This is a genomic window from Georgenia sp. Z1344, assembly GCF_057652375.1.
In genome coordinates, this window is record NZ_CM172728.1 from 2,221,904 (window position 1) to 2,334,355 (window position 112,452).

Consider the following 112,452-nt stretch of genomic DNA (forward strand, 5'->3'; position numbering starts at 1 on the left):
GACGCTGCCGGGCAGGTCCTTCGCGAAGAACGACTGGCCGGGATCCTGCGCGGTCCCGACGCCGTCCGGCCACCGCTTCCGGGTCGCCGGCCGGCCCGCGCCGTGCCGCACGACGAGGGGAGCCACGGCGACGACGTAGTCGACGACGTCGCGCTTCGTCGTCCCGGTCGACGGGTACATCACCTTCTCGGGGTGCGTGAGACGCACCCGGCGGCCGTCGATCTCGACCGTGTCGCGGTCGGGGTCGGCCATCGTGGCCCCCTCTCGGTGCGGGGACCGGTGCCCCGCCGATGGTGAGCCCGACGCTACCCCCGGCCGCCCCGCCCCGCCCGCCGGCGCTCGAGCGGGTGCCCGAAGATCCCGCAAGCGGCACCGGGGTGAGGATTCGCACGACCGGCATAACGGCGTACCCGATGTCAGGATCATCGGCGGCCCGGAATCCACGGGCCCGACCCCTCCGACCGGTCCTCCGGCGCGAGCCGGGCGAGCCGAGACGGGAACGGATGGTCAGCAGTGGTCGACGAGCGCGCGCAGGCGGCGGACGGCACGACGGCGGACGGCACGTCCCCCACGCGACCGGCCGGCAGGGTCCGCCTCTGGACGGCCGACCTCGTCCTCGCGTGGATCGTCAACTTCCTCCTCGCCTTCGTCTTCTACTTCCTCGTCACGACGATGGCGATGTACGCCGTCGACCGGTTCGCGGCGGGGGAGACGGCCAGCGGCCTCGCGTCCTCGATCTTCGTCATCGGCTCGACCGTCGCGCGCCTCTTCGCCGGGTGGCTCGGTGACCTCCTCGGGAAGCGGCGCGTCCTCACCTGGTCGCTCATCGCGTTCGTCGTCGCGTCGCTGGCCTACCTGCTCGTCGACTCGCTCGGCCTGCTCCTCGCGGTCCGCGCGATCCACGGCGTGGCGTTCGCGCTGGCCAGCACCGCGGCGATGGCGATCGCGCAGTCCGTCATCCCGGCCGTCCGGCGCGCCGAGGGCACCGGCTACTTCTCGCTCAGCATGACGCTCGCGACGGCGGTCGGCCCCTTCCTCGGCCTGATGCTGTGGAACGGGCCCGGCGCCACCGCGATGTTCGTCGTCGCCTCCGCGGCGGCCGTCCTCGCGATGGTCGTCTCCCTGTTCCTGCGCACCCAGGACGAGCCCATCCCCGACGACGAGCGCGCCCGCATGCGCCGCCTCGACCCGGCCCAGATGCTCCATCCCGCCGTCCTGCCGATCGCCTCGTTCATGCTCGTCATGGCGATCGCGTACTCGGGCGTGCTCACCTACCTCAACTCCTACGCGGAGGCAGCGAACCTCGTCGCGGGCGCCGGCGCGTTCTTCCTCGTCTACGCGGTCGTCATGTTCCTCACCCGGTTCTTCTTCATGGGCACGCTGCAGGACCGACGGGGCGACAACGTCGTCGTGGGCATCGCCGTGGTCGCGTTCGCCGCCGGCCTCGCCGTCCTCGGGCTCGCGACCGCGGACTGGATGGTCGTCGTCGCGGGCGCGCTCATGGGCCTCGGCTACGGCACGCTCATGTCCGCCCTGCAGGCGATCGCCGTGTCCAAGGTGCCCATGCGGCGCGTGGGCCTCGCCATCTCGACGCACTTCTTCATGGTCGACCTCGGCGTCGGCGTCGGGCCGGTCATCCTCGCCCAGCTCCTGCGCGTGACCGGCTACGCCGGGATGTACCTCGTGCTCGCCGGCGTCGTCGTCGTGTCCCTCGGGCTTTACCACCTCGTCCACGGACGGACCGCCGCGACGGGCGGCGCGCACGCCGCACCGTCACCTGCCCCCTCGCCGCAGGGCGAGCGTCCGACGTCGGACGAGCGCGTCACCGGTCGGACGGCCTGACGACCGCGGGCCGACCGGCGGCGGGCCGGGCCTCAGGCGCTGTCGGTGAGGTCGGCCGCGGTGACCTGACGCGCGCAGTGGCTGCAGCAGTACGACGTGCCGTCGACGTCGACCCCGTGGCCGACGACCCGGCACCCGCAGTGGGCGCAGGTCGGCGCCACCGCGTGGATGGCGCACTCGAACGAGTCGAAGTCCGCGGTCGTGCCGTCGTGCGTGGTGATCGTGAAGGTCTTCTCGTAGCTGTTCCCGCACGTGGCGCACATGGCCATGGCGTCCCCCTCAGTGGTTGCGGAGCAGGTCGACGAGCTCCGACTTCCTCTTGTCGGAGTAGCCCTCGATGCCGAGCTCCTTCGCCCGGTCCTTGAGCTCCTCCACGGTCCAGTCCTCGTAGCTGCCGGCCTCCCCGCCGCGGCGGCCGACCTCCTTCTTGCCCTCGTTCGCCGCGGCGTTCGAGATGCGGGCCGCCTTCTCCTTCGACGCGCCCTCGTCCCGCAGCTCCTCGTACATCTCGGGCTTCTTCAGGCTGGGTGTCTCGTCCCTCGGCATGTCGTCTCCCTCCTCGTCGGCGCGTGAGCCGCGCCGCTGGTCGAGCCTCCCGGGCCTCGTACCCGATCCGCCGGGAGTCAAACAGCCGGCGCACCGGGCGGCAGATCGGCCGCCGCACCGGCGCGCCCCGTCAGGCCCGGGGGTCGAGGACGACCTTGACGCAGCCGTCCTCCTTCTTCTGGAACATCGCGTACGCGGCCGGCGCCTCCTCGAGCGGCAGCCGGTGCGTGCGCAGGTCGAGGACGCCGAGCGGGTCCTCGCGGTCCATGACGACGGGCAGCAGCTCGTCGACCCAGTGGTGGACGTTGGCCTGCCCCATCCGCACGGTCAGCTGCTTGTCGAACATCTCCAGCAGCGGCAGGGGATCCTGGGCGCCCCCGTACACGCCGGAGACGGAGACCGTGCCGCCGCGGCGCACGGCGGAGATCGCGGTCCGCAGCGCGGCCAGCCGGTCGACGCCGGCGTGCTCCATCAACGGGGCGGCGACGGCGTCCGGCAGCTTCGCCATCGCCCGGTGGGCGACGCCGGCCACGGGGGAGCCGTGGGCCTCCATCCCGACGGCGTCGATCACCGCGTCCGGGCCCTCGCCGTCGGTCCGGTCCCGCAGGGCGGCGGTGACGTCGTCGACCTCCCGTTCGTCGATCACCTCGATCTCGTGCCGCGCCGCCATCGCCAGCCGCTCGGGCACGCGGTCGACGCCGATCACCCGACCGGCACCCAGGTACCGGGCGACGCGCGCGGCCAGCTGGCCGACCGGCCCCAGCCCGAGCACGACCACGGCGCACCCCGGCTCCACCTGCGCGTAGCGCACGGCCTGCCAGGCCGTCGGCAGGATGTCGGAGAGGTAGAGGTAGCGCTCGTCCGGCTCGCCGTCGTCCGGCACGCGGACGAGCCCCGCGCCGGCGTGGGGGACCCGCAGGTACTCCGCCTGGCCGCCGGGCACCTGGCCGTAGAGCTTGGTGTAGCCGAACAGGGCAGCCCCGCTGCCGTGCTCGCGCACCTGCGTGGTCTCGCACTGGCTGTGCAGGCCGCGCGCGCACATCCGGCACCTCCCGCACGCGATCGGGAACGGGACGACCACCCGGTCGCCGACCGAGACGTCGGTGACCTCCGCCCCGACCTCTCGCACGATGCCCATCGTCTCGTGGCCGAGGACGTCCCCCGGGTCGAGGAAGGCGCCGAGGACGCTGTAGAGGTGCAGGTCCGAGCCGCAGATCGCGGTCGAGGTCACCTCCACCACGGCGTCGGTCGGCTCGACGACAGTCGGGTCGGGGACGTCCTCGACGCTGACGTGCTCGGGCCCCTGCCAGGTCAGTGCGCGCACGTGATCCTCCTCTCTTCGGCAGTGCGTCCTCGGTGCATCAACCGGCCCTCCGCTCGGAGCGGTAGGCGGCCTGCCGGTCGTCCTCGCTCATGCCGCCCCAGACCCCGTACGGCTCGCGGACGGCGAGCGCGTGCTCACGGCAGGCGTCGATCACGGGGCAGGCCGCGCACACCGCCTTGGCGGCCTCGTCGCGGCGCCGCCGGACCTGGCCGCGCTCGCCCTCGGGGTGGAAGAAGTCCTCGGGGTCGACCTCGCGGCACGCCCCCTCGAGCTGCCAGCTCCACACGTCCAGCAGCGGTTCGGGAAGTCGGGACAGTTCAGCCATCGGGTGCCTCCTGTGGTCGTCGCGCACGCGGCCCTCAGGCGGCGCGCGTCCTTGGCGTGGTGGCGGTCGTACCGGTGGGGGACGGCGCCGCCGTGCCCCGCCGTGACGCCGCGGCCGGTGTCCCCGCGGCCAGCCTGAGCGTGGCGAGCACGCGGCCGAGCCGGCGGGACACCTGCATCTGACTGACGCCGAGCACGTCGGCGATCTCCTGCTGGGTGTGCTCCTCGACGAACCGCATCCGCAGGAGCACGCGGTCGGACCCGGTCAGCCGCCCGCGCAACGGCGCGAGGCTCGCGAGCTCCTCGACCCGCTCGAACGCCCCGTCGTCGGCGGCCGGCAGATCCTCGCCGATCGGGCGGGTGCCCGGGCCGGGAGCGGCGTCGATCGACTGCGGTGCGAAGCATCCGACGGCGGCGCGGGCCTCGCGGACCGCGTGCACGTCGTGCCCGAGCGAACGCGCGAGCTCGGCGTCGGAGGGTGGGGACGCGTGGCGCTGGAGGTGCTCGTCGACCACCCCGCGGATCTCGATCTGCAGCTCCTGCACGGGCCGCGGGGGGCGGACCATCCACCCGCCGTCGCGGAAGTGGCGCTTGAGCTCACCGAGGATGGTGGCGGTCGCGTAGGCGGCGAGACTGCCGCGACCGGCGTCGAAACCTCGCACGGCCTTGACCAGCCCGAGGTAGGCGACCTGCTCGAGGTCCTCCGGCTCCGGTCCGCGGCCCCGGAACCGGCGGGCGAGGGCGCGGGCGAGCCCGAGATGCTCGAGCACCGCGTCGTCGTGGTCGGCGTGAGCCGGGTCGGGCGACGGTTCCTGGCCGCGAGATTCGCCGCCGCGTCGGCGTGCGGTGCTGCGTCGCCCGGATCGGTGGGTGCGGGAGCGCCGGCTCCCACGGTGGTCAGCTGTCGGTCGTACGTTCACGGAGGTCCCCCGAGCAGAACGTGCGCGTCCTGGCGGCTGCATCACCAGGTCTCCAATCTTGCCGAGTCCGTGACGTGTGTCAAACGGAGGCCCTCGGTTTGCCGGACGTCCCCGCGGGTACGTCAGGGGCATGCCCACCCCGCACCGATCCTCCGACGACGAACGGGAGCACGCGATGTCCGACGACGTCCGCAGCACCACGTCGATCGTCGCCCACCAGCCCCCGCCCGTGCTGCTCGACCACGCGGCGACGAAGGCCGCGATCAACAGCTTCAGCACGAACCTCGCGCAGCAGCTCGCCCCGCGGGGCATCCGGGTCAACGCCGTCGCGCCCGGTCCGATCTGCACGCCGCTGCAGCCCTCGGACGGTCAGCCGACCGAGGAGCTGCCCGAGCTCGGGCGGTCGACGCCGCTGGGCGTCACCGGCGGGATGATCGGACCGTGACCGGGCTCGTCACGCTCGGCCGCCGGGACACCGCACGCGCCGTCACGGGCGTCCTGCTGCCGCTGCTCGTCCGCGGCATCATCGTGCGCCGGCCGCGCGCGACCGCCCTCGTCGACCGGCTCGACGCCGACCGCCGCGCCGCCGACGTCCTCGCCGCGCTCCGCGAGCGGTACGGGCCCGGACCCGTCCGGCTGCGCCTGCCGCTGCGAGAGATCGCGCTCCCGCTCGACGTCGGTGACGTCGAGCGACTGCTTGGTGACGTCGACACGTTCACCCCGGCCAACCGGGAGAAGGTGGCCTCCCTGAGCCACTTCCAGCCGGCGGGCCTGCTCGTCTCCGACGCCGCACGGCGCCGACTCCGCCGGCCGTTCAACGAGGCCGTCCTCGACCACGGGGCGGACCTGCACCGCCTGCACGAGACGTGCGTCCGTGCGGCCGACGAGGAGATGGGCGCGCTCACCGGGCCGGACCTCACGTGGGATCGGCTGCGCGCCTCGTTCGGTCGCGTCGCCCGCCGCGTGACGCTCGGGGACCTGGCGCGGGACGACACCCGCGTGACCACGGTCCTCGACCAGCTGCGGGCCCGGGCGAACTGGGCCTGCCTCGTGCCGCGGAGCACGGCGAGGATGCGCGAGCTCGCCGCCTCGCTGCGCGGGTACGTGCTCACGGCCGACCCGAACAGCCTCGCCGGCCTCGTCGCCGCCGCACCGGCCGCGCGGGGCACCGCGAGCACCGGCCAGCTCCCGCACTGGCTGTTCGCCTTCGACGCCGCCGCCATCGCGATCCATCGGGCACTCGCGCTGCTGGCGATCCACCCCGAGGCCCAGGAGCGCGTGCGGGCGGAGGACCCGGCCGACCACCGGGGACTGCGGCCGGCCGCGCGGTCCACCGTGCTCGAGTCGCTCAGGCTGTGGCCGACCACGCTCGCGATCCTGCGCGACTCCACGACCCCGACCACGTGGCGGGACCGCGAGGCCGCCACCGGGACGGGGTTCGTCGTCGTGTCGACGTTCTTCCACCGGGACCCGCGCCGCCGCGGCTGGGCCGACCGGTTCACGCCCGAGGCGTGGACCGACGGACGCGCCGAGGCGGACCGGGGACTCGTGCCGTTCAGCGCCGGACCCGCCCGGTGCCCGGGGAGAACGCTCGTGCTCGACGTGACGAGCGAGGTGCTCGCCGCGCTCGTGCGCCGGTACGACGTCGGCCTGGCGGACCCGGCCGACCTGTCCGCCGACGCGCCGCTCCCGCGCACCCTCGCACCGGGCAGGGTGCGACTCACCCTGACGCCGAGGGTCGGCGTCGGGCACGCACAGGAGAAGGAGACCAGCCATGCCCGACCGTAGGGACGACCCCACGACCGAGGAGCTCACCGGAACCGGGGAGGCGCTCGCCGGCGACCCCGCGCAGCGGGAGGAGCCGGGCGACCGCCCCACCGGCCGGCCGTCGCAGGCGGAGGGGGAGGACCCGTCGGACGCCCACTCCGAGGACCACCCCGAACCGCCCGGCGGACATCCCTCCCAGGCCGAGGGCGAGCCGGAGGACGGACCGTGAGGGTCGCCGTCGTCGGAGCCTCCGGCAACGCCGGCACCGCGGTGCTGCGCGCACTGGCCGGATCCGCGGAGGTCGACGAGATCGTCGCCATCGCCCGGCGGTTGCCCGAGCCCGACGCAGAGCCGTACGCGTCCGCCACGTGGCACCGCATCGACCTCGCGCTGCCGGCGCGCACCCGGGAGCACGAGGACCGGCTGATCGACGAGATCGCCACGGCGATCCGCGGCGCGGACGCCGTCGTGCACCTGGCCTGGCTCATCCAGCCGAACCGGCAGCGCGACCTCCTGCGGCGAGCCAACGTCACCGGGACGGCGCGGGTCGCCGAGGCGGCGGCACGGGCGGGGGTCCCGCACCTGGTCGTCGCCTCCTCGGTGGGTGCCTACTCACCGGTCGACGACGACACGCCCCGCGACGAGTCCTGGCCCACCGAGGGGATCCCCACGTCCCACTACTCGGTGGACAAGGCCGCCCAGGAGCGGGTCCTCGACCACTACGAGGAGCAGCACCCCGACCTGCGGGTCGCACGCCTGCGCCCGGCGCTCGTCTTCGGGAGCGAACCGGCCGCGGAGATCCGGCGGTACTTCCTCGGTCCGCTCGTCCCCGCCGGGTTGCTGCGGCCCGGGCGGCTGCCCGTGATGCCCGTGCCGACGGGTCTGCGCCTGCAGGTCGTCCATGCCGACGATCTCGCCGACGCCTACCTGCGGGTCGTCCTCGAGCGGGCGGCGGGACCCTTCAACATCGCCGCCGACCCCGTGCTCACCGCGCAGGACCTGGCGGACGTCCTCGACCACGGCCGGCTCGTCCGCGTCCCGCCGCGGCTGCTGCGGCCGGCCGTCTCGCTCGCGTGGGAGGCACGCGCGGTCGCCGCCGACGCCGGATGGCTCGACATGGGCATGGCCGTCCCGGTGATGGATGCGACGCGCGCCCGCACGGAGCTCGGCTGGCACCCCCGGCACGACGCCGGCAGCGCGCTGCGCGCGCTCCTGACGGGGATCGCCGACGGGACCGGGATGCCGAGCACTCCGATGCGGCCGGCCGAGGCGTGGCCGACCGACGCCACCCCGGCCGGCGGCGCGCTGCGGTTCCGCGCCCAGGAGTCCGGCGGGACGCCCGCCGCTCACCGGGTTCCCGCGACGCTCGACCGGCACCTGCTCGGCCTCTACCTCTCCGACCACCTCACGGGGGCGACGGGGGGCAGCGCACGCGCGCGACGCATGGCCGACGCCCACGGCCGCACGGAGCTCGGCCCCGAGCTGGCGGACCTGGCGGAGCAGATCGAGTCCGAGCGGCTCTTCCTCCGTGACCTCGTCGAGACGCTCGACCTGCGGCCACGCGCGCACCGCCAGGTGGCGGCGTGGGCGGCCGAGCGGATCGGCAGGCTCAAGCTCAACGGACGGCTGGTGGACTCGCCCATGACACCGGTGCTCGAGACCGAGCTCCTGCGCAGTGCCGTCATCGGCAAGCTGGGCGTCTGGGAGGTGCTCGCGCGCCTCGCCGACGAGCTCGGGCTGCCCCGAGCGGTGTTCGACCAGCTCGCCGACGACGCCCGTCAGCAGGCCGAGGTCATCGGCCGGCTGCACGACCGGGTCACCGGCCACGCCTTCGCCACGGCGCGCCAGAAGGACGGGCAGGAGCGGAAGGTCGCGGCGCCCGGTGAGTGAGCGCTCAGCCCGATTCGGTGTCGGAGGACACGGTCCCGTTGCCGGCGGGCTGGTGCTCGCGTCCGGCGTCGGACGGGGGGGTGCGGTGGGAACGACGGTGCTCGACCACCCACTCGGCGACCTCGCGGAGCTTGATGTTGTGGTCCTGGGAGTGCCGCCGGAGGAAGGCGAACGCCTGGTCGGCCTCGAGGTCGAACCGCTCCATGAGGATCCCCTGGGCCTGACCGACGAGCTTGCGCGAGTCGACGGCGACCTTCAGCCCCTCGTGCTCGTGCGCCGACGCGATCGCGACCGAGGCGTGCCGGGAGAAGATGTGGGTGACCGCGACGTCCTCCTCGTCGAAGGCGTCCCGCCGGGCCGAGTAGAGGTTGAGCGACCCGTACCGGCGCTCCTGCGTGCGCAGGGGCACGCTGAGCACGCTGCGGAACCCGAGGGCGGCGACGGCCGGGCCCCAGGCCGGATAGCGCGCGTCCGCCCCGACGTCCCCGGAGACGTACTCGCCGCCCTCGGCCGCGGTCAGCGCGTCGAGGCACGGCCCCTCGTCGAGGTGCAGCTGCAGGTGGTGGGCCTCGGCGACCGCCCTCGACGTGGCGGCGGCGGTCTCGAGCCGGTCACGGGCGTGGGTACGCATGATGCCGGCGTCGTCGCACGTGACCGCGGAGCGGGCGTAGTCCGCGATCCGCTCGATCGTCGTGCGACTCCCGGCACCGGACCCGGCCTGCAGGTCGAGCGCCATCCGGGAGAAGAAGTCCTCGTCCGCCACCACACCTCCGTCGTCCGGGCGGCGTGCGTACCCCCGGGTGGGCGCGGTCCGGCGCGAGCGGCCGACCGTCACCGAGGCACCAGTCTACCGACTCCTCGGGCGGCCGCACCGGTCTCGGGCCCGGCCGACGGAGACGGGTGGCGCGGGGGACGCGGCCTGCCAGGGACCGCCGGGCGGGCGCCGACGTGCGGGCCGCAGGAACAAGGAGGACGATCGACGCATGCGTGACACGACCGTGGCTGTGCTGGGCGACGGGGGGCGCGCGGAGCTCGTGATCGCCGACGCGCTCGCCGATCGCGGCGCCCGCCCGCACCTGTTGTCCGTGGACCTGGGCTGGCTGACCTCCGTGCGCGCGGCCGTGGCCCGGCTCGACTCGCACGCGGGCGCCGTCGCCGTCCGCTCGCTCGCCGAGGGCGACGTCGAGGGGGCGAGGCTCGTCGCGGTCGGCCCGGTGGCCGCGGACGAGGACGGGTGGGAGACCGTGTGCCGTCGCTGCGGGGAGCGCAACGACGTCACGCTCGTGCGGACGACCGCGCCCCCGCCCGACGCGGACCGGCGCCACCCGGTCCACCCCGCGTTCGCGGCGCTCGCGGAAGCGGTCGCGGACGAGCTCGACCGGGTGGGACCGGGCGCACGAGTCGTCGAGCTCCCGCCGCCTCCCGGGCCATGAGCGCCGGCCGGTCACTAGGCTCGAGGCCGTGCTCACCCCCGCTGACCTGACCGTTCCGCTCATCGCTGCCCCGATGGCCGGAGGGCCGTCGACGCCCGAGCTCGTCGCCGCCGCCGAGCAGGCCGGCGGGACCGGATTCCTCGCGTCCGGCTACGGCGGGGTCGACGCGCTGCTCGAGCAGGTCCGCCGAGCGCGCGAGCTCGGCGCCACCCGGTTCGGCGTCAATCTCTTCGTCCCCGACCCCGAGGCCGCGGACCTCGACGCCGCCCTCGCCTACCGCGACGCCCTCGCGCCCCTGGCCGTCGAGCTCGGCATCGACGAGCTCGGTACGCCGCGCCAGGACGACTCCGGGTTCGACGCCAAGGTCGAGGCCCTGCTCGCGGACCCGGTGCCGCTCGTGTCCTTCACGTTCGGCCTCCCGAGCGGGGAGACGATCACCCGGTTCCACGACGTCGGCACCGCCGTGTGGGTCACCGTCGCGCACGCCCGGGACGCCGAGGCCGCGGCGGCCGCCGGCGTGGACGCGGTCGTGGCGCAGGGGCCAGAGGCGGGCGGGCACCGGTCGACGTTCGCCGTCGTCGACACCCCGGACGACGCCCCGCTGGGCGAGCTGCTGCGCTCCGTGCGCGCGGCGGTGGACGTGCCCGTGGTCGCGGCCGGCGGGCTGACGACGGGGGAGGAGGTGGCGCGGGCGCTCGAGGTCGCGGATGCCGTCCAGGTCGGCACCGCGCTGCTCGACTCCGACGAGGCCGGCACCTCTCCCGGCCACCGCGCCGCGCTGCGCGACCCCGCTCTCACCGCGACCGCCGTCACCCGCGCGTTCACCGGCCGCCCCGCGCGCTCGCTCGTCAACGACCTCGTCCGGCGGTTCGACGCCGTGGCGCCCGCGGCCTACCCCGCGCTCAACCACGTGACCTGGCCGATCCGGCAGGACGGCGGTGCGGCGGGCGACACCCGGTTCATCCCGCTGTGGGCGGGGCAGCGGTGGCAGGACGCGCCGAGCGGCCCGGCCGCGCGGATCGTCGCCGACCTGTGGGCCGATGCGCAGGCGGCCGGGGCCGGCCGACGCGGCTGACACCCACCGACCGTCGACGGGCAGGATGGCGGCATGATCACCGACACCGACCGCGCCTTCCTCGTCCGCGCCGTCGAGCTGGCCGAGGCGGCGCTCGAGTCCGGTGACGAGCCGTTCGGATCCGTTCTCGTCGCGCCCGACGGCCACGTCCTTCTCGAGGACCACAACCACGTCTCCGGCGGGGACCGTACGCGGCACCCCGAGCTCGTCATCGCCCTTTGGGCTGCGGAGCACCTCGAGCCCGGCGTCGCGGCGCGGTGCGTCGTCTACACCTCGGGCGAGCACTGCGCGATGTGTGCGGCCGCCCACGGCTGGGCGGGGCTGGGGCGGATCGTCTACGCGTCGTCGACCGAGCAGCTGACGCAGTGGTCGCGCGAGCTCGGGCTCCCGTCCGGACCGCTCGCGAGCCTGCCGATCCAGGCGGTCGTACCCGGCGCGGTCGTCGACGGGCCGGACCCGGAGCTCGCCGAGCGGGTGCGCGCTCTGCACGCGGCGAGAGCCGACGCCCGGCGCTGACGGAAGGGACGCCCACAGCGGTTCGGTCGCTCAGCCGTCCGACGGCCCCGGCCGGTCGCGTTCATCTGGCTCGTCACGTTCACCTGGCTCGCCCCGTCGACCTGGCTAGCGCCGCTTGCCCGGCTTGCCTCACGTGCCCTGTCCGTCGGCCTCGCCTCGCCCACCCGGCTCCCGCAGCGTGGCGAACATCAGCCAGCTGATCGCGGGCATGAGGACGAGCGGGGCGAGCGCCACCTGCAGCGACGTGCGGTCGGCCAGGGCGCCGATCCCCGGGCTCGCCAGGCCGCCGACGCTCACCGCGAGGCCCAGGGTCACCCCGCTCGCCGTCCCCACCCGGCTGGGCAGGTAGTCCTGGCCGAGCGTGATCTGGAGCGAGAAGGGCGTGTACATGCCGATCGACGCGAGCGCGAGGAACGCGTAGATCGAGTAGCCGGGAACCCACACGACCCCGGCCACCGCGACCGTGCTGACGACGTACGCCCACCGCGAGACCCGGACCCGGCCGAACCGCTGGGCGAGGGCGCCGCCGAGCATCGAGCCGACGATGCCCCCGAGATAGAGGACGAACAGCGCGACGAGGCCGGCGCTCTCGCCCCCGTCCACGCGCTCGGCCGCCTACAGCGAGACGAACGCGCCGAGCCCGACGAACGCGATCGAGCGGGTGGCCACTGCGAGGCTGAGGCGGCCGAACGAGGACCAGTCGTCGGGGCGGACGGGTGTCGCCGTCGTGCGGGAGGTCGCGACCTGCCGGGTGAGGACGCGGACGACGGGCAGCGTGAGGACCGCACCGACGAGCGCCGGGAGCACGAGCGCGGGCGTGAGTGCGAGGCCGCCGATCCCCACGCTCAGCCCGACGACGACCGGCGCGAGGGCGAACCCGACATTGCCGCCGGTGGAGAACCAGGCCATCGCCGTGTGGCTGCCGGCGCTCGCCGTGCGCGCGAGCCGGGCCCCCTCCGGGTGGTACGCCGCGACGCCGATGCCCGAGACCCCGATGAAGATCAGGGTGAGGACGTAGTTCTCGCTCACGCCGCCCAGGGCCACGCCGAGCCCGCCGAGGACCGTGCTCACCGGGACGAGCCACGGCATCGACCACCGGTCCGTCAGCGCGCCGAAGAGCGGCTGGACGATCGAGGAGACGAGCGAGGCGGCGAGGACGATCGCCGACGCCGCCGCGTACGTGTAGTCCCGCTCGGCGACGAAGAAGGGGACGAGCGCGGCGACCGCCCCCTGGTAGACGTCGACGCACGCGTGGCCGACTGCCAGGAGGGCGATCGAGGTGCGCCGGCGCATGGGCGGAGTCTGTCAGTCGCCTGTACCGGCCATCCGCGACAGCCGCTGCGCCAGCCGGGCCGCCGCCTCGCGCAGCTCGGGCGGCTCGAGGATCTCGGCGTCGTAGCCGAGGGAGGCCACGTGCATGGCGATCCAGTCGAGCTCCGTGCCGCCGGAGATGAGCACGCACCACCCGTCGGCCTCCTCCTCGACGCGCCCGGCGGTCGCCGGGACGAGCGCCCGCACGTCCTCCGCGGCCGCCCGCAGGCGGACCCGGGCGACGAACGCGTAGGGCGACGTCGTCACCGACTGCTGGACGTACTCGACCGGGTCGGGATGGTCGCGCGGGGTGAAACGCCAGGTGGAGGCCTCGACCTCGCTCATCCTGTCGAGCCGGAACGTGCGCCAGCCGTCCCGGCCGACGTCGAAGGCCATGAGGTACCAGTGCATCCCCACGGACACCATGCGCACGGGCTCGGCCGTCCGCTCGCGCTCATCGCCGCTGCGCGCCGTGTACCGGAAGCGCACCCGGACCGAGTCGCGGCAGGCGCGCGCGAGGCGGACGAGCAGGTCGGCGTCGATCGTCGAGTGGGGGCCGACGACGGCTCCCGTCGCGTCGTAGAGCGCCCGCACCTCGGCGCGCAGGCGCGGCGGCAGCACCTGGTCGAGCTTGGTGAGCGCGCGCAGCGCAGCCTCGCCCACGCCGGCCACCGTGCCACCGGCGGCCAGGCGCAGGGACAGGGCGGTGGCGGCGGCCTCGTCGGCGTCGAGCAGGAGGGGAGGGAGGCGCGTCCCGGCGCCGAGCCGGTACCCGCCGCCGATCCCGGGCGCCGCCTCCACGGGGTAGCCGAGCCGGCGCAGCCGCTCGACGTCGCGCCGCACCGAGCGCGGCGTGACGTCGAGCTCGTCGGCGAGCTCGGTGGCCGTCCACTGTGAGCGGTGCTGCAGCAGCCCGAGCAGCCGCAGCACCCGTTCGGTCGTCCCCTCGGTGCGCATGCGGACACTCTTCCACCGAACGCGGACCGAATCTGTCCTTGTTCTCCGTCACGGTGTGGTCATGAGCGAACCGACAGCGACCCTGACCGACACGTCCTGGAACGCGCTGCTCCGGGACCAGACCGACTGGCACCTGACCAACCAGGTCCGCGAGCGCCTCACCGGGCTGACCGACGACGAGTACCTCTGGGAGCCCGCCCCCGGTGCCTGGAACGTCCGCCCGCGCGGGACCGGGACTGCCCCCGTCCAGGCGGGCTCCGGCGAGATGACGATCGACTTCGCCTTCCCGCCGCCCGAGCCCGCCCCGATGACGACGATCGCCTGGCGCCTCGGCCACGTCATCGTCGGCGTGCTGGCGGTGCGCAACGCGGCCCACTTCGGCCGCGCGGCCACCGACTACCAGTCCTTCGACTACGCGCCGACGGCGGACGCAGCCCTCGCCCAGCTCGACGAGGAGTACGCGCGGTGGACCGAGGGGGTCGCGAGCCTGGGGGAGGAGGGCCTCGCCCGTCCCTGCGGCGAGGCGGAGGGCCCGTTCGCCGAGGACCCGATGGCGCGGCTCGTCCTGCACATCAACCGCGAGCTCGTCCACCACCTCGCCGAGGTCGCCCTCCTGCGCGACCTCTACCTGCACACGACGGGCGAGAGCTCCGGAGGGGCGGTGCAGTCATGAGTGCGACGGTCCAGATCACGTTCGACGCCCACGACCCGCGCGCCCTGTCGATCTTCTGGCGCGAGGTCCTCGGCTACGTCCACCCGGCGCCGCCCGGCGTCGACCTGCCCGACGGCGCCGACCCGCTCGCCGCCTGGGACGAGTTCCTCGAGGCCGCCGAGGTGCCCGAGGAGCTGCGGAACTCCTCGTCCGCTCTCGAGGACCCGGACGGCGTGGGCCCGCGGATCTTCTTCCAGCAGGTCCCCGAGGACAAGGTGGCGAAGAACCGCGTCCACCTCGACGTCCGCACGGCCTCCGACCTCAGCGGCGAGCCGCGGATGGCCGCGCTCGAGGCCGAGTGCGACCGCCTGGTCGGGCTCGGGGCGTCGCGGCTGCGTCGGCACGAGCCCGAGCCGCCCCTGAGCATCGGCTTCATCGTCATGGCCGACCCGGAGGGCAACGAGTTCTGCCTCGACTGACCCGCAGGCCGAGTAGGCCCCGTGGGGCTCGAACCCACAACCCACGGATTAAAAGTCCGTTGCTCTACCGATTGAGCTAGAGGCCCGCGAGCGCACAGGTTACGTCGGGATCGGAGCGACGCGTGAATCCCGACGACGACGAACCACCGACCACCCACCCACCGAGAGGGCACCCTGATGAGCACGCTGCACGGACTGACCACGATGGTCCTCACCGCCGACGACGTCGACGCCGCCGCGCGCTGGTACGCCGACGTCCTGGGCGCCGAGCCCTACTTCCGGCGCCCGGAGACCGGCCCCGCGGCCTACGTCGAGTTCCGGGTCGGACCGGACGAGGACGAGCTCGGCCTCATGGACCGCAGCTACCTGCCGGGCGCGGCGGGCCCGGGGACGTCGACCACGTACTGGCACGTCGACGACGTCGCGACCACGCTCGCCGACCTCCTCGCGCGCGGCGCCACCCCCGCCGAGTCGTTGACCGAGCGCGGGGAAGGATTCGTCACCGCGTCGGTGATCGACCCGTTCGGCAACATGCTCGGCCTCATGCACAGCCCGCACTGGGCCGGCCGGCACTGACGTCGACCGACTCAGCCGGCCGGCGGCTCTTCGGCCGGCGGCTGTCCGCCCGTGAACCGCGCGGGGGCGTCGGGGTCGAGCGCGGCGTCGATGCGCTCGCGCATGTCGTCCGTCATCTCCGGCAGGTCCGTCAGGTCGAACCACCGGGCCTCGGTGTTCTCCTCGTCGGCGGGGTAGGGCTCGCCGGAGACCCACGAGCAGCGGAAGGCGAGGGTGACGTACTGCGCGACGTCGCCGTTCGGGTACGTCATCGGCCCCGAGGTGCTCACGTGCACGAGCCGGTCCGCCCGCGCCCGCACGCCGGTCTCCTCGAGCACCTCGCGCACGGCCGTGTCCGCCACCTGCTCGCCCGGGTCGACGATCCCGGACACCGGAGTCCACCTGCCGTTGTCCGCGCGCCGCACGAGCAGGACCTGGTGCTGCGCGGGGGAGGTGGGGTCCTCCCGGACGACCACCGCGGAGGCGCCCGTCATCCACAGCAGGGCGTGCCCCACGTGCTCGCGGAGCTCGAGGATGAAGTCGGGGGTCGGCACGGTGTCAGGCGATCTGGACGGGGTCGGCGTGGTCGTCGGCGGGCAGGTCGCCGTCGATCGTGGCCGTGACCTGCAACGTCCGGAAGTTGATCCCGCCGCCGTAGGAGGAGAGGAAGGCGTTGTCGGCGGCGTCGCGGCCGGTCGAGATGCGCAGGAGGGGCCGGCGGGGCGCGAGACGCGTCGCGTCGATCGCGTGCCAGCGGTTCTCGTGCCACGCCTCGGCCACGGCGTGGAAGTCCATCGGGGAGAGCCCGGGCGCGTACACCGAGGTCACGCGGGCGGGCACGTCCATCGCGCGCAGGAGGGCGACGACGAGGTGCGCGTAGTCCCGGCACACCCCCTGGCGGGCGAGCATCGTCTCGACCGCGCCGTCGGTCGGCCGAGAGGAGTCCCGGACGTAGGCGAGCGACGTGTTCACCCACGACTCGACGGCACGGACGAGCTCGAGGCCCGTCAGCCCGGCGAACTGCGAGCGCGCGAACCGGAAGAGGCGGTCGGACTCGGCGTACCTCGAGGGGCGCAGGAACTCGAGCAGCTCGGCCGGCTCGTCCATGTCGCCGAGGTCCCCGTCCCCGCCGACCTGCGCCTCGTAGTCGAGCGTGAGCGGCGTGCCGAGCTCGGTGTCGTCCGGCAGGTCGAGGACGTGGGTGACGGTGCCGTGCCGGCCGACGAACTCGACGAGGTCGACCTCGCTCTCCCCGAGCCGGCAGACGAGCCGCTCGTCGATCGTCAGGCCCGGCTGGCGGGCCACCGAGACGAGGAAGGCGAGGCGGGTCGCGCCGCGGCGGGTGGTCATCTGGAGGCTGGCGGTGACGGAACGCTGCACGCTCGCCAGCGTAGGTGCCACCGCACGAGCGCTCGACCCGGAGGCCTCCGGCGACGAGATGCGCGACAATGGCGGACGCCGCCCGGCCGTCCGCCGGGCACGCCGAAGGAGGTCGACATGAACGAACCACGACGACCCCGCCGGCCCGCGATGCTCGACCCCGCCGTGGCGGAGGGCATCGAGGGCGACGAGGACCCGGCCACCCGGTCCGAGCTCGCGCACACGACCGCGCGCCTCATCGTCGACGGCGGCCGCCGCGACTCCGGGACCGACCCCGACCTGCTCGACCGGCTCGTCACCCTCGTCGACTCCGAGGGCCTCGACACGATCGCCGAGCTCTGGTCGCGCAGCCCCGCCGCCACGCTGCCCGGCGCGCTGTGGCGGCTCTACCTGCTGCGCGAGTGGGTGCGCCGCGACCCGGCCACCGTGGCCGCCCGCTACCGCGAGGGGCTCACCCGCGCCGAGGTGGCCGGCGCCGTCGCCGGCGTGGCTGCGCCCAACGGTCCCGACGAGGTCGTCGGCGTGGTCGACCAGGTCCTCTCCGGCGTCTACGCCGGTGACCTCGCCGTCGCGCTCGACCGCGCGGCCGCGTTCCTCCGCGTGCTCGCGACCGGGTCCGCGCTGCACGCGGACCACGAGGAGTCCGAGGGCGACGGCGCCGACCTCGCGTTCGAGATCACCCGCCGCGCCGGCGGGCTGCTCGGCACTGCGGAGGACCTCGAGGCCGCCGCCACCCTGCACGGCAGCGGCCAGCTCGACTGAGCCCCGCCCACCAGCACGTGCCCGACCGAACGGGAGATCCACCCATGCGCACCGCCGACCGCCTGAGCGCCGACGAGGCCGACGCCGTCCGAGCACTCGCCGCCGAGGCCAAGGCCGCCGACGGGGTGGGCCCCCTCGACGAGCAGACCCTCCTCCGGCTCGCCCCCGACTCCGCCCGCGCGGCCACGCACCTGCTGCTCGAGGACGAGGACGGCGCGCTGCTCGGCTACGCCCAGGTCGCCGACGGCTCGGGCGAGCTGGTCGTGGCCCCCGCCGCCCGGCGGCGCGGACTCGGCCGGCAGCTGCTGGTCGCGGCGCGTGAGATCGGCGGCGACGTCTCGGTGGAGGGGACGTCCGGTACCGACGCGGGCCTCGCCGTCTGGGCGCACGGCGACCTCCCCGGCGCCCAGGCGCTCGCGGGCTCGCTCGGCCTCACGCGCGTGCGCGAGCTCCTGCGGATGGGGGCCCAGGTCCGCACCGACGACGCGCCACAGCCGCCGGCCGGGACCCGGATCGAGACCTTCGACGTCGATGCGCACGCCGAGCCCTGGCTGCGGGTCAACGCGCGGGCGTTCGCGACCCACCCCGAGCAGGGGCGGATGACGCGCGCCGACCTCGACGAGCGTCTCGCGCAGCCGTGGTTCGACCCCGAGCTGCTCCTCCTCGCGTACGACGAGGCGGCCGACGACGACGGACCCCGCGCCCCCGATCCGCTCGGTTTCATCTGGATGAAGCCGGGCGATCCGGGCGAGGCGGAGCTGTACGTCCTCGGCGTCGACCCGTCGGCGCAGGGCCGCGGACTCGGCCGCGACCTCACGGCCCGCGGCCTGGCGGAGGTGGCCGCGCGCGGGCGGAGCTCGGTCGACCTCTACGTCGAGGGGGACAACGCGCCGGCGCTCGCGACCTACGAGCGGCAGGGCTTCGCGGTCGTCGAGCGGCACAGCCAGTACGCCTGACCCTCCGCAGCGCCACCTGACCGCGAGGTGGTTGGATGGCGCCATGAGCTCCTCCTCCGCGCCGCACGGCACCGACGAGCACACCCCCGACCTGCACGAGGACCGCGAGGACGTCGAGGCGCGGGTCGCGCGGCAGCTGACCGGCGAGGGCGCCCAGGGCGGCCCGGGCGACTCCGCCACCGACGGTCCGCCGACCTTCGTCATCCAGGGCAGCCCCGCGGACCCCGAGGACGAGGAGCCCGCGACGGCGGACGGCGACCTGCCGGACGACCGCTTCGCCGACCGCGAGATCAGCTGGCTCGCCTTCAACCAGCGGGTGCTCGAGCAGGCGGAGGACCAGAGCCTCCCGATCCTCGAGCGCGCGTGGTTCCTCGGCATCTTCGCCTCCAACCTCGACGAGTACTTCATGGTCCGCGTCGCCGGCCTCAAGCGCCGGATCAGCACGGGCCTCGCGGTGCCGGGCGCATCCGGCCTGAGCCCGCGGCAGGTTCTCGAGCGCATCGGGGCCGGCGCGCAGGAGCTGATGTCCCGCCACGCGAAGGTCTTCCTCGACGACGTGCAGCCCAAGCTCGCCGAGGAGGGCATCGACATCCTCCACTGGGGCGAGCTCGCGGACAGCGAGAAGGAGCGCCTGCACAAGTTCTTCCGCACCCAGATCTTCCCGGTGCTCACGCCGCTCGCGGTCGACCCGGCGCACCCCTTCCCCTACATCTCGGGCCTCTCGCTCAACCTCGCGGTCCTCGTGCGCAACCCCGAGACGGGGATGGAGCACTTCGCCCGCGTCAAGGTGCCGGCGCTGCTGCCGCGGTTCATCGCCGTCGACGCCGAGGGCCGCCCCTACCGCCCGGAGGACGTGCCGGAGGACGCGGGCGGCCGCACCTCCTACGTCCCGCTCGAGGAGATCATCGGGCAGCACCTCGACGCCCTGTTCCCGGGCATGGAGATCGTCGAGCACCACACGTTCCGCGTCACCCGCAACGAGGACCTCGAGGTCGAGGAGGACGACGCCGAGAACCTGCTCCAGGCCCTCGAGAAGGAGCTCTCCCGCCGGCGCTTCGGCCCGGCCGTCCGCCTCGAGGTCGAGGAGCACATCTCCGAGCGGGTGCTCGACCTGCTCGCGCGCGAGCTCGGCGTCGGCGAGCAGGAGATCTACCGCCTGCCCGCGCCGCTCGACCTCACGGGCCTCAACGTCATCCACGACCTCGACCGCCCGCACCTCAAGTATCCCAAGTACGTGCCGGTCACGGCGGCGGGCCTGGCGAAGGTCGAGTCGGCGAACCCGACCGACATCTTCGCCGCCATCCGCGAGCGCGACGTCCTCCTGCACCACCCCTACGACTCGTTCTCCACGTCGGTCCAGCAGTTCCTCCAGCAGGCCGCGAAGGACCCGAAGGTCCTCGCCATCAAGCAGACGCTGTACCGCACCTCGGGCGACTCGCCGATCGTCGACGCCCTCATCGCCGCCGCCGAGGCCGGCAAGCAGGTCCTCGCGATCGTCGAGATCAAGGCCCGGTTCGACGAGCAGGCGAACATCGAGTGGGCGCGCAAGCTCGAGGAGTCGGGCGTCCACGTCGTCTACGGGATCGTCGGCCTCAAGACGCACTGCAAGCTGTCGATGGTCGTGCGCCAGGAGGCGGACGGGCTGCGCCGCTACTGCCACGTGGGCACCGGCAACTACCACCCGAAGACGGCCCGCGGCTACGAGGACATCGGGATGTTCACGTGCCACCGCGACGTCGGCCAGGACCTCACGCGCCTGTTCAACCAGCTCTCCGGCTACGCGCCGAGCACGAGCTACCACCGCCTGCTCGTGGCCCCGCGCGACATCCGCCCCGGCCTGCTCGAGGGCATCGAGAAGGAGATCGCCCACCACGAGGCGGGCCGCCCCGCGTGGATCAAGATCAAGGTCAACTCGATCGTCGACGAGCGCCTCATCGACGGCCTGTACCGGGCGAGCCGCGCGGGCGTCCCGGTCGACGTCGTGGTCCGCGGCATCTGCGCCATCAAGGTCGGCCTGCCGGGCACCGGCGCCAACCTCCGGGTCCGCTCGATCCTCGGTCGCTTCCTCGAGCACTCCCGGATCTTCGCCTTCGCGAACGACGGCGACCCGCAGGTGTGGATCGGCTCCGCGGACCTCATGCACCGCAACCTCGACCGCCGCGTCGAGGCCCTCATCCGCATCGTCGACCCCGGCCAGCGCGAGCGCCTCGTCGAGCTCGTCGACCTCGCCGCCTCGGACGAGACGTCCTCGTGGCGCCTCGGCCCCGACGGCTGGACCAGGGTCACGCACGACGCCGACGGCAACCGCCTGCGCGACGTCCAGCAGCACCACATGCGCCAGGCGCGACGGCGGGTCGCGAGCTCGAGGTGAGCCGGGGGAACGTCCGGGCCGCCGGCCTGGTCGTCTGGCGCGAGGAGGGCCGGCGGCTCGAGGTCCTCCTCGTCCACTCGCCGCGGTACGACGAGTGGGGCTTCCCCAAGGGCCACCTCGACCCGCACGAGACCCTCCAGGAGTGCGCCGTCCGCGAGGTGGCAGAGGAGACCGGCGAGCTCGTCGTCGTCGGCCAGCCCCTCGGGGTCGTGCGCTACCGGCTGCGGGACGGGCGCCGGAAGCACGTCAGCTACTGGGCGAGCAGCGCGGCGACGCCCGACGGCGCCTGGTCCCGGGTGCGCCGCGTCCCGTCGGCGGCGTCCGCCGACGAGATCGACGAGACGCGGTGGATGTCCGTGCGCGACGCCGAGAAGGCCCTCGCGCACGACCGCGACCGCGAGGTCCTCGGCCGCCTCGTCGACCAGTGGAAGGACTCCCGCCTCGACACCTGGACGGTCCTCCTCGTGCGGCACGCCCGCGCGCGGGCGCGGAAGTCGTGGAAGGGCTCCGAGGCGACCCGGCCGCTCACGGTGGGCGGCGCGGTCCAGGCGGTCGGCATGGGGTCGCTGTTCTCGGCCTACGGGGTCGAGCAGCTCGTCAGCTCGCCGTGGGAGCGCTGCCGGGCGACCCTCGCCTCGTACGCGGAGCGCGGCGGCATCGAGGTCGACCTCCACGAGGAGCTGACCGAGGCCGCCCACGAGCGCCGGAAGCGCCCCGTCCGCGACCTCGTGGCGGCCGCGCTCAGCCGCCCCACCCGGCCCACGGCGATCTGCACGCACCGCCCCGTGCTGCCCACGGTGGTCGCCACGCTGCTCGACCGGGCGCCCCACGCCCTGCGCCGCACGGTCCCGGACAAGGACCCCTTCCTGCGGACCGGCGAGATGCTGGTCGTGCACTGCGCGCGCCGGGCGCGGCACGGCCCCGTCGTCGTCGCCGTCGAGCGGGTCCGCGCCGTCGAGGACGAATGAGCGCAGACTCACCCTCCGGATGATCGCCCGTGCGCGCGGGGGTGTCCCCGGGCCGGGAACGGCCCCCGACGACGACGAACCACCACCCACCGGCTCCCCTCCAGAACGGCGTCCGCCCAGGTCGGCGCGGCTGTGGCCCGGTAGACCGGGACTGTCTGATCCCACCGTCATGCGTCCGAAAAATCCTGGTCAAGCCGTGGCCCGTGGTCAATCTGTGACTGAGGTGACTGGTCGAGTTCACCGATTGTTCACTTACGACGTGATGTCCGTACACCCGCGGTGCCTAACGTCCCCACGTGGTCGGGCTTTCCCGAACCGGACTCCACTTGTAGAGGATGGAAATACCGTGAAGCTTGCTGGTTCCCGCCGTCTGGCCGGCCTGGCCGCCGTCGGCGCTGTCGCCATGACCCTTGCCGCCTGTGGCGGCGACGACGCCGAGTCGACCGAGGAGGAGACCTCGGAGGAGGAGACCTCCGAGGAGGAGTCCTCCGAGGAGGAGGACACCGAGTCGGAGCCCGAGGAGGCCCCCTCGGAGTCCGAGTCCGAGGAGTCGCCCTCCGAGTCCGAGTCCGAGGGTGGCGACGCCGGTGCGTCCGGCCCGCAGGACCTCGGCATCGACTACGCCTCGCTGTCCGGCACGCTCAACGGCTCGGGCGCCTCCTCGCAGGAGACCGCCATGCAGGCGTGGCGTGACCAGTTCGGCCAGGAGTCGGACGTCACCGTCAACTACAACGCCACGGGCTCCGGCACCGGCCGCGAGCAGTTCGTCGGTGGCCAGGTCTCCTTCATCGGCACCGACTCCTACTTCGAGGGCGACGAGCTCGCCGCCGCCGAGGAGCGTTGCGGTGGGAACCCGATCGTCGAGCTGCCGACCTACGTGTCGCCGATCGCCGTCGCGTTCAACCTCCCGGGCGTCGACACCCTCAACCTCACCCCGGAGACCGTCGCCGGCATCTTCAACGGCGACATCACCTCCTGGGACGCCGAGGAGATCGCGGCGGACAACCCCGACGCCGACCTCCCCGCGCTCCCGGTCATCCCGGTCAACCGCTCGGACGACTCCGGTACCACGGAGAACTTCCAGCAGTGGCTGCAGGAGTCGGGCTCGGGCTGGGAGCACGAGCCGTCCGACGTGTGGCCGATCGACGGCACGCAGTCGGCCCAGGCCACCTCGGGCGTCGTCCAGCTCGTCACCGGCACCGAGGGCGCCGTCACGTACGCCGACGCCTCGCAGATCGGTGACCTCGGCACCGCCGCGATCGGCCTCGGCGACGGCAACTTCGTCGAGTACTCGGCCGAGGCCGCCGCGGCCATCGTCGACGGCTCGGAGCCCGCGGAGGGCGCCACCGAGACGCAGCTGACGATCAACCTGCAGCGCGACGGCTCGATCCCCGACGCGTACCCGATCGTCCTCATCTCGTACCACGCCGCCTGCTCGGTGTACGAGGACGAGGCCGAGGCCGCCAACGTCCAGGGCTTCCTCGCCTACATCGCCTCCGCGGAGGGCCAGTCGGCCGCCGAGGAGTTCGGTGTCGCCCCGATCTCGGACAACCTGCGTGGCCAGGTCAACACCGTGATCGAGCAGATCTCGGCCGGCTGACCCACGCCTGACCACGTCGACGGTCCGGCCCCGAGCGGGGCCGGACCGTCGACGCGCTCACCGACATCCCCTCGGGCTCGTCGGGTCCACCCCGGCCCGGCGCGGCCGGCCCACCCCACCGCCACGGCGACTGGAGCCACCCCGTGTCTGAAGCTGTCACCACCTCCGCACCGCCAGCTGAACGCCCACCGTCCAAGCGGGTCGACGGAGGCAAGGTCCGCACCGGCGACCGGGTCTTCAACGGACTCTCGTTCGCCGCGGGCGCCGTCATCATCGCGGTCCTCGGCGCCGTCGCGCTGTTCCTGCTCCTGCAGTCGATCCCCGCGCTGACCTCCAGCTCGGAGGACGTGGCCGCCGCCGCGCCGTTCACCAGCGGCAACGGCTTCTGGGCCTACGCCGGGATCACGATCTTCGGCACGCTGCTCGCGTCGATCATCGCGCTGATCATCGCCGTCCCGTTCGCGATCGCGATCTCGCTGTTCATCTCGCACTACGCGCCGCGCCGCATGTCCTCCGCGCTCGGGTACGTCATCGACCTGCTCGCCGCCATCCCCTCGGTCGTCTTCGGCCTGTGGGGCATGCGCCTGCTCGAACCGCTCCTGCGCCCCGCGTTCACGTGGGTCTCCGAGACCTTCACGCCCGTGCTCGAGTGGATCGCCGGCAACTGGGGCGACTCCGAGCTCGGCCAGGACCCCGAGCAGTGGTACGGCGGCCTGCCGGGCTTCAGCTACATGGCGGAGAACTTCGAGTGGTGGCCGATCTCGCCGTTCCTCTTCGACTTCACCCCGCCGGCCCGCAACATCCTCATGGGCGGGCTCATCCTCGCCATCATGATCCTGCCGATCATCACGTCCCTGTGCCGCGAGGTCTTCCTGCAGACCCCGCGCCTGCAGGAGGAGGCCTCGCTCGCGCTGGGCGCCACCCGCTGGGAGATGATCAAGCAGACGGTGCTGCCCTTCGGCCGCTCCGGCATGGTGTCCGCGTCGATGCTCGGCCTCGGGCGCGCCCTCGGCGAGACGATGGCCCTCCTCATGGTCCTCTCGCCCGGCCTCGCGGTGAACTTCTGGCTCATGTCCCCGGGGCAGCACGCGACGATCGCCTCGCAGATCGCGCTGTCGTTCCCCGAGGCGCACGCCACCGGTGACCCGGTCGCCGGCCAGGACGTCCTCATCGCGATCGGCCTGATGCTGTTCATCCTCACCTTCGTCGTCAACTACATCTCCCGGGCCATCGTCGCCCGGTACGCCGAGTTCTCGGGAGCCAACGCATGAGCGACACCGACCCCACCGGCCACGTCGGGCGGGAGACCGCCGCGAACGACCAGCTGACGACCAACGCCGGTGCGGCGCTGGGCAAGCGGGTCGGCGACGGCCCGCCGACGCGCGCCCACGGGGCGCCGTCCATCACGAGCCACGGCCGCCGCCTGCCCGGGTGGGTGCAGTGGGTCGTCATCGCCTTCGCGCTGGCCGTCGGCATCTTCTTCGGCATGCGCACCGAGACCTTCGGGCCGGCGGTCGAGACCTGGTCGGACCCGGAGCGCGAGTCGCAGTACTCGCTGCCGCTCCTGACCATCGGGCTCTACGCCGTCGTCACCTACATCGTCGTCATGATCCTCGTGGCCTACCTCTACGAGGGACGTCGCTACGGCGGCGACCGGGTGGCCACCACGATCATCGGCGGCGCGTTCCTGGTCGCGCTCCTCCCGCTCGTCTCCCTCCTGTGGACCTCCATCCAGCAGGGCATCGCGGCGATCTCGTGGAGCTTCCTCACGCACAACAACGTCGGCGCGTCCGTCGCGGACGTCGAGACCGGCCTCGGGCACGCGATCATCGGCACGCTCTACGTCACGCTGCTCACGGCGCTCGTCGCCATCCCGCTCGGCATCTTCACGGCGATCTACCTCGTCGAGTACGGCAAGGGCCCCTTCGCCCGCGCCGTCACCTTCCTCGTCGACATCATGACGGGCATCCCCTCGATCGTCGCCGGTCTGTTCGCCGTCGCGATGCTGACGATGGTCATGGGCCAGCTCGGGTTCGACAGCGCGCCGGCCTACCGCTCCGGCGCGATGGGTGCGGTCGCGCTCATCGTCCTCATGACCCCCATCGTCGTGCGCAACACCGAGGAGATGCTGCGGCTCGTGCCCAACGAGCTGCGCGAGGCCTCCTACGCGCTCGGCGTGCCGAAGTGGCTGACGATCGTCAAGGTCGTCCTGCGCACCTCGGTCGCGGGCATCATCTCGGGTGTCGTCATCGCCGTCGCCCGCGTCATCGGTGAGTCGGCCCCGCTGATGATCACCGCCATGTCGACCGACGTGTTCAACTACAACCCGTTCGACAACTACATGATGACGCTGCCGGTGTACGTCTACAACACGTTCCGCACCGGCAACTTCGAGGCATCCTGGGGCGGCGCGCTCGTCCTCATCTTCATCGTCCTCGTCTTCAACCTCATCGCCCGCTTCGTGGCGGCGATGTTCGCGCCGAAGGGCGAGCGGTGAGCGCCGGCATGACGCACGCACCGACCACCCGTACGGCCTCCCGCACCGCCACCGTCCCCCTCGGCCACCGGCCGGCCCTGAACGGAAGGATCTGACCGAGTGTCCAAGCGCATCGAGGTCAAGGACCTCAACATCTACTACGGCTCCTTCAAGGCGGTCGAGGACGTCACCGTCACCATCGAGCCCCGCTCGGTCACGGCCCTCATCGGCCCGTCCGGCTGCGGCAAGTCGACGTTCCTCCGCACGCTCAACCGCATGCACGAGGTCATCCCCGGCGCGTACGTCGACGGCGAGGTGAACGTCGACGGCCAGAACCTCTACGCCCCCGGCGTCGACCCCGTGGACGTCCGCGGCATGGTCGGCATGGTCTTCCAGCGCCCCAACCCGTTCCCCACGATGTCGATCGCGGAGAACGTGCTCGCCGGCGTGCGCCTCAACAACCGGCGCATCAGCCGCTCCGACGCCGAGGCGCTCGTCGAGCGCTCCCTGCGCGGCGCGAACCTGTGGAACGAGGTCAAGGATCGCCTCGCGCGGCCCGGCTCGTCCCTCTCGGGCGGTCAGCAGCAGCGCCTGTGCATCGCCCGCGCGATCGCCGTCAAGCCCGACGTCGTCCTCATGGACGAGCCCTGCTCGGCGCTCGACCCCATCTCCACGCTCGCGATCGAGGACCTCATCGCCGAGCTGAAGGAGAACTACACGATCGTCATCGTCACGCACAACATGCAGCAGGCGGCGCGCGTGTCGGACAAGACGGGATTCTTCAACATCCAGGGCACCGGCAAGCCCGGTCGGCTCATCGAGTACGACGTCACCGAGACGATCTTCCAGAACCCGGCCAACCAGCAGACCTCGGACTACGTCTCCGGCCGCTTCGGCTGACCTCGCACCACCACGCACGACGACGAACGGCGCCGCACCCTCGCAGGGTGCGGCGCCGTTCGCGGCTGTGCGGGGGCCGGTCGGGGGTACGCGCCGACCGGCGGGGATCAGCTGGCCGAGCCCTCGGCGGAGCCGGTCGTCGGCGAGCTGGTCGAGAGGATGCAGATGCCGTCGCGGTCGTCCGCCTCGTCCCACGTCTCCTGGGTGGGCGTGAGGAGCTGGACCATGTACTGGCTCGAGGCGTAGTCGGTCCCGACGTAGCCCTCGAACGCGTCCGCGCAGGCGGTCTCGAGCTCGGTGCCGACCTCGGTCTGGCCCGGGAACTCGTCGCCGTCGAAGGTGTGGACGAGGTAGACCTCGCCGGTGTGCTCGTCCTCGCAGTCGACCTCCGGGATCTCGGAGACCTGGCCGCCGGTCGCGTCGGACATGTCGAGGCACTGGCCGGCCTCGAACTGCTGGACGGTCGAGCCGCAGGCGGCGAGGAACGGGACGGCGAGCGCGGCGGCGGCGACGGCGGCCGCGCGGCGGGCGTGGGTGGCGCGCATGGGGGAGGAGTCCTTCCGGAAGGGAGAGAGGTCGGAGCCGGTGAGGCCTTGGGAAGGATATCGCCAGCGGGGGCCCGGAAACCCCGCTCGACCGGGGGACTTCAGCCCATGGGGAGCGCGGTGAGGCTCTGGTGGACGATGCCGGCGAGCAGGGCGGAGACGATCCCGACGGCGGGGAGGGTGACGAGCCACGCCACGAGCACCCGGCGGGCGGTCGACCACTGCATGCGGCCGGGCGTGACGAGGCCCGAGCCGATCATGGCCGACCCGATCGTGTGGGTCGTCGAGACCGGCAGCCCGGGGGCGAGCGCGACGACGCCGAACACCGTCACCGCGGCTCCCTGGATGAACGCCCCGCGGGTGACCGCGCGCCCGACCATGAGGTCGCCGAGGGTGGCGATGATCCGGCGCCCGCCCATCGCCGTCCCCGCGGCGAGGGCGCACGCGGTGGCGACGACGACCCAGGCCGGCACCTCCCCGGCGGCCCGACCGGCGAGCGTGAGGGCGAGGACGAGCACGAGGACCGACTTCGCGCTGCTGAGCAGGCCGATGAGCATCGCCGACGCGGTGGTCGCGGCGGCCAGCGCGACGCGGGCGGCCGGTTCCACCCGGTCGGCGGGGGTGGACATCGCCAGCCTGCGGCCCAGCTGCGTACCCGCGTAGGTCACCGCCAGCGCCGCCACGGCGCTGAGGACCATGGGGGCGAGGACACCGGTGCCGAGCCGCGCCCAGTCCACGCGCGCGCCGCTCGTGGCCGCCGCGCCGGCCAGGGCGCCGACGAGCGTGTACGTGGTCGAGACCGGGAGGCCGAGGCGGGCCGCGAGCGCGAGCCAGCCGGTCGCGCAGGCGAGCGCCACCGCGAGGACCGCGAGGCCGGGGTCGCCGCCCGGCAGCTCGGCGACGCCGAGGCCCGCCTGGTCGGACAGGGCCGGGTGGAGCCACCAGCCCGCGAGCGACCCGACGAGCACCATGACGGCCGCCCACCGGGTGGCCGAGCGCGGGCCGAGGGAGCGGGTGGCCACGGCGGTGGCCACGGCGTTGGAGGCGTCCTGGACCCCGACGGAGAACGTGAACCCCAGGCCGAGCAGGACCGCGAGCGCGAGGAGGACGTCCGTCACCGGCGGCCGGCTCCCGCCGCGAGGATCCGCATGTCGACGACGACGTCGGCGCAGCCCGCGACCGCGTCGGCGAGCGCGGCGAGGACGACGTGGGGGGCGGCCGCGGGGGAGCGGTCGGTCGTGGCAGAGGTCGACGCCGTGCGGACGGCCCGCTGGAGGGAGGCCTCGAGGTCCTCCCGGACCCGGGCCGTCTCGCGGGCGATGTCGGCGAGCCGCCCCGTCGCGCGCAGCGCCCCGGTGGCGACGCCCACCAGCTCGGCGGCCCGCAGCACCTCGTCGGCGGCGTGGACGACCGAGTGGTGCGTGGGGGCGGACCGGTCGGCGAGCAGCGTGCGGGACACCCGCAGCAGCGTGCGCACGACGACGCGCTGGGCCGAGAGCACGCGATGGAGGTCCCCGCGCTCGAACGGCAGGACGAGGTCGCCGACGAGGCGGTCCGTCACCTCCTCGCCGAGCCGGTCGGTGCTCCGGGCGATGTCGCCGACCTGCTCGTCGAGCTCGGGGACGTCAGCCGTCGTGGCGCCGACGACCCGGACGAGCAGCATGGCCGTGTCGACCATGAGGCGGGAGCTCGACGCGAGGCTGGGTCCGTCCCCGGACACCACGGACGGGCGGCGCGACAGGCGCACGGCGACTCCAGGTGAACGAGGCGTGACGGGCGGATGAACGGGAACCCTAACAGGCGGGCGCGCGCGATCGAGGGGCCCGTCCGGACGGGGTCCTGGGGTGCCGGGGGACGTCACCGGCGAAGGAGGGACGGCGGACCGGAGAGCGCCTGTCGGCGCGAAGGCCGCTCGTAGCGGCAAATGTTGGAGCCCGGGGCTTTCGCGGCCCGCCGTCGAGATCCAACGTACGCCCTCGCGCCGCCGGCTGTCACGTCCCGGCCGTCAGATCGCTGCCGTCAGCTCGCGGCCGTCAGCTCCCGGCCGGCGCGTCCCGGCGCGCGGGTCGGTCGTCGCCGGTGCCGTCCGCGTCGTCGCCCGGCCGGTCGTCCCCGGACCCCGCCGCTCGGACCTCGAACCGGTAGCCGACGTTGCGCACCGTGCCGATGGGCTGGTCGTGCTCGGCGCCGAGCTTAGCGCGCAGCCGGCGGACGTGCACGTCCACGGTGCGCGTGCCGCCGTAGTACTCGTACCCCCACACGGCCTGGAGGAGCTGGGCGCGGGTGTGGACGCGGGCGGGGTGCGCGGCGAGGTGCCGGAGCAGCTCGAACTCGCGGAAGGTGAGATCGAGCACCCGGCCGCGGACCCGGGCGGTGTACGCCGTCGTGTCGATGACGAGATCGCCGGCCTCGATGACCTCCGCCTCGTCACCCGGGCCGGAGCCGATGCCGGTGCCCGCCCCGGACCCCGCGAGGGCCTGCGCGCGGGCGGGGGCGGAGCGGTCGAGCAGCATGCGCAGGCGGGCCTCGACCTCGGCGGGACCGGCGCTCTCGAGCACCACGTCCCAGGCGCCCCACTCGGTCGAGACGGCCGCGAACCCGCCCTCGGCGAGGACGAGCAGCAGCGGCACGCCCTCCGGCAGCGTCCCCCCGACCCCGGCGGTGCGGCACAGCGCCCGGGCCCCGACGAGGTCGTGGCGCCCGTCGACCAGCAGCACGTCGGCGCGGTCCTGAGCCACGAGCGCGCTCATCGTCAGCGGCGCGAGGGTGACGCGGTGCCGGAGCAGGGCGAGGGCGGGCAGCGCCCGGACGGCACCGCCCGGGTCGGCGGTGAGGAGCACCAGCTCGGCCATCCGCTCTCCTTCGGTCCGGCTGTGCAGTCTATGCGGGTCGGGGGCGCCCGGTTCCCGGCGTACCGGGACGGACCTGGGATGATCGACCGGTGTCGTCGCCGTCCCCGCGCTCCGTCCCGCCCTCGCGGCGCGGGACGTCGCTGCGCGCGGCGCTGACCGCGGTCCTCGCGGCGGTCCTCGCCGCCGTCTCCCTCGGGCCGCCCGCGGGTGTCGCGGTCGTCACCCTCGTGTGCTCGATCCTCCTGGCGGTCGGGCTCCCGCGCCTGCTCGACCTCCCGCACGGCTCGGGCGCCGCCTGGTTCCTCTCCGGCGGGGCGCTCGTCATCCCGGGCGTCGTGTGGTTCGGCGGCCTCGACCGGGTCGTGCTGCTCGTCGCGGGCGCTGTCGCCACCGCGTTCGTCCACCAGATGGTCCGGCGCGACGGCCGGCCCCGGCTCACCGAGTCCGTCGCCGGGGACGTCCTCGGCCTCGCCCTCATGTCCTTCGGCACCGGCTGGTTCGTCGTGGCCCGCGAGCCGGGCGGCGAGCAGTGGGTGACGGCCGGCGCGCTCGCCGTCGTGGTCGGCACGGCATGCGCCGCGCTGCCCGTCACCTCCTGGCTCGCGGCGAGCCTCGCGGTCACGGCCGGCGGCCTCGTCACCGCCGGGTTCGGGGCGCTCGTCCCCGACGTCGGCTGGTGGCGCGGCGCCCTCCTCGGCCTCGTGGTCGGCGTCCTCACCGCCGCGCTGCACCGCACGTCCGCCCGCTCGCCGAGCTCCTCGCGGCTGCGCCCGGCACTCGCCGCCGCCACGATCCCGCTCCTCGCCGTCGGGGCGGTCGTCACCGTCATCCTGCTCGGTACCACGTAGGTCGAGGAGCGCCCCGCCCGGCGACGCCGTCCGCGCGCTCGCCTACCCTGGTGGCATGACGTTCACGTTCCCCGAGGGACTGGCACCCGAGAACTACCCGGTGGCGTGGCTCGTCGGGACGTGGCACGGGTCCGGCGCGATCGGCTACGACGGCATCGACGAGCAGGTCGTGGTCCAGGAGATCGAGGTCGACCACGACGGCGGCCCCTACCTGCGCTGGCAGGCCACGATCTGGCTCGCCGAGCCCGGGCTGTCCGGGCCCGTGGCCAACGAGATGCCCGGCCTCGAGCGCTACGCGAACCTCGTCAAGGGCCAGCAGTGGTCGACCGAGACGGGCTACGTCCGCACGGTGCCCGGCGAGCCGGTCCCCGCCGGGCAGCCCGCCCCGCAGACCGCGGAGCTCGAGGTCCTGCTCGCGGACCCGGCCGGCCACCTCTCGCTGTACGTCGGGCGCTCGCAGCCCGCCCGGATCGAGCTGACCACCGACGCGGTCGTCCGCTCACCCAGCGCGTCCGAGCTGTCGGCGGGCTCCTGGATGCTCGGGCTCGTGCAGTCCGATCTCATGTGGGCGCGGGACATCGCGGCCTTCGGCAAGCCGCTCGCCCCCTACGCCTCCGGCCGGCTCGGACGGGTCGAGTGATGCTGCCCGGCACCGCCCCGGCCGCCGCGCCGGACCTCACCGACTGGCACCCCCAGCCCTCCCCGCTGCTCGCGCGCGAGGGCGCCGTCGAGGGCTCCGGCCCCGACGCCGGCGTGCCGCTCCACCTCGGCCGCCCGGTGCACGAGCAGCGTGCGCTCGAGGCGGGCGACGCGGTCGTCGACCTCTCCCAGCTCGGCGTCGTCACCGTCTCGGGCGCCGACCGGCTCACCTGGCTCGACACCCTGTCCTCGCAGTGGGTCCGGGACCTCACGCCCGGGCAGGCCGCCGAGCTCCTCCTGCTCGACAACCAGGGGCACATCGCGTTCGCGGCCGCCGTGGTCGACGACGCCGAGACCACGTGGCTCGTCGTCGAGGGCGCCTGCGCCGCCCCGCTCGCCGCGTTCCTCGACTCGATGCGGTTCATGCTCGACGTCGAGGTCCGCGTCCGCGCCGACGTCGCGGTCCTCGGGGCCCTCGGGGGCGGCCGCGACCGGCTGCGCGCCGCAGACCCGCTCGCCGTGTGGGACGACCCGTGGCCCGTCACCGCGCCCGGCTCCACCGCCTACGGGCCCGCCGACGCCGACCACCCCGGCGCGGACCACCCGGTCGTCCTCGCCCTCCTCGCGCGTGACCGGCTCGAGGAGGCCGTCGCCGCCGCGCTCGCGCCCGCCGACGCCCGGTCGGTCGGCTCGCTCGCCGGCACCTGGGCGTGGGAGGCCGTACGGGTCGCGGCCTACCGCCCGCGGCACGGCCGCGAGGTCGACGACCGGACCCTGCCGCACGAGCTCGACTGGCTGCGCACCGGCGTCCACCTGACCAAGGGCTGCTACCGCGGCCAGGAGACGGTGGCCAAGCTCGTCAACCTCGGCCGGCCGCCGCGCCGCCTCGTGCTCCTCCACCTCGACGGGAGCGAGCACATCACCCCGGAGGCGGGCGCCCCGGTCGAGAACGACGGCAAGGTCGTCGGCCGCCTCACCTCCGTGGTCCGGCACGGCACCGACGGCCCGCTCGCGCTCGCGGTCGTCAAGCGCTCGGTCCCGACCGACGCCGTCCTCACCACCGGCGGCGTCACGGCCGCGCAAGAGGTCGTCGTCGACCCCTCCGGGGTCACCGACGCCCGGCCGGGCGAGCGGCCCGGCGCGGGTCTGCGCCGCCTGAGGTAGACCCGGTGGCGGACGAGGAGGGGCGCCCCGACCGAGGTCTGCGCCGCCTCGCCCTGCACGCCCGCACGCGCCTGCGGCAGGGGACCCGGCGCGCGCGCTGGGCGTTCGTCCCGTCGGTCGTGGCCGCGGCCGCCGCGGCGCTGGCCTTCCTCATCTCCTCGGAGGTGCTCGGGCACGAGATGCCGATCTTCGCCCCGACGGCGGCGTGGCTCTGCCTCGGCTTCACCTCCGACCGGCAGCTGCGGCGGGTGGCCGAGCTCGGTGTCGGCTGCACGCTCGGGGTCGCCCTCGGGGAGCTGTTCGCCTCGCTGTTCGGCGTCGGGCCGGTCCAGGTCTTCGCCGTCCTCGTCGTCGCCACGATGCTGGCCCGCGTGGTCGACCGGGGCGAGCTGCTCACCTACCAGGCCGGCATCCAGGGGATCGTCGTCATCGCGATGCCGGCGAGCGCGGCGGTGACCGACGGCGCCTTCGGGCGCTGGAGCGACGCCCTCGTCGGCGCCGCCCTCGCGTTCGCCGTCGCGGCGTTCCTGCCGGACAACGCGATCCGTCGGCCCCGGCGCCGCGCGCAGGCCGCGATCACCGACCTCGCCGACCTCCTGCGCACCCTCGGCGAGGGGCTGCGGCTCGGCGACCGCGAGCTCGCCCGGGACGCCCTCACGCTCGGCCGGGACACGCAGCAGGTCCTCGACACGTGGGAGCGCACGGTCCGCAACGCGCGGCAGGTCATCGCGGTCAACCCCACGATGCGCGGCGACCGCGGGGAGGTCCGGCGGCTCGCCCGGGCCTCCGTCCTCGCGGACCGGGCCGTGCGCAACGCCCGGGTCGTGGCCCGCAAGGCGGAGAGCGTGGTCGAGACGGGGCCGCGGCCGGACCTCGCGCGCTCGCTCGACGCGATGTCCTCCGGGCTGCGGCTCCTCGCCGTGGAGCTCGGCCGCGGCGACGCCCCCGACCTCTCGCGCACCCGGCTCACCGAGGCCGCGCACACCCTCGACCCCGACGACTACGCCTCCGACGGCTGGCCCACGCAGACCCTCGTGTCGGTCCTGCGCTCCCTGGTCGTCGACGTCCTCCAGATCGCCGGCATGACCGCCGCCGACGCGCGCACGCAGCTCCCCGCCGTCGACGGCGGCTGGCGGTGGATCGACGCCGAGGACCACGAGGACCACGAGGAGCACGACGACGACGAGCAGCGCCCGGCGTCCTGACCGTCGCCGCGTGCCGGATGCCGCGGCCCGGCAGCTGCACCGGGCGTGCGGCGACTACCGTGTCAGTCATGTTCGCCGCCCTCCAGACCTACGTCATGCTCGCGCTGAGCCTCGGCGCGGTCGTGCTCACCGGGTGGGCGCTCGTCGACTCCCTCATGCGCAAGGACGCGGCCTACGTGGCGGCCGGCAAGCTCCAGCGGCGCGTCTGGATGGTCATCCTCGCGGCCTCGCTCGGCGTCTCGCTGGTGTCGGTGCCGCCGCCGATCGGGGTCGGCGGGGGAGTGGGCGGCCTGCTCTCGCTCGCGGCCGTGGTCGCCGGAGCCGTCTACCTCGCCGACGTGCGACCCGCCGTCCGCGACGCCTCGCCCCGCAGGCGCGGCGGTCGCGGTGGCCGCGGTGGTCGGGGTGGCCGCGGTGGTCGCGGCGGCTTCGACGACCGGCCGCCGACCGCCTGGCGTTCGTGAGGTTCTCGCCGAGCGACCTCGCGCCGCCGCCGCTGCCGCCACGCCGGCACCCCGCCGGCCGGGCGCTGCGATGAGGGCCGTCCTCCAACGCGTCACCCGGGCGGCCGTCCGCGTCGACGGCGAGGTGGTCGGGCAGATCGACCGGCCCGGGCTGCTCGCCCTGGTCGGGGTCACGCACGGCGACGCCGGCGCCCAGGCCGAGGTCGTCGCCCGCAAGATCGCCGAGCTGCGGATCCTCGACGACGAGAGCTCCGTGCTCGACGCCGCCGCGCCGGTCCTCGTCGTCTCCCAGTTCACGCTCTACGGGGCCACCCGCAAGGGGCGCCGCCCGTCGTGGTCGGCGGCCGCCCCGGGGCCCGTGGCCGAGCCGCTCGTCGCGGAGGTGGTCGAGCGGCTGCGCGCGGCGGGCGTCGAGGTGGCCACCGGCCGGTTCGGGGCCCACATGGAGATCGAGATGGTCGCCGACGGGCCGGTCACCGTCCTCGTCGAGTCCGAGCCGGCGGCCGGCGCCGGCGCGTAGTCCGCGGGTCTGGTCAGACCCACTGGACGAGCTGCACCACCAGGCCGTTCGGGTCGCGGTACTGGACGAACCGCTCGCCCCACGGCTCCGTCTCGGGTGGCGTGACGACCTCGACGCCGCGCGCGACGAGGCGTGCGTGGTCGCCGTCGAGGTCGTCGGTCTCCATCACGAGGAGCAGGCCCTCGCCCGCGCTCCCGGCGACGTCGGCCGGGGTGAAGGTCTCCAGCCCGGTGCGCAGCAGGATGACGTTGGAGCCCCCGGCGGGGTGCGCGAGCGAGACGACGCCGTCGTGCTCCATGGCGGTCTCGTACCCGAAGTGCCCGCGGAGGAACCCGGCGGAGGCGCTCGGGTCCGGGACGTTGAGCGAGATCGCGAATCCGGTGGGTGTGAACGACATGGGCTCTCCTTCGTCGTGCTCGTGGTCGACCGGGACGGTCGCCGCGCCGCGGATTCCGTACAGCGCACGGATACTGTGGCAGTACGCTGTACGGAAAGCAACCCCCGGAAGGGACGGGCAGGTCACGTGCACACGATCGATCTCCTCTGGCGCGGCGAGCGCCCCCTCCCCGCCCGCCCCGGCCGCCGCCCCCGGATCGGCGTCGACGACGTCGTCGCGGCGGGCGTCGCCGAGGCCGACGAACGCGGGCTGGACGGCCTGTCCGTGCGCGGCGTGGCCGGGCGCCTCGGCGTCGGCGTGATGACGCTCTACGGGCACGTGACCGACCGCGCGCAGCTCGTCGAGCTCATGGTCGACGACTGCCGGGCGCGGCACGCCCGCCGACCGCTCGCCGGTTCCTGGCGGGACATGCTCGAGCAGGTCGCGGCCGAGAACCTCGCGCTCATGACCGAGCACCCGTGGCTCGCGCACGTGGAGACCGAGCGCGCCGTGCTGGGGCCCGGCACCCTCGGCGCGTACGAGCACGAGCTCGCTGCGCTCGAACCCCTCGGCCTCGACGACGTCGCGCGCGACCGGGCGCTCGCCCTCGTGCTCGGGCACGTGCGGGGGGCGGCGCGGGCGATGGCGGCCGCGCGGGTCGAGAACGCGGAGGAGTCGACGGCGCAGTGGTGGGAGCGGGAGGGGGCGCGGCTGGCGGAGCTCGGGGTCGAGGAGAGGTTCCCGCTCGCCTCCCGCGTGGGGGCCGCGGCGGGGGAGGCCCAGGGGGCCGCCGCCGACGCGCGCAGCGCCTACGAGTTCGGTCTCGCCGTCATCCTCGACGGGCTGGCGGCCGCGGCGGGGAGTCGCGGCGCGTGACGGACCCGGTCGTCAGGGGCGGAAGTAGTCGCGCGCGCCGTCGATGAGCTCGTCGAGGATGCTGCGGTCGTCCTCGGGCGCGTCGTCGCCCTCGCCCTCGCCGCCGCGACCCTCACCGTTGCCGTTGCCGTTGCCGTTGCCGTTGCCGTCGCGCTCGCCGCGGTCGGCGTCGCGCCGTTCGTCGTCGTCGGAGTGGTCCTCGCCGCGGTCACGACCGCGGTCCCGATCGTCCTCGTCCTCGTCGCCGCCCGGTCCGGACGGCGTGGCGTCCTCCGCGTCGTCCTCCTCGGCGTCGCCCCGGCCGAACAGCTCGCGCAGCGTGTCGAGGGGGTCGCTGAACCGGCTCCGTGCCTCCTCCTCGGCGCGGTCGCGAAGCTCGCGGGCCTCCTCGTCGGCGCGCTCCCGGAGGCGCTCCGCCTCGTCCAGGGCGCTGTCGGTGAGGTCGCGCAGCCCGGTCCCGGTCTCCTCCTCGGTCTCCTGCTCCGGCGCCTGCGTGGTCGGCTCCTCGACGTCCGCGCCGCCGTCGGACTCCGTCTCGGACGTGCCCGGGTCCTCGAGGGTGAGGGCATCGCCGTCGGTCGCGCCGTCGTCGCCGCCGCGCGGCCACAGGATGACGGTGAGGGTGAGTGCGCCCACGAGGGCAGCCGTGACGAGGGCGGCGAGGATGAGTACCCCGCGGCCCAGCGGCTGCTCGTCGGTCGACATGCCCCTATCGTCGGCGGCCCCCGGCGCGGCGGCAAGTGCCCGGGGTGGGCCGAGGTCCCCGCCCGCGACGACCGCTCACGCCCATGGCGAACACGGGCAGGTACGGCACCCTCGCGCGGTTATCGTCGTCGAACGCCCGCAGAGGGTCCCCGCTCGACCCGTGCGGCGACCGCACCACACCCAGGGAGTGCCCATGTTCGAACGGTTCACCGACCGCGCCCGTCGCGTCGTCGTCCTCGCCCAGGAAGAGGCGAGGATGCTCAACCACAACTACATCGGGACCGAGCACATCCTCCTCGGGCTCATCCACGAGGGCGAGGGAGTGGCGGCGAAGGCGCTCGAGGCGCTCGACATCTCGCTCGAGGCCGTCCGTGCCCAGGTCACCGAGATCATCGGCGAGGGCCAGCAGGCCCCGGCCGGCCACATCCCCTTCACGCCGCGCGCGAAGAAGGTGCTCGAGCTCTCGCTGCGCGAGGCCCTCCAGCTCGGCCACAACTACATCGGGACCGAGCACATCCTCCTCGGCCTCATCCGCGAGGGCGAGGGCGTCGCCGCCCAGGTGCTGACCAAGCTCGGCGCCGACCTCAACCGCGTGCGCCAGCAGGTCATCCAGCTGCTCTCGGGCTACCAGGGCAAGGAGGCCGTCGCCGCCGGCGGCCCCGCCGAGGGGCAGCCCTCCGGCTCCGCCGTGCTCGACCAGTTCGGCCGCAACCTCACGCAGGCGGCGCGCGAGAGCCGGCTCGACCCGGTCATCGGCCGCGAGCAGCAGATCGAGCGGGTCATGCAGGTGCTCTCGCGCCGCACGAAGAACAACCCGGTCCTCATCGGCGAGCCCGGCGTCGGCAAGACCGCCGTGGTCGAGGGCCTCGCCCAGGACATCGTCAAGGGCGACGTCCCCGAGACGCTCAAGGACAAGCAGCTCTACACGCTCGACCTCGGCTCGCTGGTGGCCGGTTCCCGCTACCGCGGTGACTTCGAGGAGCGCCTGAAGAAGGTGCTCAAGGAGATCCGCACGCGCGGCGACATCATCCTGTTCATCGACGAGATCCACACGCTCGTCGGCGCTGGTGCCGCGGAGGGCGCGATCGACGCCGCCTCGATCCTCAAGCCGATGCTCGCCCGCGGCGAGCTCCAGACGATCGGCGCCACGACCGTCGACGAGTACCGCAAGCACATCGAGAAGGACGCCGCGCTCGAGCGCCGGTTCCAGCCCATCCAGGTGCCGGAGCCGTCGGTCCCGCACGCGGTCGAGATCCTCAAGGGACTGCGTGACCGCTACGAGGCCCACCACCGGGTCTCGATCACGGACTCCGCCCTGCAGGCGGCCGTCACGCTCGCCGACCGCTACGTCTCCGACCGGCACCTGCCGGACAAGGCGATCGACCTCATCGACGAGGCGGGCGCGCGCCTGCGCATCCGCCGGATGACGGCGCCGCCGGAGCTGCGCGAGCTCGACGACCAGATCGAGGAGGTGCGCCGGGAGAAGGAGTCCGCGATCGACGACCAGGACTTCGAGAAGGCCGCCTCCCTGCGCGACGACGAGCGTCAGCTCACCGAGCGCCGCCAGCAGCGCGAGAAGGACTGGCGCGAGGGCGACCTCGACGTGGTCTCCGAGGTCGACGAGGAGCTCGTCGCCGAGGTGCTCGCGATGTCGACCGGCATCCCGGTCGTCAAGCTCACCGAGGAGGAGTCGGCGAAGCTGCTCCACATGGAGGACGAGCTGCACAAGCGGGTCATCGGCCAGGACGAGGCGATCTCGACCCTCTCCCAGGCGATCCGCCGCACGCGCGCCGGCCTCAAGGACCCGCGTCGTCCGGGCGGCTCGTTCATCTTCGCCGGCCCCACCGGCGTCGGGAAGACCGAGCTCGCCAAGGCGCTCGCCGAGTTCCTGTTCGGGGATGAGGACGCGCTCATCACGCTCGACATGTCGGAGTACTCCGAGAAGCACACCGTCTCTCGCCTCTTCGGCGCGCCCCCCGGGTACGTCGGCTACGAGGAGGGCGGCCAGCTGACGGAGAAGGTCCGGCGTCGTCCGTTCTCGGTGGTCCTGTTCGACGAGGTGGAGAAGGCCCACCAGGACCTGTTCAACTCGCTGCTGCAGATCCTCGAGGACGGTCGCCTCACCGACTCCCAGGGTCGGGTCGTTGACTTCAAGAACACGATCATCATCATGACGACGAACCTCGGCACGAAGGACATCGCCAAGGGCCTGCAGACGGGCTTCCAGGCCTCCGGCGACCTGTCCACCTCGTACGAGCGGATGAAGAACAAGGTCAACGACGAGCTCAAGCAGCACTTCCGGCCCGAGTTCCTCAACCGTGTCGACGACACGATCGTCTTCCCGCAGCTCTCGCAGGAGGAGATCGTCCAGATCGTCGACCTCATGATCGCCCGCCTGGACGCCCGCCTGCGCGACCAGGAGATGACGATCGAGCTGACCGACGCCGCCAAGGCCCTGCTCGCCGAGCGCGGCTACGACCCGGTGCTCGGCGCGCGTCCGCTGCGCCGCGCGATCCAGCGGGACATCGAGGACGTCCTGTCCGAGAAGATCCTGTTCAGCGAGGTCAAGGCCGGGCAGCTCATCAAGGTCGACGCCACCGGCGAGGGCATCCTCGGCGAGCTGACCTTCGAGTTCGTCGACCACGACGGGCCGATCGAGAAGGTCGAGCGCCCCGAGGCCGAGCGCGTGGCCACGGCCGGGCGGGCGCTCCCGGCGGCCGCCCCCGTGGGCGGCGCCGGCGGGTCCGGCCAGATGCAGCCGGGCAGCTGATCCCGGGCGGTCGACCGCACGCAGGACGACGGCGGGGGCCGGAGGTGGACATCCACCTCCGGCCCCCGCCGTTCGTTGTGACCGGGGTCGGCCTCAGTCCTTCGGCGAGCTGTCCTGCTGTGGCCCGTCCTGCTGGGGCCCGTCCTGCGGCGTCCCCGAGGTGCCCGGACGACCGGCGGGCACCCGGCCGCCCGCCTGCGTCGCAGGTCCGTCCGGGTGCTGCGGCCCGCGCCGCGCGCGGGTCTGGTCCAGCGCCTGCGCCTCGGCGTGCATGGCCCGCGTGGCCTCCTCGCGCTCCCGGGTGCGCGCGCGGTTCCGGCGCACGACGACGACGACGATCGCCGCGACGATCCCCAGCGCCACGAGCAGCGGCGCGAGCGCGGCGACCGCCACGACGATGCCCTGGATCGCCCCGGTGAACGCCTCGCTCGCGTCCTCCCACATCTCCGACCAGCCGGACTGCTCCCCGGTGGTGGACGGCGCGTCCTCGGTGACGAGATCTACGGTGAGGGTGGACATCGCGGCCTGCTCGCCGAGGTCCGTGCGCTGGGCCCGGAGCTGGTCGAGCTCGGCCTGCCGGGTGGTCAGCTCGGTCTCGGCGGCCAGCAGGTCCGCCACCGACCCCGCCTCCTCCATCAGGCCCTCGAGCCGGGCGACGGAGGTCTCGAGCGCGCTGATCTCGGCGTCGAGGTCCCGGACCGTGCCGGTGACGTCGTCGGCCGTGGTCGCCACCTGGTCGACCTCGCCGATCTCGCCGAGGTCCGCGAGGAAGGCGTCGGTCTCCTCGGGCGCGACCCGGACGACCACCTGGCCCCACGGCCGCTCCGCGCTGCTGTTCTGCTGACGACCCTCGACGCGGCCCTCGTAGGTCTCGACGAGGGTGACGACCTCCTCGGTCGCGGCGACGGGGTCCTCGACGACGACGGTCGCGTCCCCGGTGGTGACGACCACCCGGTCGACGCCGTCGGCCGTGACCTGGGCGGCGTCCGCCGCGGGGTCGGCGCCGCTGTCGGCCGCGCCGCCCTCGGCCTGGTCGGCGCTCTCGACGGACTCCTCGTACGCGGGGACGCCCGCATCCTCGTGCGCCTCGTCGCCGCCGGAGCCGGAGGACCCGCAGGCGCTGAGCGTGGCGGCTAGCCCGAGCGCGAGCACGGCGGTCGCGCGGCGGGGGGTTCGTCGTCGTCGGGTGGTCGTGGGTGTCGTCGTTCGCATGATCGAACCGTCGCAGGACGGGGCGGCCCCGGCCACGCCGGCAACCGTTTCGGGACCTCGCGGTGACCTCGTCGTCACCGAAGTTCTCCCCATCGACAGGACCCGCGGTCAGCCGTAGCGGCGGGCGAAGGCCTCCAGGACGCGGTGGGCGTCGTCGACCCGGGCGCGCGAGATCTCGGCGACGACCCGGTCGAACTCGTCGGACGGGAAGTAGCCCGAGTGCCGGTAGTCGGTCATCCGCCGCACGAGGCCCGCGGTGTCGAGCTCGGGGTGGAACTGGGTGACGTACTGGTCCGGCGCGGTCCGCAGCATCTGGACAGGCGTGGGGGCCGAGGTCGCGAGCCGCACGGACCCCGGCGGGGCGACGGTCACCGCCTCGTGGTGTCCGACGTAGGCGTCGAACGCGTCCGGCACGTCGGTGAGCAGCGGGTCGGCCCGCCCCTCCTCGGTCAGCCTGACCCGCACGGCGGAGGTGCCGCGCCCGTAGGTCTCGTCGACAACGGCTCCCAGGCGCCGCGTCAGCGTGCCGACCGCGTAGCACAGGCCCATGAACGGCACGGCCGAGGCCACGACCCGGTCGAGCACCTCGCCGAGCCGGTCCTCCGTGCGGCGCTGGAGGTCCGACTGCTCCTCGAGGGGCGTGGAGCCGGTGAACGGCGAGCCGCCCTGGAGGACACCGGCGAACGCGGTCGGGTCGGGCGCGACGTAGGCGTCGTCGGTCATCGACAGGCGGACGACGCGCTCGGTGGGCACGCCCATGTGGCGGGCGATCGCCGTGTGCTCGTCGTCCGCGGCGCGCTGCTCGGGGCGCGACGAGAGGAGGAGAAAGTGGGCGGGCACCAAGAGATCCTGCCCCAGGTGGCGGGTGCGCGGCGACCGTGCGCCGCGCGGTCCAGCATGCGGTCGGTCACGGCGGCACGCCGAGTTCCACATGGTGACAAACGGGCCCGGCGGGGCGAGGGCTTCCCTACGGTGCACGTATGCGCACGAGGCGGCGTGCGCTGTGAACACAAGTGAGGGACGGCGATGGCGACGTACGTGTACCGGTTCACCGAGGGTGACAAGGACCAGAAGGACCTCCTGGGCGGGAAGGGGGCGAACCTGGCCGAGATGACCCGGCTCGGGCTGCCCGTGCCCCCGGGATTCACGATCACCACCGAGGCGTGCCGGGCGTACCTGCGCGACGGCGACGTGCCCCCCGACCTGCGGGTCGAGGTGACGCTCGCGCTGCGCGAGCTCGAGGACACCGCGGGTCGCTCGCTCGGCGACTTCCACGACCCGCTGCTCGTGTCGGTGCGCTCCGGGGCGAAGTTCTCGATGCCCGGGATGATGGACACGGTCCTCAACATCGGGCTCAACGACGCGTCCGTGCAGGGCCTCACCGAGCTCGCCGGGGACGCGCGCTTCGCCTGGGACTCCTACCGGCGCCTCATCCAGATGTTCGGCAAGACGGTCCTCGACGTCGACGGGGAGCTGTTCTCCGACGCGCTCGACGCGAAGAAGGCGGCGCGCGGGGCGGCGGCGGACGTCGACCTCACCGAGGAGGACCTGCGCGAGCTCGTCGACGAGTACAAGGCGATCGTGCGCGACAACGCGGGGCGGGAGTTCCCGCAGCACCCGCGCGAGCAGCTCGACCTCGCGGTCGAGGCCGTGTTCCGGTCGTGGAACACCGACCGGGCGCGGCTCTACCGCCGCCGCGAGCGCATCTCGGACGACCTCGGCACCGCCGTCAACGTCGTGACGATGGTGTTCGGCAACCTCGGGGACTCCTCGGGCACCGGCGTCTGCTTCACGCGGGACCCGTCCACCGGCGAGTCGGGGATGTACGGCGACTACCTCGTCAACGCGCAGGGCGAGGACGTGGTGGCGGGCATCCGCAACACCCTCCACCTCACCGACCTCGAGACGCTGGACCCGGGCTCGTACGCCGACCTGCGCGCCGCGATGCGCCGGCTCGAGACCCACTACCGCGACCTGTGCGACATCGAGTTCACGATCGAGCAGGGCAAGCTGTGGCTGCTCCAGACCCGCGTGGGCAAGCGGACCGCGGGGGCCGCCTTCCGGGTGGCGACCCAGCTCGTCGACGAGAACCTCATCACGATGGACGAGGCCCTCGGACGGGTGACCGGCGCGCAGCTCAGCCAGCTGATGTTCCCCCAGTTCGACCCCGCCGCCGCCAAGGAGCACCTGACGACCGGCCTGTCGGCCTCGCCGGGTGCCGCCGTCGGCGAGATCGTCCTCGACACCGCCCAGGCGGAGGCCCGCGCCGCGGCCGGCGCCGACGTCATCCTCGTGCGGCGCGAGACCAACCCGGACGACCTCGGCGGGATGATCGTGGCCAAGGGCGTGCTCACCTCGCGCGGCGGCAAGACCTCGCACGCGGCCGTGGTGGCCCGCGGCATGGGCACGTGCGCGGTCGTCGGCGCCGAGGAGATCGTCGTCGACGTCGAGGCCGGCACCGTGACGATCGGCGAGCACGTGCTCCGGCCGGGCGACGTCGTGGCCATCGACGGCACCACCGGCGAGGTCTTCCTCGGCGACGTCCCGGTCTCCGACTCGCCGGTCATGGCCTACATCTCCGGCGGGATCGACGCCGGGCTGGCGGCCGCGGGCGACGACGTCGACCCGCGCGAGCTCGTCGAGGCCGTCCACCGCCTGCTCAGCCACGCCGACGCCCGGCGCCGCATGGACGTGCGTGCCAACGCCGACAACGCGGACGACTCGCAGCGCGCCCGCGAGCGCGGTGCCCAGGGCATCGGCCTGTGCCGCACCGAGCACATGTTCCTCGGCGATCGGCGCGAGCTCGTCGAACGGCTCATCCTCGCCGACGGGGACGCCGAGCGGGACGCCGCCCTGGCCGGCCTGCTCGAGCCGCAGAGGTCCGACTTCGAGGGGATCCTTACGGCGATGGACGGGCTGCCGGCCACGATCCGGCTCATCGACCCGCCGCTGCACGAGTTCCTGCCCGACCTCACCGAGCTGTCCGTCGAGGTGGCGCTCGCCGAGGAGCGGGGCGAGGACGGCGCGAAGGTCGAGCGCAGGCGGGCGCTGCTCGCGGCCGTGCGGCGCATGCACGAGTCCAACCCGATGCTCGGCCTGCGCGGCGTGCGGCTCGGCCTGAAGATCCCGGGCTTGTTCGCGCTCCAGATCCGCGCCGTGGCCGAGGCCGCTGCGCGGCGGATCGCCGCCGGGGGCAGGCCCCGGCCGGAGATCATGGTGCCGCTCGTGGGCTCGCGCCGCGAGCTGCAGATCGTGCGCGACGAGGCGGAGCAGGTGGTCGCCGACGTCGCCGCCGAGCACGGCGTCACGCTCGACATCCCGATCGGCTGCATGATCGAGCTCCCGCGGGCCGCCATGACGGCGGAGCGCATCGCCGACGAGGCGGACTTCTTCTCGTTCGGCACCAACGACCTCACCCAGACGGCGTGGGGCTTCTCCCGCGACGACGTCGAGGGCGCCTTCTTCGCCGACTACCTCGCCAACGGCGTGCTGACGATCTCCCCGTTCGAGACCATCGACGCCGACGGCGTGGGCGCGCTCGTGCGGATCGGTGCCGAGCGCGGCCGGTCGACGAAGCCGAGCCTCAAGCTCGGGGTCTGCGGCGAGCACGGCGGCGACCCGGAGTCGATCCACTTCTTCGAGTCCGTCGGGCTCGACTACGTGTCCTGCTCCCCGTTCCGGGTGCCGATCGCGCGCCTCGAGGCCGGCCGCGCGGCGGTGCAGGGGGAGGACGCCACCCGCTGACCCCTTCTTCGTCGAGATTGCGGTTGGTGCCCATCGAGGTTGCGGTTCGTCGTCGACCTGGTGACGCCTCGGACGTCCCGACCCGCGGCCCCCGGCGCCCGGGTGGTCCGGCAGGGGTGATCATGGGGGGATGAGCACGACGACGGCGACCCCCGGCACCGACGAGCTCGCCGCCTCGCTCCGGTCGGCGGTCGACGGCGAGGTCTCCGACGGCACGCGCCGCCGCGCGGAGTACTCGACCGACGCTTCGAACTACCGCGTGGTCCCGCAGGTCGTCGTCGTCCCGCGCGACGTACCGGACACCCTCGCCGCGCTCGACGTGGCGCGCGCCGCCGGCGCGCCGGTCACCCTGCGCGGCGGCGGGACCTCGACGGCCGGCAACTCGGTCGGTCCCGGCGTGGTCCTCGACGTGTCCCGGCACCTCACGGGCATCGGCGAGATCGACCCGGACGCGCGCACCGCTGTCGTCGAGCCCGGCGTCGTGCTCGCCGACCTCCAGCGCGCGGCCGCGCCGCACGGTCTGCGGTTCGGCCCGGACCCGTCCACGCAGAACCGCGCGACGATCGGCGGGATGATCGGCACCAACGCGTGCGGACCCCACGCGCTCGCCTACGGCCGCACGGCGGACAACGTCCACTCGCTCGACGTCGTCGACGGGCTCGGCCGCCGTTTCACGGCGGGTTCGGGACGGAACGCGCTCGACGTGGTCGACGGACTGTCCGACCTGGTCACGAGGGGGCTTGGGCCGATCCGGTCGGAGCTGGGCCGGTTCGGCCGTCAGGTCTCCGGCTACTCCCTCGAGCACCTGCTGCCGGAGAACGGACGCGACCTGGCGAAGATGCTCGTCGGGTCCGAGGGCACGCTCGTCACGATGCTCGGCGGCACCGTGCGGCTCGTGCCGGTCCCGGCGCGGCCCGTGCTCGTCGTCCTCGGCTACCCGGACATGATCGCCGCCGCCGACGCCGTGCCGGCCCTCCTCGAGCACCGGCCGCTCGCCGTCGAGGGGCTCGACGCCAGGCTCGTCGACGTCGTGCGCCGTGCCAAGGGGCCCGGCGCCGTTCCCGAGCTGCCCGCGGGGCAGGGCTGGCTCATGGTCGAGGTCGGTGCAGAGGAGCACGAGTCCGACGCCGACGTCCTCGCCCGGGCGCGCGCGCTCGCCGCCGCCGGATCGACGGATGCGGCGGTCGTCGTCCCCGCGGGAGCCGAGGCGGACGCCCTGTGGCGGATCCGGGCCGACGGCGCCGGGCTCGGCGGACGCACGCCCGCCGGCATGCCGGCGTGGCCGGGCTGGGAGGACGCCGCCGTCCCCCCGGAGAACCTCGGGGCCTACCTGCGCGACTTCATGGCCATGCTCGACCGTCGCGGCCTCGACGGCCTGCTCTACGGCCACTTCGGGGACGGGTGCGTCCACGTGCGCGTCGACTTCCCCCTCGACGACGGCGCGCGCGGCGCGCGGGAGTTCGCGGAGACGGTGGCCGAGGCGGCCGACATCGCCGTGGCGCACGGGGGATCGCTCTCCGGGGAGCACGGCGACGGTCGCGCTCGGTCCGAGCTGCTCGACCGGATGTACGGACCCGAGGTGATGGGCCTGTTCGGGCAGGTCAAGAACCTGTTCGACCCGAAGGTGTCGCTCAACCCGGGTGTGCTCGTCGACCCGGACCCCGTCGGCGCGTACCTGCGCCGGCCAGCCGCGAAGCCGCTGCCGGTCGCCCGTGGCGGTGGGTTCGCATTCAGCGAGGACGGTGGCGACGTCACGCGCGCCGCGCATCGGTGCACCGGGGTGGGGAAGTGCCGGGCGGACAGCTCGGCGTCGGGCGGCTTCATGTGCCCGAGCTACCAGGCGACGAAGGACGAGAAGGACGTCACCCGCGGGCGCGCCCGCGTCCTGCAGGAGGTGACCAACGGCGAGCTCGTCGCGCGGTGGGACGACCCGGCGCTGCTCGAGTCGCTCGACCTGTGCCTGTCCTGCAAGGCGTGCTCGGCGGACTGCCCCGCGGGGATGGACGTCGCGCGGCTCAAGGCCGAGACGCTCCACCGCGCGTACGAGGGGAAGCTCCGGCCGCGGACCCACTACACGCTCGGCCGTCTCCCGGTGCTCGCCAACCTCGTCACCGGGGTGCCCGGCCTCGCGCGCGTCGCCAACGCCGTCCTCAGCGTCGGCGCGCTGCGCAGGCTCGCGTTCGCGATCGCCGGCGTCGACACATCCCGCGCCATGCCGGGCTTCGCCACGCAGCGCCTGACGACCTGGTGGAAGAAACGCAGCGGCGGGCGCGGCGCCGTGCGCACGGCGTCGGCCGAGGCGCTGGACGGCCCGGGTCTCGCGAGCCGCAACGATACGCACGAACCGCAGTCTCGACGAGACGGTGCCGATCGTGCGGCCCCCAACCGCAGTCTCGACGTGCACGAACCGCAGTCTCGACGAGACGGTGCCGATCGTGCGGCCCCCAACCGCAGTCTCGACGTGCACGAACCGCAATCTCGACGGTACGTCGTGCTGTTCACCGACTCGTTCTCCGAGACCCTCGACGGCGCCGGCGCGCAGGCCACCGTCGAGCTCCTCGAGGCCGCCGGCTACACGGTGGTCATCCCGGAGGACAAGGTCTGCTGCGGGCTCACGTGGATCTCGACCGGCCAGCTCGACGGCGCACGGACCCGGATGCGCGACCTGCTCGGGGTCCTCGCCCCGTTCGCGGCCAACGGCATCCCGGTGGTCGGCGTCGAGCCGTCGTGCACCGCGGCGCTGCGCGACGACATGCCCGAGCTCCTCCCGGACGACCCGCGCGCCCACCTGCTCGCGAGCAGCACGTACACGCTCGCCGAGCTCCTCACGGCGCCCGACCCGATCGGCCCGGGGGAGCGGTGGAGCGCGCCGGACCTCACCGGGGTCGAGGTCGTGGCGCAGCCGCACTGCCACCACCACTCGGTCATGGGCTGGGAGACCGACCGCGCGCTCATCGCCTCGACCGGGGCGACGACGACGAACCTCGCGGGCTGCTGCGGCCTGGCCGGCAACTTCGGGATGGAGAAGGGGCACGCCGAGGTGAGCGCCGCCGTCGCCGAGAACGCCCTCCTGCCGGCGCTCCGCGAGCACCCGGACGCCACGTTCCTCGCCGACGGCTTCTCCTGCCGCACGCAGGCGGACCAGCTGGCCGGGCGCAGGGGCGTGCACCTCGCCGAGCTGCTGCTGGGCCGCGTCACCCCCTGACGCGGGGGCGGCCGGTCAGCCGATCGTCACGAGGTCGAGGCTCACCTCGCCGTGCGCGGCGGCCCAGCGGTCACGGCCACCGAGCCGTTCCGCCACGTCGTCGACGAGCCGTCCCCGGACGGCGGGGTCGATGTCGAGCGGCTCGAGCTCGCTCGCGAACAGGAGGCGGTACCGCCGCAGGTCCTGTCCGGCCCACGCGAGATAGGCCTCCCGGGCGCGTCCCGCCGCGTCGGCGGCCGTCGCATCGGAGACCGCCGCGTCCATCGCCTGCAGGAGTCCCTCCGCCGCCCGCGCGTAGGCGGCGGTCAGCAGTCCGCCCCGACCGCCGAAGTGGGAGTACACGCACATCGTCGAACGCCCGCCCGCGGATGCCAGCGACCGTACCGAGAGCTCGGCGCTGCCCGAGGTGGCGACCAGCGCGAGGGCGCCGGCGATGAGCGACTCGTCGATCTCCGACCTGCTCGACATCGTTCCTCTTCTCGTCGTGCGGCGGCACGTGACCCGCGCCCCGCCGTCCACCGCACCCGATTCGTGTCCCGATCGTGACACGAGGAGTCTGGCCGTCCTGCGCCTCAGCCTATAACGTTCGTTCTAGATAGCGAACGTTATCACGCTCGTTCTTGCGGGCGTCGCACTCCCAGGGAGCTCCTATGTCCACCTCCGCGCGTGTGCTCGACCCCTCGACCTCCTCGACCCCCTCGCTCGACCCCGTCCACGGTCCCGGACCCCTCGTCGATCCGCACGGCGCGCTCCGTGCCGCCCGTGCGGTCGGCGGAGCGGCCGGCCTGCTCTCGGCCGTTCTGCTCGTGTCCAACGCCCTCAAGCTCGGCGGAGTGGTCCCTGCCGTCGCCCTCAACCAGCTCCTCGCTCCGTTCGCGCAGAGCCTGGCGATCGTCCTCATCGCGATGCTCGTCGCCGCCACCGCCCGACGGACAGGGGCCTGGGGCGTGCTCGCGGGCGCGGTCAACCTCGTCGGGCTCGCGCTCGTCGTCGCGATCGAGGCGCTGACGAACCACGTGTTCCCGTACGTCACGCCGGCCCAGGTGGCCGAGCTCCGGGAGGGGCCCGCCGGGACGCTGCTCGTCGTCGGGTCGATGTGGTTCCTCGTCGGCACCCTCGTCCACGTGGGCGTCCTGCTCGCCGGTCGCGCGGCACCGGTCGTGCCGCTCGTGGTCTACGGCGTGACCGGCGCGCTCATCGGGCTCCGGTCGTTCCTGCCCACGCCCGTCGTTGCGGTCGCGGTCGGGGTGCTCGCGCTCGCCGTCGCGTGGATCGCGCTCGACCTCCTGCGAGGCGCGCGCCGCCCGCGCTGATCAGCGCCGCACGTAGGCCCCCACCCAGCGGGCCAGCTCGTCGTAGACGTCGCGGCGCACGTTCGGTGCGGACAGCGTGACGTCGTGGACCGCCCCCTCGAAGGCGGCGAGGGTGACGAGCGGGCCGAGCCGGAGGGCGGCCGACCGCATCGCGCCGACATCGAGCACGGTGTCGACGAAGCGCAGGTCGGGGGACCACTTGAGCGCCTGCGCCGACCTCGTGGAGGTGAGCACGAGCACCGGGCACGTGATCTCGAGGCCGTTCGCCACCTGTCGCTGCCCGGTGAGGATGGCGGCGAGCCAGCCGAACCGGACGGGGCCGGCCGGGGCCATGCGCCAGCGCCGGTCGAGCCCCCACCCGGTCCAGAACCGGTCGTCGGCCTCGTCCTCGGGGGCCTCCTCCTCGTCCCCCTCGGCGAGGCCGTCGAGCGTGCGCTGGTAGACGTCGACGGGGTTGACGCGGACGACCGTCCTCGGCGCGGTCCGGGCGATCCGCTCGACGACCGGCGTGGTCGCCGCCCCCACGAACCCGGGCATGCCCGCGCTGATGAAGGGGGAGTTGAGGACGAGCGCGCGCAGGGCGCCGGGGTGCCGGTGGGCCCACAGGGCGGCGGTCAGCCCGCCGGTCGAGTGCCCGGCGAGGACGAGGTCGGTGCCCAGGCCCAGCTCGGCCATGACGACGTCGCGGGCGGCGTGGATGTCGTCGTCGTACACCGAGAGCGAGTCGACGTACCCGCGGGACTGGTGCGCGCGCAGGCTCCGGCCGTACTTGCGCAGGTCGAGCCCGTAGAACGCCCCGCCGAGGGCGGCGACGCGGCGGGCGAGCTCGGCGTTGTGCACGTAGTCGTTCCAGCCGTGCAGGTAGAGCATCGCCCAGGTCGGCACGGCCGGCGTCCCGGGGAGCGCGGCGGGGTCCTCCGCGGGCCGGTAGGCGACGAGGGTGGCGACGACCTCGCCCTCGTCGTCGTCGGGCAGGGGAAGGGTGCGCGCGTGGAACCCGGCGCCGAGGAGGTCGGGCACCCACTCGCCCGGCGGGCCGGGCTCGTCGAGCGGGGGGAGGTCGGCCTCGAGAAGGTAGCTGCGGGCGTTGGGCCCGACCCCGGTGCGGACCTTGCGCCCCGTGGCGTCGGGGACGGCGTCCTCCTCGACGGCGGTGTCGGCGGTCGAGTGCGTGTCGGTCGCCCCCGGGTCGTCCGCGGCGCGGCCGCCGGACGAGCTGCGACCGAGTCGGAAGATGTCCACCCGCCCATGGTGGCACCGGACGCAGGGACGCCGCTCGCCCCGACCCGCTCAGCTCAGCGAGTCGACCCGGTCCTCGGTCAGGAGCCGCGCGATCGCGGCCCCCACCTGCTCGTGCTCGACGAGGAACCCGTCGTGCCCGTACGGGGAGTCGATCTCGACGTAGTCCGACGGCCCGCTCACGCCGTCCGCGATCCGCCGGGCCTCGGCGGGGTCGAACAGGCGGTCCGAGCTGACGGCCACCGCGAGCGTGCGGGAGGTGATGCTCGCGAGCGCCTCGGCCACGCCGCCGCGGTCGCGCCCGATGTCATGGGTGAGCATCGTCCGGCTCAGCGCCACGTAGCTCCCGGCGTCGAAGCGGGCGGCGAGCTTGCCGGCGTGGTGGTCGAGGTAGGACTGGACGGCGAACCGCCCGCCGTCGAGCGGCTCCTCAGCGCCCTGCGGGAGGCGGCCGAACCGCTCCTCGAGCTCGAACGCGGATCGGTAGGTGGTGTGCGCGATCTGGCGGGCCACCCCGAGGCCGCGGGAGGGCCCCTCGCCGGGACCCGCGTCGTAGTAGTCGCCCCCGCGCCAGCCCGGGTCGAGCTCGATCGCGCCGATCTGGGCGTGGGCCCATGCGATCTGGTCGGCGGTCGTGCGCGCGTTGGACGCCACGACCGCCACCCGCTCGACGCGCTCGGGGGCCGTGACCGCCCACTCGACCGCGCGCTGCCCACCCACGGAGCCGCCGACGACGAGCGCGAACGAGCTGATGCCGAGCGCGTCGGCGAGCCGGATCTCGGCGGCCACCTGGTCCCGGACGGTGAGGATGGGGAACCGCGCGCCCCAGGGCATGCCGTTGGGGGAGGTGGAGGAGGGGCCGGTCGAGCCCTGACAGCCGCCGAGCACGTTGGGGGCGAGCACGAAGTACTCGTCCGTGTCGATCGCCTTGCCCGGCCCGACGATCTCGGACCACCAGCCAGGCCCGGCCGCGTCGTCGGACCGGTGCGACGTCACGTGCGAGTCGCCGGTCAGGGCGTGCAGGACGAGGACGGCGTTGGACCGGTCCTCGTTGAGCTCGCCGAACGTCTCGTAGGCGAGGGTGGCGTGCGGGAGCCGGCCGCCGACCTCGAGGCGGACCGCCCCGATCGGCATCTGCCTGCGGTCGCCCAGGTCCTGGCCGGGCAGCCACCCGCCGGAGGCGGGCAGCGTGCTCGGCACGGCTGTGCGTGCAGGTCGGCGGCCGGCGCCCGCCATGTCAGGCGCCCGTCCCGAGGGCCGCTGCCGCGGCGAAGCCGCGCTCGAGGTCGGCGAGGATGTCGGGCAGGTCCTCGAGGCCCACGGCGAGCCGGACGAGGGTCGACGAGACGCCCGCGGCGGCGAGCTCCTCCTCGCTCAGCTGGGAGTGCGTCGTCGAGGCCGGGTGGATGACGAGCGAGCGGACGTCGCCGATGTTGGCGACGTTCGAGTGCAGCTCGAGCGCGTCGACGAACGCCACGCCCGCCTCCTTGCCGCCGGACGCCAGCTCGAACGCGAGGACCGCGCCCGGGCCCTTGGGCGTGTACTTCTGCGCCTTCTCGTACCAGGGCGAGCTGGGCAGGCCGGCCCAGGCCACGCGGGCCACGTCGTCGCGCGCCTCGAGGAACTCGGCGACGGCGCGGGCGTTCTCCACGTGCCGGTCGACGCGCAGCGAGAGGGTCTCGATGCCCTGGCCGATGAGGAAGGCGTTGAACGGCGAGATCGCGGGGCCCGTGTCGCGCAGGAGCTGCGTGCGCGCCTTGAGGGCGAGCGCCGGCGCGCCGAGGTCCGCGAACACGAGACCGTTGTAGGACGGGTCGGGCGTGTTGAAGCCGGGGAAGCGCTCGGGGTACCTCGACCACTCGAACGTGCCGCCGTCGACGATCGCGCCGGCGACCGTGGTGCCGTGGCCGCCGAGGTACTTGGTCGCGGAGTGGATGACCACGTCCGCGCCGTGCTCGATCGGGCGCAGGAGGTAGGGGGTGGCGATCGTGTTGTCGACGATCAGCGGCACGCCGATCTCGTGCGCCACGCCGGCGACGGCCTCGATGTCGAGGACGTCGCCCTTGGGGTTGGGGATCGACTCGCCGAAGAACAGCTTCGTCCGGTCGGTCGCGGCCGCGCGCCACGACTCCGGGTCGTCGGGGTTCTCGACGAAGGTCGTCGTCACGCCGAACTTCGGGAGCGTGTGGCGCAGGAGGTTGTACGTGCCGCCGTACAGGGACGGCGAGGCGACGAGGTGGTCGCCGGCCTCCGCGATCGAGAGGATCGCCAGCGTCTCGGCCGCCTGGCCGGACGCGACGAGCAGACCGGCGACGCCGCCCTCGAGGTCGGCGATCCGGTTCTCGACGACCTCCTGGGTCGGGTTGGTGATGCGCGTGTAGATGGGGCCCGGGTCGGCGAGCGCGAAGCGGGCGGCCGCGTGGTCGGCGGAGTCGAACACGAACGAGGTCGTCTGGTAGATCGGCAGCGCGCGGGCGCCGGTGGCCGGGTCGGGCGTCTGCCCGGCGTGGATCTGGCGGGTGCTGAAGCCCTGGGCGGGCGTCGAGTTCTCGGTCATGTGGGTCCTTGCTCGCGTCGGTGGCCGGGGCGTGAACTTCCCCGAACCTACGACGACGCCGTCGCACCCGACAGGGCGCGACGGCGTCGTCTCAGGTGCTGGACGCGCTCAGGCCTGCGGCTCGACCGGGATCCGGCGGGCGTCGCCGGGGCCGAGCGGGCTCGCGTGGCCGCGGTCGCCGTCGAGGTCCGGCTCGCCGTCGGGGCCCGGCTGGCTGCCGGAGCCGCCGACGCGCTGGTGGCCGCCGCCGCCGTGCTCGTAGTAGCCGGTGTCGATCGCGCGCTGGTAGGACCGGCGGATCTCCTCCTCGGTCTCCTCGCGGCCCACCCAGTGCGCGCCCTCGACCGACTTGCCGGGCTCGAGGTCCTTGTAGACCTCGAAGAAGTGCTGGATCTCGAGGCGGTGGAACTCCGAGACGTCCTCGATCTCCGTGCGCCAGGACGCGCGCTGGTCGCCGGCGGGCACCGCGATCACCTTGTCGTCGCCGCCGGCCTCGTCGCGCATGCGGAACATGCCCAGCGCGCGGGCGCGGATGAGGCAGCCCGGGAACGTCGGCTCCTCGAGGAGGACGAGGACGTCGAGCGGGTCGCCGTCCTCGCCGAGGGTGCCCTCGATGAACCCGTAGTCGTCCGGGTATCGGGTCGAGGTGAAGAGCAGGCGGTCCAGGCGGATCCGCCCGGTCTCGTGGTCCACCTCGTACTTGTTGCGGTTCCCCTTGGGGATCTCGATGGTGACGTCGAACTCCACAGCAAGCACTTCCTCGGGTGTCGGGCCGCGCGCGCGGCGAGGATCTACGGCTGGTCCCCGCTCGGAGGACCCGGTCAGCACCTAGTGTGGCGTATGCGGCGCCACCTGCGCGCCGACGGGCCGGGACGGCACGAACACCAGGGCACGACGACGGACGGACGGCATGGCACGAATCGGCTCCACGGCCCGCAGCACCGTCGCCTGGGTGGCCGGCAGCCTCGCCGTCGTCCTCGTCGCGCTCTACGTCCTCCTCGACGTGCAGGACGCGGTCCCCGGCGTGCTGACGGACGAGCCCGCCCCCGCCGACGCCGCGCCGTACCCCGCCGTCGCCCTGCCGGGTGCCCGCCCGGCCGCGGCCCCCGTCGACCTGCTCGACCCGGCCGCGCCCGCGGCGACCCCGGACGCGGTGGGGTCCGCCGTCGAGTCGCTCGTCGCGGACCCGGCCCGGCCCGGCGACGTGGCCGTTCGCGTCGTCGACTCCGCGACCGGCGAGGTCCTCGCCGAGCGCGACCCGACGAGCGCCCTGCAGACGGCCTCGTCGGCGAAGATCCTCACCGGCGCGGCGGCGCTCAGCGTGCTCGGCCCGCAGACCCGGTTCCCCACCACGGTGGTCTCCGCCGGGGACGGGCTGCTCGTCCTCGTCGGCGGCGGCGACGTCCTGCTCGGCGAGGGCGAGGGCGACCCGAGCGCGACCCGCGGCCACGCCGGCATCGCCGACCTCGCCGACCAGGTCGCCGCCGAGCTCGAGTCCTCGGGCACCACGGAGGTCCGCCTCGCCGTCGACGACTCCCAGTTCACCGGCGAGCCCTACGCCGACGACGTCACCGGGTGGGACCGCAGCTTCACGATGCCCGCGACCACGGTGGCCGTGAACACCGGCGCGGTCGACGGCGCCTACACCGCGGACCCCGCCATGGGCGCGACGGAGGCCCTCGCCGCCGCCCTCGAGGAGCGCGGCGTGACGGCCACGGTCGAGGGACGGGCCACCGCCCCCGACGGCGCGAGCGCGATCGCCACCACCGAGTCCGCGCCCGTCGAGCAGATCGTGCGGACCATGCTCGTCGACTCGGACAACGCGATCGCCGACGTGCTCGCCCGCATGGTCGCGCTCGCGAGCGGCCTGCCAGGCGACGCGACCTCCGGCGGGACCGCGGTCGTCGACGCCGTCGGCGCGCTCGGCATCGACACCGCCGGCACCGTGATGATCGACGGTGCGGGCCTCTCCATCACCGACTCGACCACCGTCACCGTCCTGACCGAGCTCGTCGACCTCGCGCTCGACCCGTCGGCCACGACCCTGGCCGGCCTCGTCCCCGCGCTCCCGACCTCCGGGCTCGACGGCACCCTCTCCGAGCGGCTCGTCGGCGAGAACGCCGGCCGCGTCCAGGCCAAGACGGGCACGCTCGCGCGCTCGGTCTCGCTCACGGGCACCGTGCTCACCGCCGACGAGCGACTCCTCACGTTCTCCGTGGTCATGCACTCGTTCGACGAGGGCGGGGCGTGGGCCGCGCGGGAGTCGATGGACACCTTCGTCTCCGAGCTCGCGGCCTGCGGCTGCGCCTAGGACCACCGCCCCGGCCCCGCCCCGCGACTACCGTGGGAGGCGTGACCGATCCCGTCGACCTCCGGCTCGCCGCCCGGCGCGCGGCCCGCCTCGCGCCCCCGGGCCCGCGCGGCACGCCCGAGGAGCTGACCGCCCTGGTGGCGGGCCTGCGCGAGGCCGCGGCCTCGGCGCCGCAGCACGTGGGCCGGCTCACCGGGCTGCACGACGCCGCGCACCGGGTCGCCGGACAGCGCGTGAGCGTGGTCGACCGGCCGGGCTGGGCGCGCGCCAACGCCGACCTGCTCGGGCACGTCTCGACGGGCCTCCTGCCCCCGGCCGGACGCCTCGGCGCGCGCCTCGCCGGCGAGGAGGCCGGCGCGCTGCTCGCCTACCTCTCGACCAAGGTGCTCGGCCAGTTCGACCCCTTCGGTCCCGGCGCCCCGCACCTGCTGCTCGTCGCGCCCAACGTGCTGCGCCTCGAGCGCGAGCTCGACCTCGACGCCCGCGACTTCCGCCGCTGGGTGGCGCTGCACGAGCAGACGCACGCCGTGCAGTTCGCCGCCGCCCCCTGGCTCGCCGAGCACCTGACGGGGATGATCCGCGGCACGATCGGCCCGGCGCTCACCGAGGACCAGGACCGGGACGTCGGCGGCATGCTCGCCGCCGTCGTCGCCGCCCTGCGCGACCGGGACGAGCAGACGCCGGCCGGCCTCGAGATCGCGGGCCCGCTCGTCGACGCCCTGCTCACGCCGGCCGAGCGCGAGTCGCTCCAGCGGGTCGTCGCGGTGATGAGCCTGCTCGAGGGGCACGCCGACGTCGTGATGGACGCCGTCGGCCCGGCCGTCCTGCCGAGCGTGCGCCGCATCCGGCGCCAGTTCGACAAGCGCCGGGACGGCACGGGCCCCCTCGACGTCCTCCTGCGCACCCTGCTCGGGATGCGCGCGAAGACGGCCCAGTACCGCAACGGCGCCGCGTTCGTCCGGCAGGTCGTCGAGCGGGTCGGCCACGACGGCCTCAACGCCGTGTGGGCGGCGCCGGACCTGCTGCCGACCCCGACCGAGATCCTCGAGCCGGCCGCCTGGGTGTCCCGCGTCCACGCATGACCCACCACGCATGACCCGGCACCCGCGGGTCTCCGGCCCCGCCACGCTCGCGGCGCGCCGGGCCCTGCGCACCGCGCTCGCCGACCTGCCGCCGGGGACGCGCGTGCTCGTCGCGTGCTCGGGCGGCCCCGACTCGCTCGCGCTCGCGGTCACGGTCGCGCACCTCGTGCCGGAGGCCGGCTGGGTCGCGGAGGCGCTCGTCGTCGACCACGGCCTGCGCGCGGGGTCGGCGGGCGAGGCCTCCGACGTCGTCGCCCGGCTCCGCGCCGTGGGTCTCGCCGCGTCGGCGACCTCCGTCGACGCGGGGTCGGGCACGGGCGGGCCGGAGGCCCGCGCCCGGGACGCGCGCTGGGCGGCGCTGCGGGCGCGGGCCGCCGCACCCGGAGGCGCCGCTGCGCCCGAGGACACGGCCGTCATCCTCACCGGCCACACGATGGACGACCAGGCCGAGACCGTCCTGCTCGGCCTCGCCCGCGGCTCGGGCGCCCGCTCGCTCGCCGGGATGCGGGCGGTGGAACCTGGGGTGCGCCGCCCGTTCCTCACGATCCGCCGCGCCCAGACGCTCGCGGTGTGCGACGAGCTCGGCCTCACGCCCGTCATCGACCCGACGAACGCCGCCGACGGCCCCTGGCGCGCCGCCGACGGCACCGCCCTGCGCCGCGCCGCCGTCCGCGACCGCGCCCTGCCGGCGCTCGCCGACGCCCTCGGCGCCGACCCCGTCCCGGCGCTCGCCCGCACGGCCTTCCAGGCCCGGCGCGACGACGACGCGCTGACCGAGCGGGCCGACGCGCTGCTCGCGGACGCCCTGCTCGACGACGCGCGGCGGTCGCGCGCCGCGACGAGGGCGACCGACGACGACGGACCGGCGTCGTCGTCGGACCCGGTGATGACCCTCGACACCGCCGTCCTCGCCGCCGCCCACCCGGCCGTGCGCACCCGCGCGCTGCGCGCGGCCGGCGAGCGGGCGGGCTGGCGACCGGGCGACGTCAAGGCCGCGCACCTCGAGGCGCTCGACGCCCTCGTGACGAGGTATACGGGGCAGGGACCGGCCGCGCTGCCCGGGGGAGTTCTCGCCCGCCGCTGCTGTGGCAGGCTGATGCTCTCCCGGAGGACGGACCAAGGAGACGAAGGAGCGACGTGGACGTAGCGGACATGGGCGAGGACCTGGCCGAGGTCATCGTCTCCAAGGACGAGATCGACGCGCGGCTGGCCGAGATGGCGGCCGAGATCGACCGCGACTACGCCGGCCGGAACCTGCTGCTCGTCGGCGTCCTGCGCGGCGCCGTCATGGTGATGGCCGACCTCTCGCGCGAGCTGCACACGCCGCTCGAGATGGACTGGATGGCGGTGTCGTCCTACGGCTCGGGCACGAAGTCCTCCGGGGTCGTGCGCATCCTCAAGGACCTCGACTCCGACCTCACCGGCCGGGACGTGCTCATCGTCGAGGACATCATCGACTCCGGGCTCACCCTGTCCTGGCTGCAGGGCAACCTGCGCTCGCGCGGCGCCGCCTCCGTCGAGATCGCCACGCTCCTGCGCAAGCCGGACGCCGCGAAGGTCGCCGTCGACGTGCGCTACGTCGGGTTCGACATCCCCTCGGCGTTCGTCGTCGGGTACGGCCTGGACTACGCGGAGCGCTACCGCAACCTCCCGTTCGTCGGCCGGCTCGCGGAGCACGTCTACTCCCGCTGACCACGCCGGCCGGGTCGCTCCCGTCCGCCACCCCGTTCGCCGTGCGCGGAGCGGGCCCGGCCCCCGGACCCTCGGCGTGTCGCGCTCGGTTATCGTCGTCGGGTCGCCCGGGGCGGGCGCCGACCGGACGGAGCGGCTGAGGCTGGCATGAAGACAACCTGGAAGAAGATCGCGCGGAGTCCCTGGCCGTGGGTGATCGGGGCCCTGCTGGTCGTCGTCGTCCTCGTGCCCTTCTTCAGCGGCGGTCGGGTCTCGCCGATCGACACCTCGCAGGGCATGGAGGTCCTGCGCGGCGACACGGTCGAGCAGGCCCGCGTCAACGACACCACCCAGCGGGTCGAGCTCACGCTCACCGAGGACCTCGTGGCGCCGAACGGCGACGAGGGCTCGGACAACAACGAGAACTACGGCACGAGCGTCGAGTTCACGTACGCGGACGCCCAGAGCGGCGCGATCACCGACCTGCTTGAGGACGCGGACCCGGTGAGGGGCTACGACGTCGAGGTCCCGCAGGGCAACGCGTTCCTCTCCCTGCTCGGCCTCATGCTCCCGATGATCCTCATCCTCGGGCTCTTCTGGTGGCTGATGTCCCGCTCGCAGGGCGGCGGCGTCATGGGCTTCGGGAAGTCCACGGCGAAGAAGGTGAGCAAGGAGACCCCGGATGTCACGTTCTCCGACGTCGCGGGCGTGGACGAGGCGGTGGAGGAGCTCCAGGAGATCCGCGAGTTCCTCCAGGAACCGAGCAAGTTCCAGGCCGTCGGCGCGAAGATCCCCAAGGGTGTCCTGCTCTACGGCCCCCCGGGCACCGGCAAGACGCTCCTCGCGCGCGCCGTCGCGGGCGAGGCGGGCGGCTCGTTCTACTCGATCTCCGGCTCGGAGTTCGTCGAGATGTTCGTCGGCGTCGGCGCCTCCCGCGTGCGCAACCTGTTCGAGCAGGCCAAGCAGAACACCCCGGCGATCATCTTCGTCGACGAGATCGACGCGGTGGGCCGCCAGCGCGGCGCCGGCATGGGCGGCGGGCACGACGAGCGCGAGCAGACGCTCAATCAGCTCCTCGTCGAGATGGACGGGTTCGACTCGACGACGAACGTCATCCTCATCGCCGCGACCAACCGTCCCGACGTCCTCGACCCCGCGCTCCTGCGCCCGGGCCGGTTCGACCGCCAGATCTCGGTGACCGCCCCCGATCTGCCGGGGCGCCACCAGATCCTCCGCGTCCACGCGCGTGGCAAGCCGATGACCCCGGACGTCGACCTCGAGGGTGTGGCCCGCCGCACGCCCGGCTTCTCCGGCGCGGACCTCGCCAACGTCCTCAACGAGGCCGCGCTTCTCACGGCCCGCTCCGGCGCGCAGCTCATCGACAACCGCGCGCTCGACGAGGCGATCGACCGCGTCATCGCCGGCCCGCAGCGCCGCACCCGCGTGATGAACGACAAGGACAAGAAGGTCACGGCCTACCACGAGGGCGGGCACGCGCTGACCGCCGCGGCCCTGCGATACACCGACCCGGTGACGAAGGTGACGATCCTGCCGCGCGGCCAGGCCCTCGGCTACACGATGGTCATGCCCACCGAGGACCGGTACTCGAGCTCGCGCAACCAGCTGGTCGACCAGCTCGTCTACGCGCTCGGTGGCCGGGTGGCCGAGGAGGTCGTCTTCCACGAGCCGACCACGGGTGCCGGCAACGACATCGAGAAGGCGACGACGACCGCCAAGCAGATGGTCACCGAGCTCGGCATGTCCGCGCGCGTCGGCCCGGTCAAGCTGAGCGAGAGCAGCAGCGAGCCGTTCCTCGGCCGCGACATGGGCGGGTCGAAGGACTACTCCGACGACGTCGCGCGCGTGGTCGACGAGGAGGTGCGCACGCTGATGATGGACGCGCACCAGGAGGCGTGGGAGATCCTCACCGAGTACCGCGACGTCCTCGACGAGCTCGTGATCGAGCTGATGGACCGCGAGACCCTCAACGAGGCCGACCTGCGCCGCATCTTCTCCCGGGTGGTCAAGCGCGAGCCGCGCGAGCTCTGGTACGCCTCGCACAACCGCCCGGACCTCGGCCGCCGCCCCGTGCTCACCCGCGAGGAGCAGGCCCGCCGTGCGGCCGACCCGCGCCCCGCGAGCGAGTTCCGCCCGCGTCCGGAGGACACGAGCGACATGTTCGGCACGCAGCCGCCGCCCACCTCGCCCGACTTCGGGTCGGGGGAGGCCACGCCCGACGGCGGCGCCACGGACGGTCCCGCCACCGAGGGGCGGCCGTGACGGAGCACGACGCGCTGCCCGCCCAGCCGGTCGACCTCGCGGCCGCAGCCGCGGCCGTGCGCGCGCTGCTCGTCGCCGTCGGGGAGGACCCGGACCGCGAGGGCCTGCGGGAGACCCCGGAGCGCGTGGCCCGCTCGTTCGGCGAGCTGTTCGCCGGGCTCGCGGAGGACCCTGCCGACCACCTCGACTCCGTGTTCGACCTCGGCCACCAGGAGATGGTGATCGTCGCCGACATCCCGCTGTACTCGATGTGCGAGCACCACCTGCTGCCGTTCCACGGCAAGGCGCACGTCGGCTACATCCCGGGCGAGGACGGCCGTGTCACGGGCCTGTCGAAGGTGGCGCGGATGGTCGAGGGCTACGCCCGGCGCCCCCAGGTCCAGGAGAACCTCACGAGCCAGGTCGCCGACGCGCTCGTCGACCGGCTCGGCGCCCGCGGCGCCCTGGTCGTGGTCGAGGCCGAGCACATGTGCATGTCGATGCGCGGGGCCCGGGCCACGGGTACCCGCACCGTCACCTCGGCCGTGCGCGGCATGATGCGCAACCCCGCCACCCGCGCGGAGGCGATGAGCCTCCTGCGCTCGCGCTCGTAGCCGCCGTGCGCACCGGCGACCTGTTCCGCGGCGCCCCCGCCGGTCTGCCCGCGTCCGTGCCCACCGGCCGCACGCTGGTCATGGGCGTCCTCAACGTCACCCCGGACTCCTTCTCCGACGGCGGCGCGTACGTCGACCAGGGTGCCGCCCTGGCGCACGGGCTCGACATGGTGGCGCGCGGCGCCGACCTCGTCGACGTCGGGGGCGAGTCCACCCGGCCCGGCGCCACGCCCGTCGACCCCGCCGAGGAGATCCGCCGGGTCGAGCCCGTGGTCCGCGCGCTCGCGGAACGCGGCGTGGTCGTCAGCATCGACACCCTGCACGCGGCGACGGCGGCCGCCGCGCTCGAGGCCGGCGCCCGCATCGTCAACGACGTCTCCGCCGGTGTCCACGACCCGGAGATCCTGCACGTGGCCGCGCGGGCCGGCGCCGTCGTCGTCCTCCAGCACCGCCGGGGCGAGGCGGGTACGATGACCGCGCTCGCCGACTACGACGACCTCGTTCCCGACGTCGTCGCCGAGGTCGCCGAGCGCCGGGACGCGGCGCTCGCGGCCGGGATCGCGGCGGACCGGATCGTCCTCGACCCGGGCCTCGGGTTCGCCAAGGAGGGCACCCAGTCCTGGGAGGTGCTCGAGCGCCTCGAGGCCCTCGCCGTGCTCGGCCACCCGCTCCTCGTGGGGACGAGCCGCAAGCGGTTCCTCGCCGCCGCCGTCGCGGACGGCCCGGACCGCACCGGGACCCCGGTCGACCGCGACGCCGCCACCGCCGCCACGACCGCGCTGCTCGCCGCCAGAGGCGTGTGGGCGGTGCGGGTCCACGACGTCCGGCCATCCGCCGACGCCGTGGCCGTGGCCGCCGCGCTCGCCCCGTTCGCGGGCGGTGACGGGCGGTGAGCAGCGGCCCCGCCCGGATCGCCGTGACGGGCCTGCGGACCCACGCCCACCACGGCGTGTACGACCACGAGCGGCGCGACGGCCAGCCCTTCGGCGTCGACGTCGTCTTCGAGCTCGCGACGGAGCGCGCGGCGGCGACCGACGACGTCGCGGACACGCTCTCCTACGGCGAGGTCGCGCGCACCGCCCGGGCGATCCTCGCGGGCGAGCCGGTCGACCTCCTCGAGACCCTCGCCGAGCGGATCGCGGGCGCCGTCCTCGACCTGGGGGCCGGCGCCGTCGAGGTCACCGTCCACAAGCCCGAGGCGCCGGTCGGGGTCGAGGTCGACGATGTCACCCTGACGATCCGCCGGGAGCGCACGGCGCACGACGACGTCGCGGACCCCGTGCTGCGCGCCGCCCCCGTGGGGCCGACGCCGGTCGTCCTCGCGCTCGGCTCCAACCAGGCCGGTGACCTCGCCGCACCCGCGGACCAGCTGCGCCGCGCGGTCGACGCCCTCGCGCACGCCGACGGGCTGCACATCGACGCGGTCTCGCCGCTCGTGGCCACCGCGGCCGCCCTCGCGCCGGGGCAGGCGCCGCAGCCCGACTACGTCAACGCGGTCCTCGTGGGGACCACCACGCTCGCGCCGGCGGGCGTCCTCGAGATCGCCAGGCGGTGCGAGGAACGGGCCGGCCGCGTGCGGACGGAGCGGTGGGCGGCGCGCACCCTCGACGTCGACGTCGTCGCCTACCGGGGCGTCACCTCGGACGACCCGGCCCTCACGCTGCCCCACCCGCGGGCCGCCGAGCGAGCCTTCGTCCTGCTGCCGTGGTCGCTCGCGGACCCGGCCGCCGAGCTCCCGGGCGCGGGGCGCGTGGCCGACCTCGCCGCGCGGGCAGCGGACGCCGACGGGGTCCGCTCGGTGACCGAGGTCTGGCGATGAGGCGCACGTCGATCGCCTGGCTCGTGGGCGCCGCGATCATCGCCGGCGCGGCGTCCTGGTTGCTGCTCGGGATCGCCGAGGTGTACGTCGAGGTCTCGTGGCTGACCGCGGTCGTCCTGCTCGGGCTCGCGCTGGGCCTGTGGCTCGGCGGGCGCGCGGTCAGGCGGCTCGTCGAGGGGGAGCGGACGAGCATGACGCCGCTCGGCGCCGCGCGCGTCGCGGCCCTCGCGCAGGCGTCGGCCTGGGGCGGCTCGCTGGTGACCGGGTGGTTCGCGGCGCAGGCGCTCGTCGCGGCCGGCAGCTGGCACGCCGCGTTCGCCGCCGCCCACCTCGCCGAGTCGGTCGCGAACGGGGTGGCCGCCGTCGTGCTCGTCGTCGTCGGGCTCGTGGTCGAGCACTGGTGCTCGATCCCGCCCGAGGACGAGACCGAGGTCCGATCGGCCGCCTCGGGGCCGGAACCGGCGTGAGGCCGGTCGGCGCAGCGGATCCGGACGGGTCCACCGCGGGGTGGAGGAGCGCGCCCACCGTCCGCCGGTCGGTGGATCTGCTGACGACGCCTCGTTTGGCATGATTCGCGCGGGGGCGGACGCTCCCGGACGCCCAGCGTGATCGGAGACGGCATGTCGCAGCAGTGGGAGCAACCGGACGCATCGGCTGCCGAGCGCCCCTCCCCGTTCGCGCCGCCCGGCGTCCCGTTCCGGCCCGTCGACCAGAGCCTGGCAACGGTCCGGATCATCTCGACGTGTCTCTGGCTGGGCCCGCTCGTCGTCGTCGGCGTGGTCCTCGGGATCTGGGTCGGTGGCTGGGGCTGGTGGCTCGGGACCGGGATCGTCGCGGCCCTGCTGCTGTGGATCGTGCTGCTCGTGCCCCGGCAGGTCCGCGCGATGGGCTACTGCGAGATGGACGAGGACCTGCTGTTCCGCAAGGGCCTCCTCTGGCGCTCGCTCGTGGTGGTGCCCTACGGCCGCATGCAGCAGATCGATGTCGAGGCCGGTCCGCTCGACCGGCGCTTCGGCATCGCGTCGGTCAAGCTGAGCACGGCGTCCGCGCAGACCGACGCGAAGATCCCGGGCCTGCCCGCCGACGAGGCTGCGCGCCTGCGTGAGTCGCTCACCTCGCGCGGCGAGGCACGGCTGGCCGGCCTGTGAGTGGGGAGAGCCGGCAGGACGACCTCCCCGTCGAGGCCGGGGACGGCTGGCGGCGGGTGCACCCCGTCACGCCCGTCCTGCTCGTGTGGCAGGTCCTCGCGGCGATCCTCGCCGTCCTCGTCTTCCAGGTCGGCCAGGAGCTCGCCGGCACCGGCGGCTGGGACTGGGTCGTCGACCACCTGAGCACTGTGCTGCTGTGGCTGGGCGTCGGGATCGCGGTCGTCATCGTCGTGGTCGGCATCTACTCGTCGCTGTCCTGGCGGCGGATGCGCTACCGGGTCGACACCGACGGGGTCGAGCTCAACTCGGGCATCCTCTTCCGGCAGCAGCGCCGCGCCCCGCTCGCGCGGGTCCAGGCGGTCGACCTCCAGCAGCCGCTGCTCGGCCGCATGTTCGGCCTCGCCCGGGTCAAGGTCGAGACCGCGGGCGCGGCGGACTCCAACGTGACGATCGCGTTCCTCCGGCTCGCGGACGCGAACGCGCTGCGGGCGGAGATCCTCGCCCGCGCCGCCGGGGTCGACCTCGACGAGGTGCGCATCGCCGCCGAGGCCGCCGCGGGCGGGACGGACGCCGAGCAGGCCGTTCGTGAGGCGGCCGGTGCGGGCGGGGTGCTCGGCGCGGGCGGCCACCGTTCTCCCGGCGCCGACCACGACGCCGCCGCAGCCGCAACCACCGCCGACCCCGACGACCCCCGGTCCCTGCGCGCCGCACGCACGGGCTACCGCGAGGCGCCGGAGCGCGTCGTGTTCGAGATCGACAACGGGCGACTCGTCGCGGGCACCCTGCTCTCGCCGGGCTTCATCTCCATCGCGCTCATGCTGATCGCGGCGATCGTCGTGCTCGCGTCACGCGCGCCGTTCGCCGTGCTCGCCGCGTTCGTCCCCGGCGTCATCAGTACCGCGGGCTACGTGTGGAGCCGCTTCTCGGGGGCGTTCAGCTTCACCAGCGCGACCTCGCCCGACGGCATCCGCGTCCGCCGCGGTCTGCTCGAGACCACCTCGCAGACCATCCCGCCCCGCCGGGTGCAGGCCGTCCGACTGAGCCAGCCGTGGCTGTGGCGGTGGCGCGGCTGGTGGCGCGTCGAGGGCTACATCGCCGGGTACGGCGTGGCCGAGGGCAGCTTCGCCAGCTCGTCGAGCACGCTCATGCCGGTCGGGACGCGGTCCGAGGCCCTGACGGCGATGTGGCTCGTCGTGCCCGACCTCGGTGTCGACGACCTTCCCGCCGTCCTCGACGCCGGCCTCGACGGCTCCGGCGACGCCGCGGGCTTCCTCACCTCGCCCCGGCGCGCGCGCTGGCTCGACCCGAAGGCATGGCGCCGGCAGGCCGTGCTCGTCACGCGCGAGGCGATCCTCCTGCGCACCGGCTGGCTCGGCCGGAAGCTCGAGGTCGTCCCGCACGGGCGCACGCAGTCCGTCGGGATCACGCAGGGCCCGTGGGAGCGCCGGCTCCGGCTCGCGAACCTCCACATGCACACGGTCGCCGGTCCCGGCCAGCCCGCCGTCCAGCACCTCGACGAGCAGGATGCGCTCGCCCTCCTGCAGCACCAGGCCGGACGCGCGCGCGAGGCCCGCCACCGCGAGGGCCCCGAGGAGTGGGCGCGCCGTGTGGCCGTGCTCCCGGACGTCAAGGCACCCACCCACGACGACGACGCCGCCACCGACATCACCTCCGACGACGACGCCGCCACGCCCGGTGCGCCGCCGCCCGGCGGCGCGACCCTGCCGACCGGTGCCCCGGCGCCGACCGGTGCCCCGGCGCCGGCCGGCGGCCCGGTGGCGCCCGGCCGCTCGGCGCCGTCCGGCGGCCCTGTAAGCCCCACCCACCCGGCCAGCACCCACCCCCGCGGCCCGGACGGCGGAGGCTGGTCGGCGCTGCACGAGGACGGACCGAGCGCATGACCGACGACCCCACCGGCGGGCAGGACCGCCCCGGCCGCCTCGACGTCGGCATCGTCTCCGCCGGCCGCGCCGGCTCCGTGCTCGGCGCGGCCATGGCGATCGCGGGCCACCGGCTCGTCGGTGTGACGGCGCGGAGCGAGGCGAGCCGCGAGCGGGCCGCGGTCCTCCTGCCGGACGTGCCGGTCCTCCCGGCCGCCGACGTCGCCGCCGAGGCCCAGCTGCTCCTCCTCGCGGTCCCGGACGACGTGCTGCCCGGGCTCGTCGCCGAGCTCGCCGACTCCGGCGCGATCCGGCCGGGACAGGTCGTCGTCCACGTGTGCGGTCGGCACGGGACGGATGTCCTCGAGCCCGCCGCCGCGCGCGGCGCGCTCACCCTGGCCGTGCACCCGGCGATGACCTTCACGGGCACCTCGCTCGACCTGCGCCGGCTGCCGGGCTGCCCGACGGCCGTCACCGCGGCGCCGGCGCTCCTCCCGCTCGCCCAGGCGGTGGCGATCGACCTCGGTGGCGAGCCCGTCGTCGTCGCGGCCGCGGACCGTGCGCTCTACCACGCGGCCCTCTCGCACGGCGCCAACCACCTCGTCACCCTCGTCGGCCAGGCCGCGCGGATGCTCGAGGAGGCCGGCGTGTCCGAGCCCGGCGACTACCTGCGGCCGCTCCTCGAGGCGGCCCTCGGCAACGCGCTCGCGGCCGGGGAGAGCGCGCTGACCGGCCCCGTGGCGCGCGGCGACGCCGCGACCGTCCGCGCACACACCGCCGCGCTCGGCGAGCTCGACCAGCCGTCGCAGGCCGATCTCCTCGCCACGTACGCGCACCTCGCACGCACGACGGCCGCCCGCGCCGTCCGCACCGGGCGCCTCGCCCCGGACGCCGCGGCGGCGGTCCTCGACGCGCTGCCCTGACCCTGCCCCGATCCACCGCACGGCCCCCGCGTACCCTTGAGGGATGGACACCCCCCGCCCGATCGTCGTGCGCACGCTCCTCGGCGCGCGCACGGCCCGCTCCGCCCTCACCGGCCGCGTGGCGCTCGTGATGACGATGGGAGCCCTCCACGACGGCCATCTCTCGCTCGTGCGGGAGGCCGCCGGTCGGGCCGAGCACGTCGTCGTGTCCGTGTACGTCAACCCGCTCCAGTTCGACGACCCGGACGACCTCGAGCGCTACCCGCGCGACCTCGACGCGGACCTCGACCTGCTCGCCGGGACCGGCCTCGGCGGCCGCCTCGCCTACGTCCTCGCCCCCGACGACGCCGAGATGTATCCCCGCGAGCCGCTCGTGCGGATCGACCCGGGGCCCGTCGCGGCGGTCCTCGAGGGCGCGACCCGGCCCGGCCACTTCGCGGGCGTCCTCCAGGTCGTCACCAAGGTCCTCGCCACGGTCCGCCCGGACGTCGCGGTCTTCGGCCAGAAGGACGCCCAGCAGCTCGCGCTCGTCCGCACGCTCGTCGACGACCTGAGCCTCGGAACCGAGATCGTCGGCGCCCCGATCCGCCGCGAGGACGACGGCCTGGCGATGTCCTCGCGCAACGCCCACCTGTCCGCGACCGAGCGGGAACGCGCGACGGCCCTGGTCAGGGCGCTGACCGCGGGCGAGCAGCGCGCGGCCGCCGGCGCCTCCCCGGCCGAGGTCCTCGCCACGGCGAGGGGCGCGCTCGAGGCGAGCGACGGCGTCGTGCCCGACTACCTCGTCCTCGTCGACCCGGCCACGTTCCTCGACGTCGACCCCGACCACACCGGCGAGGCCCTCCTCGCCGTCGCCGCCCGCGTGGGCGCGACCCGCCTCATCGACAACCTCACCGTCCACCTCGCACCCAGAAAGGTCACCTCGTGACCCGTACGCCCGCCTCGCTCATGCGCCCGATGATGATCGGCAAGATCCACCGGGCCACGATCACGGGCGCCGACCTGCACTACGTCGGCTCGCTCACCGTCGACGCGGACCTGCTCGACGCCGCGAACCTCCCGCCCGGCCACCAGGTCGACGTCGTCGACATCACCAACGGCGCGCGCCTGACCACCTACGTCATCCCCGGCGAGCGGGGCAGCGGCGTGCTGACGATCAACGGTGCGGCCGCCCACCACATCCAGGCCGGCGACCTCGTCATCGTCATCGCCTACGGCCACCTCTCCGACGAGGACGCACGCTCCTACGAGCCGTCCGTCGTGTTCGTCGACGAGGACAACCGGATCGTCGAGTGCTCGCACGAGCCGGGGCAGGTGCCGGACACGGACCGCGGGAGCGCGCCCGAGATGGAGTCCTCCGGCGAGACGTTCGCGTCCTACCGGGCGGCGAAGGCCCGGCACACGCTGCCGAAGGGCTGAGCGGGCTCTCGGACTACCCTGGCCCGGTGACCGAGACTCCCGAGACCCCCGACGACGACACCCCCGAGCAGGTCCGCGTCCGCGCCGAGAAGCGCGCGCGGCTCCTGGCCGCCGGGACCGACCCGTACCCGGTCACCCTCCCGATCACGACGACGATCGCCGAGGTCCGTGCCGCGCACGGCGACCTCGAGGCCGGCACCGAGCTGGACGACGTGCTCGTCGGCGTCGCGGGCCGCGTGATGTACCTGCGCAACACCGGCAAGCTGTGCTTCGCCACGCTCCAGTCGGGCGACGGCACGCGCATCCAGGTCATGCTGTCGCTCGCCGCCGTCGGGGAGGAGTCCCTCGCGGCGTTCAAGTCCGACGTCGACCTCGGCGACCACCTCTACGTCCACGGGCACATCGGCGCCTCCCGCCGCGGGGAGCTGAGCATCTTCGCCCGCCCCGGGCAGGTCGCCGGCGAGCCCGCCCCCGCCTGGCGGATCGCCGCCAAGGCCCTGCGGCCCCTGCCGAAGACCTACGAGACGGCCGAGGGCGTCGAGTCCTCGCTCTCGGAGGAGGGGCGCGTCCGGCATCGACACCTCGACCTCGTCATGCGTTCCGGGGCGCGGGACATGGTGCGGCTGCGCTCGGCCGTCACCCGCTCGCTGCGCCGCACGTTCGACGCGCGCGACTTCCTCGAGATCGAGACGCCGATGCTGCAGAACCTCCACGGCGGCGCGGCGGCCCGGCCGTTCGTCACGCACATGAACGCGTACGACACCGAGCTGTTCCTCCGCATCGCGCCGGAGCTGTACCTCAAGCGGGCCGTGGTCGGCGGGATCGACAAGGTCTTCGAGATCAACCGGAACTTCCGCAACGAGGGCGCGGACTCCACGCACTCCCCGGAGTTCACGATGCTCGAGGCCTACGAGGCGTACGGCTCCTACGACACGATGGCCGAGCTCACCCGGACGCTCGTCCAGACCGCCGCGCAGGACGCGCTGGGGACCACGCTCGTCACGCTCGCCGACGGCACGGAGTACGACCTCGGGGGCGAATGGGCGCAGCTGGGCCTGTACGAGTCGCTCGCCGAGTCCCTCGGGGAGGAGATCACCCCCGAGACGTCGGAGGAGGAGCTGCGGGCGCTCGCGGAGCGGCTCGAGATCCCGCTCGCGCCGCACCACACGCCGGGCAAGATCGTCGAGGAGATCTGGGAGGCGCGGGTCGGCGACCGCCTGTGGGCGCCGACGTTCGTGCGCGACTTCCCGGTCGACACCTCGCCGCTCACCCGGGCGCATCGCTCGCAGCCGGGCACCGTCGAGAAGTGGGACCTGTACGTGCGCGGGATGGAGCTCGCGACGGCGTACTCCGAGCTCGTGGACCCGGTCGTCCAGCGGGAGCGCTTCGAGGCGCAGGCGCTCGTCGCGGCCGCCGGCGACCCGGAGGCGATGGTCCTCGACGAGGACTTCCTCCAGGCGATGGAGGCCGGGATGCCGCCCGCCGGCGGGATGGGCATGGGGATCGACCGCCTGCTCGCCGCCATGACCGGCGCGGGTATCCGCGAGACGATCACGTTCCCGCTGGTCAAGCGGATCTAGTCTGGATCCATGGACCACGCACGCCTCGGCGCCTCCGGCCTGTCCGTCTCCCGCGTGGGTCTGGGGTGCAACAACCTCGGCCGCCGCGGGACCGTCACCGAGCACCAGGACGGCGCGTCTGCCCTGGTCCACGCGGCGCTCGACGCCGGGATCACGTTCTTCGACACCGCGAACTCCTACGGGCCGGCCACGTCCGAGACGCTGCTCGGGGAGGCGCTCAAGGGGCGTCGGGACGACGTGGTGGTGGCGACGAAGTTCGGGATGAAGGCCCACGACGACGAAGGGCCCGACTTCGGTGCGCGCGGCTCGCGGCGGCACGTCAAGCGGTCGGTCGAGCACTCGCTCCGGCGTCTGCAGACCGACCGGATCGACCTGTACCAGTACCACACGCCCGACGCCGACACCCCGATCGACGAGACGATCTCCGCCCTCGACGACCTCGTGCGCGAGGGGAAGGTCCTCTACGTGGGGCACTCGAACCTGGCCGGCTGGCAGATCGCCGACGCCGCGCACGTGGCCGAGTCGCTCGGCGGGGTGCAGTTCGTGTCCGCGCAGAACCACTACAACCTGCTCGACCGTCGCGCCGAGCAGGAGGTCATCCCCGCGGCCGAGCACTTCGGGCTCGGCGTGCTGCCCTTCTTCCCGCTGGCCAACGGCCTGCTCACGGGCAAGTACTCCGACGGGGTGGCCCCGGCGGGTTCCCGGCTCGCCCTCACGCGTCAGCACCTGCTCGACGACGAGAACACCCTTGCCACGCTGCGGAAGTTCGGCGAGTTCGCCCGTGCGCGCGACCTCACCGAGCTGCAGGTGGCCTTCTCGTGGCTGGCCTCGCGCGGCCCGGTGGCCTCGGTCATCGCCGGTGCGACGACGCCGGAGCAGATCCGGCAGAACGCCGAGTCCATCGCCTGGGTGCCGACCGAGGAGGACGAGGCCGAGCTCGACGAGCTGTTCCCGGCGGTCCCGAAGGTCGCGCCGTTCTGATCGTCCCCACCCGCGCCGCACGCTCCCTGCCTCGGGCACCCCGCAAGGTCGGTGGCGTCAGTCCTCGACGGGCTCCGGCGGCAGCCCGGCGGCCACCCGGAGGATCGTCCGTTCGGCGTCGTCGACCGTTGTTCGACGGGCGCCCTTGGCCACGAGGTCGCGGTACATCGCGGGCTCGGCGAGCGTGAGCGCCAGTCCGCGGCGCACGAGGTTGAGCGGAGGCTTTCTGCCCTCATCCAGGTCCCTGGCCAGGCGGAACACGAAGGTCTGCAGTCGGGGGCGGGTGAGGCACAGGGCGTCGGCGAGGATCCCCTCGGTGCGGCAGGCGTCGATGATCTCGGCGGCGAAGATCCCTTCCGCGACGACGGCACGCGCCGTGCCGAGCTCGATCGTCCTCGAGCTCACGCGCGCGTTCGACGGGATGTCGTAGACCGGGACCTCCACCGACCCCGTGGTCACGAGCTCGACGAGTGCCGCCACGGCCGCGGTGCCGTCCCAGCTGGCGGGGGAGTCCCAGTCGACCATGCCGTGGCGCCGGGGCAGGCCGGGGTGGTCACCGTCGAGGTAGAAGTCGTCGAGGGCGACCGTGGGCAGGCCGAGCCGGCGCGTCAGGCGCGTCTTGCCGGAGCCTGACGGCCCGGTCACGAGCACGACCCGCGCGAGCGGGGTCCGCGCCGCCTCGGGGATGTCGAACAGTGGTTCCTGTGCCGGTCGGGCGGGGGGTGTCGGGGGCGGGTCTGTCGTCGTCGTGCTTGTCGTCGCCGCGGTGTGTCCGGCGCCGCCCGTCGTATCTGTCGCGCCCTCCGCGGGCGTGTGGCGGGTGGTGCGGGCGTCGTCGTCCATCGCCACCTCCGGTCCGTCGGCGGGCCGGTGCCCGCACCGGACAAGGGTAGGCGAGGCGTGCCGGCACGTCGCCCGGCCGTGACTGTCGCGCGGGACCCGCCCCGATCCTCGCGTGTGCCATGCCCGTTGGGTGCGCCGGTGCCGCCGCTTGTGCCTGTGCCTGTGCCTGTGACTGTGACTGTGCCTCTGCCCCTACTCCTGCCAGTGCCTCCAACCCTGCCTCTGCGCCTGGCCTGGCGGCGCGTCGGCGATTCGCCCCACCGTTTGCCCCGGTCCCGATCTATCCACAGGACGCCTTCGTGACGTCTTGTCCACTTATTTCGGTTGATCTCTTGTGGTGTCAGTTCGTTGCGGTAGGCTTGGATCAGTTCGAACACAGGTTCGAGAAACTGGCTCGACGAGGAGGTGGCGAGATGACCGACACGAGTACCGAGACCCACGTTGTTGGCTCGCGCGCGGTCTCTCGATCGCCCCTCACTGCTTCTGGAGCCACGACCACGACCGCTCTCGCGTCGGGGCGTTGCGGCACCTCCACGGCCGGGTCGGACTCCGCGGTTCGCCCCGCAACCACAACGGAGTCCGCCTCTGCGCCTGACGTCACCGCCACGACCGGGCAAGACGCGGCGCCTCGGCCCGCCGACGCTCCCGGGTCCGCGAGTATCCCTGCCGTTCCCGCCGTACCTGCCACGGCTACCCGTACGACCGTGCCCGCTTTTGCATCGGCCCTTGCCACTCGGCCCCCTGGCCAGGCCGGCTCCGCGTCGCGGGCCGGCGGGACGTGGACCGACGCGCTGCTCGGGGACGACGCGCTCGGTGCGCTCCTCGTCGAGCTGTCCGGCGTCGAGGCTGCCGATGAGCCGGGGGAGATCGACCTCATCACACGGGTGGAGTCGGTCAAGTCGGCGCTCGCAGCCGTCCAGGCGCGTGCAGCGGTACGACTCGACGAGCGGCGGCGGGCGGCCGAGGCCGCGCGGGGCGTGCCTGCGCATGAGCGCGGCAAGGGCGTCGCGGAGGAGGTGGCGCTCGCCCGGCGGGACTCGCCGACGAAGGGCTCGCAGCATCTCGGGTTCGCCAAGGCGCTCCTTCGCGAGCTGCCCCGCACCATGACCCTTCTGGAGCAGGGCGACGTGTCGGAGTGGCGGGCCACGCTCGTCGCGCGCGAGACGGCGATGCTCGACGCCGAGGACCGCCGGGTCGTCGACGAGGCCGTCGCGACCGACCTGCCGCGACTGAGCGACGCACAGGCGGCTGCACGCGCGCGTCACCATGCCCGGCAGCTGGACCAGGCGTCGGCCGTGGAGCGGCTCGAGCGGCACAGGCGCGAACGCCGCGTCTCCGTCCGACCTGCGCCGGGCGGCATGGCCTACGTGACGGCGCTCCTCACGCTCACCGACGCGGTGGCGGTCAAGGCCTCGCTGCTACGGGCGGCCGACACCGAGGTCACCGAGGGTGGCGCCGTTGCGCGTACCCGAGACCAGGTGGCGGCGGATCTGTTCGTCGAACGCATCACCGGCACGCGACCCGGACGTCCGGGAGGTGTCGACCTCACCCTGGTGATGACGGACGAGACGCTGCTCGGTGGTGACGAGCCGGCACGCATCCCGGGGGAGGGTCCGCTCGACGCCGCCGTCGCGCGCGGCATCCTCACCGCGGACCAGGCGGGCGACGTCCAGCTGCGGCGCCTGTGGGTCGAGCCGGAGACCGGGCGGATCACGAAGATGGATGTGCGCTCGCGACTCTTCTCCAAACGACTCCGGGCGCTCGTGCTGGCGCGCGACGACCGATGCCGCAACCTGTGGTGCGGCGCGCCGATCCGGCAGGTCGACCACGTGCGCCCGCACGCGGCCGGCGGGACGACGGACGTCGCGAATGCGTCGGGGCTGTGCCAGCGGTGCAACCTCGCGAAGGAGAACGAGGGGTGGTCCCACAGCGTCGACGGCGAGGACCTCACGGTCAGCACGCCGACGGGTCACAGATACTCGACCCGTGGCGGCTCGGCCCTCGCCCAGACGTTCCGGGCGAGCCGGACGGACGCCATGCGTCGGCGATACGCCGAGAGCCGGGCGGCACTTGCGGAGCTCGAGCAGCCGGTCCGTCGCTCCGACGGCGTGGAACGATCGCGGCCGCCAGGCGTCGGAACAAGTGGCGATCCGCCCGGCTGGATCGCGACGGCCGGTGGTGATCCACCCGAGATGGTGGAGCCGGACGATCGTGATTACCTGGACGACCTCGACGACCTGTCCTACGTGGACGACCTGGAGGAGTTCGACGTGCCCGACATGTATGACCTGCCTTATCGCGGGGGGTGGTCGGGGTGAGCCCGTCCCTGACGGGACCATGTCGGGCCGGTCCGGGGCGCGTGGCACGATCTCCCCGTGAGCGACTTCGAGGCCGAGATCAGCCAGCTCGAGACCGCGGCGAGCAACGCCCGAGACGCGTCCGGCGATATCGCCGACGTCGACCTGCCGGCAGCGGTCGACGGGATCGCCACGGCGATGCCTGGTTCGAGCTCCGCGGTGTCGGCGCCAGAGCTGGGGACGAGCTGGACCGGGGAGAAGGATGCGCTGACCGAGGGGCTGGACAACTACGCGGCCGGGCTCGAGGCAGCGGCGCGCACCTACCGCGACACCGACGAGGCGGCGGCGCAGGACTTCGGCTGACCCCTGCTCAGCCCCCGAACGTGCGCACCGGCCGGCCCGGTACCTCGACCCGGATGCGGAAGACGGCGCCGGCCTCCGGCTCCGGGTCGTCGAGCTTTTCCTTGGACGTGGTGACGAACAGGTCGCGGCCGTCCTCGCCGCCGAGAGTGCATGCGGTGACGAGCCGGACGGGCAGGTCGACCGTCGCCAGCTCGGCCCCCTCGGGGGAGTACAGGCGCACCTTCCCGACGCGGTTGAGCGCGACCCACACGTTCCCCGCCGAGTCGACGGTCAGGCCGTCGGGCCGCTCGTCGGAGGCTACGGTCGCGAAGCGCCGTCGGTTGCGGAGCCCGACGTCGGTGACGTCGAAGACATCGGTCCCGCCGGCCGAGGTGTCGTTGTAGTACGCGAGCGAGCCGTCGGGGGAGACGTCGAAGCCGTTGGAGGTCGTCACCCGCTCGACGGCGGTCGTCACGTCCCCGCCGGGCGTGATCCGGTAGAGGCTCGCGACCTCCGGGCTGCGGTCGTAGGCCATGTTGCCCGCGTAGAGGTTGCCGGCGGCGTCGCAGCCGCCCTCGTTCATCCGCAGTCCCTCGTGGCGCCAGAGGGTCAACCACGGTGAGGGCACGGCGTCGGGCTCGTCGGACGTGGCCAGCCCACGCTCGGTGCCGACCACGTAGCCGCCGTCGGCGCGCGGGCGGACGAAGGCGGCGACGGCGGAGCCGGTCGGCAGGCGGTCGACCCCGCCGTCGTCCCGGACGGTCAGCAGGTCCCCGGCGAGCATGTCGACGAACCGGAGCCCGCCCCAGCTCGCGGACCAGACCGGCCCCTCCCCGTGATAGGCGACGGCGTCGGTGACCTGTTCGGGTGCCGAGTGCACGTGTGTCATGGGCCCATTGTCGACCACGCCCGAACGCGGCGCGCCACCCCGGAGCGGGCCTGCCACGTGCTCCCGTCGTCGTCGATGGGGACTTCTCCCCACGCGATCGTTGTCATGGATTCGGCCCTCGGGGCGCGACGTGGAAGATTCGTCCCGTCGGCACCTTGGGGACGCCGACGACGACGGACCTGCCCAGGAGATGCGCGCATGGACGAAGCCGACGGCCCACCGCCCGAGCTGAGGGACGCCGACCTGACCGACGCCCAGCCGACCGACGCCGAGCCGACCGACGCGGACCGGGAGATCACCGACCTGGCCGAGGCCGTCAAGGACGACCTCGATGCCGCGCTCAACGGGCTCACCTGGATCCAGAACAGGCCGCAGCTGAGCACGGCGCGCACCGGTCCGAGAGCGAGCGACCCGGTGGACCGGCACTACACGTTCGGCGTCGCCCGGCACCTCGACGAGGACGAGTGGGACCGCGCGATCGCGATCGTCGCGGCCCACGCCCGCCGGGTGGGGTACACGGGGGCCGAGCTCGCCGTCGACAGGCTCGAGGACCACGAGGCTCGGTTCTACGCCGAGGACGGCCGCATCCTCACCTTCGGCACGGCCACCTCGACGATCTTCCGCGTGACCGTGCGACCGGGCGCCGGCCTGCCGGCGCACATGGGTGGATCAGGCGCGGCGCCAGGGTCCGGCGCCGTCGGCTCCGCCTCGGCCGGCTCGACCTCGGCCGAGCCCCTCATCGGCCCCGCCGGCGCCGACCTCCCGGATGCGGCCCCCGACATCGTCGACGAGGTCCCGCGATGGTGACCTGGTCGGACGTGCGGAGCTGGTCGTCGTCGTCGCTCGCCGCCGAGGTCACCGCGCTCGGGAACGCCCGCGACACGCTCCAGGGCATCGAGGACGAGCTCGACGCGATGGTCACCCCCGCCGGCTGGACCGGTGATGCCGCCACCGCCGCCGGGACCCGCCGCACCCAGATCAGCACCGCCGCGCAGTCGATCGTCTACGAGGTCTCCCTCGTCCGGGCGGCCGTCGACGAGGCCGAGGACTCCGTGCGCACCGTCGAGGACAAGGTCGCCGACATCGACGCGCTCGCTACCAGCCGCGAGGTCACGGTGGGCAGCGACGGCTCTGTCACCGACACCCGGACGCCGCCGGCCCGGTTCGACACGGTCGAGGACCGCGACGCGTACACGCGCGAGCGCCAGGAGGCCGTCGACGTCGTGTCGCAGGCCGTCACCGAGGTCCTCCTGCTCGCCGAATCCGCCGACACGACGCTGGCCGCGGTCCTCGACTCCGCGCACGGCGACCAGCTCGACTCGGGGCACACCGATCTCGCGGCGGCCGCCGCGGCCGGCGACACCGACGGGCAGATCACCTGGCCCCCGCCGCCCGACGGCGACGAGCAGGCCCAGGCGGACTGGTGGGAGTCCCTCACCCCGGCCCAGCGCCAGGAGATCCTCGACGACGAGCCGGACCTCGTCGGCAACCGCGACGGCATCCCGTCCACCGCCAGGGACGAGGCCAACCGCAACCGGCTCGACGGCGAGAAGACCGACGCCGAGGAGGCGCTGGCAGCCGCCGAGGCCTCGGGCGACCAGGGTGCGATCGACGACGCCCAGGCCGCGCTCGACTCGATCACCCAGGTCGAGGAGACGATCGCCCAGGACGGCCGCTACCTCCTCCTGCTCGACACCGAGTCCGGCGACCGGGTCAAGGCGGCGGTCGCGAACGGCGATGTCGACACCGCGGACCACGTCTCCGTCCTCACGCCGGGGTTCACCACCACCGTCGACGGCAGCCTGGCGAGCTACGACAGCCGGATGTCCTCGCTCAAGGGGGTCACCGAGGCCGAGCTCGACCGTTACGGCCACCACGACCAGACGGTGGCGACGGTGTCGTGGCTCGGCTACGACGCACCCCAGTGGGACGAGACGCTGTCCGGCAACTCCGTCGCGCTGTCCGGCGCCGCGCAGCGAGGCGGCGACGACCTCGCGGGCTTCTACACCGGGATCAACGCCTCGCGTCCCGTCGACCCCAACCTCACGGCGCTCGGGCACTCGTACGGGTCGACGACCCAGGGGTACGCGCTCCAGCAGGAGGGCACGGGGGTCGACAACACCGTGTTCATGTCCTCCCCGGGCATCTCGACCGGCGATCTCGACGACTTCGACGTGCCGGGCGACGCGATCTACTACCTCGAGAACGACAACGACCTCATCGCCGACCTCGGCCGGTTCGGGCCCGACCCCACCGGCGTCGACGGCCTCACCCACCTGTCCACGTACGAGGGACAGACGGCGTACGGCGAGCACCGCGACGGCACCACCGGGCACTCCAGCGTCTTCGACGACGGGTCGATGGCGCAGCACAACACCGGGCTCGTCGTGGCCGGGCTCGAGGAGCACGTGGTCTCCGAGCGCGCGCACGAGTTCTGGACCGACCCGGTCGAGTGGCCCTGGTAGCCACGTCCGGACCGTCGGCCGAGGCGGTGGCATGATTCTCCGATGACGTCGCGACCAGGCACGGAGCCCCGTGGCGCGGTCGCCGTCCGGCCCGCGCTCGTGACGGACGTGCGCACGATCGCCAGGCTCGTCCAGCCCTACGCCGCCACGAACACGCTCATCACGAAGGACCTCGTCACCTACTTCGAGTCCGTCCAGGAGTTCCTCGTGGCCGAGGCGGACGACGGCACGATCGTCGGCTGCGGCGCCCTGCACGTCATGTGGGACGACATCGGGGAGATCCGCACGCTCGCGGTGGACGAGTCGTGGCTCCGACGCGGCATCGGCGGACTGCTCCTCCGGTCCCTCGTCGACCGCGCCCGCGCCCTCGGGCTCAAGCGTCTGTTCTGCCTCACCTTCGAGGTCGACTTCTTCGGCCGTCACGGCTTCGAGGTCATCGAGGGCACGCCCGTCGGCGTCGACGTCCAGGAGGAGCTCATGCGCTCCCACGACGACGGTGTCGCCGAGTTCCTCGACCTCGCCCGTGTCAAGCCGAACACCCTGGGCAACACCCGGATGCTGCTCGAGCTGTAGTACCCGGGGGAGGCGCACCGTTCCCCACGACGACGCGGTTCTCTGCATGTCGGAGTCTTTGCCCAGGTCAGGGCAGGACAGAAGTCCCCACGGTTCGGATCTGCGACCCGCGCGGCGTGATTTCTAGCGTGGTGGGTGACCGAGCACGACATCGACACTCCGGTTCCTCGTGGCCGCAGCGGCCACAAGGGCAGGAAGGAGACGACCATCAACGCGAAGGTCACCCAGCGACTGGCGCTCGGCTCGAGCGCGCTGCTTCTCGTCGGCGGGATCGCCGCCTGCTCCGACGATGCGACGGACCCCGTCGAACCGCCCGCCGTCGAGGACTCGCAGGAGCCGGAGGCTCCCGACGAGGACTCGGCCTCCGACGAGGGGGCGTCCGACGGCGTCGCGCCCGGCCAGGAAGGTGCGTCCGACGGCGTCGCGCCCGGCCAGGAAGGTGCGTCCGACGGCGTCGCGCCCGGCGGGGACGGTGGCTCCGAGGGCGGCGTCGCGCCCGGCGAGGACGGGAACGTCCCCGGAGGGGAGATGCCCGACGACGGTGGGGTGCCCGACGACGGTGGGGTGCCCGACGACGGCGGAGCACCACCGGAGGGTGAGGCCCCTGAGGGCGGGGCCCCCGAGGGCGATCCGGCCGGGACCGGTGCGGCCGGCGTCGCGATCCACTCCGACTGGCTCGCCGTTCCGCTGCCCGAGGACTGGAGCGAGTTCGAGGAGGGCGTCTGGTCCGGCAACGACGGTGCTGCGCTGCACCTGAACGACTGCCACGCGCCGGACTCCGGGACGCTCGGCTACAGCGACTGCGTCGACTTCATCCCCCAGACCGGGGACCCGAGTGCGGCCGACCCGGACACCGAGGTCGACATCCAGCAGCTGCAGCCGGTCGCCGAGGGCCTCAACGCCACCGAGATCTCGGTGAGCGACGGCCAGACCGAGATCGTCTACTGGGTCGTGGAGAACCAGGAGACCGAGGAGGTCGCCGTCCTCGAGTACCAGAGCGAGGGTGTCGACGACGCGGTCCTCGAGTCCGTCCGCGAGATGTCGCTCCAGTGACCCGGCGGCACCCGTGACCCGGTAGCGGTCCGACCACGGCGCCGGCCGGTGGGGATCCCCTCCGGCCGGCGCCGCCGCACGTCGGGACCGGGGAGTCCGGCCCGTCGAGCGGCCTGGCGCCGGACCGGGGTCGTCCCTAACGTGGGCCCGGACAGCAGGACGACCCCAGCAACGCCCCGGAAGGACCACGATGAGCTCGAGGACCACCCGCCTGACGACCGCCACCGCAGCCCTCCTCCTCGCGGGCAGCCTGGCTGCCTGCCAGGGCGACGAGCCGGTCGAGCCCGAGGCGCCCGTGGCGTCCGGCGAGGTTGTCCTCGCCGACGGCGGTGACCCGGCCCATCCGCTGCCAGGGGACCCGGCCTACCCGGTGCCCGGGGACCCCTGGACCCCGTTCCCCTGCTGAGCCCTCGGCCCCCGGCTGACGGCCGGCGTCGTCACCGGTCGATCGCCGCCACGACGAGCCGGGCCAGCTCGTCGGGCCGGGTGTACTGCGGCCAATGACCCGTCGGCAGGTCGACGAGCTCGAGGTCCGTTGCCGCGGCCAGCTCGGCGGCGAACGGGGCGCCCGACCCGATCAGCTCGTGGATGACGTGGGACGGCACGGAGGACGCGAGCACGGTCACCGGGATCTCGAGGCGCCGCCCGTCGGTCAGCCGCAGCGGCTGCTGCGCGACCCCGACCGGCACGGGCACGGCGACCCGCTCGATCTCCGCGCGGACCTCGTCCGTCATGTCGGTGAGCGAGCCGTCGTCGAAGAACGACCAGTCCGGCACCGGCACCTCGCCGTCGACCACCGGGAGATCGGGGTTGACCGGCGTCCCGTCCGGGACGGGGAACCCGTCGACGAGCACGATCCGGGCGACTCGCTCCGGCCTGGCGTCGGCGGCGCCCCACACCACGTGCGACCCGCCCGAGTGGCCGACGAGGACGATCTTCTCGGCGTCGGACCCGTCGATCGCCCGGACCGTCGCCGCCACCTGGTCGGCGAGCGTGACGCCCGCCCGGTCCGCCGCGCGACGTGACGTGCCGGGCAGCGCGAGCGGGCGCGGCCGGTGCCCCGCGGCCTCGAGGGCGCCCAGGAGCGGCCCCCACGACGACGCATCGAGCCAGAAGCCGGGGACGAGGAGGATCTCCACGGCCCCGAGGCTAGGCGCAGGGGCCGACATCCGCGCCCCGCCTACCGCGACAGCAGCCGTGCGAGCAGCCCCACCTGGGCGGCGACCAGCGCGCACCCGAGCGTCGGCAGCCACAGTTCGGGCTCCCGCCAGAACCACAGCGCGAACGCGATGCCCAGGGCGAGGACGAGAACCGGCGGGGTGACCCGCAGGACCTTCCGCAGCCGGGCCGCGCCGGGGTCGTCGCCCACCAGTGCCCGGCGGTGACCGAGCGCCGCGAGCACGAGCGCCGGCAGCGCGGCCGCCTGGCCGATGAGCATCATCGTCAGACCCGGCCACGGGGACAGGACGTCTCCGGCCATCGCGGCCAGCCCGAGCCCGAGCACCCCGAGCGCGCCGATCGCACCGGCCATGACCAGCAGCGTCGCGCGCACGGCCCGGGACCCCGGCGGGCGCGCGGGCGCGTCCTCGGGCCCGGGCGGGAGATCGGTGCTCACCGGGGCAGGGTAGTCGCCGCTCAGGGCAGGCCGAGGCCGGTCCCACGCTCGACGACGAGGCCGTCCGCGAGCAGCGAGGTCACCACGCGCGCGGCCTGCTCGGCGTCTCCTGCCCCGCGGGATCCCGCCGCGCCGGATCCCGCCCTACCCATCGCCGCCTCCACCAGCTCGGCCCACGTGTGCGTCGCCCCCGGCTCGGCGGCGCGCAGCGCGGCCATCACCCGGCCCCGAGCCTGGCGATCGGTGCCCTCCCAGGGCTGGCTACGGCGTCGTGCGGCGTGGGTGTCCGCCGGGTACCCGGCGGCCCTCCAGGTGCAACGCCCGGCCAGCGGGCAGTCGTCGCACCGCGGCGCGCGCGCCGTGCACACGAGCGCGCCGAGCTCCATCACCCCGGCGTTCCACGCGGCGGACGCCTCGTCGCCCGCCGGCAGGAGGTCCGCCGCCCGCGCCTGCTCCGCCTTCGCGGGCGCGCCGGGCGGGGGCGCCGCCTCGCCGCCGAGGACCCGGGCGAGGACCCGCCGGACGTTCGTGTCGAGCACGACCGCGCGGCGCCGGTGGGCGAACGCCACGACCGCGGCCGCGGTGTACGGGCCGACCCCCGGCAGCGCGAGGAGGTCGGCCTCGTCGCCGGGGACCTCGCCGTCGTGGTCCCGCACGACCGCCGCCGCACACTCCTTGAGCCGCAGCGCGCGGCGCGGGTAGCCCAGCCGGTCCCAGGCCCGCAGCACGTCCGCCCCGGGCGCGGCCGCGAGGTCCGCAGGCACCGGCCAGCGCGCCATCCACGCCTCCCACGCCGGCGCCACGCGTGCCACGGGCGTCTGCTGGCTCATCGTCTCCGAGACGAGCACGCCCCACGGCGTGGTGCCGGTCCGGCGCCAGGGCAGGTCACGGGCGTGGTCGGCCCAGAAGCCGGCGACGGCGTCGTGGATCTCGCGGTACTCGGGCACCGGGCCAGTGTGCCCCGATCCACGCGCGTCCCCCGCGGTCCTCCGGCGTGCCACCCGGGCGGCGCGGGTCCGCGTGCCTACGGTGGGCCCGTGCCCACCGATGACGACCGCGGTTCGCGCCCCGCGCAGCGCCGCCGCCCCAGCCGGGCGACGATCTGGCGCCGCCGCATCACCGTGCTCCTCGCGCTTCTCGTCGTGCTCGCGCTCGTCGTGTGGGGCGTCATCGCCGTCTGGGGCGCGATCTTCGGGGGCGACGACGACGAGCAGGGCCCGGCCGCCGCCGAGTCGTCCTCGGAGTCCGGCAGCGAGTCCGCCTCCGACGCCGTCCCGACCGGCGACCCCGTGGCCTGCACCGACGACCAGCTCGGGCTGACGATGACGGCCACGGGTCGCCACGCCGGCAGCCCGGTCGACTTCGCGATCGAGCTGACGAACTCCGGCCGGGGCGACTGCCTCGTCGACGCGGGCAACGCGGCCCTCGTCGTCGAGGTCACCTCGGGCAACGACCCGGTCTGGTCCTCGGCGCACTGCCCGGCCGAGGAGTCACGGATGCTCCTGCTCGGACCGGACACCACGTCCGACGCGCTCGTCACCTGGCCCGGGACCCGGTCGAGCGCGGACTGCCCCGAGGACCCGCCCGCCGTCAGCCCGGGGACCTACCGGGCCGTCCTCGTGCGCGAGGGCGCCGAGATCGGCGGCACCGACACCGTGTTCACCCTGGACGAGGCCCCGGCCGAGGCACCGACGGACGGCGAGGCGCCCACCGAGGGCGAGACTGCGTCCGAGGCGCCGAGCGAGGGCTGAGAACCAGCCACCCCGTCTCAGACCAGCGACGTCTCCGCGACCCGCCCGAGCCCCTCGCGCACGGCGAACGCCCGCGCGCGGCCCACGCCCTCGACCTCCTGCAGGTCGTCCGTGGTCGCGGCGAGGAGGGCCTGCAGCGAGTCGTAGTGGCTGACGATCGCGTTGGCGACCGCCTGCGGCAGGCGCGGGATCTTGCCGATGAGCCGGTGCCCGCGCGGCGAGGCCGGGGTGTCGAGGTCGGCTCCGCCGGGCCCGCCCAGGCGCATGGTCCGGGCGATCCCCGCGAGGTCGACGAGGTCGGAGGACGAGAGCGCCCCGAGCGCCTCCCGGACCCCCGACGACGCGCCCGTGGGCACGTAGTCCCGCACGAGCGAGCGGCGCTCGAACGCGAGGCCGACCATGAGGTCGTCGTGCTGGAGCCGCAGGAGGTGGCCGTCGGTGCCGGCCTGGACGGTGGCCGACTCGACGTCGGAGGAGATCCTGCGGATCATCTCCATGCGCTGGACGATCGTCACGACGTCGCGCACCGTGACGACGTCCTCGACCTCGAGCGCCGTGAACGTGCCGAGGAGCTGGTCGAGCCGGGCGCGGTAGCGCTCGAGGGCGGACAGCGCGAGCTCGCCCTTCGCGAGGACCTCCGCGCTCTCGACGACGACGTGCCGCAGCTCGCCGACGTACAGGGCGACGGTCCGCATCGACTGGCTGACCGAGATCACCGGGTGCCCCGTCTGCCGGGCCGTGCGCTGGGCCGTGCGGTGCCGCATCCCGGACTCGACCGTGTCGATGTGGGAGCCGGGCATGAGCTGGACGTTCGCGCGGCGGATCCGCCCGGCGGACCGGTCGACGACGACGGCGCCGTCCATCTTCGACAGCTCGCGCAACCGGGTCGCGGACATCTCGACGTCGAGGTCGAATCCGCCCGAGGAGATCGCCTCGACATCGTCGTCGAAGCCGAGGACGATGATGGCGCCGGTGCGGCCGCGCAGGATGCGGTCGATCCCGTCGCGCAGGACGGTGCCCGGCGCGATCTCGTGCAGCATGGTGCGCATCGTCGCCTCGTCGTCGGTGCCCATGCCTCCCCGTTCCCGGCGGAACGGCCCCGCCGGGCTCATCGTAGGTCGCTACCGGTCAGCGCCGCTGCCGCTCGGCCCCAGGCCGCACTCGCGCGCCGCCTCGGCGAGGTTCGCCGCCCGGACCACACGGATCCCGGCCACGTTCGCGGGCGCCTCGCCGGCCGAGGGGACGACCGCGGTGGTGAACCCGAGCCGTGCGGCCTCGGCGAGGCGGCGGCCCACGCCCGTCGTCGCGCGCAGCTCGCCCGTGAGGCCCACCTCGCCGAACGCGACGACACCGGGGCGCACGGGCCTCCCGAGGGACGCGGACAGCAGCGCGAGGCCGAGGGCGAGGTCCGCGGCGGGCTCGCTCGCCCGCGCGCCGCCGACCGTGGAGACGTAGACGTCCTTACCCGCGGTCCCCACCTCGAGCCGCGCGGCGAGCACGGCGAGCATCATGGCGACCCGCGCGCCGTCGACGCCGGAGACCGTGCGACGCGGTGGCCCGGCCGGCTCGGTGAGCAGCGACTGGACCTCGACCGGCATCGGGCGGCGGCCCTCGAGCGTCACCGTCACGCAGGTGCCGGCCACGGGTTCGGGGGCGGCGGAGAGGAAGAGCCCGGACGGGTCGGGCAGGCCGATGATGCCGTCCTCGCGCAGGTCGAAGCAGCCGACCTCGTCCGTGGCGCCGAACCGGTTCTTCACCGCGCGCACGAGACGCAGGCGCGAGTGGCGCTCGCCCTCGACCTGGCACACGACGTCGACGAGGTGCTCGAGCACCCGCGGCCCCGCGATCGAGCCGTCCTTCGTCACGTGCCCCACGAGCATCGCGGGCATCGCGCGGGCCTTCGCCGCACGGATGAGGGTGGCCGCGACCGCCCGGACCTGGGAGACGCCGCCCGCGGACCCGTCCACGGCGGAGTCGGCGACGGTCTGGACCGAGTCGACGACGAGCAGCGCCGGGTCCATCGCCTCGATGTGGCCGAGCACGGTGGCGAGGTCGGTCTCGGCCGTGAGCAGGAGATCCTCGTGCAGGGCCCCGATCCGCTCGGCGCGCAGGCGGACCTGGCTCGCCGACTCCTCGCCGGTCACGTACAGCACGCGCCCCTCGACCGCAGACGCCGCCCGGGCCGCGACGTCGAGGAGGAGGGTCGACTTCCCGACGCCGGGCTCGCCCGCGAGGAGCACGACGGCGCCGGGCACGAGGCCGCCGCCCAGGACGCGGTCGAGCTCCCCGACCCCGGTGGGCCGGGCGCGCGCGGTCTCGACGTCGACGTCGAGGATCGACGCCGCGGGCGTGGCCGGGGCGAGCGCACCGACCGACGCGCGGGCGGGCGCGGCGCCGGCCTCCTCGATCGTGCCCCAGGCCTGGCACTCGCCGCAGCGGCCGACCCACTTCGGGGTGGTCCAGCCGCACTCGGTGCAGCGCAGCTCGGCGCGGGGTCGCTTGGTGGAGGTCGTCGGCACGGGTCCACGGTAGGCGGCGGCGCCGACAGCCGCGGGCGCCCTCCCCACCGCGCGCGTCAGACGGGGATCCGGCCGAACTGCATGAGCGCCCAGGCGATGGCCGGCACGAGCAGGACGAACAGCAGGACGGCGACCCACCACCGGCCCGTGTCCCGGGAGACCTTCTCGCGCAGGTAGAAGTGGCCGTTCACGGAGTCCAGCTCCTTCCCGCCCGCGCCCTCGACCGCGTGCTCGCCGACGTCGGAGCGGTGGAGGACGGGCAGGACCGCGGCGGTACGGCCGTCGGTCGGGGCCTGCCCCATCGAGCACCGGATCCGCTCGCGGAGCCGGTCCTCGCGCTCGGGCGCCGCCTCCTGGTAGGTCGTGCCTCGACGATCGCCGAGGGCGGTGCTGTGCCCGCGCACGAGGGTGCCGGCCGCGACGAGCTGGTCGAGCGTGGTGGCGACGAGGTGGTCGGCGGCGCCCGCGACCGCCCCGACCCCGCGGCTCCCGCCCGCACGGCCGCGCGGGTCCTGGCCGACCAGCCACGCCGCGATCGCGTCGTAGCCGGGCGGCGGCGTGGGGCCGCCCTCGACCGGGACGTAGGTCTGGATGATCTCCCGCCTGGTCATGCCGCCGCCGGGGCCGGGCCGCCACTTCCGCTTCTCGTGGATGCGCAGCGTCCCGCCCGCGAGCACCTGCTCCGCCGCCGACTCGACCGCGAGCCGGCGCAGGGTGTCGGTATCGACGAGGCACGCGCCCGTCTCGTCGTCGTGGACGAGGAGGAGGACGTCGGCGAGGAGCTGGGCCGGCATCTGACCAGGCTATCGAGGGGCGACGCCCTGGCCGGGCACCCCGGACGGGGAGGACAATGCATCCATGACCAGCGAAGCCGCCCCCCGCCGTCAGGTCCTCACCGACGAGCTGCTCGAGACGATCCGCTCGCGCGCCGCCGGCCACGACCGCGACAACACCTTCCCCCACGACGACCTCGCCGACCTGCGCGCGGCCGGCTACCTCACCGCGTTCGTGCCCGCCGAGCTCGGCGGCGGCGGGCTGAGCCTGGAGGAGATGGCCCGCGAGCAGGCGCGCCTCGCCGGCGCCTCGCCCGCCACGGCGCTCGCCGTCAACATGCACCAGATCTGGGTGGGCGTGGCCCGCACGGTCCGGGCCGCCGGCCAGTCCGACATGGACGAGATCCTCGCGCGCGTGATGGACGGCGCGATCATCGCCTTCGGCGTGTCCGAGGCCGGCAACGACCTCGTCCTCTTCGGCTCCGCCTCCGACGCCACGCCCGACGGCGAGGGCGGCTACGCGTTCAACGGCACGAAGATCTTCACGACCCTGGGACCGGTGTGGACCCTGCTCGGCACGTTCGGCACCGACCGCACGGACCCCGACAACCCGGTCAACGTGTGGGGCTTCGTCGAGCGCGACGGCGGCGGCATCGAGATCAAGGAGGACTGGGACACCCTCGGCATGCGGGCGACCCAGTCGTACACGACCGTGCTCGACGGCGCGCACGCACCCGCGCACCGCATCGTCCGGCGTGTCCCGCCCGGGCCGACCATGGACCCCTTCGTCTTCGGGATCTTCGCCAACTTCGAGATCCTGCTCGCGGCCGTCTACCAGGGCGTCGCGCAGCGCGCGCTCGACGTCGCCGTCGCGACCGTGGGCAAGAGGATGAGCCTGAAGAACCAGGCCCCGTACGCGCACGACCCCGACATCCGGCGGCGGCTCGCCGACGCCGCCATCGAGCTCGACGCGATCGAGCCCCAGCTCGTCGCCCTCGCCCGGGACGTCGACGCCGGGGCGGACCGCCCGCTGTGGATGCCACAGCTCTCCGCGCTCAAGTCACGCGCGACCGAGACGGCGCTGCGCGTCGTCGAGAAGGCCGTACGGGCGTCCGGCGGGTCGAGCTTCTACACGCGCGCCGAGCTCTCGCGCCTGTACCGCGACGTCGTCGCCGGCCTCTTCCACCCCTCCGACGACGAGTCCGTCCACGCCGCCTGGGCGAACGCGCTGCTCGGCCCGGTCCCGCCGCCGGCGGGCTGAGCGGCTACTCCTCGCCGTACCGCTTCATCGTCGAGGGGTGCATGCCGGTGCGCCCGGCCTCACCCTGGTCGAGCGCGTCGATGCGCGCCGCCTGCTCGGCGGTGAGCTCGACCTGGAGCGCGCCGAGGTTCTCCTCGATCCGCTTCCGCGAGCTCGCCTTGGGGATGATGACGTGGTCGCGCCCGACGTGCCAGGCGAGCACCACCTGCGCGGGCGACGCGCCGACCTCGGCGGCGACCGCCTCGACCACGGGATCGGTGAGGACGCGCCCGCGGGCGATCGGCGACCACGCCTGCACCGTGATGCCCTCGGCGCGGCAGAAGTCGACGACCTCCTGGTTCTGCAGGTACGGGTGGATCTCGGCCTGGTCGAGGGCCGGCAGGGGGAGGCCCGCGTCCTGGATCTCGCGCAGGTGCTCCGGCTGGCCGTTCGACATGCCGATCGAGGTCACGAGGCCGGCGGCCCGGGCGTCGACGAGGACCTGCCAGGTCTCGGCGAGCGGGGTGGTCGAGTCGGCCGGGTAGGGCCAGTGGATGAGGAAGAGGTCGAGCCGGTCGAGCCCGAGGTCCTCGAGCGAGCGCTCGATGCTGGCCCTCGCCGTGCCGGGCGCGTGGTTCGGGTTGTCGAGCTTGCTCGTGACGAACAGCTCGTCGCGGGCGACGCCGCTGTCCGCGATGCCGCGGCCGACGCCCACCTCGTTCCCGTACATCTGCGCGGTGTCGACGTGCCGGTAGCCCACCTCGATCGCGGTGGCGACCAGCGGCGCCGCGTCGGCGTCGGGGATCTTGTAGGTGCCGAAACCGATCTGGGGGATTGCGTGGCCGTCACCCATGACGACGATGCCCGAGGAGATCATGGGATCCATCCTGGCAGGTCGGGCGGCGATCGCGGGCACAGGTATTCCGTCGCGCGGGTGGTGGCCGCCCCGATAGCGTGCCGCGCGTGCACTCCCCGACGATCGGCGCGCCGTCCGCCGTGACCCTCACGCGCCTCGATCCGGCAGGTGACGACCGCGAGGAGCTGGTCGTCTTCATGACCCAGAACGCCTTCCCGTTCCACATGGTGCCGCGCCCCGACCGCGCGCGGGTCGAGCGCCTGGTGGGCGAGGGGGCGTTCCGGGACGACGAGAACGACTCGTACTGGGTCGACCACGCCGGTCTCGGTCGGATCGGCTTCCTCCGCCTGGAGGACCTCGAGGACGACACGCCGATGTTCGACCTCCGGCTCGCCGAGGAGTTCCGCGGCCGCGGTCTCGCCTCGGAGGTCGTGCGCGCGGCGACCGACCTCGTGTTCCGACGGTTCCCCGCCGCCCGGAGGTTCGAGGGGCAGACCCGGGAGGACAACGTGGCGATGCGTCGCACCTTCCTGCGCTGCGGTTTCCTCAAGGAGGCCCACTACCGCGAGGGCTGGCCGGTCGACGGCGGGGAGCCCGTCGCCTCGGTCGCCTACGCGATCCTCAGGCGCGACTGGGAGTCCGGGACGACGACCCCCTTCGTGTGGGAGGACCTCGCCTGACCGCTCACGGCCGGTGCGCGAACACCTCGAGCAGCTCGGTGTCGCCCGAGACGATGAGGGTGTCCTCGGCGTCGATCCGGGTCTCGAGGGTCGTGTACTCGAACGGCTCGCCGGGCGACTTCCTGCCGATGACCGTGATCCCGTAGCGCGAGCGCAGCGAGAGCTCGCCGATGGTGAACCCGTGCGTCTCGCTGGGGGGACGCATCTTCACCACCGCGAAGCCGTCCTCCATCTCGATGTAGTCGAGCATCCGGCCGGAGACCATGTGGGCCACGCGCTGGCCGGCGTCGTACTCGGGGTAGACCACGTGGTGCGCCCCGATGCGCTTGAGGATGCGCCCGTGCTCACCGGACACGGCCTTCGCCCAGATCTGCGGCATCCCGAGGTCGACGAGGTTCCCCGTGATGAGCACCGACGCCTCGAGGTAGGAGCCCACGCCCACGACGGCGACGGGGAAGTCCGCGGCGCCGAGCTGCTCGAGCGCGTCGGCCGAGGTGGCGTCGGCCTCGACGAGGGGGAGCCGGCTCGACCACGTCTGGACGAGGTCGGGGTCCTTCTCGACGGCGAGGACCTCGCGGTCGAGGGACTCCAGGGTCGCCGCCAGGGCCGCGCCGAAGCGCCCGAGGCCGATGACGAGGACGGCGGAGTCCCGGGCCTGCTTCGGCATGTGGGTCCTTTCGTCGGGCGTGCGGTGGGGTGGCGGTGGGGCCATTGTCGCGGGTCAGCCGATGACCGGGCGTTCCTCCGGCATGCGGATGACCCGGCGCCGCGAGCGGATCGCGAGGGCGGCGGCGAGGGTCATCGTGCCGATGCGGCCCGCGAACATGAGGACCGCGAGGACGTAGGTGGCGCTGTCCGGCAGGTGCGGGGTGATGCCGGTCGACAGGCCCACCGTGGCGAACGCCGAGATCACCTCGAAGAGCACCTGGTCGAGCGTGAAGTCGGTGACCGAGAGGAGCACGAGGGTGGACAGCCCGACCATCGTGGCGCCGAGGAAGGCGACGGCCACGGCGAGGCGGACCGTCTCGGTGGGGATGCGGCGGCCGAACGCCTCGATGTCCCGGTCGCCCCGCGCCTCCGCGACGATCGCGAGGACGAGGACGGCGAAGGTCGTCACCTTGATGCCGCCCGCCGTCGACGCCGACCCGCCGCCGACGAACATCATCGCGTCCGTGGCGAACAGGGTCGACTGCTGCATCTCGGAGACGTCGAGGGTCGCGAGGCCCGACGAGCGCGGCGTGATCGAGTGCACGAGAGTGGCGATGACGCGGTCGGCGGCGGGCAGGCCGCCGAGGGTGTCCGGGTTGGACCACTCGAACAGGACGAACGCGACGACGGTGACGAGGAACAGGACGCCGAAGGTCGCGAGCGTGAGCCTGGCGTGCAGCGAGATGCGGCCGGGCCGGCGGCGGTGGCGCCACAGGTCGAGGAGGACCGGGAAGCCGACCGCGCCGAGGAACGTGCCGACGACGACGACGAGCCCGAGCCACCAGTCGCCGACGAACGGCACGAGACCGCCGTCGAGGACGACGAACCCGGCGTTGTTGAAGATCGACAGCGCCATGAAGAAGCCGTGCCACAGCGCGGCCGGGACGGACTCGCCGTACTCGAGGAACCGCGGGACGAGCGTGGCCGCGAGGGTGAGCTCGATGACGACGGAGGCCACGATGACGGCACGGACGAGCGAGCCGACCTCGCCGAGCCGCGTCGTCCCCGTCTCCGAGGCGGTGAGCATCCGCTGGGTGAGCCCGATGCGGCGGGAGACCGCGAGGCCGAGGATCGAGGCCAGCGTCATCACGCCGAGCCCGCCCACCTTGATGCTGACGAGGATGACCGCCTGGCCGAACCCGGACCAGTAGGTCGCCGTCTCCACGGTGGTCAGCCCCGTCACGCACACCGCGGAGACGGCGGTGAACAGTGCGTCGACGAACGGGGCGCGCACGCCGTCGGTCGTCGCGACGGGCAGGGAGAGCAGGCCGGTCATCACCACGACGATCGAGGCGAACACGAGCAGCGCGAGCCGGGCGGGGGAGCGATGGGCGAGGTCGTCGACCCGGTCCCTGCCCAGCGCGAGGACGCGGCCGAGGGCGGAGCGTGCCACCTGACCTCCCGCGCCGTCGGCCGGGGCGGTCGGCCGCCCCGGGCTGCGGGCCCGCGACCGGGCGTGCGCGCAGCAGACGGAACCTTGCCACAGGCGGGGGTAGGTTGCCCCCATGGCCGAAGGAGCTCTCGTGTGGTCCCCGGACCTCGTCGGCTACAACTTCGGGGTCGGGCACCCGATGACCCCGCTGCGGCTCCACCTCACCCACGAGCTCGCCCGCGCGCTCGGGCAGCTCGACGACGGCGCCGTCGAGATCGTCGAGCCCGAGCCGTGCGACGAGGAACTGCTCGCCCGCGTCCACGAGGCCGGGTACGTCGCCGCGGTCCGGGCCGCGGAGGCCGACGGCACGGCCGACGCCCGGCGCGGGATCGGCGGCGACGACAACCCGGTGTTCGGCGCGATGCACACGGCCTCGGCGCGCCTCGTCGGCTCGACGGTGGCCGCCGCGCGCGCCGTGTGGGACGGCCGCGTGCGGCGTGCGTTCTCGATGGCGGGCGGCATGCACCACGCGATGCCGGGGCACGCCTCGGGATTCTGCGTCTACAACGACGTCGCCGTCGCGATCCGCCACCTCAAGGAGTCGGGCGCCGGGCGGATCGTCTACGTCGATGTCGACGCCCATCACGGCGACGGCGTCGAGCGCGTGTTCTGGGACGACCCGGACGTGGTGACCGTGTCGATCCACGAGCACCCCTCGACCCTGTTCCCCGGCACCGGCTACCCGCAGGACGTCGGCGGACCCGAGGCCAGGGGCTCCGCCGTCAACGTCGCCCTGCCGGCAGGGACGTCCGACGCGCAGTGGCTCCGCGCGCTCGAGGCGGTGGCGGCCCCGATCGTCGAGGCGGTCCGCCCGGACGTCCTCGTCACCCAGCACGGCTCGGACTCCCACGGGCGCGACCCCCTGACGAACCTCGCGGTGTCCGTCGACGCCCAGCGCGGCGCGGCGCTGCTGCTCGCCGACCTCGCCGAGCGGTACGCATGCGGTCGCTGGGTCGCCACGGGCGGCGGCGGTTACGAGGTCGTCAACGTCGTGCCGCGCGCGTGGTGCCACGTGCTCGGCGTCGTCGCGGGCCGGCCGCTGGACCCGGGCACGCCGGTCCCCGAGGAGTGGCGCGCCCTCGTCCATGACCTCGCCGAGGGCGCGATCGCCACGACGATGTCCGACGCCGGTCCGTTCACCGTCCCGGGAGCGCGTACCCACGAGGGCACGACGGCGAACGGCAGGGCGGCGGACGGCCCGACCGGTGAACCCGCCGGACGGTTCGCCGAGGGCTACGACCCCGAGGACCCGGTCGACCGCGCGATCCTCGCCACCCGTCGCGCGACCTTTCCCGAGCACGGCCTCGACCCGCTGACGGCGTAGGGAGGGCCGCGGGCCGGGGGCGCCGACCGACGCGCCGAGGCCCGCGACACGCGCGGCGATTGGCCGAGGCACCGCCGACACCGCTATCTTCGGTGCACAGGAGCCCCACGAGTCACGTGCGCGGCCGGGGCGTGGTCAGGAGCGGGGAGCAATGGTCGAGAGTCAGGGGAGCAGCCCTTTCCTCACGGTGGCCGAGGTGGCCGAGTCGCTTCGCGTGTCCAAGATGACGGTGTACCGCATGGTGCACTCGGGCGAGCTGCCCGCCGTCCGCGTCGGCCGGTCGTTCCGGGTGCCGAACGCCGCCGTCGACCAGCTGATCTCGGAGGGCCTGCAGGGCTGGGACACGGCCGAGGGCACCGGCTCGTGACCGTGTGGCGGGTCTGACGCACCAGGCGACCCGCACCCGCTGCTCACCCGCTAGACTTGCCGGGTTTCCCGGACGCGCACGCGTTACGTACCCGATCGGACTGAGGTGGACCCGTGGGATCTGTCGTCAAGAAGCGCCGCAAGCGCATGTCGAAGAAGAAGCACCGCAAGCTGCTGCGTCGCACGCGACACCAGCGCCGCAACAAGAAGTGATCTTTCGCTTCCGTCGTCGATCGAGCCCGGGCCCCGCAGGGGTGCCGGGTTCGTCGCGTTCCGGGGGTGACACGGCGCCGGCGTCGTCGACCGTGGCCGGCTCGCCCGAGGCCTGGCTCGGCGGGGGTGCGGCCGGTGCGGCGCAGTCTCCCGCCCGCCTCGAGGTCGTCTCCCGGGCCGGCTGCCACCTGTGCGAGCGGACCGCCGCGCAGCTGGAGCCGGTCGCCGAGCGGTACGGCGCCTCGCTCGTCCTCGTCGACGTCGACGCGGACCCGGCGCTCGCGGAGCTGTCGGACCACGTGCCCGTCGTCCGGCTCGACGGCGTGGAGGTCGACCGGTTGATGGTCGACGTCGCCGCGGTCGAGCGGGCGCTCGCCGCGCGCTGAGCCGCGCGCTCGACGTGCACGAACCGCAGTCTCGGCGAGCACCAACCGCAGTCTCGGCGCGCACGAACCGCAATCTCGACGACGACGAACCGCAGTCTCGACGTGGCGAGGGCCGGTCCCCCGATGGGGGACCGGCCCTCGCCGCGTCAGTCGGTCAGGCGCTCAGGCTCAGGCCTGGGCGGCCCGCGGGACGGCCTCGACCTCGATGGTGATGGTGACCTTGTCGGAGACGAGGACGCCACCGGTCTCGAGGGCGGCGTTCCACGTGAGGTCGAACTCCTTGCGGGAGATCGTCGTCGTGGCGGAGAAGCCGATGCGGGCCTGGCCGAACGGGTCGGTCGCCGCACCGTTGAACTCGACCGCGAGGGCGACGGGCTTGGTCACGCCGTTGAGCGTGAGGTCGCCGTTGAGAGTGAACTCGGGGGCGTCGCCGTCGACCGAGGTGGAGACGAAGGTCCACTCCGGGTTGTTCTCGGCGTCCCAGAAGTCGGCCGAGCGCAGGTGGCCGTCGCGGTTGGCGTCCTTGGTGTCGACCGAGGCGGACTGGATCGTGACGTTCGCGGAGGACTGGGCGAAGTCCTCGGCGATGACGAGCTCGCCCGCGAAGTCGGTGAACTGGCCGCGGACCTTCGAGATGCCCGCGTGGCGGACGGTGAAGCCGACCTCGGAGTGCGAGGGCTCGATGGTGTAGGTACCGGCGGGGATGGTCGACATACTGCCTCCAGCGTGGATCGCGCCGACTCTCGCCGACGAAGTGGTTGAAGCGTGAACGATTGAACTGTAAACTAATTCTGGACGTCGACGCAAGCCCCCCGCCCGGGGGACCCCGCGGCGGTGCGGGGTCAGGATGGAGGACCGGGATGAACACGCGATGGCTCAGCCTCGACCAGCAGAGGTCGTGGCGCCTCTTCCTGCGAGCCTCGGCCCAGGTCCTCGAGGACGTCAACCACGACCTCACCGTGAGTGCGCGCCTCTCGCTGCCGGAGTACGAGGTGCTCGTGCGCCTCTCGGAGGCCCCGGACCGGGTGCGCCGGATGTCCTCCCTCGCCGAGGACCTCGTCCACTCCCGGTCCCGGCTCACGCACACGGTGCGCCGGCTCGAGGAGGCCGGCTACGTCGAGCGCCGCAACGACTGCGAGGACCGCCGCGGGGTGAACGCGCGCCTGACCGACGCCGGGTACGCCCGGCTCGAGGAGGCGGCGCCCGGGCACGTCGAGGCGGTCCGCGGCCGGCTCGTCGACCGACTGACGACCGAGCAGATGTCCGAGCTCGGCCGCATCATGGCCGCACTCCTCGACGACGACGAGATCGACCGCGAGGTCGCGCGCGACCGTCCGCCGGCACCGGCGCCGGGGCGGACCGCGGACGGTGAGCGGCGGACCCGCTGACCGCGCGGGCCGCACAGTTTGCGACACTGGTCCCATGCCCCACACAGTCGTCCATCTCCTGCGTCACGGCGAGGTCCACAACCCCTCCGGCGTGCTCTACGGCCGCCTGCCCGGGTTCCACCTCTCCGAGCGCGGGCGCGCCATGGCCCGGTCGGTGGCGGCCCACCTGCGCGAGACCGGCCACGACGTGCGCCGGGTGGTCGCTTCCCCGCTCGAGCGGGCCCAGGAGACCGGCCGGCCCGTGGCCGAGGCGTTCGGTCTCGAGGTCGAGACCGACGAGCGGCTGATCGAGGGCGGGAACGCCTTCGAGGGGCTCACGATCCGGGCGAACCCGCTCGCGCTCGCGCACCCGCGCTACTGGCCGCTGTACGTCGACCCCCTGCGGCCGAGCTGGGGCGAGGCGCACCGCGCGATCGCCGACCGGATGACCGACGCCGTGCGCGCCGTCCTCATCCGCTCCGAGGGCGGCGAGGTCGTCCTCGTCTCCCACCAGCTGCCGATCTGGGTCACCCGCCTCGTCGTCGAGCGTCGCCCGCTCGCGCACGACCCGCGCCGCCGCGAGGCCGCCCTCGCGTCCCTCACCTCGCTGCACTTCGACGACCGTCGGCTCGTCGGCATCACGTACGACGAGCCGGCCGCCGCACTCGTGGCCGACGCGATCGACGTCACCCCCGGCACGTCCCGGGCGGCCGTCAACACCGGGTCCGGCCGGCGCTCCGCGCGCTCCGGGACGAAGACCTCACCGCCGCTCCCGCGCACCGTCCCCACGCCCGAGACGGCCGACTCCGCCGCGGACGCCGGCGAGCAGGTCCGCGCGTGACGCCCCGCACCTCCCGCACCCGCTCCCGCACGGTCCCGGCCGCCCTCGGGGCGCTCGCCCTCGCGGGGTCCCTGGCCGCCTGTGCGCCGTCGGGGTCCTCGCCGGACGGCGGCGACGTCGGCGCGGGCTACGAGGCCGGCGACGGCTCGTTCACCACGTGGGACCCGGACGAGCGCGGCGACGCGATCGAGCTGACCGGCACCTCCTACGACGAGCAGCCGGTCGACCTCGCCGACGCCCGCGGGGGTGTCGCCGTCGTCAACTTCTGGTACGCCGCCTGCCCGCCGTGCCGGGTCGAGGCCCCCGACCTCGCGGAGATGGCCGCGGACTACGAGGGCGAGGTCGTCATGCTCGGGGTCAACCCGCGCGACGACACCGCCACCGCCCAGGCCTTCGAGAACACGTTCGAGATCCCCTACCCGTCCGTGCACGACTCCGAGGCGCGGGCCGTCGCCGCGTTCGAGGGCCTGGTCCCGCTGTCCGCCATGCCGACCACCGTCGTGCTCGACCAGGAGGGTCGGGTCGCCGCCCGCATCCTCGGCCAGGCCGACCCGACGATCCTGCGCGGGCTCGTCGACGACGTCCTCGCCGAGGCCTGAGCCGTGGACGCCGTCGCCTCCGTGGGGGAGGTCGTCACCTCGGGATCGCTCCTGCTCGCGGTCCCGCTCGCCCTGCTCGCCGGGCTGATCTCCTTCTTCTCCCCGTGCGTCCTGCCGCTGCTGCCCGGCTACGTCGGCCTGCTCGGAGGGATGGCGGGCTCGACGACGGAGCGCTACCGGGAGGCGACCGCCGTCCCCGCGTCCGGCGCAGGCGGGAGCCCGGCAGGCGCTGGTGCGGGCCCGGTCGGCGCAGGTGCGGCGATCGCACGGCGCGAGGCCCAGGCGGCGGCGACGGGTCGCGCGTCCGGCCGCCGGGTCGCGCTCGGCGCGATCCTCTTCGTCTCCGGCTTCTCCGCGGTGTGGGTGGTGGCCGGCGTGGCCGTGGCCTCGCTGGGGATCGCCCTCGCCCCGGTGCTGCCGACCGTCCTGCGCGTGGCGGGCGTCGTCGTCATCCTGCTCGGGCTCGCGTTCGTCGGCCGGATCCCGTTCCTCCAGGCCGAGCGACGCCTCGACGTCGCCCCCCGCGCCGGCCTCGCCGGCGCGCCCGTGCTCGGCGCCGTGTTCGGGCTCGGCTGGGCACCGTGCATCGGCCCGACCCTGGCCGCCGTGCTCACCCTGGCCCTGTCCGAGCAGTCCGTGGCGCGCGGCCTCCTGCTCACGGTCGTGTACTGCCTCGGGCTCGGGGTCCCGTTCGTCGTCGCCGCCGTGGCCGTCGCCCGCTCGGCGCGCGCCCTGTCCGCCCTCGGGCGTCACGCCCGCACGATCCAGGTCGTCGGCGGCGTCGTCCTCATCGCTCTGGGGATCCTGCTCGTCACCGGTGCCTGGGAGTGGATCGTGGGACGCCTGCAGGGCCTCGTCGCCGGGTGGGTGACGCCGCTGTGACCGCGGACCCCACCAACCTCTCCTCCAAGTCCGGCCAGGGCCGGGCGGGCCCCGACGACGACGCGGCAGCGGGTGACGGCAGCCGCGCCACCGGACCGTCCCTGTCCCTCGTGGGCTGGTTGCGGTGGGCGTGGCGCCAGCTGACGTCGATGCGCACGGCGATCCTCCTGCTCCTCCTGCTCGCCGTCGCCGCGCTCCCGGGCGCGTTCATCCCCCAGCAGGCCTCCGACCCCGCGGCCGTGTCGCAGTTCCGGGCCGAGCGTCCCGAGCTGTCCGGCTGGCTCGACCGGCTCGACCTGTTCGACATGTACGGGTCCATCTGGTTCCAGACCGTCTACGTGCTGCTGTTCGTCTCCCTGATCGGCTGCATCGTCCCGCGCATCGGCGTGCACGTGCGGTCGCTGCGGGCCGCGCCGCCGAAGGTTCCCGGCCGGCTGACCCGGTTCGCCGGGCACAGCGTCCGTCGCGACCCCACCCGTACGCCCGCCGAGCTCGGCGAGGCGGCACGCGTCGCGCTGCGCCGCAGGTTCCGTGCGGTGGTCTCCGCCAAGGACGACGGCACGGTCGAGGTCGCCGCCGAGCGCGGCTACCTGCGCGAGACCGGGAACATCGTCTTCCACCTCGCCCTGCTCGCCGTCCTCGTCGCCTTCGGGCTCGGGCAGATGATCTCCTACCGCGGCCAGGCCATCGTCGTCGAGGGGGAGAGCTTCGCGAACTCCGTGGTCGACTACGACTCCTTCACCGCCGGCTCGCTCGTGCGCACGGGCTCCCTCGACCCGTTCGTCGTCCGCCTGGACGAGTTCAGCTCCGAGTTCACGCTCGACGCCCAGGCCCGCGACTTCCTCGCCGAGGTGTCGGTGACGCGCGCCGACGGCACCGCGGAGGCCGGCGACATCGCCGTCAACCATCCGCTCAACGTCGATGGCACGAACATCTACCTCTCCGGCAACGGCTACGCACCCCGCCTGACCGTGCACGACGGCGCGGGCGAGGTCGCGTTCTCCCAGCCGGTGCCGTTCCTGCCCGAGGACGGGGTCTACACCTCGAGAGGCGTCGTCAAGGTCCCGGACGTCTCGGGCGACCAGGAGCAGCTCGGCCTCACCGGGACCTTCCTGCCCACCGCGATCGTCGACACCGCCGGCACGCCCGTCTCGATCCATCCGCAGCCGGAGGATCCCCTGCTCGTGCTCACGCTGTGGGTGGGCGACCTCGGGCTCGACGAGGGCGAGCCCCAGAACGTCTACGTCCTCGACACCGACCGGATGCGGCAGGTCTACGAGCCCGCGGCCGACGGCTCGGCCGGGTCCGCCGAGGGTGGGCAGGTGCCGCTGACGATCTACCTCGGCCCCGGCGACACGGTCGAGCTGCCCGAGGGGCTCGGCTCGATCACGTTCGAGGAGGAGCTGCCGAGGTTCGTCGCCCTGGACCTGCGCAACGACCCCACGCTGCCCTACCTCCTGGCGGCCTCGATCGCGGCGATGCTCGGCCTGTTCGGCTCGCTGTTCGTCCCCCGCCGACGGGTGTGGGTGCGACTGACCTCCGACGGCGACGGCACGCGGCTCGAGACCGCCGCGCTCGCGCGGGGGGACGACCCCGGCACCGAGCGCGAGATCGAGCGCCTGCTCGCCGCGCTCGACCTCGAGGAGGACTCCTCGGACGCCGCTCCGGCGCCCGCGGGGACGACCTCCGAGGACGGCGCCGCCGCGCCGTCCCGCGGGCCGGACTAGCGCCAGCGACCGCGCCCCGCGCCCGAAAGAGGGTGGGGCACAATGACACACATCCATCGAGCGCCCGCAGCGCGCCCCGACGACGAAGGACCACGCATGCCCGAGTCCACGCTGGCTCAGATCTGCACGTTGGCCATCTACGGCGCGATGGGGGCCTACGTCATCTCGCTGCTGGCGTTCGCCGTCGACCTGGCGAGATTCATGGACAGCTCGGACAAGGGGCGCCGCTTCGCGCGGATCGGCGTGTCCGCGATGGTTGCCGGCTTCGCCATCCACGTCGTCGGGGTGCTCACGCGGGCGATCGCGACCGAACGCGTCCCGTGGGCCAACATGTACGAGTTCTCGATCGTGTTCACGCTCATCGCCGTCGGGATCTTCCTGCTCCTCAACCGGTCGCGCGACCTGCGCGTCCTGGGTGCGGGCGTCGCCGGGCTCGTGGTCCTGTCCCTGGGGCTCGCGGTCTCGGTGCTCTACGTCCGTGCGGACGGCATCCCGCCGGCGCTCGACAGCTACTGGCTGATCATCCACGTCTTCGTCGCCACGCTCGCCGTCGGCGTCCTCGCGGTCTCCGCGATCCTCTCCCTCGTCCAGCTGCTGCAGGAGCGTGCCGAGATCGGCCGTGCGCGCCGGGCCGAGGCGCGTGCCACCGCCGACCCGGCCGCCCTCGTCACCGCCGACGGGCGCGCGGCGCAGACGTCCACGCGGTCGGCCGAGGGCGCCGCGGGTAGGGGTGAGGTGGGGTCCGACGACGGCGGGGCCGGCTCCGTAGACTCGCCGCGCACCGGCCTCGCGGGGTTCCGCGACCGGCTCTCCGAGCGCCTGCCGAGCTCCGCCGAGCTCGAGCGGATGGCGTTCCAGCTCATCGCCATCGGGTTCGTGCTGTGGACCTTCACGCTCATCGCCGGCGCCATCTGGGCCGAGCACGCCTGGGGCCGGCCCTGGGGCTGGGACGTCAAGGAGGTGTGGACGCTGCTGATCTGGATCGTCTACGCCGCCTACCTGCACGCCCGCCTCACGCGCGGCTGGGAGGGGCGCCGGGCGGCCTACCTCTCGCTCACCGGGTTCGGGCTCATCCTCGGCAACTACTTCATCGTCAACCTGTTCCTCAACTCGCGCCACGCCTACTCGGGCATCGGCTAGAGCCGGGGCCGGTCTCAGGCCGGCGAGCCCGGGTTCTCGTGGGGGTCGGCGGAGACCCCGCCGCCCGCGCCGGGACCAGGGTCGTCGGTGGGCCGTTCGTCGTCGGGCGTGGATCCGTTCGTCGTCCCGCGCCCCTCGCGCTCGGCGTCGCGCTCGCGCTGCCGGCGCTCGCGCTCCCGGCGCCGGCGATCGGCCTCGAGGCGGGCGAGGAACTCCGGGTCGTCGTCGGGCGCGACCGGGCCGCGGCTCGGCCGGGACGGCCCGCCGCGCGGGGGCCGGGAACCGCCCGAGCCGCCGGGACCGCCCGGACCGCCCGCGCGCCCCGCCTGCATCCGGGACAGCAGGAGCCACCCCACCGCGCCGACCACCGGCAGGACGAGGATGAGGACGATCCAGATCCCCTTGGGGATGCGGGCGGGCATCTTCTCGGCGTCGGAGCGGGCGCAGTCGATGAGCGCGAAGGCGATGACGCCGACGGCGACGACGAGGGGGACGAGACGAGTCACCCCTCCAGGGTAGGTCGGCGGGGGCCGCCGGGCAGTGCGTCGGTGGTCACCGCTTCGTCGCGGCCCGTCCGCCGCGACGTAACCTGGGCGGGTGGCCATCCTCAAGTACGCGTTCGCGCGGATCGTCGTGCTGCTCGCCGTGGCCGGCGTGCTCTACCTGGCCGGCGCCCGGTCGTGGCTCATGTGGCTGGGCGCCCTGCTGCTCGCGGCGATGGTGTCCTACGTGGCGCTGCCCGGGATCCGGAACGAGGCGGCCGGCTCGCTCGCACGGCAGGACGACCGGCGCACGCGGGTGGACCACGACGCCGACGAGGAGGACGCGATGCTCGACAGCGACAGCGACAGCGAGGACGGCGGCTTCGACGGGGACGGGGACGGGACGATCGACGGCGAGACCTTCGTCGAGCACGCCCCGGCCGAGCCCGAGGCGACGGCCCAGGGAGCCTCGGCGGACGGGTCGGTGACCGCGGACGCCGCGGCGGAGGAGGCGGACGGCAGCTCGTCGCTCGAGCGCGTGCCGGACGCGGTGGCCGACGCCCCCACGCACACCGACTCCGAGGCGCGCGAGGACGCCCGCGAGCGGTAGTCCTCAGCCCAGCGCGAGCCCGAGGCTGAGCGTGAGGCCGTAGCCCAGCTCGAGGAACCCGGTGTCCCGCAGGACGCCGATGAGGTCGCGCCCCGCGGCGCCGCGCAGCACCGGCGCGCAGCAGCGCCACGCGAGCGGCAGCAGGAGAAGCACGAGCAGCGACCACGGCGCCACGATCGCGCAGGCCAGTCCGAGCAGGACCGGAACCGCGAGCATCGCCACGTAGGTGCGGCGCGCGAGCCGGTCGCCGAGCCGGACGGCCACCGTGCGCTTCCCGGCGGGGACGTCGGTGGGGATGTCGCGGATGTTGTTGACCATGAGCAGCGCGCACGCCACGAGGCCCACGCCGACGGCCGCCGCCCACGCGGTCCAGGGCAGCTCCCCGGCCTGCGTCCACGTGGTCCCCAGCGTGGCGACGAGCCCGAAGAAGACGAACACGAAGACCTCGCCGAGCCCCATGTACCCGTAGGGGCGCGAGCCGCCCGTGTAGCCCCAGGCGGCGAGGAGGCATACGGCCCCGACGGCGAGCATCCACCACTGCCCGCTCACCGCGACGAGCACGAGGCCGAGCAGCGCGCCGACCCCGAGGCTCGCGAGCGCGGCGGCCTTGACCTTCCCCGGTGCGGCGAGGCCGCCCCCGGTCAGGCGCTGCGGGCCGGTGCGGAACTCGTCGGTGCCGCGCACGCCGTCGGAGTAGTCGTTGGCGTAGTTGACGCCGACCTGGAGGGCGAGCGCGACGCCGGCGGCGAGCAGGGCCCGCGGCACCGAGGCGGAGCCGACCTGCGCGGCGGCCCCGGTCCCCAGCAGCACCGGCGCGACGGCCGCCGGGAGGGTCCGCGGACGGGCGCCCTCGATCCAGTCGGCGACGCTCGCCATGACACCTCCTTCGCCCGTGCCCGCGGCTCGGGCGCAAGCGAGGTTAGCCCAGCGCCGGCCGCGACTTGTACCGGGCGACGCCCGCCACCGTCACCCGGTCGCCGTCCCCGGCACGGGCCGTGCGCCGGTCGCCGGAGTGGTCGCCCGTGCCGACCCCGAGCGCCCGCGACGCCACCGTCGTCACGGCCCGCCGGTCGACCTTGCCGGGGCCGCGCAGCGGGAGCCGGTCGACCACGACCAGCGCCCGCGGCGCGTGGGCGGGGGAGAGGTCGCCGGTCTGCGCGCGGGCGACGGCGAGGAGCTCCGGCACGCTCGTCGGGCCGGGCGGGCGGCCCGGGGTGAGCACGACGACGGCGACGACGATCTCGCCCCACTCGGGGTCCGGGACGCCGACGACGGCGCACTCCGCGACGTCCGCCATCCCCGTCAGGCGGCGCTCGACCGCGACCGGGGCGACGGTCACGCCGCCGGACGTCACGGCGTCGTCGAGGCGGCCGAGCACCTCGAGCGCGCCGGTGTCCGTGATCCGACCCGCGTCGGTGGTCCGGAGCCGGCCGCCGACGAACGTCGACGCGTCGGCGGCCGCGTCGTCGAGGTAGCCGTGGGCGAGGACGGGGCCGGAGAGCCAGATCCGGCTCTCGTCGTCGACCTCGATCCCGACCCCGTCGAGGGGCCGGCCGTCGTACACGCAGCCGCCCCCGGTCTCCGTCATCCCGTACGTGCGCACCACCCGGATGCCGGCGTCCGCCGCCGCGCGCAGCGTCGAGGGGGCGAGCGCGGCGCCGCCCACGAGGACCGCGCCGAGGCCGGCCAGCGCCCCGGTGACGTCCGGCCCGGCCGCGAGCGCGCGCACGAGCTGGGTCGGCACGAGGGAGAGATAGGCGGGCGCGGGCTCGCCGGTCCCGTCGGCCATCCTCACCACCTCGGCCAGCGCGGCCGGGTCGAAGCCGCCGGTGGTGTCGAGCACGAGCGGGTCGTGGCCGGCCACGGCGGAGCGGGTGAGGATCTGCAGGCCCGCCACGTGGTGCGCGGGTACGGCGAGGACCCAGCGACCCGGGCCGCCGAGGCGCGCGTGGGTGGCGCGGGCCGAGGCGGTGAGCGCGTCGGCGGACAGCGCCACGACGTGGCCGGTCCCCGTCGTCGACCCGGAGGTGCGCAGGAGCGCGGCCGTGCCGTCCGGGACGGGCCGCTCGAGGGAGTCGGCGAGGTCGTCGCGCGCCTGGTCGGGGTCCGTGCCCGGCGCGACCGGCAGGAGCGGGGGGAGGTCGGCGCCGCCGAGGCGGAGCGCGAGTGCCTCGTGCAGGGCGGCGACGTCGCCCGGCCGCGTGCCGCCGGGCAGCACCTCGACGCGCTCCATCACACCGGGTAGGGGAAGCCGGACCAGTCCGGGTCCCGCTTCTCGACGAACGCGTTCCGCCCCTCCTGGGCCTCCGCCGTGCCGTAGGCCAGGCGTGTCGCCTCGCCCGCGAAGACCTGCTGGCCGGCCAGGCCGTCGTCGGCGAGGTTGAAGGCGAACTTGAGCATCCGGATCGCCTGCGGGGACTTCGTCGCGATGATCGCCGCGTACTCCAGGGCCGTGGCCTCGAGCTCGGCGTGGGGGACGGTCTCGTTGACCACGCCCCACCGCTCCGCGTCCTCGGCGGAGTACTCGCGGGCGAGGAAGAAGATCTCGCGCGCCCGCTTGTCGCCGACCTGGCGGGCCAGCAGCGTCGAGCCGTAGCCGGCGTCGAAGCTGCCGACGTCCGCGTCGGTCTGCTTGAACCGCGCGTGCTCGCGCGAGGCGATCGCCAGGTCGCTCACCATGACCAGCGAGTGCCCGCCGCCCGCGGCCCAGCCCGGGATCGCCGCGACGATCACCTTCGGCATCGTCCGCATGAGCCGCTGGACCTCGAGGATGTGCAGCCGGCCGGCGCGCGCCGGGTCGACCTGCTCGCGGCGCGCGGACGCCTCCGCGCGGTCGTCCGCCTCGTCGACCTCGTACCGGTAGCCGTCCGCGCCGCGGATGCGCTGGTCGCCGCCCGAGCAGAACGCCCACCCGCCGTCCTTCGCCGACGGCCCGTTGCCCGTGAGGATCACGGTCCCGACGTCGGTCGTCAGCCGCGCGTGGTCGAGCGCCCGGTAGAGCTCGTCGACGGTGCGGGGCCGGAAGGCGTTGCGCAGCTCGGGCCGGTCGAACGCGATGCGGACGACCGGCAGGTCCCGCTCGGCGCCCCCGGAGCGGTCGACGCCCCGGTGGTAGGTGACGTCGGAGGCCGACCAGCCCTCGACCTCCCGCCAGACCTGCGGGTCGAACGTCTCGGACACCTGGGCGGGGATCTCGCTCACCGGGCCACGGTAGCCCGGCGTGCGGCGGCGTCGCCCGGCCGACGGGGCGCCGCGCGGTTACCCTGACGCGGTGCCCCACCCCGTCGTGTACTCCACCGCGCTGAGGACCCGCTTCCGGGGCCTCGACCGCCGCGACGGGGTCCTCCTGCGCGGCGACGCCGGCTGGGGCGAGTTCTCGCCCTTCTGGGACTACGACGACGCCGTCTCCGTCCCCTGGCTCGCCGCCGCCCGCGAGGCGGCCGAGACCGGGTACCCCGCCGCCCTGCGGCCCCGCGTCCCCGTCAACGTCACCGTCCCCGCCGTCGGCCCGGAGCGGGCCGCCGAGATCGTCCGCGCCTCCGGCGGGTGCACGACGGCGAAGATCAAGGTCGCCGAGCCCGGCCAGACGCTCGCCGACGAGGTCGAGCGGGTCGCGGCCGTCCGGGAGGCGCTCGGCCCGGGCGGCCATGTCCGGGTCGACGCCAACGCCGCCTGGGACGTCGACACCGCGATCTCGCGTCTGGCCGAGCTCGACCGAGCCGCCGGCGGGCTGCAGTACGCCGAGCAGCCGGTCGCGGGCGTCGAGGACCTCGCCGAGGTCCGCCGCCGCTCGGGCGTGCGGATCGCCGCCGACGAGTCCGTGCGCCGAGCCGAGGACCCCCTGCGGGTCGCGCGCGCCGGGGCCGCCGACGTCCTCGTGCTCAAGGTCCAGCCGCTCGGCGGCGTGCGCGCCTGCCTGCGGATCGCCGAGGAGGCCGGCCTGCCGGTCGTCGTGTCCTCCGCGCTCGAGTCCTCCGTGGGGCTCGCCGCCGGCGTGGCGCTCGCCGCCGCACTGCCGGAGCACACGCTCGACGGCGTGCCGCTGGCCGCCGGCCTCGCCACCGGGCACCTGCTCGAGGACGACGTGACGAGCGACCCGCTCCTGCCCGCGGGCGGCCACCTCCCCGTCCGCCCGGTCGAGCCCGACGCGGTCCCCGCCGCCGACGACGAGACCCGCGCGCGGTGGCTCGCCCGCCTCGAGTCCGTGGCGGCGCTCCGATGACCGCCCACCTCGTCGCTCGCGACGTCGTCCGCGCCCTCGTCGCCGGGGGAGTGCGCGACGTCGTCCTCGCACCCGGATCGCGCTCCGCCCCGCTCGCCCACGCCCTGCACGCCGCCGAGCGGGCCGGCTGGCTCCGGCTGTCCGTGCGCATCGACGAGCGGGTCGCCGCGTTCGTCGCCCTCGGCCTGTCCCGTGCCGGCGAGCTGACCGCGAACCCGGAGCTCCCCCCGGCGCTCGCCCGCCGGCCCGTCGCCGTCGTCACCACCTCCGGCACCGCCGTGGCCAACCTCCACCCGGCCGTCCTCGAGGCCGACGCCGCCGGCGTCCCCCTGGTCCTGCTCACCGCCGACCGGCCCCACGAGCTGCGCGGCACCGGCGCCAACCAGACCACCGACCAGGTCGGCCTCTTCGGCCCGGCGCTGCGACACCTCGTCGACGTGCCCGCAGGCGCCCCGGACGGGCCCGCGCTCACCCAGCACGTCGCGCGCGCCCTGGCCGCCGCCACCGGCGCCCGCACGCGGGACCCCGGGCCGGTCCAGCTCAACCTCGCGTTCCGCGAGCCGCTCGCGCCGGAGACCCCGTGGGAGCCGGGGGAGGCGCCCGAGGTCCGGCCCGTCGCGGCCCCCGCCGCGTCGCTCTCGCTGCACCCCCTCGAGCGCGGGCCGCGCACGGTCGTCGTCGCCGGGGACGGCGCGGGGGCGGCGGCCCGGAGGCTCGCCGAGTGCGGCGGCTGGCCGCTGCTGGCCGAGCCCACGTCCGGCGCCCGCGGCGGCCGGTGCGCCGTCAGCGCCTACCGCGAGCTGCTCGACCTGCCCCAGCTCGGCGGGCGGATCGAGCGCGTCGTCGTCGCCGGTCATCCCACGCTCTCCCGCCCCGTCACCCGCCTGCTCGGGTGGGCGGAGCCGGAGATCGTCGTCGTCGCACCGACCGGGCGGTGGCCGGACGCCGCCGGCACCGCGTCCGTGGTGGCGCAGGGGTGCACGGTCGAGGGCGAGCCGGGTCCCGACGAGAACGCCTGGCTCGACCTCTGGCTCGACGCGGGGCGGTCCGTCGTCGCGCGCCTGTCCCACCCCGCCGCCGGGCCGCCCGACGACGGGACGATCGACGCCCTCGGGGCCGCGGCCACCGTCGCCGGGGTCGCGCGCCGCTCCGGGACCCTGCTGCTCGGCGCCTCGCGCGTGGTCCGGGACGTCGACCTCGTCGGCCAGCCGTGGATGGACCCGCTCCCGCACGTGCTGTCCAACCGTGGGCTCGCCGGCATCGACGGCACGATCTCGACCGCCGTGGGTCTTGCTCGTGGCAGCGGCGGCCCCGTCCGGGTCCTTCTCGGCGACCTCACGTTCCTCCACGACGCCGGCGGCCTGCTGCTCGGCGCCCTCGAGGAGGACGTCGACGTCCAGGTGGTCGTCGCCGACGACTCCGGCGGCGCGATCTTCGCCCTCCTCGGCCACGCCGACGCCTCCCCGGACGGGTTCGCCCGCCTGTTCACCACGCCCCAGCGCGCCGACCTCGGGGCCCTCGCCCGCGGCTACGGCGCCGCCTACCGGGCGCCGGCCACCCTCGACGAGCTCCGGACGATCCTCGGCGAGCCGATCGTCGGCCGGTCGGTCGTCCACGTCCGGGTCGGCGAGCGCCGGGCCGAGACCTCGCGCGCCAGGTCGCTCATCTAGTGGCGGCCGAGGGACCGTGCCTCGCCGAGCTCCTCGCCGCACCGGTCGGTGAGCTCGCGCTGTGGACGCGCGGCGGGCGGGGCGTCGCCGGGCGCGGCGGGACCGTGCTCGCGCTGACCGGGCCGCGCCGGCTGCAGCGCCTGGCCGGCCTCTGGCGCCTGGTCGACGTGGGGGTGGTCGGGACCGCCGGCGCCGCGGTCGCCCTCGTCTCCTCGACCTTCGACGACGACTCGCCGAGCCCGTCGCTCCTCCACGTGCCGGCCGAGCTCGTGCGGGTCGGTACCGGCGACGACGCACGGCCCGAGCGGTGGGCGCAGGCGGTGGACCCGGCCTCGCTCCGGGCGGCGCTCGACGCCGACGCGGCACTCGCGGGGGCCTCGCACGGAGCGCGCGTGGCCGAGACCGCGGACGTCGTCGGCCCGCGGGTCCCCGGCGGCAGTGGGGCTGCGGCTGACGATGACGACGGCGATGCCGCCGCGTACACGTCCCTCGTGCGCGACGTCCTCGGCGACATCGAGTCGGGCACGGTGGCCAAGGTCGTCACCGCGCGCCAGGTCCGCATCGCCGCCGCTCCGCAGGTCCTCGACCAGCTGCCCGCCCGGCTCGCGCAGGCCTACCCGGACGCCTGGACCTACGCCGTCGGCGGCCTCGTCGGCGCCTCGCCCGAGATGCTCGCCGCCCGCCGCGGCGACCGGATCGCCTCCCGCGTCCTCGCCGGCTCGCTGCCCCGCGGGGAGCGGCCCGACGACGAGCTCGTCGCCGAGCTCCTCGCCGACCCGCGGATGCGCTCCGAGCACGAGCACGCCGCCCGGTCCGTCCTCGACCCGCTGCGCGCGGTGGCCGCGCTCGACGACGAGCAGCCCGAGCCGTACGTCCTCACGCTGCCGAACATCCACCACCTCGCCACCGACGTCGCGGGCCGCCTCGCTGAGGGGGCCGGTCTGCTCGACGTCGTCGACGCGATCCACCCGACGGCCGCGGTGGCCGGGACCCCGCGCGCGGCGGCGATGGCTATCATCGCCCGCCGCGAGCGCCACGACCGGGGGCGCTACGCCGGCCCCGTCGGCTGGCTCGACTCCGCCGGCGACGGCGAGATCGGCCTCGCCCTGCGCTGCGGGCAGGTCGAGGGCGCCTCGATCCGGCTGCACGCCGGCGGCGGCATCGTCGCCGGCGCCGACCCCGACGCCGAGCTCGCCGAGACCGAGAGCAAGCTGCGGCCCGTCCGCGAGGCGCTCGCCGCCGCGGCCGCCGACCTCGCCGGCTGAGCGGTTCGTCCGCTGCTCCCAGCGCGTTCCCAGGCTCGTGGCTCCTCGTCCAGCGGCCGGGCAGGTTCTCCCCGGCGGATTCGGAGGAGCGCCGTGTTGTGTCGTCCTCGTCCCCACGGAAGAGCACGAGGAGAACGAGATGAGCGAGCAGCACCCCCAGCGCGGCGACGACGGCGGCCGGTGGACCCCGTCCCCGACCTCGCCCCCGGCCGGCGACCCGGCGACGACGAGCGTGACCCCGGCGGCGCCGTCCGCCCCGCGCGCGACCGGCTCGCGCCACGTCGTCCTCGCCGCCCTGCTCGCCGCGGTCCTCGCGTCCGGGACCACCGTCGCGCTCACGCGCGCCACGGACGACGCGGGGGCCGGCGGCGGCCTCGCGGAGACCGTCCAGGCGCTCGCCGCCCAGCAGGAGGCGGGCGCCGCGTCCGGCGACGGCACAGCGGGCCCCGCAGCGGTCGAGGGCGCCGGCGGCGACGCGACGGGTACCGCCGTCCCGGCGAGCGCCGCGGGCGAGGACGGCTGGAGCGAGGTCGTCGCAGAGGTCACGCCGTCCGTCGTCGCCGTGTCCGTGCGCACCGGCCAGGGCGAGGGGTCCGGCTCCGGGGTCGTCCTCGACGAGGCGGGGCACGTCCTCACCAACGCCCACGTCGTGTCGGGCGCCGAGGAGGTGACCGTCACCCTCGACGACGGGCGGCTGCTCGAGGCCGAGGTCGTCGGCACCGACGAGTCCTCCGACCTCGCCGTGCTCGCGCTCGCCGAGGCGCCGGACGACCTCGTCCCCGCCACCCTGGGCTCCGACGCGGACCTCGCCGTCGGCGACTCCGTCCTCGCCGTCGGCAACCCGCTCGGGCTGCGCGGGACCGCCACCACCGGCATCGTCTCGGCCCTCGACCGCCCGGTGACCACCACCGACGCGAGCGGCGAGGGCCCCGTCGTCACCGCCGCCGTCCAGGTCGATGCCGCGGTCAACCCCGGCAACTCGGGCGGACCGCTGTTCGACGCGCAGGGGAGGGTCGTCGGCATCACGAGCTCGATCGCCACGATGTCCGGCTCCGGCGGGCAGGGCGGCAGCATCGGGGTCGGGTTCGCGATCCCCGTCGACCTCGCCTCGCGCGTGGCCGGCGAGCTCATCGAGGACGGCACCGCCGAGCACGCGTTCCTCGGCGTCGCGCTCGACGACGGCGAGGCGGCCGCCGGCGGCGAGGTGCGCGCCGGCGCCGTCGTCCGGGCCGTCGAGCCCGGCAGCCCCGCGGACGAGGCCGGCCTGCGCGAGGGGGACGTCGTCACCGCCCTCGACGACGCCGCCGTCGGCTCGGCGGCCGCGCTCACCGCCGCCGTGAGGGAGCACGTGGGCGGCGACGAGGTCGTCCTCGCGGTCGTCCGCGACGAGGAGGAGTCCGACGTCGGCGTGACGCTCGTGGCGTCCCCCGCCTCCGACGGGTGACCGACCGCCCGCCCGCGCCCGGGCACCTGCGACACTGGCGGGCGTGAACCGAGCCGAGCTGGACAAGGACCCCCGTGAGGTCGCGGGGATGTTCGACGACGTCGCCCAGCGCTACGACCTCACCAACGACGTGCTCAGCGCCGGTCAGGTGCGCATCTGGCGCGCGGCCTCGCGGCGCGCGCTCGACGCCGGCCCCGGGGACCGGGTGCTCGACCTCGCCGCCGGTACCGGCACGTCCTCCTCTGAGCTGGCCGACCGGGGTGTCGACGTCGTGTCCTGCGACTTCTCCACCGGGATGCTCTCGGTCGGCAAGCGGCGCCGGCCCGACCTCGCGTTCGTCGCCGGGGACGCGACCGCCCTGCCGTTCGCGGACGAGTCGTTCGACGCGGTGACGATCTCCTACGGCCTGCGCAACGTGGTCGACCACGCCGCCGCGCTGCGCGAGATGCTGCGGGTGACACGACCGGGCGGACGCCTCGTCGTCACCGAGTTCTCGACCCCGACCTGGGCGCCCTGGCGGGCGGCGTACCGACTCTTCCTCACCGGGGTGCTGCCGCGGCTCGCCCGGCTCAGCTCGTCGAACAACCCCGCGTACGGCTACCTCGCCGAGTCGATCGAGGACTGGCCGGACCAGGCCGGGGTGTCCGACGTCGTGCGTGCCGCCGGGTGGACCGACGTGCAGCACAGGAACCTCTCGGGCGGCATCGTCGCCGTCCACCGGGCCCGCCGCCCGGAGTAGCCCGGGGGTGACCCCGGGAGCGCCGCCAGGGACCCTGGTCCCGGGTATTACGTGCGGTGAATGTCCCGGAATTCCGCGGATTCCGTGGGGGCGACGAGGATCACGTCGGGGGTGCCGAACCGGCCTGTGGGCGGGCTTACGATTCTTCGGGCGGACCCCCCGACCAGCGAACGAAGGAGCTCGACCGTGCCTGCCGCACCTGTGGCCGACGAGGCGGACGTCCTCGTCGTCGGTGCCGGACCGGCGGGCGCGAGCGTCTCCCACTACCTCGCCCAGCAGGGTCACCGCGTGATCGTCCTCGAGAAGTCGAGGTTCCCGCGGGACAAGGTCTGCGGGGACGGACTTACGCCCCGCGCGGTCGCCGAGCTCATCCGCATGGGCGTGCCCACGCGCGAGGAGGACGGCTGGATCCGCAACCACGGGCTGCGCACCTCCGGGGCCGGCCACCGCATCGAGATCCCGTGGCCCGAGCTGTCCTCGATGCCGTCCTACGGGCTCGCGCGCGCCCGCACGAGCCTCGACGAGACGCTCGCCCGCCACGCCGAGGCGTCCGGCGCCGACCTGCGCGAGGGCGTGAGCGTGACCGGGGCCGTGCGGCACGAGCGCACCGGCCGGGTCGTCGGCGTCACCGCTCGCCCGGTGGACGAGAAGGGCCGTCGCGCGGGCGACGAGGTCACCTACCGCGCGCCGCTCGTCGTCGACGCCGGGGGAGTGTCCGCACGGCTGGCCACCTCCGTGGGGATCGAGAAGGACGCCGGCCGCCCCATGGGCGTCGCGATCCGCACCTACTTCCGCACCCCGCGTCACGACGACCCGATGATGGAGTCGTTCCTCGAGCTGTGGGACGGGAAGCCGGGCGAGTCGAACCTCCAGCCCGGCTACGGCTGGATCTTCGCGCTCGGAGACGGCACCGCGAACGTCGGCCTCGGCACCCTCTCGCCGACCGCCACGCCGACCCGGCTCGACTACAAGGGCCTGTTCGCCACGTGGATGCAGAACGTCCCCGAGGAGTGGGGCTTCACGCCCGAGAACCAGGTCGGCGAGCTGCGCAGCGCCGCCCTGCCCATGGCCTTCAACCGCAAGCCGCACTACGCCAACGGGCTCCTCCTGGTCGGCGACGCCGGCGGCATGGTCTCCCCGTTCAACGGCGAGGGCATCGCCTACGCGCTGCAGTCCGGTCGCATCGCCGCCGACGTCATGGGCCAGGCGCTCGCGCGCAGCTCGGACTACGAGCGGGTCAAGGCGCTGCGCACCTACCCGCGCATCATGGCCGACGAGCTCGGCGGCTACTTCACGCTCGGCCGGGGCTTCGCCCACCTCATCTCCCACCCGCGGATCATGCGGGCGTGCGTGCGGTACGGGCTCCCGCGGCCCGTGCTCATGGAGTTCGTCATGAAGCTCCTCGCCGACGGGTACGACCCGCGCGGCGGGGACTGGATGGACCGCGTCATCGCGGCGCTCGCCAAGGCGGCGCCGGTGTCATGACGACCCGTACCGAACGTGCCGGGTCCGTCCCGGCGAACGTCTACCCTGGAGGACGGGACCGGCGGGCGCGGACCTGGACACCGCAGCCCGGCAGGATCGCCGGACCGTTGACGTCGACGGAGGACGCATGACCAACCCCTACGTGCCGCTGCTCATCATGATGGTGGTCGCGGCGGCCCTGGCCCTCGGCGGACTCGGTGCGAGCGCGATCATCGGCCCGAAGAAGTACAACCGCGTCAAGGTCGCCAACTACGAGTGCGGCGTCGACCCGACGCCCCGGGCGCCCTCGGCCGGCCGGTTCCCGGTGAAGTACTACCTCATCGCGATGACCTTCATCATCTTCGACATCGAGGTCGTCTTCCTCTACCCGTGGGCGGTCGCATTCACCGAGCTCGCCGCCTTCGGTCTCGTCGCGATGCTCGTCTTCATCGCGCTCATCACCGTGCCCTACATCTACGAGTGGCGCCGCGGGGGCCTCGAGTGGGACTGACCCACCGCTGACCGACCGCCCCCACCCGCCCCGCCACGCACCACCCGAAAGGACCCCACATGGGTATCGAGGAGAAGCTCCCCGCAGGGTTCGGTCTCACCACCGTCGAGGCCGTCGCCGGTTTCGCCCGGTCGAACTCGCAGTGGCCGGTCACCATGGGCCTCGCGTGCTGCGCCATCGAGATGATGGCCGCCGGCACCCCGCGCTTCGACATGGCCCGGTTCGGCCTCGAGGTCTTC

The 112,452-nt window shown here is 74.4% G+C and carries 112 protein-coding genes, 1 tRNA gene and 3 pseudogenes (2 of these 116 only partly in view); 75 read left to right on the forward strand and 41 right to left on the reverse strand.

The features are described from left to right. Positions 1-252: the 5' portion of a non-homologous end-joining DNA ligase gene (ligD, locus tag AC24FB_RS10035; RefSeq protein WP_425713761.1), read on the reverse strand. 873 nt of this gene lie to the left of the window's left edge; only the first 252 of its 1,125 coding nucleotides appear in the window; its start codon is at positions 250-252; the stop codon falls past the left edge of the window. Positions 253-513: 261 nt separating this feature from the next. On the opposite strand from ligD, the gene AC24FB_RS10040 reads away from it, so the two are divergent. Continuing rightward, positions 514-1,842, forward strand: coding sequence for an MFS transporter (locus AC24FB_RS10040; RefSeq protein WP_425713760.1), 1,329 nt, complete (start codon positions 514-516; stop codon positions 1,840-1,842). Between the two features lie 32 nt (positions 1,843-1,874). Here AC24FB_RS10040 and AC24FB_RS10045 read toward each other — a convergent pair whose 3' ends face one another. The 5 genes from AC24FB_RS10045 to AC24FB_RS10065 form a co-directional block, all read right to left on the reverse strand. After that, positions 1,875-2,111: a hypothetical protein gene (locus tag AC24FB_RS10045; RefSeq protein ID WP_425713759.1), complete on the reverse strand. Its 237-nt coding sequence runs from the start codon at positions 2,109-2,111 to the stop codon at positions 1,875-1,877. 10 nt (positions 2,112-2,121) lie between these two features. Beyond that, positions 2,122-2,388 (reverse strand): DUF7218 family protein, encoded by a 267-nt coding sequence (locus AC24FB_RS10050; protein WP_425713758.1) that lies wholly within the window; start codon positions 2,386-2,388, stop codon positions 2,122-2,124. A 130-nt stretch (positions 2,389-2,518) separates the two neighbouring features. Further along, positions 2,519-3,712, reverse strand: coding sequence for a zinc-dependent alcohol dehydrogenase (locus AC24FB_RS10055; protein WP_425713757.1), 1,194 nt, complete (start codon positions 3,710-3,712; stop codon positions 2,519-2,521). 37 nt (positions 3,713-3,749) lie between these two features. Then, complete coding sequence (locus AC24FB_RS10060) at positions 3,750-4,037, reverse strand: WhiB family transcriptional regulator (RefSeq protein ID WP_425713756.1); 288 nt, start codon at positions 4,035-4,037, stop codon at positions 3,750-3,752. A gap of 34 nt (positions 4,038-4,071) precedes the next feature. After that, the gene (locus AC24FB_RS10065) at positions 4,072-4,806 is read right to left on the reverse strand and encodes a sigma-70 family RNA polymerase sigma factor (protein ID WP_425713755.1); all 735 of its coding nucleotides are present in this window, start codon (positions 4,804-4,806) and stop codon (positions 4,072-4,074) included. Positions 4,807-5,149: 343 nt separating this feature from the next. Here AC24FB_RS10065 and AC24FB_RS10070 point away from each other — a divergent pair. The 4 genes and pseudogenes from AC24FB_RS10070 to AC24FB_RS10085 all read left to right on the forward strand — a co-directional run. Then, positions 5,150-5,383 (forward strand): annotated as a pseudogene (locus tag AC24FB_RS10070) (SDR family oxidoreductase); the annotation flags it as partial. 14 nt (positions 5,384-5,397) lie between these two features. Then, positions 5,398-6,744, forward strand: coding sequence for a cytochrome P450 (locus AC24FB_RS10075; protein ID WP_425713754.1), 1,347 nt, complete (start codon positions 5,398-5,400; stop codon positions 6,742-6,744). Then, entirely contained in the window at positions 6,731-6,952 is a 222-nt protein-coding gene (locus AC24FB_RS10080) for a hypothetical protein (RefSeq protein WP_425713753.1), read from the forward strand. The genes AC24FB_RS10075 and AC24FB_RS10080 overlap by 14 nt, the downstream gene beginning before the upstream one ends. Further along, positions 6,949-8,613, forward strand: coding sequence for an NAD-dependent epimerase/dehydratase family protein (locus AC24FB_RS10085; RefSeq protein WP_425713752.1), 1,665 nt, complete (start codon positions 6,949-6,951; stop codon positions 8,611-8,613). The genes AC24FB_RS10080 and AC24FB_RS10085 overlap by 4 nt, the downstream gene beginning before the upstream one ends. A gap of 4 nt (positions 8,614-8,617) precedes the next feature. Here AC24FB_RS10085 and AC24FB_RS10090 read toward each other — a convergent pair whose 3' ends face one another. Further along, complete coding sequence (locus AC24FB_RS10090; protein WP_425713751.1) at positions 8,618-9,376, reverse strand: ANTAR domain-containing protein; 759 nt, start codon at positions 9,374-9,376, stop codon at positions 8,618-8,620. Between the two features lie 220 nt (positions 9,377-9,596). Between AC24FB_RS10090 and AC24FB_RS10095 the strand changes: the two genes are divergently transcribed. Genes AC24FB_RS10095 through AC24FB_RS10105 form a run of 3 tightly spaced genes read left to right on the forward strand, consistent with a single transcriptional unit; the run spans position 9,597 to position 11,637 of the window. Further along, the gene (locus tag AC24FB_RS10095) at positions 9,597-10,046 is read left to right on the forward strand and encodes a hypothetical protein (RefSeq protein WP_425713750.1); all 450 of its coding nucleotides are present in this window, start codon (positions 9,597-9,599) and stop codon (positions 10,044-10,046) included. Positions 10,047-10,074: 28 nt separating this feature from the next. After that, positions 10,075-11,121: a nitronate monooxygenase gene (locus tag AC24FB_RS10100; RefSeq protein ID WP_425713749.1), complete on the forward strand. Its 1,047-nt coding sequence runs from the start codon at positions 10,075-10,077 to the stop codon at positions 11,119-11,121. Positions 11,122-11,154: 33 nt separating this feature from the next. Beyond that, complete coding sequence (locus AC24FB_RS10105; protein ID WP_425713748.1) at positions 11,155-11,637, forward strand: nucleoside deaminase; 483 nt, start codon at positions 11,155-11,157, stop codon at positions 11,635-11,637. 129 nt (positions 11,638-11,766) lie between these two features. On the opposite strand, the pseudogene AC24FB_RS10110 reads toward AC24FB_RS10105, so the two are convergent. Both AC24FB_RS10110 and AC24FB_RS10115 read right to left on the reverse strand, forming a co-directional pair. After that, positions 11,767-12,930: pseudogene (locus AC24FB_RS10110) on the reverse strand (MFS transporter). Positions 12,931-12,942: 12 nt separating this feature from the next. Then, positions 12,943-13,905 carry a helix-turn-helix transcriptional regulator gene (locus AC24FB_RS10115; RefSeq protein WP_425713745.1) on the reverse strand — a complete coding sequence of 321 codons (963 nt, stop codon included), beginning with the start codon at positions 13,903-13,905 and terminating at the stop codon, positions 12,943-12,945. A 61-nt stretch (positions 13,906-13,966) separates the two neighbouring features. On the opposite strand from AC24FB_RS10115, the gene AC24FB_RS10120 reads away from it, so the two are divergent. After that, positions 13,967-14,578: a DinB family protein gene (locus AC24FB_RS10120; protein ID WP_425713744.1), complete on the forward strand. Its 612-nt coding sequence runs from the start codon at positions 13,967-13,969 to the stop codon at positions 14,576-14,578. Beyond that, entirely contained in the window at positions 14,575-15,036 is a 462-nt protein-coding gene (locus tag AC24FB_RS10125; RefSeq protein WP_425713743.1) for a VOC family protein, read from the forward strand. The genes AC24FB_RS10120 and AC24FB_RS10125 overlap by 4 nt, the downstream gene beginning before the upstream one ends. 13 nt (positions 15,037-15,049) lie before the next feature. Here the strand turns inward: AC24FB_RS10125 and AC24FB_RS10130 are convergent. Beyond that, positions 15,050-15,122 (reverse strand) — tRNA-Lys (locus AC24FB_RS10130). 91 nt (positions 15,123-15,213) lie between these two features. Between AC24FB_RS10130 and AC24FB_RS10135 the strand changes: the two genes are divergently transcribed. Beyond that, a complete protein-coding gene (locus AC24FB_RS10135; RefSeq protein ID WP_425713742.1) occupies positions 15,214-15,612 on the forward strand; it encodes a VOC family protein in 399 nt (132 codons plus the stop codon). 11 nt (positions 15,613-15,623) lie between these two features. Here the strand turns inward: AC24FB_RS10135 and AC24FB_RS10140 are convergent, their stop codons facing one another. Both AC24FB_RS10140 and AC24FB_RS10145 read right to left on the reverse strand, forming a co-directional pair. Further along, positions 15,624-16,145 (reverse strand): NUDIX hydrolase, encoded by a 522-nt coding sequence (locus tag AC24FB_RS10140; protein ID WP_425713741.1) that lies wholly within the window; start codon positions 16,143-16,145, stop codon positions 15,624-15,626. Between the two features lie 4 nt (positions 16,146-16,149). Next, complete coding sequence (locus AC24FB_RS10145) at positions 16,150-16,971, reverse strand: transglutaminase-like domain-containing protein (protein ID WP_425713740.1); 822 nt, start codon at positions 16,969-16,971, stop codon at positions 16,150-16,152. 117 nt (positions 16,972-17,088) lie between these two features. Between AC24FB_RS10145 and AC24FB_RS10150 the strand changes: the two genes are divergently transcribed. The 8 genes from AC24FB_RS10150 to pstB all read left to right on the forward strand — a co-directional run bounded on the left by AC24FB_RS10150 (position 17,089) and on the right by pstB (position 27,004). Next, positions 17,089-17,733: a hypothetical protein gene (locus AC24FB_RS10150; protein WP_425713739.1), complete on the forward strand. Its 645-nt coding sequence runs from the start codon at positions 17,089-17,091 to the stop codon at positions 17,731-17,733. Between the two features lie 44 nt (positions 17,734-17,777). After that, positions 17,778-18,689, forward strand: coding sequence for a mycothiol synthase (mshD, locus tag AC24FB_RS10155; protein ID WP_425713738.1), 912 nt, complete (start codon positions 17,778-17,780; stop codon positions 18,687-18,689). A gap of 43 nt (positions 18,690-18,732) precedes the next feature. Next, on the forward strand, positions 18,733-21,060 hold the full coding sequence (locus tag AC24FB_RS10160) for an RNA degradosome polyphosphate kinase (RefSeq protein WP_425713737.1): 2,328 nt from the start codon (positions 18,733-18,735) through the stop codon (positions 21,058-21,060). Further along, entirely contained in the window at positions 21,057-22,028 is a 972-nt protein-coding gene (locus AC24FB_RS10165) for an NUDIX hydrolase (RefSeq protein ID WP_425713736.1), read from the forward strand. The genes AC24FB_RS10160 and AC24FB_RS10165 overlap by 4 nt, the downstream gene beginning before the upstream one ends. A 346-nt stretch (positions 22,029-22,374) precedes the next feature. Beyond that, complete coding sequence (gene pstS / locus AC24FB_RS10170; protein WP_425713735.1) at positions 22,375-23,628, forward strand: phosphate ABC transporter substrate-binding protein PstS; 1,254 nt, start codon at positions 22,375-22,377, stop codon at positions 23,626-23,628. A gap of 143 nt (positions 23,629-23,771) precedes the next feature. Next, positions 23,772-24,899 carry a PstC family ABC transporter permease gene (locus tag AC24FB_RS10175; protein ID WP_425713734.1) on the forward strand — a complete coding sequence of 376 codons (1,128 nt, stop codon included), beginning with the start codon at positions 23,772-23,774 and terminating at the stop codon, positions 24,897-24,899. Then, positions 24,896-26,125 (forward strand): phosphate ABC transporter permease PstA, encoded by a 1,230-nt coding sequence (gene pstA / locus AC24FB_RS10180; RefSeq protein ID WP_425713733.1) that lies wholly within the window; start codon positions 24,896-24,898, stop codon positions 26,123-26,125. The genes AC24FB_RS10175 and pstA overlap by 4 nt, the downstream gene beginning before the upstream one ends. Positions 26,126-26,224: 99 nt before the next feature. After that, positions 26,225-27,004 carry a phosphate ABC transporter ATP-binding protein PstB gene (gene pstB, locus AC24FB_RS10185; protein ID WP_425713732.1) on the forward strand — a complete coding sequence of 260 codons (780 nt, stop codon included), beginning with the start codon at positions 26,225-26,227 and terminating at the stop codon, positions 27,002-27,004. 107 nt (positions 27,005-27,111) lie between these two features. Here the strand turns inward: pstB and AC24FB_RS10190 are convergent, their stop codons facing one another. From AC24FB_RS10190 to AC24FB_RS10205, 4 genes are all read right to left on the reverse strand, one after another. Continuing rightward, positions 27,112-27,549 carry a septum formation family protein gene (locus AC24FB_RS10190; protein WP_425713731.1) on the reverse strand — a complete coding sequence of 146 codons (438 nt, stop codon included), beginning with the start codon at positions 27,547-27,549 and terminating at the stop codon, positions 27,112-27,114. 101 nt (positions 27,550-27,650) lie between these two features. Beyond that, positions 27,651-28,667 (reverse strand): inorganic phosphate transporter, encoded by a 1,017-nt coding sequence (locus AC24FB_RS10195; RefSeq protein WP_425713730.1) that lies wholly within the window; start codon positions 28,665-28,667, stop codon positions 27,651-27,653. After that, positions 28,664-29,296: a hypothetical protein gene (locus AC24FB_RS10200; RefSeq protein WP_425713729.1), complete on the reverse strand. Its 633-nt coding sequence runs from the start codon at positions 29,294-29,296 to the stop codon at positions 28,664-28,666. Before AC24FB_RS10200 ends, AC24FB_RS10195 begins: the two co-directional genes overlap by 4 nt. A 286-nt stretch (positions 29,297-29,582) precedes the next feature. Next, on the reverse strand, positions 29,583-30,401 hold the full coding sequence (locus tag AC24FB_RS10205; protein ID WP_425713728.1) for a winged helix family transcriptional regulator: 819 nt from the start codon (positions 30,399-30,401) through the stop codon (positions 29,583-29,585). Between the two features lie 89 nt (positions 30,402-30,490). Between AC24FB_RS10205 and AC24FB_RS10210 the strand changes: the two genes are divergently transcribed. The 6 genes from AC24FB_RS10210 (at position 30,491) to dtd (ending at position 35,241) form a co-directional block, all read left to right on the forward strand. Then, positions 30,491-31,249 carry a hypothetical protein gene (locus tag AC24FB_RS10210; RefSeq protein ID WP_425713727.1) on the forward strand — a complete coding sequence of 253 codons (759 nt, stop codon included), beginning with the start codon at positions 30,491-30,493 and terminating at the stop codon, positions 31,247-31,249. Between the two features lie 55 nt (positions 31,250-31,304). Beyond that, positions 31,305-31,889 carry a heme-binding beta-barrel domain-containing protein gene (locus AC24FB_RS10215; RefSeq protein ID WP_425713726.1) on the forward strand — a complete coding sequence of 195 codons (585 nt, stop codon included), beginning with the start codon at positions 31,305-31,307 and terminating at the stop codon, positions 31,887-31,889. Continuing rightward, positions 31,889-33,052, forward strand: coding sequence for a CAF17-like 4Fe-4S cluster assembly/insertion protein YgfZ (gene ygfZ, locus AC24FB_RS10220; protein ID WP_425713725.1), 1,164 nt, complete (start codon positions 31,889-31,891; stop codon positions 33,050-33,052). Before AC24FB_RS10215 ends, ygfZ begins: the two co-directional genes overlap by 1 nt. A gap of 5 nt (positions 33,053-33,057) precedes the next feature. Beyond that, a complete protein-coding gene (locus AC24FB_RS10225) occupies positions 33,058-34,257 on the forward strand; it encodes an FUSC family protein (RefSeq protein WP_425713724.1) in 1,200 nt (399 codons plus the stop codon). A 68-nt stretch (positions 34,258-34,325) separates the two neighbouring features. Then, positions 34,326-34,721 carry a DUF2516 family protein gene (locus AC24FB_RS10230; RefSeq protein ID WP_425713723.1) on the forward strand — a complete coding sequence of 132 codons (396 nt, stop codon included), beginning with the start codon at positions 34,326-34,328 and terminating at the stop codon, positions 34,719-34,721. A 70-nt stretch (positions 34,722-34,791) separates the two neighbouring features. Continuing rightward, positions 34,792-35,241 carry a D-aminoacyl-tRNA deacylase gene (gene dtd / locus AC24FB_RS10235; RefSeq protein ID WP_425713722.1) on the forward strand — a complete coding sequence of 150 codons (450 nt, stop codon included), beginning with the start codon at positions 34,792-34,794 and terminating at the stop codon, positions 35,239-35,241. A 13-nt stretch (positions 35,242-35,254) separates the two neighbouring features. Here the strand turns inward: dtd and AC24FB_RS10240 are convergent, their stop codons facing one another. Continuing rightward, positions 35,255-35,638: a VOC family protein gene (locus AC24FB_RS10240; RefSeq protein WP_425713721.1), complete on the reverse strand. Its 384-nt coding sequence runs from the start codon at positions 35,636-35,638 to the stop codon at positions 35,255-35,257. 126 nt (positions 35,639-35,764) lie between these two features. Between AC24FB_RS10240 and AC24FB_RS10245 the strand changes: the two genes are divergently transcribed. After that, on the forward strand, positions 35,765-36,493 hold the full coding sequence (locus tag AC24FB_RS10245) for a TetR/AcrR family transcriptional regulator (RefSeq protein ID WP_425713720.1): 729 nt from the start codon (positions 35,765-35,767) through the stop codon (positions 36,491-36,493). A gap of 12 nt (positions 36,494-36,505) precedes the next feature. Here AC24FB_RS10245 and AC24FB_RS10250 read toward each other — a convergent pair whose 3' ends face one another. Further along, positions 36,506-37,198 carry a hypothetical protein gene (locus AC24FB_RS10250; protein ID WP_425713719.1) on the reverse strand — a complete coding sequence of 231 codons (693 nt, stop codon included), beginning with the start codon at positions 37,196-37,198 and terminating at the stop codon, positions 36,506-36,508. Between the two features lie 193 nt (positions 37,199-37,391). On the opposite strand from AC24FB_RS10250, the gene AC24FB_RS10255 reads away from it, so the two are divergent. Further along, positions 37,392-39,968, forward strand: a complete 2,577-nt coding sequence (locus tag AC24FB_RS10255) for an ATP-dependent Clp protease ATP-binding subunit (RefSeq protein ID WP_463652990.1) — start codon at positions 37,392-37,394, stop codon at positions 39,966-39,968. A 93-nt stretch (positions 39,969-40,061) separates the two neighbouring features. Here the strand turns inward: AC24FB_RS10255 and AC24FB_RS10260 are convergent, their stop codons facing one another. Next, positions 40,062-41,180: a DUF4349 domain-containing protein gene (locus AC24FB_RS10260; protein WP_425713717.1), complete on the reverse strand. Its 1,119-nt coding sequence runs from the start codon at positions 41,178-41,180 to the stop codon at positions 40,062-40,064. 108 nt (positions 41,181-41,288) lie between these two features. Beyond that, entirely contained in the window at positions 41,289-42,020 is a 732-nt protein-coding gene (locus AC24FB_RS10265) for a glutamine amidotransferase (protein WP_425713716.1), read from the reverse strand. A 186-nt stretch (positions 42,021-42,206) separates the two neighbouring features. Between AC24FB_RS10265 and ppdK the strand changes: the two genes are divergently transcribed. Together ppdK and AC24FB_RS10275 are read left to right on the forward strand one after the other, a co-directional pair. Further along, complete coding sequence (ppdK, locus tag AC24FB_RS10270) at positions 42,207-44,924, forward strand: pyruvate, phosphate dikinase (RefSeq protein WP_425713715.1); 2,718 nt, start codon at positions 42,207-42,209, stop codon at positions 44,922-44,924. Positions 44,925-45,054: 130 nt separating this feature from the next. Beyond that, positions 45,055-48,129 carry an FAD-binding and (Fe-S)-binding domain-containing protein gene (locus AC24FB_RS10275; protein ID WP_425713714.1) on the forward strand — a complete coding sequence of 1,025 codons (3,075 nt, stop codon included), beginning with the start codon at positions 45,055-45,057 and terminating at the stop codon, positions 48,127-48,129. Positions 48,130-48,144: 15 nt separating this feature from the next. Here AC24FB_RS10275 and AC24FB_RS10280 read toward each other — a convergent pair whose 3' ends face one another. Next, positions 48,145-48,597, reverse strand: coding sequence for a TetR/AcrR family transcriptional regulator (locus AC24FB_RS10280; protein WP_425713713.1), 453 nt, complete (start codon positions 48,595-48,597; stop codon positions 48,145-48,147). Between the two features lie 182 nt (positions 48,598-48,779). Here AC24FB_RS10280 and AC24FB_RS10285 point away from each other — a divergent pair, with 182 nt between their 5' ends. Beyond that, a complete protein-coding gene (locus AC24FB_RS10285) occupies positions 48,780-49,442 on the forward strand; it encodes a hypothetical protein (RefSeq protein ID WP_425713712.1) in 663 nt (220 codons plus the stop codon). On the opposite strand, the gene AC24FB_RS10290 is transcribed toward AC24FB_RS10285, so the two are convergent. The 4 genes and pseudogenes from AC24FB_RS10290 to AC24FB_RS10305 all read right to left on the reverse strand — a co-directional run. Beyond that, a complete protein-coding gene (locus tag AC24FB_RS10290) occupies positions 49,443-50,684 on the reverse strand; it encodes an alpha/beta hydrolase (RefSeq protein WP_425713711.1) in 1,242 nt (413 codons plus the stop codon). It abuts the gene before it with no gap. Between the two features lie 48 nt (positions 50,685-50,732). Next, positions 50,733-51,917 (reverse strand): homoserine O-acetyltransferase MetX, encoded by a 1,185-nt coding sequence (gene metX, locus AC24FB_RS10295; RefSeq protein ID WP_463652997.1) that lies wholly within the window; start codon positions 51,915-51,917, stop codon positions 50,733-50,735. Position 51,918: 1 nt separating this feature from the next. Next, the gene (locus tag AC24FB_RS10300; protein ID WP_425713709.1) at positions 51,919-53,238 is read right to left on the reverse strand and encodes a bifunctional o-acetylhomoserine/o-acetylserine sulfhydrylase; all 1,320 of its coding nucleotides are present in this window, start codon (positions 53,236-53,238) and stop codon (positions 51,919-51,921) included. A 252-nt stretch (positions 53,239-53,490) separates the two neighbouring features. Beyond that, a pseudogene (locus AC24FB_RS10305) lies at positions 53,491-53,985 on the reverse strand (inorganic diphosphatase); the annotation flags it as partial. Between the two features lie 163 nt (positions 53,986-54,148). On the opposite strand from AC24FB_RS10305, the gene AC24FB_RS10310 reads away from it, so the two are divergent. From AC24FB_RS10310 to AC24FB_RS10385, 16 genes are all read left to right on the forward strand, one after another. Continuing rightward, the gene (locus tag AC24FB_RS10310) at positions 54,149-55,549 is read left to right on the forward strand and encodes a D-alanyl-D-alanine carboxypeptidase/D-alanyl-D-alanine-endopeptidase (RefSeq protein ID WP_425713708.1); all 1,401 of its coding nucleotides are present in this window, start codon (positions 54,149-54,151) and stop codon (positions 55,547-55,549) included. Between the two features lie 41 nt (positions 55,550-55,590). Then, a complete protein-coding gene (locus tag AC24FB_RS10315; RefSeq protein ID WP_425713707.1) occupies positions 55,591-56,631 on the forward strand; it encodes a zinc-dependent metalloprotease in 1,041 nt (346 codons plus the stop codon). Positions 56,632-56,641: 10 nt separating this feature from the next. Further along, a complete protein-coding gene (gene tilS / locus AC24FB_RS10320) occupies positions 56,642-57,778 on the forward strand; it encodes a tRNA lysidine(34) synthetase TilS (RefSeq protein WP_425713706.1) in 1,137 nt (378 codons plus the stop codon). Further along, positions 57,769-58,323, forward strand: a complete 555-nt coding sequence (gene hpt / locus AC24FB_RS10325) for a hypoxanthine phosphoribosyltransferase (protein ID WP_425713705.1) — start codon at positions 57,769-57,771, stop codon at positions 58,321-58,323. Before tilS ends, hpt begins: the two co-directional genes overlap by 10 nt. Positions 58,324-58,470: 147 nt before the next feature. Further along, positions 58,471-60,582 (forward strand): ATP-dependent zinc metalloprotease FtsH, encoded by a 2,112-nt coding sequence (ftsH, locus tag AC24FB_RS10330; protein ID WP_425713704.1) that lies wholly within the window; start codon positions 58,471-58,473, stop codon positions 60,580-60,582. After that, on the forward strand, positions 60,579-61,175 hold the full coding sequence (gene folE, locus AC24FB_RS10335) for a GTP cyclohydrolase I FolE (RefSeq protein ID WP_425713703.1): 597 nt from the start codon (positions 60,579-60,581) through the stop codon (positions 61,173-61,175). Before ftsH ends, folE begins: the two co-directional genes overlap by 4 nt. Before the next feature lie 5 nt (positions 61,176-61,180). Continuing rightward, positions 61,181-62,068 carry a dihydropteroate synthase gene (folP, locus tag AC24FB_RS10340; RefSeq protein ID WP_425713702.1) on the forward strand — a complete coding sequence of 296 codons (888 nt, stop codon included), beginning with the start codon at positions 61,181-61,183 and terminating at the stop codon, positions 62,066-62,068. After that, positions 62,065-62,994, forward strand: a complete 930-nt coding sequence (gene folB, locus AC24FB_RS10345) for a dihydroneopterin aldolase (RefSeq protein WP_425713701.1) — start codon at positions 62,065-62,067, stop codon at positions 62,992-62,994. Before folP ends, folB begins: the two co-directional genes overlap by 4 nt. After that, entirely contained in the window at positions 62,991-63,461 is a 471-nt protein-coding gene (locus AC24FB_RS10350; RefSeq protein WP_425713700.1) for a DUF3180 family protein, read from the forward strand. Before folB ends, AC24FB_RS10350 begins: the two co-directional genes overlap by 4 nt. 153 nt (positions 63,462-63,614) lie before the next feature. Next, a complete protein-coding gene (locus tag AC24FB_RS10355) occupies positions 63,615-64,142 on the forward strand; it encodes a PH domain-containing protein (RefSeq protein WP_425713699.1) in 528 nt (175 codons plus the stop codon). After that, entirely contained in the window at positions 64,139-66,043 is a 1,905-nt protein-coding gene (locus AC24FB_RS10360) for a PH domain-containing protein (RefSeq protein WP_425713698.1), read from the forward strand. The genes AC24FB_RS10355 and AC24FB_RS10360 overlap by 4 nt, the downstream gene beginning before the upstream one ends. Next, positions 66,040-66,945, forward strand: a complete 906-nt coding sequence (locus tag AC24FB_RS10365) for a Rossmann-like and DUF2520 domain-containing protein (protein WP_425713697.1) — start codon at positions 66,040-66,042, stop codon at positions 66,943-66,945. The genes AC24FB_RS10360 and AC24FB_RS10365 overlap by 4 nt, the downstream gene beginning before the upstream one ends. A 43-nt stretch (positions 66,946-66,988) precedes the next feature. Continuing rightward, positions 66,989-67,873 carry a pantoate--beta-alanine ligase gene (gene panC, locus AC24FB_RS10370; RefSeq protein WP_425713696.1) on the forward strand — a complete coding sequence of 295 codons (885 nt, stop codon included), beginning with the start codon at positions 66,989-66,991 and terminating at the stop codon, positions 67,871-67,873. A gap of 29 nt (positions 67,874-67,902) precedes the next feature. Beyond that, positions 67,903-68,364, forward strand: coding sequence for an aspartate 1-decarboxylase (panD, locus tag AC24FB_RS10375; protein WP_463653114.1), 462 nt, complete (start codon positions 67,903-67,905; stop codon positions 68,362-68,364). A 26-nt stretch (positions 68,365-68,390) separates the two neighbouring features. After that, positions 68,391-69,944: a lysine--tRNA ligase gene (lysS, locus tag AC24FB_RS10380; RefSeq protein WP_425713695.1), complete on the forward strand. Its 1,554-nt coding sequence runs from the start codon at positions 68,391-68,393 to the stop codon at positions 69,942-69,944. A gap of 9 nt (positions 69,945-69,953) precedes the next feature. Then, entirely contained in the window at positions 69,954-70,925 is a 972-nt protein-coding gene (locus tag AC24FB_RS10385) for an aldo/keto reductase (RefSeq protein WP_425713694.1), read from the forward strand. A 57-nt stretch (positions 70,926-70,982) separates the two neighbouring features. On the opposite strand, the gene AC24FB_RS10390 is transcribed toward AC24FB_RS10385, so the two are convergent. Further along, positions 70,983-71,768, reverse strand: a complete 786-nt coding sequence (locus AC24FB_RS10390; protein WP_425713693.1) for a uridine kinase family protein — start codon at positions 71,766-71,768, stop codon at positions 70,983-70,985. Between the two features lie 704 nt (positions 71,769-72,472). Here AC24FB_RS10390 and AC24FB_RS10395 point away from each other — a divergent pair. Together AC24FB_RS10395 and AC24FB_RS10400 are read left to right on the forward strand one after the other, a co-directional pair. Next, positions 72,473-74,086: an HNH endonuclease gene (locus tag AC24FB_RS10395; RefSeq protein WP_425713692.1), complete on the forward strand. Its 1,614-nt coding sequence runs from the start codon at positions 72,473-72,475 to the stop codon at positions 74,084-74,086. A gap of 57 nt (positions 74,087-74,143) precedes the next feature. Beyond that, positions 74,144-74,428: a hypothetical protein gene (locus tag AC24FB_RS10400; RefSeq protein ID WP_425713691.1), complete on the forward strand. Its 285-nt coding sequence runs from the start codon at positions 74,144-74,146 to the stop codon at positions 74,426-74,428. A 7-nt stretch (positions 74,429-74,435) separates the two neighbouring features. On the opposite strand, the gene AC24FB_RS10405 is transcribed toward AC24FB_RS10400, so the two are convergent. Continuing rightward, on the reverse strand, positions 74,436-75,296 hold the full coding sequence (locus AC24FB_RS10405) for an SMP-30/gluconolactonase/LRE family protein (RefSeq protein WP_425713690.1): 861 nt from the start codon (positions 75,294-75,296) through the stop codon (positions 74,436-74,438). Between the two features lie 198 nt (positions 75,297-75,494). On the opposite strand from AC24FB_RS10405, the gene AC24FB_RS10410 reads away from it, so the two are divergent. The 5 genes from AC24FB_RS10410 to AC24FB_RS10430 all read left to right on the forward strand — a co-directional run bounded on the left by AC24FB_RS10410 (position 75,495) and on the right by AC24FB_RS10430 (position 79,793). Beyond that, a complete protein-coding gene (locus AC24FB_RS10410) occupies positions 75,495-76,103 on the forward strand; it encodes an LppA family lipoprotein (RefSeq protein ID WP_425713689.1) in 609 nt (202 codons plus the stop codon). Next, a complete protein-coding gene (locus tag AC24FB_RS10415; protein WP_425713688.1) occupies positions 76,097-77,761 on the forward strand; it encodes an alpha/beta hydrolase in 1,665 nt (554 codons plus the stop codon). The genes AC24FB_RS10410 and AC24FB_RS10415 overlap by 7 nt, the downstream gene beginning before the upstream one ends. Before the next feature lie 42 nt (positions 77,762-77,803). Beyond that, positions 77,804-78,334 (forward strand): amino-acid N-acetyltransferase, encoded by a 531-nt coding sequence (locus AC24FB_RS10420; RefSeq protein WP_425713687.1) that lies wholly within the window; start codon positions 77,804-77,806, stop codon positions 78,332-78,334. Positions 78,335-78,469: 135 nt separating this feature from the next. Further along, the gene (locus tag AC24FB_RS10425; protein WP_425713686.1) at positions 78,470-79,387 is read left to right on the forward strand and encodes a hypothetical protein; all 918 of its coding nucleotides are present in this window, start codon (positions 78,470-78,472) and stop codon (positions 79,385-79,387) included. A gap of 190 nt (positions 79,388-79,577) precedes the next feature. After that, positions 79,578-79,793: a hypothetical protein gene (locus AC24FB_RS10430; RefSeq protein WP_425713685.1), complete on the forward strand. Its 216-nt coding sequence runs from the start codon at positions 79,578-79,580 to the stop codon at positions 79,791-79,793. 31 nt (positions 79,794-79,824) lie between these two features. On the opposite strand, the gene AC24FB_RS10435 is transcribed toward AC24FB_RS10430, so the two are convergent. From AC24FB_RS10435 to AC24FB_RS10445, 3 genes are read right to left on the reverse strand one after another with little or no spacing between them, the layout of a single operon-like run. Beyond that, complete coding sequence (locus AC24FB_RS10435; protein WP_425713684.1) at positions 79,825-80,526, reverse strand: alpha/beta fold hydrolase; 702 nt, start codon at positions 80,524-80,526, stop codon at positions 79,825-79,827. Between the two features lie 41 nt (positions 80,527-80,567). Then, complete coding sequence (locus AC24FB_RS10440; protein WP_425713683.1) at positions 80,568-81,002, reverse strand: hypothetical protein; 435 nt, start codon at positions 81,000-81,002, stop codon at positions 80,568-80,570. 20 nt (positions 81,003-81,022) lie between these two features. Then, positions 81,023-81,949 carry an HhH-GPD family protein gene (locus tag AC24FB_RS10445; protein ID WP_425713682.1) on the reverse strand — a complete coding sequence of 309 codons (927 nt, stop codon included), beginning with the start codon at positions 81,947-81,949 and terminating at the stop codon, positions 81,023-81,025. Positions 81,950-82,039: 90 nt separating this feature from the next. Between AC24FB_RS10445 and AC24FB_RS10450 the strand changes: the two genes are divergently transcribed. After that, complete coding sequence (locus tag AC24FB_RS10450) at positions 82,040-82,753, forward strand: hypothetical protein (protein WP_425713681.1); 714 nt, start codon at positions 82,040-82,042, stop codon at positions 82,751-82,753. Positions 82,754-82,770: 17 nt separating this feature from the next. Here the strand turns inward: AC24FB_RS10450 and disA are convergent, their stop codons facing one another. From disA to AC24FB_RS10465, 3 genes are read right to left on the reverse strand one after another with little or no spacing between them, the layout of a single operon-like run. Continuing rightward, entirely contained in the window at positions 82,771-83,826 is a 1,056-nt protein-coding gene (disA, locus tag AC24FB_RS10455) for a DNA integrity scanning diadenylate cyclase DisA (protein WP_425713680.1), read from the reverse strand. Positions 83,827-83,874: 48 nt separating this feature from the next. After that, positions 83,875-85,272 (reverse strand): DNA repair protein RadA, encoded by a 1,398-nt coding sequence (gene radA, locus AC24FB_RS10460; RefSeq protein ID WP_425713679.1) that lies wholly within the window; start codon positions 85,270-85,272, stop codon positions 83,875-83,877. 56 nt (positions 85,273-85,328) lie between these two features. Further along, positions 85,329-86,066 carry a GPP34 family phosphoprotein gene (locus AC24FB_RS10465; RefSeq protein WP_425713678.1) on the reverse strand — a complete coding sequence of 246 codons (738 nt, stop codon included), beginning with the start codon at positions 86,064-86,066 and terminating at the stop codon, positions 85,329-85,331. Positions 86,067-86,130: 64 nt separating this feature from the next. Between AC24FB_RS10465 and AC24FB_RS10470 the strand changes: the two genes are divergently transcribed. Further along, on the forward strand, positions 86,131-87,306 hold the full coding sequence (locus AC24FB_RS10470; RefSeq protein WP_425713677.1) for an acyl-CoA dehydrogenase family protein: 1,176 nt from the start codon (positions 86,131-86,133) through the stop codon (positions 87,304-87,306). A gap of 4 nt (positions 87,307-87,310) precedes the next feature. On the opposite strand, the gene AC24FB_RS10475 is transcribed toward AC24FB_RS10470, so the two are convergent. Further along, on the reverse strand, positions 87,311-88,162 hold the full coding sequence (locus tag AC24FB_RS10475; RefSeq protein WP_425713676.1) for an aldo/keto reductase: 852 nt from the start codon (positions 88,160-88,162) through the stop codon (positions 87,311-87,313). A gap of 176 nt (positions 88,163-88,338) precedes the next feature. Here AC24FB_RS10475 and AC24FB_RS10480 point away from each other — a divergent pair, with 176 nt between their 5' ends. Next, positions 88,339-88,821 carry a GNAT family N-acetyltransferase gene (locus tag AC24FB_RS10480; RefSeq protein ID WP_487561460.1) on the forward strand — a complete coding sequence of 161 codons (483 nt, stop codon included), beginning with the start codon at positions 88,339-88,341 and terminating at the stop codon, positions 88,819-88,821. Positions 88,822-88,825: 4 nt separating this feature from the next. On the opposite strand, the gene AC24FB_RS10485 is transcribed toward AC24FB_RS10480, so the two are convergent. Then, positions 88,826-89,488, reverse strand: coding sequence for a potassium channel family protein (locus tag AC24FB_RS10485; protein WP_425713674.1), 663 nt, complete (start codon positions 89,486-89,488; stop codon positions 88,826-88,828). Between the two features lie 54 nt (positions 89,489-89,542). Further along, positions 89,543-90,922, reverse strand: a complete 1,380-nt coding sequence (locus AC24FB_RS10490; RefSeq protein WP_425713673.1) for a TrkH family potassium uptake protein — start codon at positions 90,920-90,922, stop codon at positions 89,543-89,545. A 112-nt stretch (positions 90,923-91,034) separates the two neighbouring features. Here AC24FB_RS10490 and AC24FB_RS10495 point away from each other — a divergent pair, with 112 nt between their 5' ends. From AC24FB_RS10495 to AC24FB_RS10510, 4 genes are all read left to right on the forward strand, one after another. Next, positions 91,035-92,285, forward strand: coding sequence for an acetoin utilization protein AcuC (locus AC24FB_RS10495; RefSeq protein WP_425713672.1), 1,251 nt, complete (start codon positions 91,035-91,037; stop codon positions 92,283-92,285). A gap of 151 nt (positions 92,286-92,436) precedes the next feature. Beyond that, complete coding sequence (locus tag AC24FB_RS10500) at positions 92,437-92,652, forward strand: helix-turn-helix domain-containing protein (RefSeq protein ID WP_425713671.1); 216 nt, start codon at positions 92,437-92,439, stop codon at positions 92,650-92,652. A 113-nt stretch (positions 92,653-92,765) separates the two neighbouring features. Beyond that, positions 92,766-92,864 carry a 30S ribosomal protein bS22 gene (locus AC24FB_RS10505; protein WP_076808172.1) on the forward strand — a complete coding sequence of 33 codons (99 nt, stop codon included), beginning with the start codon at positions 92,766-92,768 and terminating at the stop codon, positions 92,862-92,864. A gap of 92 nt (positions 92,865-92,956) precedes the next feature. Continuing rightward, positions 92,957-93,250 (forward strand): glutaredoxin family protein, encoded by a 294-nt coding sequence (locus AC24FB_RS10510; RefSeq protein WP_425713670.1) that lies wholly within the window; start codon positions 92,957-92,959, stop codon positions 93,248-93,250. Between the two features lie 168 nt (positions 93,251-93,418). On the opposite strand, the gene AC24FB_RS10515 is transcribed toward AC24FB_RS10510, so the two are convergent. Further along, positions 93,419-93,964, reverse strand: a complete 546-nt coding sequence (locus AC24FB_RS10515; RefSeq protein ID WP_425713669.1) for a YceI family protein — start codon at positions 93,962-93,964, stop codon at positions 93,419-93,421. 146 nt (positions 93,965-94,110) lie between these two features. Here AC24FB_RS10515 and AC24FB_RS10520 point away from each other — a divergent pair, with 146 nt between their 5' ends. The 6 genes from AC24FB_RS10520 (at position 94,111) to ccsB (ending at position 99,806) form a co-directional block, all read left to right on the forward strand. Then, a complete protein-coding gene (locus AC24FB_RS10520) occupies positions 94,111-94,638 on the forward strand; it encodes a MarR family winged helix-turn-helix transcriptional regulator (RefSeq protein WP_425713668.1) in 528 nt (175 codons plus the stop codon). Between the two features lie 34 nt (positions 94,639-94,672). Further along, positions 94,673-95,458 carry a histidine phosphatase family protein gene (locus AC24FB_RS10525; RefSeq protein WP_425713667.1) on the forward strand — a complete coding sequence of 262 codons (786 nt, stop codon included), beginning with the start codon at positions 94,673-94,675 and terminating at the stop codon, positions 95,456-95,458. Continuing rightward, positions 95,455-96,057 (forward strand): TlpA family protein disulfide reductase, encoded by a 603-nt coding sequence (locus tag AC24FB_RS10530; protein WP_425713666.1) that lies wholly within the window; start codon positions 95,455-95,457, stop codon positions 96,055-96,057. Before AC24FB_RS10525 ends, AC24FB_RS10530 begins: the two co-directional genes overlap by 4 nt. Before the next feature lie 3 nt (positions 96,058-96,060). Beyond that, entirely contained in the window at positions 96,061-96,939 is an 879-nt protein-coding gene (locus tag AC24FB_RS10535; protein WP_425713665.1) for a cytochrome c biogenesis CcdA family protein, read from the forward strand. Continuing rightward, the gene (gene resB / locus AC24FB_RS10540) at positions 96,936-98,666 is read left to right on the forward strand and encodes a cytochrome c biogenesis protein ResB (RefSeq protein WP_425713664.1); all 1,731 of its coding nucleotides are present in this window, start codon (positions 96,936-96,938) and stop codon (positions 98,664-98,666) included. Before AC24FB_RS10535 ends, resB begins: the two co-directional genes overlap by 4 nt. Before the next feature lie 96 nt (positions 98,667-98,762). After that, positions 98,763-99,806 carry a c-type cytochrome biogenesis protein CcsB gene (gene ccsB, locus AC24FB_RS10545; protein ID WP_425713663.1) on the forward strand — a complete coding sequence of 348 codons (1,044 nt, stop codon included), beginning with the start codon at positions 98,763-98,765 and terminating at the stop codon, positions 99,804-99,806. A 14-nt stretch (positions 99,807-99,820) separates the two neighbouring features. On the opposite strand, the gene AC24FB_RS10550 is transcribed toward ccsB, so the two are convergent. Beyond that, the gene (locus tag AC24FB_RS10550; protein ID WP_425713662.1) at positions 99,821-100,312 is read right to left on the reverse strand and encodes a PLD nuclease N-terminal domain-containing protein; all 492 of its coding nucleotides are present in this window, start codon (positions 100,310-100,312) and stop codon (positions 99,821-99,823) included. Between the two features lie 91 nt (positions 100,313-100,403). On the opposite strand from AC24FB_RS10550, the gene AC24FB_RS10555 reads away from it, so the two are divergent. After that, entirely contained in the window at positions 100,404-100,898 is a 495-nt protein-coding gene (locus AC24FB_RS10555) for a DUF4229 domain-containing protein (RefSeq protein ID WP_425713661.1), read from the forward strand. Between the two features lie 3 nt (positions 100,899-100,901). On the opposite strand, the gene AC24FB_RS10560 is transcribed toward AC24FB_RS10555, so the two are convergent. The 3 genes from AC24FB_RS10560 to AC24FB_RS10570 are packed head-to-tail and all read right to left on the reverse strand — an operon-like array spanning position 100,902 to position 104,099. Next, positions 100,902-101,774: a 1,4-dihydroxy-2-naphthoate polyprenyltransferase gene (locus tag AC24FB_RS10560; RefSeq protein ID WP_425713660.1), complete on the reverse strand. Its 873-nt coding sequence runs from the start codon at positions 101,772-101,774 to the stop codon at positions 100,902-100,904. 43 nt (positions 101,775-101,817) lie between these two features. After that, positions 101,818-103,131, reverse strand: coding sequence for an AMP-binding protein (locus tag AC24FB_RS10565; protein ID WP_425713784.1), 1,314 nt, complete (start codon positions 103,129-103,131; stop codon positions 101,818-101,820). Further along, positions 103,131-104,099, reverse strand: a complete 969-nt coding sequence (locus AC24FB_RS10570; protein ID WP_425713659.1) for a 1,4-dihydroxy-2-naphthoyl-CoA synthase — start codon at positions 104,097-104,099, stop codon at positions 103,131-103,133. Before AC24FB_RS10570 ends, AC24FB_RS10565 begins: the two co-directional genes overlap by 1 nt. Before the next feature lie 70 nt (positions 104,100-104,169). Here AC24FB_RS10570 and AC24FB_RS10575 point away from each other — a divergent pair, with 70 nt between their 5' ends. From AC24FB_RS10575 to AC24FB_RS10610, 8 genes are all read left to right on the forward strand, one after another. Continuing rightward, positions 104,170-105,120, forward strand: coding sequence for an o-succinylbenzoate synthase (locus AC24FB_RS10575; protein ID WP_425713658.1), 951 nt, complete (start codon positions 104,170-104,172; stop codon positions 105,118-105,120). Then, positions 105,117-106,790, forward strand: a complete 1,674-nt coding sequence (gene menD, locus AC24FB_RS10580; RefSeq protein WP_425713657.1) for a 2-succinyl-5-enolpyruvyl-6-hydroxy-3-cyclohexene-1-carboxylic-acid synthase — start codon at positions 105,117-105,119, stop codon at positions 106,788-106,790. The genes AC24FB_RS10575 and menD overlap by 4 nt, the downstream gene beginning before the upstream one ends. Beyond that, positions 106,790-108,055: an isochorismate synthase gene (locus AC24FB_RS10585; protein ID WP_425713656.1), complete on the forward strand. Its 1,266-nt coding sequence runs from the start codon at positions 106,790-106,792 to the stop codon at positions 108,053-108,055. The genes menD and AC24FB_RS10585 overlap by 1 nt, the downstream gene beginning before the upstream one ends. A 139-nt stretch (positions 108,056-108,194) precedes the next feature. Then, positions 108,195-109,499 carry a S1C family serine protease gene (locus AC24FB_RS10590; RefSeq protein WP_425713655.1) on the forward strand — a complete coding sequence of 435 codons (1,305 nt, stop codon included), beginning with the start codon at positions 108,195-108,197 and terminating at the stop codon, positions 109,497-109,499. A gap of 43 nt (positions 109,500-109,542) precedes the next feature. After that, on the forward strand, positions 109,543-110,238 hold the full coding sequence (locus AC24FB_RS10595; protein ID WP_425713654.1) for a demethylmenaquinone methyltransferase: 696 nt from the start codon (positions 109,543-109,545) through the stop codon (positions 110,236-110,238). A 186-nt stretch (positions 110,239-110,424) separates the two neighbouring features. After that, entirely contained in the window at positions 110,425-111,723 is a 1,299-nt protein-coding gene (locus AC24FB_RS10600; RefSeq protein WP_425713653.1) for a geranylgeranyl reductase family protein, read from the forward strand. A gap of 127 nt (positions 111,724-111,850) precedes the next feature. Next, positions 111,851-112,213 carry an NADH-quinone oxidoreductase subunit A gene (locus AC24FB_RS10605; protein WP_425713652.1) on the forward strand — a complete coding sequence of 121 codons (363 nt, stop codon included), beginning with the start codon at positions 111,851-111,853 and terminating at the stop codon, positions 112,211-112,213. Positions 112,214-112,272: 59 nt separating this feature from the next. Next, a protein-coding gene (locus tag AC24FB_RS10610) for a NuoB/complex I 20 kDa subunit family protein (RefSeq protein WP_425713651.1) crosses the window boundary here: on the forward strand, positions 112,273-112,452 show its start. Its footprint extends 375 nt past the window's final position; the window shows 180 of its 555 coding nt (coding positions 1-180); the start codon lies at positions 112,273-112,275; its stop codon lies off the right edge, out of view.

Excerpts from the sequence above, each read along its gene's own strand:
- AC24FB_RS10045 (WP_425713759.1), bottom strand. The coding sequence starts at position 2,111 with ATGGCCATGTGCGCCACGTGCGGGAACAGCTACGAGAAGACCTTCACG.
- AC24FB_RS10465 (WP_425713678.1), bottom strand. The coding sequence starts at position 86,066 with ATGCCGGCCCAGCTCCTCGCCGACGTCCTCCTCCTCGTCCACGACGAC.
- AC24FB_RS10565 (WP_425713784.1), bottom strand. The coding sequence starts at position 103,131 with ATGGAGCGCGTCGAGGTGCTGCCCGGCGGCACGCGGCCGGGCGACGTC.
- AC24FB_RS10515 (WP_425713669.1), bottom strand. The coding sequence starts at position 93,964 with ATGTCGACCATCCCCGCCGGTACCTACACCATCGAGCCCTCGCACTCC.
- metX (WP_463652997.1), bottom strand. The coding sequence starts at position 51,917 with ATGGCGGGCGCCGGCCGCCGACCTGCACGCACAGCCGTGCCGAGCACG.
- AC24FB_RS10500 (WP_425713671.1), top strand. The coding sequence starts at position 92,437 with ATGGTCGAGAGTCAGGGGAGCAGCCCTTTCCTCACGGTGGCCGAGGTG.
- AC24FB_RS10120 (WP_425713744.1), top strand. The coding sequence starts at position 13,967 with ATGAGCGAACCGACAGCGACCCTGACCGACACGTCCTGGAACGCGCTG.
- AC24FB_RS10415 (WP_425713688.1), top strand. The coding sequence starts at position 76,097 with ATGGTGACCTGGTCGGACGTGCGGAGCTGGTCGTCGTCGTCGCTCGCC.
- AC24FB_RS10280 (WP_425713713.1), bottom strand. The coding sequence starts at position 48,597 with ATGTCGAGCAGGTCGGAGATCGACGAGTCGCTCATCGCCGGCGCCCTC.
- AC24FB_RS10350 (WP_425713700.1), top strand. The coding sequence starts at position 62,991 with ATGAGGCGCACGTCGATCGCCTGGCTCGTGGGCGCCGCGATCATCGCC.
- AC24FB_RS10605 (WP_425713652.1), top strand. The coding sequence starts at position 111,851 with ATGACCAACCCCTACGTGCCGCTGCTCATCATGATGGTGGTCGCGGCG.
- AC24FB_RS10285 (WP_425713712.1), top strand. The coding sequence starts at position 48,780 with ATGTCCACCTCCGCGCGTGTGCTCGACCCCTCGACCTCCTCGACCCCC.
- AC24FB_RS10385 (WP_425713694.1), top strand. The coding sequence starts at position 69,954 with ATGGACCACGCACGCCTCGGCGCCTCCGGCCTGTCCGTCTCCCGCGTG.
- AC24FB_RS10050 (WP_425713758.1), bottom strand. The coding sequence starts at position 2,388 with ATGCCGAGGGACGAGACACCCAGCCTGAAGAAGCCCGAGATGTACGAG.
- AC24FB_RS10365 (WP_425713697.1), top strand. The coding sequence starts at position 66,040 with ATGACCGACGACCCCACCGGCGGGCAGGACCGCCCCGGCCGCCTCGAC.
- AC24FB_RS10250 (WP_425713719.1), bottom strand. The coding sequence starts at position 37,198 with ATGTCGACCGACGAGCAGCCGCTGGGCCGCGGGGTACTCATCCTCGCC.
- AC24FB_RS10240 (WP_425713721.1), bottom strand. The coding sequence starts at position 35,638 with ATGTCGTTCACACCCACCGGATTCGCGATCTCGCTCAACGTCCCGGAC.
- AC24FB_RS10275 (WP_425713714.1), top strand. The coding sequence starts at position 45,055 with ATGAGCACGACGACGGCGACCCCCGGCACCGACGAGCTCGCCGCCTCG.
- AC24FB_RS10135 (WP_425713742.1), top strand. The coding sequence starts at position 15,214 with ATGAGCACGCTGCACGGACTGACCACGATGGTCCTCACCGCCGACGAC.
- ftsH (WP_425713704.1), top strand. The coding sequence starts at position 58,471 with ATGAAGACAACCTGGAAGAAGATCGCGCGGAGTCCCTGGCCGTGGGTG.
- mshD (WP_425713738.1), top strand. The coding sequence starts at position 17,778 with ATGCGCACCGCCGACCGCCTGAGCGCCGACGAGGCCGACGCCGTCCGA.
- AC24FB_RS10095 (WP_425713750.1), top strand. The coding sequence starts at position 9,597 with ATGCGTGACACGACCGTGGCTGTGCTGGGCGACGGGGGGCGCGCGGAG.
- AC24FB_RS10260 (WP_425713717.1), bottom strand. The coding sequence starts at position 41,180 with ATGCGAACGACGACACCCACGACCACCCGACGACGACGAACCCCCCGC.
- ygfZ (WP_425713725.1), top strand. The coding sequence starts at position 31,889 with ATGCTGCCCGGCACCGCCCCGGCCGCCGCGCCGGACCTCACCGACTGG.
- AC24FB_RS10520 (WP_425713668.1), top strand. The coding sequence starts at position 94,111 with ATGAACACGCGATGGCTCAGCCTCGACCAGCAGAGGTCGTGGCGCCTC.
- ccsB (WP_425713663.1), top strand. The coding sequence starts at position 98,763 with ATGCCCGAGTCCACGCTGGCTCAGATCTGCACGTTGGCCATCTACGGC.
- AC24FB_RS10410 (WP_425713689.1), top strand. The coding sequence starts at position 75,495 with ATGGACGAAGCCGACGGCCCACCGCCCGAGCTGAGGGACGCCGACCTG.
- AC24FB_RS10390 (WP_425713693.1), bottom strand. The coding sequence starts at position 71,768 with ATGGACGACGACGCCCGCACCACCCGCCACACGCCCGCGGAGGGCGCG.
- AC24FB_RS10080 (WP_425713753.1), top strand. The coding sequence starts at position 6,731 with ATGCCCGACCGTAGGGACGACCCCACGACCGAGGAGCTCACCGGAACC.
- AC24FB_RS10190 (WP_425713731.1), bottom strand. The coding sequence starts at position 27,549 with ATGCGCGCCACCCACGCCCGCCGCGCGGCCGCCGTCGCCGCCGCCGCG.
- AC24FB_RS10160 (WP_425713737.1), top strand. The coding sequence starts at position 18,733 with ATGAGCTCCTCCTCCGCGCCGCACGGCACCGACGAGCACACCCCCGAC.
- AC24FB_RS10470 (WP_425713677.1), top strand. The coding sequence starts at position 86,131 with ATGACCAGCGAAGCCGCCCCCCGCCGTCAGGTCCTCACCGACGAGCTG.
- AC24FB_RS10405 (WP_425713690.1), bottom strand. The coding sequence starts at position 75,296 with ATGACACACGTGCACTCGGCACCCGAACAGGTCACCGACGCCGTCGCC.
- AC24FB_RS10255 (WP_463652990.1), top strand. The coding sequence starts at position 37,392 with ATGTTCGAACGGTTCACCGACCGCGCCCGTCGCGTCGTCGTCCTCGCC.
- AC24FB_RS10125 (WP_425713743.1), top strand. The coding sequence starts at position 14,575 with ATGAGTGCGACGGTCCAGATCACGTTCGACGCCCACGACCCGCGCGCC.
- AC24FB_RS10230 (WP_425713723.1), top strand. The coding sequence starts at position 34,326 with ATGTTCGCCGCCCTCCAGACCTACGTCATGCTCGCGCTGAGCCTCGGC.
- AC24FB_RS10560 (WP_425713660.1), bottom strand. The coding sequence starts at position 101,774 with ATGGCGAGCGTCGCCGACTGGATCGAGGGCGCCCGTCCGCGGACCCTC.
- AC24FB_RS10355 (WP_425713699.1), top strand. The coding sequence starts at position 63,615 with ATGTCGCAGCAGTGGGAGCAACCGGACGCATCGGCTGCCGAGCGCCCC.
- pstA (WP_425713733.1), top strand. The coding sequence starts at position 24,896 with ATGAGCGACACCGACCCCACCGGCCACGTCGGGCGGGAGACCGCCGCG.
- panC (WP_425713696.1), top strand. The coding sequence starts at position 66,989 with ATGGACACCCCCCGCCCGATCGTCGTGCGCACGCTCCTCGGCGCGCGC.
- AC24FB_RS10115 (WP_425713745.1), bottom strand. The coding sequence starts at position 13,905 with ATGCGCACCGAGGGGACGACCGAACGGGTGCTGCGGCTGCTCGGGCTG.
- AC24FB_RS10105 (WP_425713748.1), top strand. The coding sequence starts at position 11,155 with ATGATCACCGACACCGACCGCGCCTTCCTCGTCCGCGCCGTCGAGCTG.
- tilS (WP_425713706.1), top strand. The coding sequence starts at position 56,642 with ATGACCCGGCACCCGCGGGTCTCCGGCCCCGCCACGCTCGCGGCGCGC.
- disA (WP_425713680.1), bottom strand. The coding sequence starts at position 83,826 with ATGGGCACCGACGACGAGGCGACGATGCGCACCATGCTGCACGAGATC.
- AC24FB_RS10475 (WP_425713676.1), bottom strand. The coding sequence starts at position 88,162 with ATGATCTCCTCGGGCATCGTCGTCATGGGTGACGGCCACGCAATCCCC.
- panD (WP_463653114.1), top strand. The coding sequence starts at position 67,903 with ATGATGATCGGCAAGATCCACCGGGCCACGATCACGGGCGCCGACCTG.
- AC24FB_RS10525 (WP_425713667.1), top strand. The coding sequence starts at position 94,673 with ATGCCCCACACAGTCGTCCATCTCCTGCGTCACGGCGAGGTCCACAAC.
- AC24FB_RS10150 (WP_425713739.1), top strand. The coding sequence starts at position 17,089 with ATGAACGAACCACGACGACCCCGCCGGCCCGCGATGCTCGACCCCGCC.
- AC24FB_RS10480 (WP_487561460.1), top strand. The coding sequence starts at position 88,339 with ATGACCCAGAACGCCTTCCCGTTCCACATGGTGCCGCGCCCCGACCGC.
- dtd (WP_425713722.1), top strand. The coding sequence starts at position 34,792 with ATGAGGGCCGTCCTCCAACGCGTCACCCGGGCGGCCGTCCGCGTCGAC.
- AC24FB_RS10310 (WP_425713708.1), top strand. The coding sequence starts at position 54,149 with ATGGCACGAATCGGCTCCACGGCCCGCAGCACCGTCGCCTGGGTGGCC.
- menD (WP_425713657.1), top strand. The coding sequence starts at position 105,117 with ATGACCGCCCACCTCGTCGCTCGCGACGTCGTCCGCGCCCTCGTCGCC.
- AC24FB_RS10430 (WP_425713685.1), top strand. The coding sequence starts at position 79,578 with ATGAGCTCGAGGACCACCCGCCTGACGACCGCCACCGCAGCCCTCCTC.
- ppdK (WP_425713715.1), top strand. The coding sequence starts at position 42,207 with ATGGCGACGTACGTGTACCGGTTCACCGAGGGTGACAAGGACCAGAAG.
- AC24FB_RS10060 (WP_425713756.1), bottom strand. The coding sequence starts at position 4,037 with ATGGCTGAACTGTCCCGACTTCCCGAACCGCTGCTGGACGTGTGGAGC.
- AC24FB_RS10485 (WP_425713674.1), bottom strand. The coding sequence starts at position 89,488 with ATGCCGAAGCAGGCCCGGGACTCCGCCGTCCTCGTCATCGGCCTCGGG.
- AC24FB_RS10495 (WP_425713672.1), top strand. The coding sequence starts at position 91,035 with ATGGCCGAAGGAGCTCTCGTGTGGTCCCCGGACCTCGTCGGCTACAAC.
- AC24FB_RS10590 (WP_425713655.1), top strand. The coding sequence starts at position 108,195 with ATGAGCGAGCAGCACCCCCAGCGCGGCGACGACGGCGGCCGGTGGACC.
- AC24FB_RS10205 (WP_425713728.1), bottom strand. The coding sequence starts at position 30,401 with ATGGCCGAGCTGGTGCTCCTCACCGCCGACCCGGGCGGTGCCGTCCGG.
- AC24FB_RS10420 (WP_425713687.1), top strand. The coding sequence starts at position 77,804 with ATGACGTCGCGACCAGGCACGGAGCCCCGTGGCGCGGTCGCCGTCCGG.
- AC24FB_RS10215 (WP_425713726.1), top strand. The coding sequence starts at position 31,305 with ATGACGTTCACGTTCCCCGAGGGACTGGCACCCGAGAACTACCCGGTG.
- AC24FB_RS10300 (WP_425713709.1), bottom strand. The coding sequence starts at position 53,238 with ATGACCGAGAACTCGACGCCCGCCCAGGGCTTCAGCACCCGCCAGATC.